General features: G+C 64.1%; 110 protein-coding genes and 1 tRNA gene (2 of these 111 cut by a window edge). 55 read left to right on the top strand and 56 right to left on the bottom strand.

Annotation, left to right across the window (positions count from 1 at the left end; translation table 11 throughout):
• Together QMG84_RS02170 and QMG84_RS02165 are read right to left on the bottom strand one after the other, a co-directional pair.
• Positions 1-490, bottom strand: the 5' portion of a protein-coding gene (locus QMG84_RS02170; protein WP_281930148.1) for a Dps family protein. It extends 47 nt beyond the left edge of the window; 490 of the gene's 537 nt are visible here — the first part of the coding sequence; its start codon is at positions 488-490; the stop codon falls past the left edge of the window.
• Positions 491-569: 79 nt separating this feature from the next.
• Positions 570-1358: a response regulator gene (locus tag QMG84_RS02165; protein ID WP_202070712.1), complete on the bottom strand. Its 789-nt coding sequence runs from the start codon at positions 1356-1358 to the stop codon at positions 570-572.
• 184 nt (positions 1359-1542) lie between these two features.
• Here QMG84_RS02165 and QMG84_RS02160 point away from each other — a divergent pair, with 184 nt between their 5' ends.
• From QMG84_RS02160 to QMG84_RS02145, 4 genes are all read left to right on the top strand, one after another.
• Entirely contained in the window at positions 1543-1785 is a 243-nt protein-coding gene (locus QMG84_RS02160) for a NepR family anti-sigma factor (protein ID WP_202070713.1), read from the top strand.
• Positions 1782-2336, top strand: coding sequence for a sigma-70 family RNA polymerase sigma factor (locus QMG84_RS02155; protein ID WP_281930144.1), 555 nt, complete (start codon positions 1782-1784; stop codon positions 2334-2336). The genes QMG84_RS02160 and QMG84_RS02155 overlap by 4 nt, the downstream gene beginning before the upstream one ends.
• A 165-nt stretch (positions 2337-2501) precedes the next feature.
• Positions 2502-3896, top strand: a complete 1395-nt coding sequence (locus QMG84_RS02150) for an HWE histidine kinase domain-containing protein (RefSeq protein WP_281930142.1) — start codon at positions 2502-2504, stop codon at positions 3894-3896.
• A 123-nt stretch (positions 3897-4019) separates the two neighbouring features.
• On the top strand, positions 4020-4220 hold the full coding sequence (locus QMG84_RS02145; RefSeq protein ID WP_281930140.1) for a hypothetical protein: 201 nt from the start codon (positions 4020-4022) through the stop codon (positions 4218-4220).
• A 3-nt stretch (positions 4221-4223) separates the two neighbouring features.
• On the opposite strand, the gene QMG84_RS02140 is transcribed toward QMG84_RS02145, so the two are convergent.
• A complete protein-coding gene (locus tag QMG84_RS02140) occupies positions 4224-4694 on the bottom strand; it encodes an NUDIX hydrolase (RefSeq protein ID WP_281930138.1) in 471 nt (156 codons plus the stop codon).
• Between the two features lie 109 nt (positions 4695-4803).
• On the opposite strand from QMG84_RS02140, the gene QMG84_RS02135 reads away from it, so the two are divergent.
• Complete coding sequence (locus tag QMG84_RS02135) at positions 4804-5376, top strand: L,D-transpeptidase (RefSeq protein ID WP_281930137.1); 573 nt, start codon at positions 4804-4806, stop codon at positions 5374-5376.
• Between the two features lies 1 nt (position 5377).
• On the opposite strand, the gene QMG84_RS02130 is transcribed toward QMG84_RS02135, so the two are convergent.
• Entirely contained in the window at positions 5378-6418 is a 1041-nt protein-coding gene (locus tag QMG84_RS02130; RefSeq protein ID WP_281930136.1) for a S1C family serine protease, read from the bottom strand.
• 271 nt (positions 6419-6689) lie between these two features.
• Between QMG84_RS02130 and QMG84_RS02125 the strand changes: the two genes are divergently transcribed.
• Complete coding sequence (locus QMG84_RS02125; protein ID WP_281930135.1) at positions 6690-6959, top strand: usg protein; 270 nt, start codon at positions 6690-6692, stop codon at positions 6957-6959.
• Positions 6960-7181: 222 nt separating this feature from the next.
• Positions 7182-7442, top strand: a complete 261-nt coding sequence (gene bufA2 / locus QMG84_RS02120) for a BufA2 family periplasmic bufferin-type metallophore (RefSeq protein ID WP_202070719.1) — start codon at positions 7182-7184, stop codon at positions 7440-7442.
• Between the two features lie 53 nt (positions 7443-7495).
• Here the strand turns inward: bufA2 and QMG84_RS02115 are convergent, their stop codons facing one another.
• The 7 genes from QMG84_RS02115 to QMG84_RS02085 all read right to left on the bottom strand — a co-directional run bounded on the left by QMG84_RS02115 (position 7496) and on the right by QMG84_RS02085 (position 16476).
• The gene (locus tag QMG84_RS02115; protein WP_281930133.1) at positions 7496-8011 is read right to left on the bottom strand and encodes an NADH-quinone oxidoreductase subunit B family protein; all 516 of its coding nucleotides are present in this window, start codon (positions 8009-8011) and stop codon (positions 7496-7498) included.
• Positions 8012-8024: 13 nt separating this feature from the next.
• Entirely contained in the window at positions 8025-9545 is a 1521-nt protein-coding gene (locus QMG84_RS02110; protein ID WP_281930131.1) for a hydrogenase large subunit, read from the bottom strand.
• Between the two features lie 18 nt (positions 9546-9563).
• A complete protein-coding gene (locus QMG84_RS02105; RefSeq protein ID WP_202070722.1) occupies positions 9564-11012 on the bottom strand; it encodes a hydrogenase 4 subunit F in 1449 nt (482 codons plus the stop codon).
• A complete protein-coding gene (locus QMG84_RS02100; RefSeq protein ID WP_202070723.1) occupies positions 11009-11674 on the bottom strand; it encodes a hydrogenase-4 component E in 666 nt (221 codons plus the stop codon). Before QMG84_RS02100 ends, QMG84_RS02105 begins: the two co-directional genes overlap by 4 nt.
• A complete protein-coding gene (locus QMG84_RS02095; protein ID WP_281930130.1) occupies positions 11674-12627 on the bottom strand; it encodes a respiratory chain complex I subunit 1 family protein in 954 nt (317 codons plus the stop codon). Before QMG84_RS02095 ends, QMG84_RS02100 begins: the two co-directional genes overlap by 1 nt.
• The gene (gene hyfB / locus QMG84_RS02090) at positions 12624-14621 is read right to left on the bottom strand and encodes a hydrogenase 4 subunit B (protein WP_281930129.1); all 1998 of its coding nucleotides are present in this window, start codon (positions 14619-14621) and stop codon (positions 12624-12626) included. The genes QMG84_RS02095 and hyfB overlap by 4 nt, the downstream gene beginning before the upstream one ends.
• Before the next feature lie 202 nt (positions 14622-14823).
• Complete coding sequence (locus tag QMG84_RS02085) at positions 14824-16476, bottom strand: SulP family inorganic anion transporter (protein ID WP_281930128.1); 1653 nt, start codon at positions 16474-16476, stop codon at positions 14824-14826.
• A gap of 443 nt (positions 16477-16919) precedes the next feature.
• Here QMG84_RS02085 and QMG84_RS02080 point away from each other — a divergent pair, with 443 nt between their 5' ends.
• Complete coding sequence (locus tag QMG84_RS02080; protein WP_202070727.1) at positions 16920-17639, top strand: response regulator; 720 nt, start codon at positions 16920-16922, stop codon at positions 17637-17639.
• A 14-nt stretch (positions 17640-17653) separates the two neighbouring features.
• Complete coding sequence (locus QMG84_RS02075) at positions 17654-19030, top strand: ATP-binding protein (RefSeq protein WP_281930125.1); 1377 nt, start codon at positions 17654-17656, stop codon at positions 19028-19030.
• A 43-nt stretch (positions 19031-19073) separates the two neighbouring features.
• Here the strand turns inward: QMG84_RS02075 and QMG84_RS02070 are convergent, their stop codons facing one another.
• The 3 genes from QMG84_RS02070 to QMG84_RS02060 all read right to left on the bottom strand — a co-directional run bounded on the left by QMG84_RS02070 (position 19074) and on the right by QMG84_RS02060 (position 22913).
• Positions 19074-19352, bottom strand: coding sequence for a hypothetical protein (locus tag QMG84_RS02070; RefSeq protein WP_202070729.1), 279 nt, complete (start codon positions 19350-19352; stop codon positions 19074-19076).
• A 253-nt stretch (positions 19353-19605) separates the two neighbouring features.
• The gene (locus QMG84_RS02065; RefSeq protein WP_281930124.1) at positions 19606-21315 is read right to left on the bottom strand and encodes an AAA family ATPase; all 1710 of its coding nucleotides are present in this window, start codon (positions 21313-21315) and stop codon (positions 19606-19608) included.
• Positions 21312-22913 carry a SagB/ThcOx family dehydrogenase gene (locus QMG84_RS02060; protein ID WP_281930122.1) on the bottom strand — a complete coding sequence of 534 codons (1602 nt, stop codon included), beginning with the start codon at positions 22911-22913 and terminating at the stop codon, positions 21312-21314. The genes QMG84_RS02065 and QMG84_RS02060 overlap by 4 nt, the downstream gene beginning before the upstream one ends.
• Before the next feature lie 164 nt (positions 22914-23077).
• Here QMG84_RS02060 and QMG84_RS02055 point away from each other — a divergent pair, with 164 nt between their 5' ends.
• The gene (locus tag QMG84_RS02055) at positions 23078-23398 is read left to right on the top strand and encodes a hypothetical protein (RefSeq protein WP_281930120.1); all 321 of its coding nucleotides are present in this window, start codon (positions 23078-23080) and stop codon (positions 23396-23398) included.
• 78 nt (positions 23399-23476) lie between these two features.
• On the opposite strand, the gene QMG84_RS02050 is transcribed toward QMG84_RS02055, so the two are convergent.
• Entirely contained in the window at positions 23477-23713 is a 237-nt protein-coding gene (locus QMG84_RS02050; protein WP_202070733.1) for a hypothetical protein, read from the bottom strand.
• A 416-nt stretch (positions 23714-24129) separates the two neighbouring features.
• Positions 24130-24387, bottom strand: coding sequence for a hypothetical protein (locus QMG84_RS02045; protein WP_281930118.1), 258 nt, complete (start codon positions 24385-24387; stop codon positions 24130-24132).
• Between the two features lie 185 nt (positions 24388-24572).
• On the opposite strand from QMG84_RS02045, the gene QMG84_RS02040 reads away from it, so the two are divergent.
• Complete coding sequence (locus QMG84_RS02040) at positions 24573-24995, top strand: cupin domain-containing protein (protein ID WP_281930116.1); 423 nt, start codon at positions 24573-24575, stop codon at positions 24993-24995.
• A 47-nt stretch (positions 24996-25042) separates the two neighbouring features.
• Here QMG84_RS02040 and QMG84_RS02035 read toward each other — a convergent pair whose 3' ends face one another.
• The 4 genes from QMG84_RS02035 to QMG84_RS02020 form a co-directional block, all read right to left on the bottom strand.
• Positions 25043-25519 (bottom strand): VOC family protein, encoded by a 477-nt coding sequence (locus QMG84_RS02035; RefSeq protein ID WP_202070736.1) that lies wholly within the window; start codon positions 25517-25519, stop codon positions 25043-25045.
• A 15-nt stretch (positions 25520-25534) separates the two neighbouring features.
• Entirely contained in the window at positions 25535-25948 is a 414-nt protein-coding gene (locus QMG84_RS02030) for a VOC family protein (RefSeq protein WP_281930113.1), read from the bottom strand.
• Positions 25949-26187: 239 nt separating this feature from the next.
• Positions 26188-27084, bottom strand: a complete 897-nt coding sequence (locus tag QMG84_RS02025; RefSeq protein ID WP_281930111.1) for an SRPBCC family protein — start codon at positions 27082-27084, stop codon at positions 26188-26190.
• On the bottom strand, positions 27068-27412 hold the full coding sequence (locus tag QMG84_RS02020; RefSeq protein WP_281930110.1) for an ArsR/SmtB family transcription factor: 345 nt from the start codon (positions 27410-27412) through the stop codon (positions 27068-27070). The genes QMG84_RS02025 and QMG84_RS02020 overlap by 17 nt, the downstream gene beginning before the upstream one ends.
• 172 nt (positions 27413-27584) lie before the next feature.
• On the opposite strand from QMG84_RS02020, the gene QMG84_RS02015 reads away from it, so the two are divergent.
• From QMG84_RS02015 to QMG84_RS02005, 3 genes are all read left to right on the top strand, one after another.
• Entirely contained in the window at positions 27585-28154 is a 570-nt protein-coding gene (locus QMG84_RS02015; RefSeq protein WP_281930109.1) for a DUF4142 domain-containing protein, read from the top strand.
• A 184-nt stretch (positions 28155-28338) separates the two neighbouring features.
• Positions 28339-29154 carry an outer membrane protein gene (locus QMG84_RS02010; RefSeq protein ID WP_281930108.1) on the top strand — a complete coding sequence of 272 codons (816 nt, stop codon included), beginning with the start codon at positions 28339-28341 and terminating at the stop codon, positions 29152-29154.
• A gap of 110 nt (positions 29155-29264) precedes the next feature.
• Positions 29265-29480 (top strand): SlyX family protein, encoded by a 216-nt coding sequence (locus tag QMG84_RS02005; RefSeq protein WP_281930106.1) that lies wholly within the window; start codon positions 29265-29267, stop codon positions 29478-29480.
• A gap of 108 nt (positions 29481-29588) precedes the next feature.
• Here QMG84_RS02005 and QMG84_RS02000 read toward each other — a convergent pair whose 3' ends face one another.
• From QMG84_RS02000 to fabA, 5 genes are all read right to left on the bottom strand, one after another.
• A complete protein-coding gene (locus tag QMG84_RS02000; protein ID WP_281930105.1) occupies positions 29589-29906 on the bottom strand; it encodes a c-type cytochrome in 318 nt (105 codons plus the stop codon).
• A 79-nt stretch (positions 29907-29985) separates the two neighbouring features.
• On the bottom strand, positions 29986-30795 hold the full coding sequence (fabI, locus tag QMG84_RS01995; RefSeq protein ID WP_281930103.1) for an enoyl-ACP reductase FabI: 810 nt from the start codon (positions 30793-30795) through the stop codon (positions 29986-29988).
• 80 nt (positions 30796-30875) lie between these two features.
• The gene (locus QMG84_RS01990; RefSeq protein WP_281930102.1) at positions 30876-31214 is read right to left on the bottom strand and encodes a hypothetical protein; all 339 of its coding nucleotides are present in this window, start codon (positions 31212-31214) and stop codon (positions 30876-30878) included.
• A 226-nt stretch (positions 31215-31440) separates the two neighbouring features.
• A complete protein-coding gene (gene fabB, locus QMG84_RS01985) occupies positions 31441-32664 on the bottom strand; it encodes a beta-ketoacyl-ACP synthase I (RefSeq protein WP_281930101.1) in 1224 nt (407 codons plus the stop codon).
• Positions 32665-32855: 191 nt separating this feature from the next.
• Positions 32856-33377 carry a 3-hydroxyacyl-[acyl-carrier-protein] dehydratase FabA gene (fabA, locus tag QMG84_RS01980; protein ID WP_202070747.1) on the bottom strand — a complete coding sequence of 174 codons (522 nt, stop codon included), beginning with the start codon at positions 33375-33377 and terminating at the stop codon, positions 32856-32858.
• Positions 33378-33714: 337 nt separating this feature from the next.
• Between fabA and irrA the strand changes: the two genes are divergently transcribed.
• On the top strand, positions 33715-34098 hold the full coding sequence (gene irrA, locus QMG84_RS01975) for an iron response transcriptional regulator IrrA (RefSeq protein ID WP_246744687.1): 384 nt from the start codon (positions 33715-33717) through the stop codon (positions 34096-34098).
• 166 nt (positions 34099-34264) lie between these two features.
• Here irrA and QMG84_RS01970 read toward each other — a convergent pair whose 3' ends face one another.
• Entirely contained in the window at positions 34265-34792 is a 528-nt protein-coding gene (locus QMG84_RS01970; RefSeq protein WP_281930100.1) for an SH3 domain-containing protein, read from the bottom strand.
• Between the two features lie 214 nt (positions 34793-35006).
• Between QMG84_RS01970 and QMG84_RS01965 the strand changes: the two genes are divergently transcribed.
• Positions 35007-36002 carry a 2-hydroxyacid dehydrogenase gene (locus tag QMG84_RS01965; RefSeq protein ID WP_202070750.1) on the top strand — a complete coding sequence of 332 codons (996 nt, stop codon included), beginning with the start codon at positions 35007-35009 and terminating at the stop codon, positions 36000-36002.
• Positions 36003-36190: 188 nt separating this feature from the next.
• Complete coding sequence (locus tag QMG84_RS01960) at positions 36191-36688, top strand: META domain-containing protein (RefSeq protein WP_202070751.1); 498 nt, start codon at positions 36191-36193, stop codon at positions 36686-36688.
• Between the two features lie 263 nt (positions 36689-36951).
• On the opposite strand, the gene QMG84_RS01955 is transcribed toward QMG84_RS01960, so the two are convergent.
• The 3 genes from QMG84_RS01955 to QMG84_RS01945 form a co-directional block, all read right to left on the bottom strand.
• Positions 36952-37773, bottom strand: a complete 822-nt coding sequence (locus tag QMG84_RS01955) for a universal stress protein (protein ID WP_281930097.1) — start codon at positions 37771-37773, stop codon at positions 36952-36954.
• A 178-nt stretch (positions 37774-37951) separates the two neighbouring features.
• The gene (gene hisS / locus QMG84_RS01950) at positions 37952-39451 is read right to left on the bottom strand and encodes a histidine--tRNA ligase (protein WP_281930095.1); all 1500 of its coding nucleotides are present in this window, start codon (positions 39449-39451) and stop codon (positions 37952-37954) included.
• Positions 39452-39934 carry a GIY-YIG nuclease family protein gene (locus QMG84_RS01945; RefSeq protein WP_281930094.1) on the bottom strand — a complete coding sequence of 161 codons (483 nt, stop codon included), beginning with the start codon at positions 39932-39934 and terminating at the stop codon, positions 39452-39454. It lies immediately after the preceding gene.
• A 280-nt stretch (positions 39935-40214) separates the two neighbouring features.
• On the opposite strand from QMG84_RS01945, the gene QMG84_RS01940 reads away from it, so the two are divergent.
• From QMG84_RS01940 to QMG84_RS01925, 4 genes are all read left to right on the top strand, one after another.
• Positions 40215-41330 (top strand): patatin-like phospholipase family protein, encoded by a 1116-nt coding sequence (locus QMG84_RS01940; RefSeq protein ID WP_281930092.1) that lies wholly within the window; start codon positions 40215-40217, stop codon positions 41328-41330.
• Positions 41327-42079 carry an acetoacetate decarboxylase gene (locus QMG84_RS01935; protein WP_281930091.1) on the top strand — a complete coding sequence of 251 codons (753 nt, stop codon included), beginning with the start codon at positions 41327-41329 and terminating at the stop codon, positions 42077-42079. The genes QMG84_RS01940 and QMG84_RS01935 overlap by 4 nt, the downstream gene beginning before the upstream one ends.
• Positions 42079-42855 carry a 3-hydroxybutyrate dehydrogenase gene (locus QMG84_RS01930; protein ID WP_281930090.1) on the top strand — a complete coding sequence of 259 codons (777 nt, stop codon included), beginning with the start codon at positions 42079-42081 and terminating at the stop codon, positions 42853-42855. Before QMG84_RS01935 ends, QMG84_RS01930 begins: the two co-directional genes overlap by 1 nt.
• A gap of 672 nt (positions 42856-43527) precedes the next feature.
• Positions 43528-44682: a TIGR03808 family TAT-translocated repetitive protein gene (locus QMG84_RS01925; protein ID WP_281930089.1), complete on the top strand. Its 1155-nt coding sequence runs from the start codon at positions 43528-43530 to the stop codon at positions 44680-44682.
• Between the two features lie 159 nt (positions 44683-44841).
• On the opposite strand, the gene dxs is transcribed toward QMG84_RS01925, so the two are convergent.
• Positions 44842-46818 (bottom strand): 1-deoxy-D-xylulose-5-phosphate synthase, encoded by a 1977-nt coding sequence (dxs, locus tag QMG84_RS01920; RefSeq protein ID WP_434085968.1) that lies wholly within the window; start codon positions 46816-46818, stop codon positions 44842-44844.
• Between the two features lie 104 nt (positions 46819-46922).
• Positions 46923-47477, bottom strand: a complete 555-nt coding sequence (locus QMG84_RS01915) for a L,D-transpeptidase (protein WP_281930085.1) — start codon at positions 47475-47477, stop codon at positions 46923-46925.
• Between the two features lie 214 nt (positions 47478-47691).
• Between QMG84_RS01915 and QMG84_RS01910 the strand changes: the two genes are divergently transcribed.
• The 3 genes from QMG84_RS01910 to lysA all read left to right on the top strand — a co-directional run bounded on the left by QMG84_RS01910 (position 47692) and on the right by lysA (position 50600).
• Complete coding sequence (locus QMG84_RS01910) at positions 47692-48906, top strand: GNAT family N-acetyltransferase (protein WP_281930083.1); 1215 nt, start codon at positions 47692-47694, stop codon at positions 48904-48906.
• A 139-nt stretch (positions 48907-49045) separates the two neighbouring features.
• On the top strand, positions 49046-49330 hold the full coding sequence (gene lptM / locus QMG84_RS01905) for an LPS translocon maturation chaperone LptM (protein ID WP_281930081.1): 285 nt from the start codon (positions 49046-49048) through the stop codon (positions 49328-49330).
• 4 nt (positions 49331-49334) lie between these two features.
• The gene (gene lysA / locus QMG84_RS01900; RefSeq protein ID WP_281930080.1) at positions 49335-50600 is read left to right on the top strand and encodes a diaminopimelate decarboxylase; all 1266 of its coding nucleotides are present in this window, start codon (positions 49335-49337) and stop codon (positions 50598-50600) included.
• Here lysA and QMG84_RS01895 read toward each other — a convergent pair.
• Positions 50566-51402 (bottom strand): alpha/beta hydrolase, encoded by an 837-nt coding sequence (locus tag QMG84_RS01895; RefSeq protein ID WP_281930078.1) that lies wholly within the window; start codon positions 51400-51402, stop codon positions 50566-50568. The genes lysA and QMG84_RS01895 overlap by 35 nt on opposite strands.
• A gap of 197 nt (positions 51403-51599) precedes the next feature.
• Between QMG84_RS01895 and QMG84_RS01890 the strand changes: the two genes are divergently transcribed.
• On the top strand, positions 51600-51968 hold the full coding sequence (locus QMG84_RS01890; RefSeq protein ID WP_281930076.1) for a type II toxin-antitoxin system RelE/ParE family toxin: 369 nt from the start codon (positions 51600-51602) through the stop codon (positions 51966-51968).
• Complete coding sequence (locus QMG84_RS01885) at positions 51965-52288, top strand: helix-turn-helix domain-containing protein (protein ID WP_281930074.1); 324 nt, start codon at positions 51965-51967, stop codon at positions 52286-52288. Before QMG84_RS01890 ends, QMG84_RS01885 begins: the two co-directional genes overlap by 4 nt.
• Before the next feature lie 45 nt (positions 52289-52333).
• On the opposite strand, the gene QMG84_RS01880 is transcribed toward QMG84_RS01885, so the two are convergent.
• On the bottom strand, positions 52334-53344 hold the full coding sequence (locus QMG84_RS01880; RefSeq protein ID WP_281930073.1) for an NAD-dependent epimerase/dehydratase family protein: 1011 nt from the start codon (positions 53342-53344) through the stop codon (positions 52334-52336).
• Positions 53345-53459: 115 nt separating this feature from the next.
• Here QMG84_RS01880 and QMG84_RS01875 point away from each other — a divergent pair, with 115 nt between their 5' ends.
• The 3 genes from QMG84_RS01875 (at position 53460) to QMG84_RS01865 (ending at position 55407) form a co-directional block, all read left to right on the top strand.
• Entirely contained in the window at positions 53460-54059 is a 600-nt protein-coding gene (locus tag QMG84_RS01875) for a cytochrome b/b6 domain-containing protein (protein WP_281930072.1), read from the top strand.
• Positions 54056-54805, top strand: a complete 750-nt coding sequence (locus QMG84_RS01870) for a molybdopterin-dependent oxidoreductase (protein ID WP_281930071.1) — start codon at positions 54056-54058, stop codon at positions 54803-54805. The genes QMG84_RS01875 and QMG84_RS01870 overlap by 4 nt, the downstream gene beginning before the upstream one ends.
• A gap of 368 nt (positions 54806-55173) precedes the next feature.
• Complete coding sequence (locus QMG84_RS01865) at positions 55174-55407, top strand: hypothetical protein (protein ID WP_202070763.1); 234 nt, start codon at positions 55174-55176, stop codon at positions 55405-55407.
• Here the strand turns inward: QMG84_RS01865 and truA are convergent.
• From truA to def, 3 genes are all read right to left on the bottom strand, one after another.
• A complete protein-coding gene (gene truA, locus QMG84_RS01860; RefSeq protein WP_281930068.1) occupies positions 55401-56138 on the bottom strand; it encodes a tRNA pseudouridine(38-40) synthase TruA in 738 nt (245 codons plus the stop codon). The two genes, QMG84_RS01865 and truA, sit on opposite strands and share 7 nt — an antisense overlap.
• A 257-nt stretch (positions 56139-56395) precedes the next feature.
• Complete coding sequence (fmt, locus tag QMG84_RS01855; protein ID WP_281930067.1) at positions 56396-57322, bottom strand: methionyl-tRNA formyltransferase; 927 nt, start codon at positions 57320-57322, stop codon at positions 56396-56398.
• Positions 57323-57325: 3 nt separating this feature from the next.
• Complete coding sequence (def, locus tag QMG84_RS01850) at positions 57326-57892, bottom strand: peptide deformylase (protein WP_281930066.1); 567 nt, start codon at positions 57890-57892, stop codon at positions 57326-57328.
• A gap of 176 nt (positions 57893-58068) precedes the next feature.
• Between def and QMG84_RS01845 the strand changes: the two genes are divergently transcribed.
• From QMG84_RS01845 to QMG84_RS01835, 3 genes are all read left to right on the top strand, one after another.
• Positions 58069-58629, top strand: coding sequence for a LemA family protein (locus QMG84_RS01845; RefSeq protein ID WP_281930064.1), 561 nt, complete (start codon positions 58069-58071; stop codon positions 58627-58629).
• Positions 58630-58763: 134 nt separating this feature from the next.
• Complete coding sequence (locus QMG84_RS01840; RefSeq protein WP_281930063.1) at positions 58764-59882, top strand: M48 family metallopeptidase; 1119 nt, start codon at positions 58764-58766, stop codon at positions 59880-59882.
• A gap of 49 nt (positions 59883-59931) precedes the next feature.
• A complete protein-coding gene (locus QMG84_RS01835) occupies positions 59932-60645 on the top strand; it encodes a DsbA family protein (RefSeq protein WP_281930061.1) in 714 nt (237 codons plus the stop codon).
• A gap of 149 nt (positions 60646-60794) precedes the next feature.
• Here the strand turns inward: QMG84_RS01835 and QMG84_RS01830 are convergent, their stop codons facing one another.
• The 4 genes from QMG84_RS01830 to argH are packed head-to-tail and all read right to left on the bottom strand — an operon-like array spanning position 60795 to position 64574.
• Complete coding sequence (locus QMG84_RS01830) at positions 60795-61688, bottom strand: alpha/beta hydrolase (protein WP_281930059.1); 894 nt, start codon at positions 61686-61688, stop codon at positions 60795-60797.
• Positions 61685-62578 (bottom strand): tetratricopeptide repeat protein, encoded by an 894-nt coding sequence (locus QMG84_RS01825; protein WP_281930058.1) that lies wholly within the window; start codon positions 62576-62578, stop codon positions 61685-61687. The genes QMG84_RS01830 and QMG84_RS01825 overlap by 4 nt, the downstream gene beginning before the upstream one ends.
• A complete protein-coding gene (locus tag QMG84_RS01820; RefSeq protein WP_281930057.1) occupies positions 62575-63186 on the bottom strand; it encodes a thiamine phosphate synthase in 612 nt (203 codons plus the stop codon). Before QMG84_RS01820 ends, QMG84_RS01825 begins: the two co-directional genes overlap by 4 nt.
• A 5-nt stretch (positions 63187-63191) precedes the next feature.
• Positions 63192-64574 carry an argininosuccinate lyase gene (argH, locus tag QMG84_RS01815; RefSeq protein ID WP_281930056.1) on the bottom strand — a complete coding sequence of 461 codons (1383 nt, stop codon included), beginning with the start codon at positions 64572-64574 and terminating at the stop codon, positions 63192-63194.
• 23 nt (positions 64575-64597) lie between these two features.
• Here argH and tlpA point away from each other — a divergent pair, with 23 nt between their 5' ends.
• Both tlpA and QMG84_RS01805 read left to right on the top strand, forming a co-directional pair.
• A complete protein-coding gene (tlpA, locus tag QMG84_RS01810) occupies positions 64598-65254 on the top strand; it encodes a thiol:disulfide interchange protein TlpA (protein WP_281930055.1) in 657 nt (218 codons plus the stop codon).
• A 64-nt stretch (positions 65255-65318) separates the two neighbouring features.
• A complete protein-coding gene (locus tag QMG84_RS01805; protein WP_281930054.1) occupies positions 65319-65753 on the top strand; it encodes a GlcG/HbpS family heme-binding protein in 435 nt (144 codons plus the stop codon).
• Between the two features lie 77 nt (positions 65754-65830).
• Here QMG84_RS01805 and QMG84_RS01800 read toward each other — a convergent pair whose 3' ends face one another.
• On the bottom strand, positions 65831-66316 hold the full coding sequence (locus QMG84_RS01800) for a hypothetical protein (protein ID WP_281930052.1): 486 nt from the start codon (positions 66314-66316) through the stop codon (positions 65831-65833).
• A gap of 210 nt (positions 66317-66526) precedes the next feature.
• On the opposite strand from QMG84_RS01800, the gene QMG84_RS01795 reads away from it, so the two are divergent.
• Positions 66527-67012 carry a peroxiredoxin gene (locus tag QMG84_RS01795; protein WP_281930050.1) on the top strand — a complete coding sequence of 162 codons (486 nt, stop codon included), beginning with the start codon at positions 66527-66529 and terminating at the stop codon, positions 67010-67012.
• 231 nt (positions 67013-67243) lie between these two features.
• Here QMG84_RS01795 and QMG84_RS01790 read toward each other — a convergent pair whose 3' ends face one another.
• Together QMG84_RS01790 and QMG84_RS01785 are read right to left on the bottom strand one after the other, a co-directional pair.
• Positions 67244-67438, bottom strand: coding sequence for a DUF1289 domain-containing protein (locus QMG84_RS01790; protein ID WP_281930048.1), 195 nt, complete (start codon positions 67436-67438; stop codon positions 67244-67246).
• A gap of 118 nt (positions 67439-67556) precedes the next feature.
• Positions 67557-68723, bottom strand: coding sequence for an IS4 family transposase (locus QMG84_RS01785; protein WP_281927877.1), 1167 nt, complete (start codon positions 68721-68723; stop codon positions 67557-67559).
• Between the two features lie 324 nt (positions 68724-69047).
• On the opposite strand from QMG84_RS01785, the gene QMG84_RS01780 reads away from it, so the two are divergent.
• The 7 genes from QMG84_RS01780 (at position 69048) to QMG84_RS01750 (ending at position 77689) form a co-directional block, all read left to right on the top strand.
• The gene (locus QMG84_RS01780; RefSeq protein WP_281928760.1) at positions 69048-70358 is read left to right on the top strand and encodes an IS4 family transposase; all 1311 of its coding nucleotides are present in this window, start codon (positions 69048-69050) and stop codon (positions 70356-70358) included.
• 52 nt (positions 70359-70410) lie between these two features.
• A complete protein-coding gene (locus QMG84_RS01775) occupies positions 70411-70707 on the top strand; it encodes a hypothetical protein (RefSeq protein ID WP_281930046.1) in 297 nt (98 codons plus the stop codon).
• Between the two features lie 2 nt (positions 70708-70709).
• The gene (locus tag QMG84_RS01770; RefSeq protein WP_281930044.1) at positions 70710-72275 is read left to right on the top strand and encodes a RecQ family ATP-dependent DNA helicase; all 1566 of its coding nucleotides are present in this window, start codon (positions 70710-70712) and stop codon (positions 72273-72275) included.
• A gap of 182 nt (positions 72276-72457) precedes the next feature.
• Complete coding sequence (locus QMG84_RS01765; RefSeq protein WP_281930043.1) at positions 72458-73903, top strand: MDR family MFS transporter; 1446 nt, start codon at positions 72458-72460, stop codon at positions 73901-73903.
• Between the two features lie 90 nt (positions 73904-73993).
• On the top strand, positions 73994-76705 hold the full coding sequence (acnA, locus tag QMG84_RS01760) for an aconitate hydratase AcnA (protein ID WP_281930042.1): 2712 nt from the start codon (positions 73994-73996) through the stop codon (positions 76703-76705).
• A gap of 167 nt (positions 76706-76872) precedes the next feature.
• Positions 76873-77106 carry a hypothetical protein gene (locus QMG84_RS01755; protein ID WP_281930040.1) on the top strand — a complete coding sequence of 78 codons (234 nt, stop codon included), beginning with the start codon at positions 76873-76875 and terminating at the stop codon, positions 77104-77106.
• A 343-nt stretch (positions 77107-77449) separates the two neighbouring features.
• The gene (locus QMG84_RS01750; RefSeq protein ID WP_202070781.1) at positions 77450-77689 is read left to right on the top strand and encodes a hypothetical protein; all 240 of its coding nucleotides are present in this window, start codon (positions 77450-77452) and stop codon (positions 77687-77689) included.
• Between the two features lie 75 nt (positions 77690-77764).
• On the opposite strand, the gene QMG84_RS01745 is transcribed toward QMG84_RS01750, so the two are convergent.
• The 6 genes from QMG84_RS01745 to QMG84_RS01720 all read right to left on the bottom strand — a co-directional run bounded on the left by QMG84_RS01745 (position 77765) and on the right by QMG84_RS01720 (position 87025).
• Positions 77765-78259 carry a hypothetical protein gene (locus QMG84_RS01745; RefSeq protein WP_281930039.1) on the bottom strand — a complete coding sequence of 165 codons (495 nt, stop codon included), beginning with the start codon at positions 78257-78259 and terminating at the stop codon, positions 77765-77767.
• 79 nt (positions 78260-78338) lie between these two features.
• Positions 78339-79739 carry a TolC family outer membrane protein gene (locus tag QMG84_RS01740; RefSeq protein ID WP_281930037.1) on the bottom strand — a complete coding sequence of 467 codons (1401 nt, stop codon included), beginning with the start codon at positions 79737-79739 and terminating at the stop codon, positions 78339-78341.
• Between the two features lie 203 nt (positions 79740-79942).
• Complete coding sequence (locus QMG84_RS01735) at positions 79943-83161, bottom strand: efflux RND transporter permease subunit (RefSeq protein WP_281930035.1); 3219 nt, start codon at positions 83159-83161, stop codon at positions 79943-79945.
• A 13-nt stretch (positions 83162-83174) separates the two neighbouring features.
• Entirely contained in the window at positions 83175-84371 is a 1197-nt protein-coding gene (locus tag QMG84_RS01730) for an efflux RND transporter periplasmic adaptor subunit (protein ID WP_281930034.1), read from the bottom strand.
• 246 nt (positions 84372-84617) lie between these two features.
• Positions 84618-85526, bottom strand: a complete 909-nt coding sequence (locus QMG84_RS01725; protein ID WP_281930033.1) for an outer membrane protein — start codon at positions 85524-85526, stop codon at positions 84618-84620.
• Between the two features lie 188 nt (positions 85527-85714).
• On the bottom strand, positions 85715-87025 hold the full coding sequence (locus QMG84_RS01720; protein ID WP_281930031.1) for a replication-associated recombination protein A: 1311 nt from the start codon (positions 87023-87025) through the stop codon (positions 85715-85717).
• A 192-nt stretch (positions 87026-87217) separates the two neighbouring features.
• On the opposite strand from QMG84_RS01720, the gene QMG84_RS01715 reads away from it, so the two are divergent.
• Positions 87218-88024: a division plane positioning ATPase MipZ gene (locus QMG84_RS01715; RefSeq protein WP_281930029.1), complete on the top strand. Its 807-nt coding sequence runs from the start codon at positions 87218-87220 to the stop codon at positions 88022-88024.
• Between the two features lie 246 nt (positions 88025-88270).
• On the opposite strand, the gene greA is transcribed toward QMG84_RS01715, so the two are convergent.
• Positions 88271-88738: a transcription elongation factor GreA gene (gene greA / locus QMG84_RS01710; protein WP_281930028.1), complete on the bottom strand. Its 468-nt coding sequence runs from the start codon at positions 88736-88738 to the stop codon at positions 88271-88273.
• A gap of 159 nt (positions 88739-88897) precedes the next feature.
• The gene (locus QMG84_RS01705) at positions 88898-89884 is read right to left on the bottom strand and encodes an MDR family oxidoreductase (protein ID WP_202070790.1); all 987 of its coding nucleotides are present in this window, start codon (positions 89882-89884) and stop codon (positions 88898-88900) included.
• Between the two features lie 374 nt (positions 89885-90258).
• On the opposite strand from QMG84_RS01705, the gene QMG84_RS01700 reads away from it, so the two are divergent.
• Complete coding sequence (locus QMG84_RS01700; protein WP_281930026.1) at positions 90259-90666, top strand: Ros/MucR family transcriptional regulator; 408 nt, start codon at positions 90259-90261, stop codon at positions 90664-90666.
• A 208-nt stretch (positions 90667-90874) separates the two neighbouring features.
• A protein-coding gene (locus QMG84_RS01695; protein ID WP_281930025.1) for an IS630 family transposase occupies positions 90875-91821 on the top strand; the annotation gives its coding sequence in 2 pieces (ribosomal slippage) (positions 90875-91214 and positions 91214-91821; 948 coding nt in all).
• 93 nt (positions 91822-91914) lie between these two features.
• On the opposite strand, the gene QMG84_RS01690 is transcribed toward QMG84_RS01695, so the two are convergent.
• Entirely contained in the window at positions 91915-92277 is a 363-nt protein-coding gene (locus tag QMG84_RS01690; RefSeq protein WP_202070792.1) for a TIGR02300 family protein, read from the bottom strand.
• A gap of 172 nt (positions 92278-92449) precedes the next feature.
• Between QMG84_RS01690 and QMG84_RS01685 the strand changes: the two genes are divergently transcribed.
• From QMG84_RS01685 to QMG84_RS01675, 3 genes are all read left to right on the top strand, one after another.
• Positions 92450-92523 (top strand) — tRNA-Gly (locus QMG84_RS01685).
• A gap of 586 nt (positions 92524-93109) precedes the next feature.
• Positions 93110-93484 carry a transcriptional regulator gene (locus QMG84_RS01680; protein WP_281930022.1) on the top strand — a complete coding sequence of 125 codons (375 nt, stop codon included), beginning with the start codon at positions 93110-93112 and terminating at the stop codon, positions 93482-93484.
• A complete protein-coding gene (locus QMG84_RS01675; protein ID WP_281930020.1) occupies positions 93481-93861 on the top strand; it encodes a diacylglycerol kinase family protein in 381 nt (126 codons plus the stop codon). Before QMG84_RS01680 ends, QMG84_RS01675 begins: the two co-directional genes overlap by 4 nt.
• On the opposite strand, the gene QMG84_RS01670 is transcribed toward QMG84_RS01675, so the two are convergent.
• The 3 genes from QMG84_RS01670 to QMG84_RS01660 form a co-directional block, all read right to left on the bottom strand.
• Positions 93858-96191 (bottom strand): Tex family protein, encoded by a 2334-nt coding sequence (locus QMG84_RS01670; protein WP_281930018.1) that lies wholly within the window; start codon positions 96189-96191, stop codon positions 93858-93860. The genes QMG84_RS01675 and QMG84_RS01670 overlap by 4 nt on opposite strands.
• A 396-nt stretch (positions 96192-96587) precedes the next feature.
• A complete protein-coding gene (locus QMG84_RS01665; protein WP_281930017.1) occupies positions 96588-97181 on the bottom strand; it encodes a hypothetical protein in 594 nt (197 codons plus the stop codon).
• Entirely contained in the window at positions 97165-99174 is a 2010-nt protein-coding gene (locus QMG84_RS01660) for a hypothetical protein (RefSeq protein WP_281930016.1), read from the bottom strand. Before QMG84_RS01660 ends, QMG84_RS01665 begins: the two co-directional genes overlap by 17 nt.
• A gap of 675 nt (positions 99175-99849) precedes the next feature.
• Here QMG84_RS01660 and QMG84_RS01655 point away from each other — a divergent pair.
• The 5 genes from QMG84_RS01655 to trpB all read left to right on the top strand — a co-directional run bounded on the left by QMG84_RS01655 (position 99850) and on the right by trpB (position 107655).
• Positions 99850-102960 carry a helicase-related protein gene (locus tag QMG84_RS01655; protein WP_281930014.1) on the top strand — a complete coding sequence of 1037 codons (3111 nt, stop codon included), beginning with the start codon at positions 99850-99852 and terminating at the stop codon, positions 102958-102960.
• A 201-nt stretch (positions 102961-103161) separates the two neighbouring features.
• A complete protein-coding gene (locus QMG84_RS01650; RefSeq protein ID WP_281930012.1) occupies positions 103162-104574 on the top strand; it encodes a mannose-1-phosphate guanylyltransferase/mannose-6-phosphate isomerase in 1413 nt (470 codons plus the stop codon).
• Positions 104575-104644: 70 nt separating this feature from the next.
• Positions 104645-105301: a phosphoribosylanthranilate isomerase gene (locus QMG84_RS01645; RefSeq protein WP_281930010.1), complete on the top strand. Its 657-nt coding sequence runs from the start codon at positions 104645-104647 to the stop codon at positions 105299-105301.
• Positions 105302-105372: 71 nt separating this feature from the next.
• The gene (locus QMG84_RS01640; protein ID WP_281930008.1) at positions 105373-106302 is read left to right on the top strand and encodes a cupin domain-containing protein; all 930 of its coding nucleotides are present in this window, start codon (positions 105373-105375) and stop codon (positions 106300-106302) included.
• 114 nt (positions 106303-106416) lie between these two features.
• Positions 106417-107655 carry a tryptophan synthase subunit beta gene (gene trpB / locus QMG84_RS01635; protein WP_281930007.1) on the top strand — a complete coding sequence of 413 codons (1239 nt, stop codon included), beginning with the start codon at positions 106417-106419 and terminating at the stop codon, positions 107653-107655.
• Positions 107656-107842: 187 nt separating this feature from the next.
• On the opposite strand, the gene QMG84_RS01630 is transcribed toward trpB, so the two are convergent.
• Complete coding sequence (locus QMG84_RS01630) at positions 107843-108400, bottom strand: TetR/AcrR family transcriptional regulator (protein ID WP_281930005.1); 558 nt, start codon at positions 108398-108400, stop codon at positions 107843-107845.
• Positions 108401-108511: 111 nt separating this feature from the next.
• Between QMG84_RS01630 and QMG84_RS01625 the strand changes: the two genes are divergently transcribed.
• Together QMG84_RS01625 and QMG84_RS01620 are read left to right on the top strand one after the other, a co-directional pair.
• Entirely contained in the window at positions 108512-109849 is a 1338-nt protein-coding gene (locus QMG84_RS01625; RefSeq protein WP_281930004.1) for a cytochrome P450, read from the top strand.
• Positions 109850-110020: 171 nt separating this feature from the next.
• Positions 110021-110271: the beginning of a GFA family protein gene (locus QMG84_RS01620; protein ID WP_281930003.1), read on the top strand. 253 nt of this gene lie beyond the right edge of the window; only the first 251 of its 504 coding nucleotides appear in the window; it begins with the start codon at positions 110021-110023; the stop codon falls past the right edge of the window.

Here is a 110271-nt window from a genome sequence, read left to right as displayed (position 1 = left end):
AGGTCCGCTTTTCCGTCTCGTCGAGATATTGCTCGATCAGGCTAGAGGTCGCGACATCGTCCCAATCATCGCAGACGCCATGCGCTTCGCGCATCGATTTCGCGATGGAGATGTTATCGTTCATGAGCTCGACAAGCATCTCGTAAGGGGAGACGAAATCCTTCTGATTTTCGCGCAAGGACGCGAGTTCGAGAATCTGCGCGAGGGATTTCAGCGTGGGCTGGCCGAGCTTGCGCACGCGCTCCGCCAAAGGATCGATCGACTCCAATATTTGTTCGCTCTGCTCATCGAGCATCTCGTGAAAGTCGCGAAAATTCGGCCCGCTGACGTGCCAGTGGAAGTTCTTGGTCTTCACATAGAGCACATAGGCGTCCGCCACGAGCCGGTTGATGCTGTCGGCGAGCGTGGCCGTCGCTTCCGGCGAAAGGTCGCTTGGCGTGTTGAGGGCCGCCCGTTCGGTGTCGCGGCTCTCGGGAATATTCATGGTCATTGCGGCCTCCTTCGAGCGGGCCTCCAGCGTTACGCGACGAACGCGCGCTCGCCTTCATTGTTCCAACCGCAGCCGCGCCTTAAGCGACGCGACTGGCCTTTCGCTGGAAGAACAGCGCCTGGCTGATCGTCGCCTTCACCGTATCCACCTTATAAGGCTTGCTGATGAGGAAGGCGGGCTCGGGCCGCTCGCCCGTCAACAGCCGCTCGGGGAAGGCGGTGATGAAGATCACCGGGCAGTCGAAGCTTTGCAGCAATTCGTTCACCGCATTGAGGCCGGAGCTGCCGTCGGCGAGCTGAATATCCGCAAGGATCAAGCCCGGGTGACGTCCCTTCGCGAGCTCGACCGCTTCCTTATGCGTGCGGGCGATGCCGATCACATGATGCCCCAGATCGCGTGCGATGAATTCGATGTCCTGCGCAATCAGCGCCTCGTCCTCGATGATGAGCACGTCGGTGGCGACCCGCTCGGCGATCTCGCGCCCCGCTTGCGCGATCAACGCCTCCACTTCCTCCGGCGTGACCGACATGATGTCGGCGACGTCCTCGGTTGAAAATCCCTCGACCGTACGGAGCAAAAAAGCCTGGCGTGAGCGTGGCGTTAGCAGGCTGACATTACGCTGCGCTGCGGAAATATCGTCCTCGGGACGGTCCTCGACATTCAAGGCGATCGACGACCAGCTCCTCATGAAAAGATGATAGAGCCCAACCTTCGCCGACATGTTGGAGGGGAAGGAATCGATGTCCGCAACGAGCGCTTCGAGCGTCGCGACGACATAAGCGTCGCCGCTTTTTTGCGACCCGCACAAAGCGCGCGCGAAGCGACGCAGATAGGGAAGATGCGGAGCGATCTCGCGTGAGATGTTCATGACGACACCTTGCGGTCTTGTGAGAGGCTGTCAGCGCGGTTGAGCATTACGTCGCGTCGAACTAGAAATCCACAACTTCCATCCGGAACGAATGCGCCGTCCCCGGGTTGCCTAAATAGGCGCCTGAAGCGAGGGCGCTTCGCCAAAGCCTCCACCAGTTGGGCGAGCGATCTCGGGACGATAGATGACGCAGGGCAACGAAAAAGAGGAGAGAAAGACCTTGGCGCCACAGGAGACGGCCGACCTGGGTCAGGTTGACGGCGACCAGGTCGACGGCGTGGAGACGGCCTTTCTTGAGCCTCATATCCAGGATCAATTGGGGCGTGTGCTGCGCTCATTCTGCGACGACCTGATCCACCAGCCAATTCCGGACAAATTCGTCATGCTGCTCGCCCAGCTCGAAGCCATACAGCGCGAGAAGAAATGACCAACGCGACCTTTGGAGAGCAAATGGTGGCGCAGATCCCTTATCTGCGCGCCTTCGCCATCTCGCTCGCGGGCTCATATAGCGTGGCGGACGACCTCGTCCAGGACACGCTTGTGAAGGCCTGGTCGCATGCCGACAGTTTCGAGCCCGGCACGAATTTTCGCGCCTGGCTCGTGACGATTTTACGCAACACTTATTTCTCGCAGTACCGCAAGCGCTCGCGCGAAGTGCAGGATAGCGACAACGTCCTTGCGGAACAGATTCCGGTGAAAGGCGGGCAGGAATCCAACGTCACGATGCAGGACGTGCAGAAGGCGCTGGACAAGCTTGCGCCGGAACATCGCGAAATTCTGCTCATGATCGGCATCACGGAATTGTCCTACGAAGAAGCGGCGCAGGTCTGCAATATCGCGGTGGGAACGGTGAAGAGCAGGCTCAATCGCGCTCGCGCCAAGCTTGCGGAGCATCTCGGGCTCAACGGGACACATGAGATCGATTCGGACCCGACCATGACGGGCATCGCCGCGCGAAAAAACACGAAGGCGCTCTGAAATCGGTTCAAAAAAACTCTCTGGTGCAGGCAGATCCGTGGAACTCGGCGAAGACTTCGCCAGTTTCAGCATCTGCCCGGCAACTTTCGTGCAGCCTAGAAAACGCGCGGGCGCAAAACGCTCGGGGGCAAATGCAAATCTGCCCGTTTTGGCGCGGAGTGATTAGTGGTCGAACAAGACCTCGTTCGAATCCTCGGATTCGCCCTTTCAGCCGACATTTCCCTTGGCCCGAGGGGCAATAATACGCTAGCGGCGGAAGTGCGCCCGCTAGCGCAAGCAGAGCTGATTTCCGCCTATGGGCAAGTCATCATCGTTGCGCTGGCGATTGCTTTCGTCGCAGCGCTCCTCGCGCTTTATCGTCTCGACTCTGCTCGGCGGCGGCAGGCGGCGGCGACCCACCGGCTTGCGGAATTGGCGCATCGCCTGAAAGCCGGCGAGCTGCCCGCCTGGGCTGCGACCGGCGTCCCCGACATCGACGACATCGCGCGCACCCTCGATCAATTTGAACAGAGGCTGCGCCGCAAGCGCGCGCTGCTGAGCCGGCTCAACGAAGAGCTGATCAAAGGCGATGGCGCCGCCAACGCGCCCAACGGCTTCAACAACAGGCTGCGAGCGGTCATCGACGCGCTTCCCGTCGGCGTGCTGATCGCGGAAGCGCCGAGCGGCCGCATCCTCGAAGGCAATTCGGCGCTCGAGGCCATCCGGCGGGGGCCTGTGATTTATTCGGAAGGACTGGGCCATTATCGGCACTGGGTCGCCGTGCATGAGAGCGGCGAGCCCGTCCAGGAGAGCGAATATCCCCTCGCCCGCGCCCTCGCCGGGGAAAATCGGCCGACGCTCGAATGCCGGCATCAGCGCGCGGACGGCACCTGGGCGTGGATCAACATTGTCGGCGCGCCGATCCGCGACGCAAGCGGCAAGGTCATCGCCGCCATCATCGCCATTACCGACATCGACGAGATCAAAAGCGCCGAGGAACACCGGCGCATCATGAACCTCGAGCTGCACCATCGGGTGAACAACTCGTTGGCGATGATCCAGGGCGTCGCCAACATCACCGCCCGCACGGCGACGGATTTCGCCAGCTTTCGAAACAGCTTTTCCGATCGTATCCAGTGCCTCAGCCGTCTCTCGACCTTGCTGGTCAAAAAATCCTGGGCGGAGACGCCCATGAAAGAGCTGGTGATGACGGCGCTCGCCTATGATTCGCTCGCCATCCGCGATCGCATCTCCATCTTCGGCGAAGACGTCGCGCTGCGCTCGGAAGTCGCGCTGGCCTTAGGCATGGCGCTGCACGAGCTTCTCTCCAATGCCGAGCAGCACGGCGCGCTATCGGGGGAAGAAGGGCATGTGGTCGTCGACTGGCGGATTTCCGACGATGAAGGCCGGCGGTTGCTGATCATTTGGAAGGAGCAAGGCGGGCCGTCGGTTGCGAACCCGCAACATTCAGGCGTCGGTCTCTATTTGATGAAGACGGTCCTCGCCCGGCAGTTCGGCGGCGACATCGACATCGCCTTTGAGCCCGATGGCTTGCGCGCAACGATCACGGCGGAAGTTTAGAGAACGCCCTGCTTCGCTCGATCATGGCAAAGCTGACACACACTTTTTGGAGTCTCCCCACTGGGCGAGAGGTTCGAAGCCTCCAATTCCCCGGTTCTGTGAAACGCGCAGGGGAGTTTAAGAATGCCTGGGCCCAAAAGCTGGCGCAACGCCATATTTGGAATCCTCGTCATTTGGCTCGCCACTTTTGCCTGGGCCAACCGTTTCGTCCCGGCGGATTCGCCGTATTTTCATAAAAACCGCTATACCGGCGCGCAATGCCACAGGGGCGTCGAGTGCTGGGCGCCGCGCTCCGTCACAAGCTGGGCGGCGCAAGCGCGGTGACGTTCATTCTGGCGAAAGCTTCAATTTGGACAAAAGCGCCTCGATGATGGGGCGCTGGCCCTTTGTAATTTTCGCCAGCGCTTCCTGAGGCGTGAACCAGCCCGCTCTGTCGATCTCGGGAATGTCGATCATGCGCCCCGATTTCGGCGGCCATTCGATCTTGCAGTCATTGCTTTGGACGCAAGAGAGCGCGATGTCTCCCTCGAGCGCGAAGGCGGCGACCAGCTTGCCGCTGGGCTGCTTGAAGACGCCGAGAGGCGTCAGCTCGCCCGTCAGCGCCACGCCTGTTTCTTCGGCGAATTCGCGCTTGGCCGCGCTTTCCGGATCTTCCCCGTCGCCAATTTCCCCTTTCGGGATCGACCAGGCGCCGTCGTCCTTTCTCGCCCAGAAAGGCCCGCCGGGGTGAACCAGGAAGACGTCGAACCCATGGGCGCTAGGCCGGTAAAGGAGGACGCCTGCGCTGCGTTTTGGCATGGCTCACTCTCCCACGCGCCCTGAACCCCGATAACGGCGTCAGACTTCGGCCGCATTCGTCGACAAACAGTCTCCCCGCCCAGAATAACGAGCGGAGAGACGAAAGCGCATGACGAAATGGTCCAGCTTGCCCTTCAAGGCGCTCGTCGCCCTCGCCGTGACGGCGCCGGGGACGGCCCTTGCAAGTCCCCTCGATCGCGGGCCGGTCGCGGATTTTCTGACCATCTTCCGTCAGCAGTCGATCCCCAAGCAGCTCGTGCAGTGGCGTCACCCGGAATATAAGGCGGGAACCGTCGTCATTTCGACCAAGGAAAGGCGGCTTTACTATGTGCTCGGCGGCGGTCAGGCGATCGAATATGGCGTCGGCGTCGGGCGCGAGGGCTTCACCTGGTCGGGCGTGAAAACTGTCTCCCGCAAGCGCGAATGGCCCGACTGGCGTCCGCCCGCGCCCATGCTGAAACGCCGCCCCGACCTGCCGCGCTATATGGCGGGCGGCATGGAGAATCCGCTCGGCGCCCGTGCGCTCTATCTCGGCTCCAGCGACTATCGCATCCATGGCTCGAACGAGCCGGATACGATCGGCGCGGCCGTGTCCTCCGGCTGCATCCGCATGACCAATAACGACGTGATCGACCTCTATTCGCGCGTGAAGGTCGGCACGAAGGTCGTGGTTCTCCGTTAGATTATCGGATCGCGGCCTTCTGGCTCGCCTCGATCCGCAGCCGCGCCTGCATCGTCTCCCCGGCGCGATGGAAGCGGACGTCGATCTCGCTTCCTGCCGGGCTCGCGCCCAGAAAAGCGCGTAGCTGCGCCGGCGTCGTGATCGCCCTCCCGTCGACAGCGGTGATGACGTCGCCTTTGCGAAGCCCTGCGAGCGCGGCGGATGACGCCGGCTCCACCGTGACGATCTCGGCGCCGGCGCCATTCCCCACAGGCGAGCGGATCGAAACGCCGATATGGCCGCGACGCACCTCCCCGCTTTCGACAAGCTGCGCCATGATGCGGCGCGCCATGTCGATGGGGATGGCGAAGCCGATGCCGTGACTGGCGCCGGATTTCGACAGAATAGCGGTGTTGAGGCCGACGAGGCGCCCGTCGAGCGTCACCAGCGCGCCGCCGGAATTGCCCGGATTGATGGAGGCGTCGGTCTGGATGAAATCCTCATAGCCTTCGATCCCAAGTCCCGCGCGGCCGATCGCCGACACGATCCCCGAGGTCACCGTCTGCCCGAGGCCGAAGGGGTTGCCGACGGCGAGAACGAAATCGCCGACCTCGAGCGTTCGGCTGTCGCCCATCGGAACGGCGGCAAGATTATCCGCCTTGATTTTCAGCACGGCGATATCCGTGGCTTTGTCGCGGCCCACGAGCTGGGCGCGGAAACGCCGGCCATCCTTGGTTGTCGCCTCGATGACGGAGGCGCCGCGGACGACATGCTCATTGGTGAGAATGAGCCCGGCCTCGGCGTCGACGATGACGCCCGAACCCGCGGATGTCGTCTCGCGCTTGAGATGGGTGTTGGGGATCTCGAAAAATTCTTGCAGCACCGGGTCGACGACCGTCGGCACCTCGACCGATTCGATCCGCTTCGTCGCGATGTTGACGACGCCCGGCGTCACCGCGCGAACGACGGAAGCGACGGAAGCCTTCTGTCCGGCGGGCAGCGCGCCGGCGGAAAGCGGCGTCGGGCAGGCGAGAAGACACAAGAGAGCGAAACGTCGAATCATGGCGGGTCAAACTCTTGGAAGCGCTCGGCAGAAAGATGGCGCGGGCCAAAGAATCCAGGCGGCGCCTGTGCTTATGGTAAATGCGCGGCTTCTGCGCTCCCGGGCTCTTGGGAAGCGCTCTTCCTTAGTCACTTCAATCGGGGAAATCAGCACTCGCCCGCACACGCTGCTAATAGTTTGTTTTTACGCCTGTTTCTGGCGCAAGAGTTGCTTTCGTTAACCTGTCGCTCCTAGTTTTTTAAGAGTGTCTTCCGTTGGAAAGGAGACGGGAATGGCGTCCAGGGACTTCCACTTGCAGATGCAGGGCTATGGTCTGACGACGGCAAATATTTTCTATGGCCTGCCGGACCATCCGAGGATCATCCAGAGCTACATCTGGCAGGAATATGATCTGCACCCGCATTTTCCCGAGCTGAGGAAATTCCTGGATTTTTGGACGAGGAGCCTCGACGGGCCGCTCCATGGCGTGACGGTGGCGCATGCCCAGCTCATCACGCCTGCGGAGATGCGTCTGGTGGACGGCGAGTTTCATGTGCACTGACCGCGCCGCCGCGCGTCCTTGCCAATGAATTAAACGTCTGTCCTACGCCTATGTCCTGAAACAGGAAGCAACGGACAGATGAGGGACAAACACAGTCCGAATCGGCAGCGCGCGAAAACCGCCGCCGATTCGCTAATATATGCTTTCTACCGAGGCCGCTGGCGAAAAGGACGGCTTTGATGCAAGAATGCCGCGCCATTGTTGGCGCAGGGAAGAAACGACATGAAAAAGGAAACGATCAACGGCGCGACGCTCGCTGTCGCGGCGGTCGCAATCGCGCTCGCCGGAACCGCGCCGGCCGCGAAGGCCGAGACGACGACCGCGAGAGTTCACTGCCTGGGCGCCAATAGCTGCAAGGGCAAGAGCGATTGCCATTCGCCCAAAAACGCCTGCAAGGGCATGAACTCCTGCAAGGGCAAGGGCTGGGTCTATATGGAATCCGCCCAGGCCTGCGAAGCTGCCGGCGGCAAGACGCTCGACTGAGCCTCTTGACGAAGAAGTCGCCAGGGCCGGGCACAGCGCCCGGCCCGGCGCTTTCAGCCGGCCTTGTCGACCAAGGCGATCAAGCCTTTGAGCAGCGCCACGGGGTCGGGCGGGCAGCCGCGAATGTGGAGATCGACCGGAACGACTTGCGAGACAGCGCCCACGCAGGCGTAGCTGCCGGCAAAAACGCCGCCGTCGAAAGCGCAATCGCCCACTGCGACGACCCATTTGGGATCGGGCGTCGCATTATAGGTGCGCTCCAGCGCCTCTTTCATATTCTTGGTCACGGGCCCGGTGACGAGCAGCACGTCGGCGTGCCGGGGCGAGGCCACGAATCGCAGACCGAAGCGCTCGAGATCGTAAAAGGCGTTGCTCAGCGCATGAATCTCGAGCTCGCAGCCGTTGCAGGAGCCGGCGTCGACCTCGCGGATCGCGAGACTACGGCCGAGCTTCTCGCGGGCGGCTCTTTCCAGCGCCTGTCCGAGCTCGGCGAGCATCGCGTCTTCGGGCCGGGGCGGCGGCTCGGTCAGCGCGCCGCGCAAAAGCCCTTGGAAGAGAAATTTCTGCATGGTTGCGAGCCGCTTACAGGTCGTGCCCCGAATAGGAGCAGTTGAAGGATTTATTGCAGAGCGGGAAATCCGCGACGATGTTTCCCTTGATCGCGGCTTCGAGCAGCGGCCATTGGAACCAGGACGGGTCGCGCAGATGCGCCCGCTCGATCCGGCCGTCGGCCGCAAGGCGCAGCCAGACGAAAATATCGCCGCGGAACCCTTCCACGAGCGCCGCGCCCTCGGCCCCGCCCGGCGCGGCGCTGAGATCGGCTTGGATGGGGCCATGGGGGAGGCGATCGAGGATTTGCTCGATGATCTCGACCGACGCTCTCACCTCGTCGAAGCGCACCCAGACGCGCGCATCGACGTCGCCGCCGGTCGACTCGCCGAGCTCGAAGGAGAGCGCGTCATAGGGCGCGTAGCCGATGGCGGCGCGGGCGTCGAAGCGGCGGCCAGAGGCGCGGCCGATAAAGCCCCCGCAGGCATATTGGCTGGCGAGCTCGGCGCTCAGCACGCCGGTCGCCACGGTGCGGTCCTGCAGCGAGGTCGTATCGCCATAGAGCGCCACGACACGCGGCACCATCACGCCGATCTTTTCCAGCAGCGAGCGCAGCGTCGTCACGCCCTCTTCCGACAGATCCACGGCGACGCCGCCGGGCGTGATGCGGTCCATCATCAGCCGATGGCCGAAACAGGCTGACGCCGCCCGCAGCAGCTTTTCGCGAACCAGCCCGCATTGCGCGAGCATCAGCGCAAAGGCGGCGTCGTTGCAGATCGCGCCGATGTCGCCGAAGTGATTGGCGAGGCGCTCGATTTCCGCCATCAAAGCGCGCAGCCACACGGCGCGCGGCGGCGGCTCGACGCCATAAGCGGCCTCGACGGCGCGCGCGAAGGCAAAACTATAGGCCACGGTGCTGTCGCCGGAGACGCGCGCGGCGAGCTTCGCCGCCTTGTCGAGCGGCGCGCCCGCCATGAGGCTGTCGACGCCCTTGTGCACGAAGCCTAGCCGCTCCTCGAGCCGCACCACCACCTCGCCATTGCAGGAGAAACGGAAATGGCCGGGCTCGATGATGCCCGCATGCACCGGGCCGACAGGAATCTGATGCAGCGGCGCGCCTTCGGCCGGCGAGAATTGATAAGCGTCGCTCGCCGTCTCGATCTGCGCCGCCTCCCCGTCGGGATGACGAAGGCCCCAGCGGCCGTGATCGAGCCAGCGGCGCGTGTCGGGCGATCCTTCGGGCGTGAGCCCGTAAAGATCGGCGATCGTGCGTTCCTGCCTCAGCGCCGGCGGGTGCCGCACGCCGACCGAGGGAAAGCGGCCTTGCGGGCAGTCGAGCGAGACGAGCCGAATCTTTGGCGTCGCCCTGCCGACGATCGCCATGAACACATGAGCGCCGTCGCTCCATAGGCTGAGAAGATCGGCCTTGCGGCCGGCGATCTCTTCGATTGCTGCACGCCAGCCCGCGTCGTCGACCGTCTCGCGCGCCCAGGGGCGGCAGGACGCAGCGGGCGCAGGAGCCGTGCTGTTCGGGTCTTCAGGGGTGAAGAGCATTTGCATGTCCCTTTGCGCTTATCCCAGCAGCCGCGCCACGTTCTGGAACCAGGTGACGAGATAAGACGGCAGATAAAGGCCCGCGAGAAGCACGAGCGAAAGATGCGCGATGAGCGGCACGGGAGAGGCCGGCGCCTCTCCGGCGCTCTTCGTCGGTTCGCCGAAAGCCATGCCGATGAGGCGCATCAACAAGGCGCCGAAGGCGACCAGAAGGCCCAGGACCAGCGGAACGGCCAGCCATGGCTGACGCGCGAAGGCGGAGCTTACGACCAGAAACTCGCTCATGAAGACGCCGAGCGGCGGCATGCCGCAGATCGCCATCACGCCGACGACGAGGCTCCAGCCGAGCACGGGATGGCTCTGGGTCAGGCCCCTGATCTCGGCGATCTTCTGCGTGCCCTTGGCCTGAGCGATGTGGCCGACGGAGAAGAAGATTGCGGATTTGGTGAGGCTGTGCATCGCCATATGCAGCAATCCGGCGAAATTCGCGACGGGGCCGCCGATCCCGAAGGCGAAGGCGATGATGCCCATGTGCTCGATCGACGAATAGGCGAAGAGGCGTTTGATGTCGTCGCGTCGGTAGAGCATGAAGGCCGCAAAAAGCACCGAGGCGAGGCCCAACGCGATGAGCAGCGGCCCGGGCGTGATGGCGGCGGCGTTGGCCGTGAGCAGCATTTTGAAGCGCAGCACGGCGTAGAGCGCGACATTCAGCAACAGACCGGAAAGCACCGCCGAGATGGGCGTCGGGCCCTCGGCATGCGCATCGGGGAGCCAGGCGTGCATGGGCGCGAGGCCGACCTTGGTGCCATAGCCGAGCATCAGGAAGACGAAGGCCACATTCAACAGGCGCGGGCTGAGATGCGCGGCGTGCTGCATCAGCGTGGACCAGAGCATGGAGTCGTAGCCCTCGCCCAGAACCGGCTCCGCCGACATATAGACGAGGATCGTGCCAAAGAGCGCGAGCGCAATGCCGACGCTGCCCAGAATGAAATATTTCCAGGCGGCTTCGAGCGAGTCGCGGGTGCGGTACAGGCCGACCATGACAACCGTGGTCAGCGTCGCGACTTCGACCGAGACCCATGTGAGGCCGATGTTGCTGGCCAGAAGCGCCAGATTCATGGCGCACATCAGCGCCTGATACATGGCGTGGTAAAAGCGCAGATTGCCCGGCGTCAATTTGCCGATCGCGAGTTCGTGCTCGATATAGCTCGCGCTGAAGCCCGCCGTGGTGAAGCCGATAAGCGTCGACAGCACGACGAAGACGACGTTGAGATCGTCGACCGAGAGAAAGCTGCCGGCCTCGTGTCCCTTGGCGAGGAGCAAAAGCGCGAAGACGAAGGTCGCGCCCGACGCGGCGACATTGAGCTGAGCCGCTTTCTTATATTCGGTCTGAAAGGCCAGCACGCCCGCCGCGACCGCCGGAATGGCCACGAGCGCGTTCGACACCATGAAGAATTCGGAAATCATCGGCGTTCTCCGCGCACGCGATCGAGTTCGTATAAGTCCACTGTGTCGAAGCGCTCCCGAATGCGGAACAGGAAGATGCCGATCACGATAAAGGCGATGAGAATCGAGAAGGCGACGCTGATCTCGACGACGAGCGGCATGCCATTGGCGCCCGCGGCCGCCAGCACGAGGCCGTTCTCCAGCGACATGAAGCCGATGATCTGACTGACGGCGTTGCGCCGCGTGACCATCATCAGCATGCCCAGAAGCACGATCGTCAGCGCAAAGGCGAGGTCTTCGCGCGCGAAAGGATCGGCCGTCGTCGTCGCGGGCAGCATGACGACGAGCGAAAGGCCCATCAGGAACATGCCGACAAGCATGGTCGCGCCGATGCCGCCGACGACTTCCACCGTGCGATGGACGCGCAGCGCCTTGACGATCTTGTGCAGGCTATAGGGAATGACGATCGCCTTGAACACCAGGGCGATCGCCGCCGTCACATAAAGATGCGCCGCGTTCTGCACATGGGCCTGCCAGGCCACCGACAAAGTCAGCACCAAAGCATGCAGCGCGAAGATGTTGATGAGCCCCGTCAGGCGATCCTGATAGAGCAGCATGAAGCTGACGAGCACCAGCCCGCCCGCGAGGAGCTGCGCGATGTCGAGAGACAGATGCTCTTGCATTACAAGCTCCGGGTGACAAAGACGAGAAGAGTGCCGAGAAGGCCGAGCATCAGCGCCGCTCCCAGGAAATCCGACACGCGGAAGATGCGCATCTTTGCGGTCGACACTTCGAAGAGGGCCAACAAAAAGCCCGCGACAAAGATTTTCACGACATAAAAGGCGACGCCATAGCCCATGTCGGCGAGACTGCCATCCGGGGGCGCGATGCCAAAGGGGAAGAAGATGCAGCCGATAAGCGACACATAGAGAAGAAGCTTGAGCGCCGAGGCCATCTCGATGATGGCGAGATGACGTCCCGAATATTCGAGAATCATCGCCTCGTGGACCATGGTGAGCTCGAGATGCGTCGCGGGATTATCGACCGGTATGCGTCCGTTCTCCGCGATCGCGACGATGATGAGGCCGATCAGCGCGAAGAGCACGGAGACGCGCAGCGCGAAATCCGACGCCATATAGGCGGCGACTTCCGAGAGCTGGGTCGAGCCGGCGATGAGCGAGACGATGAAAGCAATCATGATCGTCGCCGGCTCGGCGAGCGAGCCGAACATCGTCTCGCGGCTTGAGCCGATGCCGCCGAAGCTCGTCCCCACATCCATGCCGGCGAGCGCCAGGAAGAAGCGGGCGGCGCCGAGCAAGGCGGTGAGCGCGATGAGATCGGCGATCCAGCCGAACATCAGTCCGGTCGCAAATGTCGGAACGAGCGACGCCGCCACCCATGTGGTCGAGAAAATCAGATAGGGGGCCGCCCGGTAGAGCCAGGAGGCGTCATGGGCGAGCACGACGTCCTTCCTCAACAGGCGAATGAGATCGTACCAGGGCTGCAGAAGCGGCGGCCCGCGCCGCCGCAGCAGGCGGGCTTTCACCTTGCGCGTGAATCCGATCAGCACCGGCGCGAGCGCCAGCACCAAAGCCATTTGCGCCGCTTGCGCGAAGAGGTCGAAGAGAAAGGTCATAGCGCCACGAGGATGAGGAGAAAGACGAGGGCGGCGAAGACGAGGGCGATATATTCCTGGATCGACAGGAAGTTCACCACATTGAGCCGCCCCGCGCAGAACAGCACAGCTTTCGTCAGCGGCGCGTAGATGTAGTCGATGAAGCGGTCGCCAATCTCCACGGAGAAATGCGCGGCGCGCGTCTCTCCGGGCAGCGGCATGTCGAGCTTCTCGCGCGCCGAGAAGGCGACGGCGCCGAGCGCGCGGCGGACCGGCTGCGCAAAGCTGCTCGCCGTATACTGACTCGCGGGGGTCGGATCGACATAGCCGCAATCCCACGGCGGCGCCCGACGCAGCGGGCGCGGAAAGAATTTCTTGATCGTCTGCGCCATAGCAAAGGCCGACAGGCCGATGAAGGCGAAGACGAGCAGGCCGTTATAGGAGCTGCGGCTCTCGGCGATGGGCGCGATCGTAAACCAGCCGATCTGGCTCTGCGCCGGCATGCGGCCGCCGACATATTCGGCCGCCGCGGGCGAGATCGTGTCGATCATGAAGCTTGGCGTAATCCCCGCCAGAAGGCAGAGAGCGATCAGCGCGAACATGGCGCGCAGCGACCATTGATCGGTCTCCTGCGCCTGCTCGGCGGCGTCGGAGCGCGGCCGGCCAAGAAAGACGACGCCAAAGGCCCGCACATAGGCGCCGGCGCCCAGCGCCGCGCTCAGCGCCAGCGTCACGCCGACAGCGGGCGTGAGCAGCTTCAATATCCACTGCGGCAACGAGGGGCTGAGAAGGATGGCCTGGAACACCAGCCACTCGGAGACGAAACCGTTGAGCGGCGGCAGCGCGGCGATGGCCATGCAACCGCCGAGAAACACGAAGGCGGTTTTCGGCATCGAGCGGATCAGGCCGCCGAGCTTCTCGATGTTCTTCTCGCCCGTCGCGCCGAGCACGGCGCCGGCGCCGAAGAAGAGCGTGCTCTTGAACAAAGCGTGGTTGAAGACATGGAACAGCGCCGCGGTGAAGGCGAGCGCCGCGGGCAGCGCCTGGCCATTCGCCTTGAAGGCCAGCGCCAGTCCGAGCGCGACGAAGATGATGCCGACATTTTCGATGGTGCTGTAGGCGAGAAGCTTCTTGAGATCGCTCTGCACCGTGGCGAACAGCACGCCGATCAGCGCGCTCGCCGCGCCGAACGCCAGCGGGTGAATGCTCCACCAGAAGGCGGGCGGGCCCAGAAGATCGAAAGCCATGCGGATGAAGCCGTAAATGGCCACCTTCGTCATGACCCCGCTCATCAGCGCCGAGACATGGCTCGGCGCGGCGGGATGGGCGAGCGGCAGCCAGATATGCAGCGGAACGAGACCCGCCTTCGAGCCGGCCCCCAGGATGACGAGGGCAAGGACGAGGCCGGATTTCCAGGCGTCCTTGGGAATCGCGCGGATCGTATCGAAGTCATGGGCGCCGGTCGCGCCGCCGAGAACGCCGAAGGCCATGAGCAGGCAGAAGGTGCCGAAGCTCGCCATGAGCAAATAGATGTAGGCGGCGGCGCGGTTTTCGGCGTGATCGTGATGGGAAATGACCAGCGCCCAGGACGAGAGCGACATGAATTCCCAGGCGACGAGGAAGGTGAAGGCGTCGTCGGCCATCACGACGCCGTTCATGCCGGCGATGAAGGCCGGAAAGAACGGCAGCACGCGCATCGGGCTTTTCTCATGCGCCCCGTAGCCGATGGCGTAGACGCTCGCCGCCGCGCCGCCGAGATTGACGACCGCAAGAAAGAAGGCGCTCAGCGCGTCGATGCGAAAGCGCATGCCGATCCAAGGCAGGCCCAGGGGCAGCGTCGTCTGCAAGACATGCGCGCCTCTCGGGACGATGACGGCAAGGAAAATCGCCGCGCATAATCCGCCGGTGAGCCCGTAAACGAGCCGCGTCACATCCGCGCGGTCCTTGTAGCGGATCGAGGCTACGCCGACGCCGATCAGGGCGCCCACGCAAAGAAGGGCGAGATAAAGCGGCATTTATGTTCCTTGAACGACTTGGCCGAGAGGCTTGCCTGCATAGACGGTCGCGGGAATTCCAGCGGCAGTCTATCCCGCAGAACGTCTCACCCTGCGATATTTCGCCGGAATACGGCGCGGCCTTAGAGCGCATTCCGCAAAAGTTGCAGACCTGTGCGAAAAGAATGCGCTCCAGCTTTTTGAATCTGCGCGGAAAAGCGCGCTAGGCGGGGCGCCTGCGCGGCGCCAAAGGATGGTCGGAGGTCGGGACGAGATGGTCGAGCCCGCGGATTTCCGCATGGCCGCCCTTGCCGTGGTAATCCCCGCAGAAATGATGGAGATTTTCCATCACCGTGTGGTCGACGGTCGCTGTCTCCGAGAGGTCGAAGATCACCGTCTTGCCCGGCGGGATCGCGGTGAGGTCGTTCTTGAGCGCGAGATAATTGCCGAAGAAGGCCGCGCCCGCGACTTGCACATGGTAGACGCCCGGCGTCTTCTCTTCGATCGAGCGGCTGAGCTTGATGACATCCGGCCAATGGATGCTGCGCCAGAAATGGAAGGCCAGCTCCGCCAAAACGCCGATGGCGACGCCGATGAGAAGGTCGGTCGCCAGCACGCCGACGATGGTCACGACAAAGACGCCCAACTGGTCCCAGCCAATCTCCAACGTCTTTTTGAACTCGTGAGGCGAGGCCAGCCGATAGCCCGTGAAGACCAGGAGCGCCGCCAGCGAGGCGAGCGGGATCTCGTGGATCAGCTTCGGGAACAGGGCGACGAAGACGAGCAGGAAGAGCCCGTGGAAGAAATTGGCCCAGCCGGTTTTCGCGCCGTTGTTGACATTGGCTGAGCTGCGAACGATTTCCGCGATCATCGGCAGGCCGCCGATCAGGCCGCAGATGGCGTTGCCGACGCCCACCGCCGCGATGTCGCGGTTCAGGTCGGACGTGCGCTTATAGGGATCGAGCTTGTCGACCGCAGCGGCGCTCAGCAGGCTCTCGAGGCTGCCGACGAGCGCGATGGCGACGACCTGCTGCCAGAAGACGAGATGTCCGACGCGGGCGAAGTCGGGCGCGGCGAAGCCCGCCAGGAAATTCTCCGGCAAAGTGACGAGGAACTTCGGGCCGATGGTGAATTCATGGTGCGGCAGGAAGACCATGTCCGGCAGGAAGAGGTATTTGTGCTCGTCCTCGATGTCGAAATATTTGGCGAGAGCCATGCCCAGCAGGACGACGAGCAAGGGCGCCGGGATCATCTTGAGCTTGGGGTTCCGCACCAGGGTCCAGAGCGCCAAAATCCCGATGCCCAGAAAGCCGATGATGGCGACCTCCGGGTTCATGTCCCGCAAACTCGCTGGGATAGCGCCGATCGTCTGGAACAGCGTCTGCGCATCCGGCTTCACGCCGAGCATGACGTGAATTTGCTTGGCCATGATGATGATGCCGATCGCCGCCAGCATGCCGTGCACGGCCGAGGCGGGGAAGAAGGCGCTCATCTTGCCGGCCTTCATCACGCCCATGAGGATTTGCAGCAAGGAGGCGAAGAAGATCGCGGCGAGCGTGTAGCGATAGCCCGCCATAGCGTCGCCCTCGCCGAGCTCCGTCACGGAATCGAGAATGACGACGATCAGGCCGGCCGCCGGCCCCATGATCGTGACGAAAGAACCGTTGATGCGCGACACCAGAAGCCCGCCGACGATGGCCGAGATGATGCCGGCCTGGGGCGGAAAGCCGGAGGCCATGGCGATGCCGAGGCACAAGGGCAAGGCGATCAGGAAGACCAGGAAGCCTGAAACGACGTCGGAGCGCCAGCTCTCGAAGAGCCCGGCGAACCCGGATTTGGGAGACAAGGCGTCATGAGCCGGCGAGGAGATGGTCATCGTCTGTTATCCTCGAACTGGAGATGAAGACCGGAAAAAGAGCCTGGGCCCTGTCCCCCTTGGGCGACAAAGGCATTTTCGGCGCCGAGGCCGTCTGCACTCTTTTTGGTGGGGCTGAGGGCGCCCGGCGCCGCTCACGGACCCGGCAAGATTATATTTCAGGCGGGACGGCGCTTATTTCGGCAGAGCCGCGATTTGTCTAAAATGAAGGCTGGGCCGGCCTTTTGCTGCGCCTAAGTCTCGCTTCATTGGCTTTCCTCGATTGGCCTCCAAGGGCTCAGCTACACTTGCAAGCGGCTGTTTCCATAGTTTTTCGCACTGCGGAAAAATGTTTCCGCTCTATGTCGGGAAAGCCGGCGCGCTTTCGGAAACCCAGACAATCCGGGTGCGACACGCTATAGCCATGAACACAGAGGCGCACATGGACGGAGGCGCTTGGAAGCATGAGCAATCGCAGTTCGGTCCTCATCGTCGAAGACGACGCGGAAATCGCGGAGCTGATTTCCAGATACCTCGAAAACAACGGCATGGCGGTCACGCGCATCCCCAGCGGGGAAACCGTCGACGCCAAACTGGCCGCCGGCGACTTCGACATTCTCATTCTCGACCTCAATCTGCCGGGCGAGGATGGTCTTTCCATTTGCCGGCGGGTCCGGGCGGCGCATGACATCCCGATCATCATCGTCACCGCCCAGGGAGAGGACGTCGACAAGATCCTCGGGCTCGAGATAGGCGCCGACGATTATGTGGTGAAGCCCTTCAACTCCCGGGAGCTGCTCGCGCGCATCAGAGCCGTGCTGCGCCGCACCGGGCCGCAAAGCCGCGTCGAGGCCGGCCCCTCGAACCAAATCTTTCAGTTCCTGGGCTGGCGCATCAATCTTCTCGCCCGCGACGTCGTTTCGCCCAGCGGCATGAAGGTCGCCATGACCGGCGCGGAATTCGATCTCCTGCACGCATTCTGCGAAAATCCGAACCGGGTGCTGACCCGCGATCAGCTCATCAACATGACCCATGGCCCCACCGCCGGCCCCTTCGAGAGAAGCATCGACGTGCTGATCAGCCGGCTCAGACAGAAGCTCGAGAAAGATCCCAAAAACCCGGCTATCATCCAAACGGTGAGATCGGAGGGCTACATGCTCTCCGCGCCCGTCGCCCGGATTTGAAGATCAAGGCTTTCATGCGACGCCTGGCCCCAGCCCGCCTTGCCGGTCAAATCACGCTGCTCATCCTCGTCTCGATCGTGACCTTCCAGACGATCGTGCTGGTTACTTTCCACGTGCTCGACGTCGAAGGGCGGCGCCACATTGTCGACCAGACGGATTTCATCGCGAGCGTCATTCTCGCGCTGGACGCGGCGCCGGCCGAGGCGCGTCAGGGGTTGCTATCCGAATTCGCGCAGGCCGCGCCTTTCGCGAATATCCATTTGCAAAAGGAAAAGCCCCGGGCCGTCACGACCGACGACAGGGAGTTCAAAAAAGAAATCCGCCTGATCCGGACCGACCTGTGGCCCGAGGCGGAGGTTTACGCCGCCGCGCCGCCCAATGAGGACGGCGCGCAGGGCGTTATGGCTGTCGCGCTCCGCAAGGGCGGCTATGGGCTCATCTCCATTACCCAGCACCGCAAGCCGCCGCGCTCGGTGTGGCGATGGCTCTGGGAGCCGGAGCCCGGCACGCCTTTCCTGCTGACGCCATGGGCGCTGTCGGCCATTTTGTTTTTTCTCAGCACCTCGGTTCTCGTGCTGTGGGCGTCGAACGGCATTGTCGAGCCGCTGATTACTTTGGCGCGCCACGCCGAGCAGTTCCCCGGCTCGCACAGCAGCGAAGGCGCGCTTCCCGAGCGCGGCCCCAGCGAAGTGCGCGAGCTGACGCGCTCGATCAACCGCATGCAGGAGCGTATCGCCGCGATGATCGTGGCGCGGACACGGGTGCTGGCGGCTGTCAGCCATGATCTGAGAACCATCATCACGCGGCTGAATCTGAGAGCCGAATTTATCGCCGACGCCGATCTGCGAATGAAAATGCTCCGCGACGTCGACCTCATGGACGCCATGCTGCGCAAGAACCTGCAGTATCTGCGCGCCGAGAGCGACAAGACGGATTATTCGCTGATCGACCTCGACAGCGTCCTGCAAACCGTCGTGGATCAGTTCGCCGACATGAATTACAACGTGTCCTACGCCGGCGGCGGTCGCCAGATGATGATCGGCTCCCTGACGGACATGCAGCGGGTTTTCACCAATCTGGTCGAGAACGCCGTCCATCACGCCGGCGTGGTCGACGTCCGGATAGACGAGTCCCTGCCCGGCAAGCTCCAGGTCGACGTCATCGACGATGGTCCGGGCATTCCACAAGACCAGAGGGCGTCCGTTTTCGAGCCCTTCGTGCGCGGCGAGCCGGGGCGCACGATGGACAGCCACAGCGGATTCGGCCTGGGCCTGTCGATCGTGCGTTCTCTGGTCGAACGCCACGGCGGAACCGTCTCTTTACTGGATCGCGAGCCGAACGGGCTCGTCGTCCGCGTCACGCTTCCGCGCGCCAGCGGCGACGAAGCTTGAACGGCAGGAACGGCGCCCTCGCCGTTCCTGCCGCCACGGCGCCTCAGATTCCCTGCCCCTTGTTCGGTGAGCCCGACGAGCCGCTCGGCGCAGTCGAACCACTTGGGGCGCCCTGGTTGAGATCTTGCGAGCGCGAACTCGGATTGCTGGAAGTCGAGCCCTTCTTCTGCATCGACTTGCTGCTGCCGTAAGTCTCGCCGCCAGTCGCCTTCGTATGATGGCGATAGTGATGCTTCGAAGCGCATCCATGCGCCAAAGCCGAAGCGGGAGCCCAGGCCAATATCGGCGCGACGAGCGCCGCCGCAAGCAGTTTTCTGTTCATCGTCTCCTCCGTGATCATCCGGCGCAGCCGGAACACGGGCAAGTAAGCGGGGCTACCCTTTCGGCAAGCGAAGCGCTGACTTGCTTTATTTCCGCTTGATTGCTGCGTGGGCTCGATCGCGCAGCAGGCGTCGAGCGCCAGAGCGAGCAGGCCCCGCTAGGCGAATACCCACAGAGGCCAAAACCCACAGAGGCAACTGGCCAGCGTGCGAGCGAGGGCGCGACGGATGGATGCGGCGCGCTGGCGCAGCCGCTCAGGCCGCCTTTGCGTCGAGCGGCGCCATATCCAGACCCCGGAAGATGGCGCAGCGCTGGAAAGCGCTCAGATCAGGCGGCACGCTCTTCTGGTGGCAGAATTTGGCGACAAGCTTGGCGAGGCCCTTGATGTCGCGGCCCGTCGCCTGCGGGAAGACGCGCACAAGGTCGTCGACCAACGCATCGTCGACCGCAAGGCCGAACTGCTCCGCCATGACCCGCCATATGCGCCGCTTGGCGTTGGCGTCCGGCGGATAGTAGCGGATGAGCGCGATGCAACGCGAGACGATCGCCTCGTCTATGTCGTCGACGCGATTGGTCGTGAGAAATAGCAGCCCGTTGAAATATTCCAGCACGCGCAGGAAGACGCCCACGACGGCGTTCATCGCCATATTGTCGTCGCGACGCTTGATATAAACATCCGCCTCGTCGATCAGCATCACCGCGCCCCAGCGCTGCGCGCGGGTGAGGATTTCCTTCAGCGAGGTTTCCATCGCCGCGACATTGAGGCCGAGCTGGCCCGAGTGCACGCGGTAAAGCGGGCGCTGGATGATCTCGGAATAGACCTCCGCCGTCAGCGTCTTGCCGACGCCGGGCGGCCCCGCGCAGAGCACAGTGGTGCCGCCCGATTTGCCCTGCACGATGTCGTCCATCAGCACGTCCATCTCGGCCGTGAGAATGTCGATGAGATCGGTCTGCTCGGGCGGTAGGACGAGCTTTTGCTTCAGCGCCGGTTGATATTGATAGGGCCGCATCTCGTCGACATGCACCCAGAGATGGTGATGCAGGTCGAGGTGGAACATGAGTATGTAAGGATGCACCGGAATGCGGGTGAAGAGCCCTTCCGGAATCTGCGCGCGCAATTCGGCGATTTCGTCCTCGGCCGCGAAACGATTGCTCTTGCCGGCCTTGCGCAGGAAATGCCCGAGAATGTCGCCCGGCGCCTCCAGCGTGAGGCTGCGGTTGGTCAGCACGCCCTCGTCGTTCACGAGCCGCGCCTCGCCGCCGCTGGTCGAGAGAACGATAATATCCTTGCGCGCCCAATCGGTGTCGCGATGGGTGGCGTTGGGGTCTTCGGCGTGAAAGCCGACGCCCTTGCCGCTGAACTGCTGGCCGTAGCGGCCGCGCCATTCGAAATAGGTTTCGGTCGAGGACTCGAAAGCCTCGATCAGCTCCGCCGTCTCGCGCAGGAAGCCTCTGGCGGCGAGTATCTCGCTGATCGTTCGCCCGACGATGTCGGCCGCCATGATGCGGATGACGTTCGACTGCAATGTTCCCTTGGCGTTCGCCTTCAGCTCGATGAGAATCTTGCCAGCCTCGTCGTTGGAGGCCGGCACATAGTCGATCCGCATGATGAGATAGGGCAGCGGCTTCGACGCGATGCTCGCCGTAAAGAGCCAGCCGTAGATCGGATCGGTGGTCAGATAACGCACCAGCGCCGGCAGGACGTCCTCGAGTTCGCCGTTTTGGAAACGCTTGTCCTGCGAGACCAGTGCGGCGCGCAAGGTGGAAAGCTGCGCCGCGCGGGCGCGCAGCTCGGGGCCCGACTCCTTGTAGCGCGCTTCGAGAAAATCCAGCTCCTCGCTCGTGAGATGGCTGAGATCGACCTCGACTCTGTCGCTGAAGCGCAATTGGCTCGCGAGCCCCGCCTGCGCCGGAAAGCGCGCCATCAAGGCTTCGACATGGCTTCTTTCGATTTCGATATTCATGGCCGGCGCCGCTCTTCGGGATAGGGGGGAAGGGTCAAAATGCGCGTGTCCTCCACGGCCCCGCCGACCGTGAAGTGATAGACGTCCTGGAATTGCGTCTCGCCCGCCGGAAGGCCGAGCATGGCGTGGACCTCGTCGTCGAAAAAGCAGCCGATGCCTGTGCCGGCGAGCCCGGCGGCCGTCGCCCAGAGATAGAAGACCTGTCCGATCAGCCCCGCCTCCCAATGGAGGCGGCGATAGGCGAAGGCGCCTTCCTCTGTAAGCGCGCGGTCGAAATCGGCGATCATCGCGACGGCGAAGCAGCCCTTGCCGGCGATCGGCTGAAGGCAGGCGAATTTGGTCGCCTCACGCTCATGCGCGCCGGCGCGCAAGCGAAACAGCGGGACGCCCGAGAGTTCGACAGGCGCCCATTCGAAATTGGCGTGGCTGGCCGCGCGCAGCCGCGCCGCCATCTCCGCGTCGCGGGCGAGGAGATACAGGCCCGGCTCCAGCCCCTCGACGCGATGGATGTAAAACACGAGCGATAGGCGCGGCGGGAAGGGAAAGGCGCTCATGAGCGGCTCGGCGCCGGGCAGCGTCGCGGCGAGCGTGAGGCGGAAGGTTTCGAGCGGCAGCGTCGAGGCGCCATCCATGCGCTGGACGCTGCGGCGCCGGCGCACCACCTCGCCGATCGCCGGGCCATCGATCGACGGGGCCGGCAGCGTGGGCGACGGCTCCAACGCGGCCGAGCCCGCCTTGTGGCAAAGACGGACAGCGCGATCGACGAGCGGCCAGCCGTCGTGATCCTCGCTCAAGCGATTGGCGGCGCCGTGGAAGGTGCGCGGCTCCGCCAGCAAGGCGCCGAGGTCGATTACAGGCGGCGACGCGCCCTCGGTTGCAATCCAGAGCAGGACGTCGGGATGTTCTTCCTCACGCCGGTGAAAAGCATCCGCTCGATCGAGCCCGATCAGCGCGGCGATCTCGTCATCGGAAGGCACCGCGAAAACATGCGCGCGCCATCCGAGGCCCGCGCAGGCTTGCGCTGCCGCGCCGATGGCGTGCCCGGCGTCGAGCTGGCAGTAACGAAAAGCGCGCTCGCCATATTTCCAGCACTCGCGCCACGGAATGGCGCTGAGCGCGAGAAGAAAGCCGCCGCCCGGGATCGCTTGCGCCGCTTCATAACGCGCGCGCTCTTCGAGCCCATGCTCCTGCGGCGCATAGTGATAGAGCCGGGCGGTTTCGCTCAGGCCCGCGAGCGCATTCGCCAGAATATAGGCTTCCGTCGGATGCAGATTGCCGGAGGAAGGGTTGTTGCGCACCGCCCAGGTCGACCCTTCCGCGCTCTTCCAGGCGCTGAGGCCGAAGGCCAGCTCGAGGAAGAGGCCGAGCGCGGCGACGTCGAGGGGCGCCGGGTCGCGCGCCGGACCGGGGAACGGCGTCTCCGGCCCGCGGCTCAACGGCAGCGCGATCAGCCGCGCCCCTTCGAAGCGCCGGAAGGGCGAGGGCTGCGAGGTCCAATCCAGAAAAGCCGGGCCGAGCGCATAACGGTTGGGCGCGTGCTTGGTGCGGAGATGATAGCCGCGGATGTCGGCGGGAAGCGCGTCGGAATAAGCGTTCATCGCGGACGCCGGCTCTGCGGGGCACGAAATTTGTTCTGCATCGCGCGCGGTTCTCTCGTGAAGAGGCGCCCCTCTTATTCAAGAAGGGCGCCCGCCCGAGGCCCGCGCCAGAACAGATGAAAATCAGTGGATTAGAGATTCCTCCGCCTGGGAGGCGGCCCGCCATGTCGGAAAGTTTCAGCCTTGTTGTCGATCGTCACCACGCGTTTGGCGTTTTAGCGACATTGCGCCTCGCCGCCCAGCCGGCGCGCCGCTTCACCCTGCAGGAGGCGGCGATCGTGGCGCGGGCGCTCAAAGCGGTGGCGCAAGGCGCGAGCGACGAGCGGCAGATTTTCATGAGCCCGATTGCCAGCGATCACGACTTCGAGGCGAGCGTCGAGCAGGACGGCATCGTCGTCCGCGCCGAGGGCTGCGCGGAGGCGCGGCTCGCTTGGCCGGAGACCCTCGCGCTTGCAGAGCAGCTCAGACAAGCGTCGTCCGGCTAAAAAGGCTCCAAACGCCTCAGAGTTTACCCGATAAAAAAGGCGCGGGCCGACCGCTTCCGACGGCCCGCGCCGACGCCGTTATCGACAAAGCTCGCGATAGCGCTGGCAATTGCCCATGCCTTCTTCGCCGAGTTCGCGCTTATACATGCAGGCGCGCCGAAGCTCGCGGCAGTTGGGGCCATACCCCCAGCGCTGATGATACTGCCGATACTGGACTTGCAGAAGCGACGCGTCGGCGCCCGCATCACTCGGAATCGCCGCAGCAGGCAAGCTAAAGAAGGCCGCCGTACATATTGCAAGGATGTAAGAGCGCATGGGTTTCTCCCTTTAAAGCCGTCGATCCGCCCGCCGCGCGAGCGGATGACGACAAACCACTGCGGGAGGCCCTTGTTCCTTCAGCCTCAACCCCGGCTCTTGAACTGACGCTGGCACCCCCGCGACAGCGCGCTCATATGCGCCTTGAGGCATTTCTCCACGGCGAGCGCGTCAGGCTCCGCCTCGGCGCAGAGTTTGTGAGAGTCGCGCTCACACGCTGACCGCTGTTTTTTCGTGCCCTGTGCGAGCGCTGGATCCAAGGCGACGAGACCCAATAAAATGGAGAACAAGACAAGCTTGCGCATGATAGCCGCTTCCCTGTTGGAGCTGGCCCTATAAAAGGGCGCGACAAACGCGAACTGGATCGCGGTCGGCGCTTGTCAAGCTGGGCGCGGCGTGTGGCTGCCTGCCAGCGGTCAATCGCGATGCAAAGTTCGAAGCCGACAGAGCTTCACACGCCCACCGGAGCCGTCGGCTTGCCAATGACAGCCCGGGTTTTTCGGCTGATTGTCGTAAAGATGCACTTCGGCGCGATGCTTTCGGTCGAAGGTCTGGTTCGAAAAATCATGGCCGCCGACGTAAACATGTTTGCCGAAACGAACCTCGCCAAGCGCGGAGCTGCAGAGAGCCACGCCTGTGACGAGCGCTGATGCGATGATCACTTTCCGGCTCATGCTTTCCTGTCCTCTCGACAATTCCAGGAGCACGACTCTATCACAGCCGCGTCGGCGTCGTCCCTGATCGCGCGGGCAGTCGGGAGCGGGCAAATTTCCCTGGCCTCACAGGGTTTTTCTCCGTGTTCGCGCGCGGGCTCCTTTGGTCTGATCCGTCTTGCACGCCATCCAAGGGAGAAAATACCGTGGCGCAATTGGGATTCGATGACAGCAATATCCGATGGGAACGGTTCGGCGACGTCGAGCATTTGTGGCTTTCCGTGCTCGACGTGGACGCAAAGAACAGAATCGTCCAGGTGCTTTTCAAATTCGCGGCGAACCAGCAGATCGTGCTGCATCGGCATAAGACCACGAACAAGACTTTCGTTATCCAGGGAGAGCACCGTCTGTATCATCCAGACGGAAGGCTCAAGGAAATCCGCCCTGCCGGGCGCTACACTGTGAGCCCGCCGAGCAATGATCCTCACCGCGAAGGCGGGGGCGATCAGGACGTGGTGGTGATGTTCACCATCTATGGCGAAAACGACGCGCTTTACGAACTGCTCGACGATCAAATGAACATCGTCGCGTCGGTTTCCATCGACGATTTCGCGAAGCTGTTGGATTGATCCGCGCGCTTGCGCCCTCGAACGCGTTCGAGGGCGCAAGCATGAAGCTACGAACGATTGTAGGCCGCTTCGACTGCCGCAATATCGAGCTTCGCCATGGTCATCATCGCCTCCATGGCGCGCTTGGCGCCGGCTTTGTCAGGGCCGCTGATCAGCTCGACGACCCGGGAGGGAGCGATCTGCCACGAAAGTCCGTAGCGATCCTTGAGCCAGCCGCAGCGGCTATAGGAACCGCCCTCTCCGAGCTTCTCCCATAAACGGTCCACCTCCGCCTGATCGACGCAGTCCACCGAAATCGAAATGGCTTCGGTGAATTTGAAGATCGGGCCGCCGTTCAAGGCCAGATATTCGACGCCGGCAAGTTGGAAGGTCACCATCAAGACAGACCCCGGCTTGCCGGGGCCGGCCTCGTTATAGTGCGCGATGTCGACGATGCGGGAGTTCGGGAAAAGCGACACGTAAAAGTTCGCCGCTTCTTCGGCCTCGTGATCGAACCAGAGGCAGGTCCTTACCTTCTGAGCCATTCGCGCCTCCTATTGTCACGCCACAACGATCACGTTCCATAGAACGCCGAACCGGTCCTCGACCATGCCGAAGCGCGGCGCAAAGAAGGTCTCGCCGAGCGGCATTCTTATTTGGCCTTCATTCGCGAGCGCTGCAAATATGCGATCGGCCTCGGCCGCGTCCTTCGCCGTATAGGTCAAACTAAAGCCCTTGAAGCCCGCGCTATCCGGACCGCAACCGTCGGAGAGGCTCAGGTTGGAGCTGTCGACACTCAGATTGGCGTGCATGACTTTATCGCCCCACCCCGGCGCGATGACGCCCTCTGGCGCAGGCTGGGGACTCTCCTTGAAACGCAAAAGCATCGTCAGCTCTGCGCCCAGCGCCTTTTGGTAGAAGGCGATCGCCTCCTCGGCGCGGCCCGCGAAATAAAGGTAGGGATTGATAGCCATCACATGTCTCCTTGTTCAAAACATAAGTAAGTTTTAGCATTTCCGTTTGAACGGCTTGCGTCGGGCATTTCATTCCCGGCGGGCTGAAAGCCCGACCGGGAATCCAGAGCCACAAACGCGTAGGGTTTGCTCTGGATTCCCGATCGCTCGCTTTGCGAGCGTCGGGAATGACACCGAAACCAATCAAGCAGACCTCGTGTTAAACCGCGGCGGCTCGGGCCGAAGCACCTTCGCCGTGGTCAATTGCTGTCTTGCGCGAGCTGCGTCGAATGTCGCGCCAGATACTCGAATGCGCCGGTCCAGCCATTTTGATGCGAACAAGCGGATTCCACTGTGGCGAGGCCAGCATGGACAAAGACCATGTCGGTCTTGCCGTCACGCTCGTTGAGAACGACTGTGATCATCGTGTCCGCCTGAGGCTCGAGACTGTTGCGCTCCCATCGATGGGTGAAAACGAGACGCGACGGCTTTTCTATTTCGACATATTCGCCGCAATGGATGAAGTCTTCGCCTTCGGGCGAGCGCATGCCGGACCGCCATTTGCCGCCGATGCGCAATTCATTCTCGGCGAAAAGCACGTTGAAATTGGCCGGGCACATCCAGCGGAGCAAATGATCGGCTTCCGTCCATGCTTTCCATACCAGGAGTCGTGGCGCATCGAATGTGCGGCGCATGACAATCGTGTAGCCGGCGCCTTCTTCGCCGGTCGCACGCGCCAATCCTTCGAGAATGCTTTCCCATCCTGCCCGCATGCTCGCGTCAATAGGCGCCCGTTCCACGCGATGGGTGAGCGTCAAAAGGCTCCCCGCGCCATCGGCCTCGATCTCGACTGTGACGAGGCTGCGCGTACCGTCCTTGTCAGTGGCGAGAGCGAAGACGATCCGACGGGGGCGATCGATCTCCCGATATTCGCCGAAATGGGTTGCAAGGCTTTCGCCGCGCTGCTCGTGAATCGCAAAGCCGCCGCCGACGCGCGCGTCTATCTCGACATGCGCCGATTGACCGCCAGGAGTAGCGAAAAGCCATGCGCCGACGGCTTTGGCGTCGAACCAGGCGTCGAAGACGATCTCGGGCGGCGCGGCGAAGCGGCGCGAGACGACAAGCGTCGAAACTACATCGTCAGTTGTGCGGTCCATCAGGGTTGCCTTTCTGTAATTCCTTCAAATAGACGTCGAGCCGGTCGAAGCTTTGGTCCCAGAAGCGCCGATAGCTCTCCAGCCACCCTGCAAGATCGCGCAGCGGCGCCGCCTCGAGCCGGCAAGGCCGCAACTGCGCCTTGCGAGCGCGGCTGATGAGCCCCGCCTGCTCCAGCACCTTCAAATGTTTCGAGATGGCCGGCTGGCTGATCGCAAAGGGCGCCGCAAGCTCGTTGACCGACGCGTCGCCTTGGGCGAGGCGCGCGAGGATCGCCCGGCGGGTTGGATCAGCGAGAGCGGAAAGCGTGAGGCTGAGCGGGTCCTGCATGTATTCTTGCCTAGTTATATAACCTATTAGTTATAAATATCGCGCCTTTCATTCCGCGTCAACCGCGCCCCGTCGTCGACGCAAGGAAAGTCGCCGCCCCGCAGCGCCAGACAGGAACGAAGACAGGGAGGGCGGGTTAGGGTTGGGGGCTCGCTGTCACGGAGCAATCGAGATGAGGCCTGTCATCGCTACGAGCGTGTTTCTTGCGCTTGCCCTGCAAGGGGCGGCCTTTGCGCAGCAATCGACGCAGACTCCAATGCGGGAAGCGCCGACGACCGGCGCGCGAACGACCCAATCGCAGCGCGTCACCACCCAGGAGTTTTTGAACAAGGCGTGGAACATCAATAATTTTGAAATCCAGGCGGGCCAGGAGGCCGAGAACAAGGCGCAGAAGTCCGAGTTCAAGGATTTTGCCAAGATGGTCGTCAACGACCACCAGAAGATGCAGGATGATTTGAGGTCCATCATGCGAAGCACGCGCGGCGCGGAGCTTCCAAACGCCGCCGACGCCGAGCACGCCCAGAAGCTCAAGCAGCTTTCATCGGCCACAGGCGCAGCCTTCGACCGCGAATTCCGTACCCTGCAAATCCAGGGACATCAGGAAGCGATTCGCCTGTTCCAGGATTACGCCGCCTCGGGGGATAATCCTGACCTCAAGAAATTCGCCCAAAACTCCGTGGCGATCCTCGAACGCCATTTGCAGCGCGCCGAGTCGCTCAAGGGGCCGGAGGGCGTCATGTAAGCACGCGCCGAAATCGGGCGTTTTGCGAAGGCGGGTCGGCGACGACCCGCCTTTCTACTGGCGGGGCGCACCCGCGCTCTAACTCTAAAGCATTGCAAGATATGAACATTTTCTCACCCAACTTTGCCCCGGGTCGACCGTTACGTTCGAGGCCTGTCGAGCAAGCGTAACGGAGTGAATGACAATGAAGACGGGAAAAATCGCCGCGATTGCGATGATCGCGACGGCGGTGGGCGGTTCGGCCTTCGCCGCCGACCTTCCCTCGCGCAAGGCGCCGCCCCCGCCGACCTATGTCCCGCCGCCGCCACCGATAATGACCTGGACCGGCTTCTATGGCGGCCTCAACCTCGGCGGCGGCTGGAGCGCCAACCGCGCCAATCCCAACAACTTCGCCCTCTATGGCAGCCCGGTGAACGGCGCCACTTACCTCCTGCCAGGAAATACGAAGGGCGGCAATTCGACGGGGGGCGTCGTCGGCGGCGGCCAGGTGGGCTATAATTATCAGATCGGCTCCTTTGTCCTTGGCGCCGAGACGGATTTCCAGGGCACGAGCATGCGCTCGGGCGGCGCCGCCAATACCGCGCTTTATCCTGATCCGGCCGGGGGTGGCGCTCTTTTGGTTCCGCTATCGCCCGCCGGCAACCGGGGCATCGCGCTCAACTGGTTCGGCACGGCGCGCGGCCGCGCCGGCCTCCTGGTCGCGCCGACTTTGCTGGTCTACGGCACGGGCGGCTTCGCCTATGGCAATCTTCAGAGCCAGTTCACGGGCGCGAGCAGCACCCGCACGGGCTGGACGGCCGGCGGCGGCGCCGAATGGATGTTCATGCCCAACTGGTCGGCCAAGGGCGAGTATCTCTTCACCGACCTCAACAGCGGCGGCGCACAAAGCGCGTTGGCCGCCACTGCGACCGATCGCCGCCATACGCAATACAATGTCGTGCGCGCCGGCGTGAATTATCACTTCAACCTCGGCGGCGCGCCCTCGCTGACCTCCTATTGAGGCGCTTCGGTCCGTCCGCGAAAAAGAATGCCCGGCCCAGGCGGCCGGGCATTTTCGTTTGGGGGACGTTGTAAACTCGTCAGAATCATCGAGACGCAATGGAGTTCGATATGAGCGACGAACCTTTTGATTACGCGGCCCGCCACCACGCGCTGGAAACGCTGATCGCCCACCAGGACAGAACGATCGCCGAACTGAGCGACGTCATCGCCTCACAATGGCGCAAAATCGATATTCTCGAGCGGCAAGTCGCCCAGTTGCGTGAGGAATTTCAGAACATCGGCGCTTCCCGCGATACGCCCGAGCCGCCGCCTCCGCATTACTAAGAAACGGAGGGCCGATCTAAATGCTCGTGTGCGCTCATGCCGGCTTCTTTAGGGATCATTCGGCGCATGGCGTGGGTCGAGCGCTGACCATCGCCGACGTCTTTGCGCCTACTTCTTTCTCAGCCCCAAAATATACCATGTGACCGAATCCATCTCCTCGGGCGAGAGGATGAAATTCGGCATGTTCCGGTGCGAGGAGCGCAAAAACACCTTCAGCGACAGCTCCGTCGTCGAGGGCATTCTGGCGACGTCGAGGAAGCGCGGGGCTTTGGGATCGGGGCTGATGGCGTCGGGGTCGGCGGTCACGGCGTGGCATGAGGCGCAGGTGTCCTGCGCGATGCGCTTGCCGACCGTCTCATCGGGCCCCTGGGCGAGAGCCGGCGCCGTCGCGGCGGAGAGGAAAAGCAAAACCGACAGCAATCTCATTTCCCTCTCCTTTTCCCCCGATTATATCGCGCTTTCCTTTCGCCGAACCGGTCGCCACTTCGGCGGAAAGCGCTTCAAATTATTCGCCGCCGCTCAAATCCTCCGGGCGCGGCTGCAGCATGATGTTGTAGCCGGCGTCGACGAGATGGATTTCGCCGGTCACGCCGCCCGAGAGTTCCGATAGGAAATAAAGCGCCGAGCCGCCGATTTCATCGAGCGTGATCATTCGCCGCAGGGGGCAATGCTGCTTCTGGAAGGCGCCCATGGCGCGCGCGCCGGTGATGCCGGCGCCGGCCATGGTGCGCACCGGCCCGGGCGACAGCGCATTCACGCGGATGCCGCGGTCGCCGTAGTCGGCGGCGAGATAGCGCACGCTGGAGTCGAGCGCGGCCTTGGCGACGCCCATCACATTGTAGTTCGGCATGACATGGGTGCCGCCGCCAAAGCTCACCGTCACCATCGAGCCGCCGTTCTTCATCAAGCGGGCCGCGCGCTTCGCCGCTTCCGTGAAGGAGAAGCAGGAGATCACCATGGTGCGGACGAAATTCTCGCGCGAAGTGTCGGCGTAGAGGCCTTTCAGCTCGCTCTTGTCGGAATAGGCGATGGAGTGGACGAGGAAGTCCATCTCGCCCCATTCCTGCTCCAGCCGCGCGAAGACCGCGTCGACGGTCTCGACATCCTCGACGTCGCAGGGCAGGACGAGATTGGAGCCGAGCTCCTCAGCGAGCGGCTTCACGCGCTTGCCGAGCGCCTCGCCCTGATAGGTGAAGGCAAGCTCAGCGCCATGGCGCGCCAGCACGCGGGCAATGCCATATGCAATCGAATGGTCGTTCGCGACGCCCATCACGAGCCCGCGCTTACCCTGCATCAAACCGGTAGAAACCGTCATCTCGCTCTTTCTCTACTCGAAAGGCCTGAAAGCGCCAGCTTTCGAACTGGCGATGTCTTATCGCTGACCGTTGAAACGCGCTAGCGCTTGCGATAATCGCCGGTAAAATCACAAGCCACGCCGTGAAATGGCAGGCAGTTTTCTTCCTCGACGCTGACGCCCTTCTTGGTGCGGCGTAGGATCAGCGTGCATTTGTCTGTTTCCATGACGGCGGTCGCCCGAAGAACGTCGCCCGCGACCGGACCGGCGCCGTCGAAATCCCCCGTGCAAGCCTGCGACGCGACGCTGGCCCGGACATTATAGCTGCCGTCGCTGCTCTTCTTGATCTCGATGTCCTGCGAATAGGACTTCGAGCCCGCGACATAGCGTCCTTCGAAAGCGCTGGCGCTTGCGGGGAGAAGGGCGGCGGCGAGCGCCATGATGAGCGCGATCCCGCTGGGCGTGAGCTCATCCCTCCCCTTTACGGGGAGGGTGGCCCCGCGTAAGCGGGGTCGGGTGGGGTCAAACCCCAACCGCAGTCGTTGCGGCGCGAACCCCACCCGGCGGCCTACGGCCGCCGACCTCCCCGTAAAGGGGAGGTATTGGGCGCCATATATTTCAGCTTGCCGTATGTCGGCTGGCGCCGGTTTGGCGACCCAGACCACCTCACGCATCGGGGTGCTTGAAAACCAGCGTGGCGTTGGTGCCGCCGAAACCGAAGGAGTTCGACAGAACCGCGCCGAGCTTCACATTGTCGCGACGCTGGCGCAGGATCGGCATGTCGGCGAATTCGGGATCGAGCTCCTCGATATTGGCGCTCTCGCAGATAAAGCCGTTCTGCATCATCAGCAGCGAATAGATCGACTCCTGCACGCCAGTCGCGCCGAGCGAGTGGCCGGTGAGCGACTTGGTGGCGGCGATCGGCGGGCATTTGTCCTCGCGGCCGAAGACCTCGCGCAGCGCCTCGATCTCCTTGGCGTCGCCGACCGGCGTCGCGGTGGCGTGTGGGTTGATGTAGTCGATCGGGCACTTAACGGTCGCGAGCGCCTGTTTCATGCAGCGCACGGCGCCTTCGCCCGAGGGCGCCACCATGTCGTGGCCGTCGGAGGTCGCGCCATAGCCGGCGATCTCGGCGTAGATCTTGGCGCCGCGCGCCTTGGCGCGCTCATATTCCTCCAGCACCAGCACGCCAGCGCCGCCGGCGATCACGAAACCGTCGCGGTTCTTGTCATAAGCGCGCGAGGCCGTCGCCGGGCGGTCGTTATAGGCGGAAGACATGGCGCCCATGGCGTCGAAGAGGACGGAGAGCTCCCACTCCAATTCCTCGCAACCGCCGGCGAACATCACATCCTGCTTGCCATATTGAATCATCTCATAGGCGTTGCCGATGCAATGGTTCGAGGTCGCGCAGGCCGAGGAGATCGAATAGTTCACGCCCTTGATCTTGAACCATGTGGCGAGCGTGGCGGAGGCCGTCGAGGACATGCATTTCGGCACGGCGAAGGGGCCAACGCGCTTGGGGCCTTTGGTGCGGGTGATGTCCGCGGCCTCCACGACGGTGCGGGTCGAGGGGCCGCCCGAGCCCATGATGATGCCGGTGCGCTCATTGGAGATATCCGCCTCGGTCAGGCCGGAGTCGAGGATCGCCTGATCCATGGCGACATGGTTCCAGGCGGTGCCCGTGGCGTGGAAGCGCATGGCGCGGCGATCGACGATCGTGGAGGGATCGAGCGTCGGCAGGCCATAGACCTGACAACGGAAGCCCAGCTCCGCATATTTTTCGGCGCGGACGATGCCGGAGCGCGCCTCGCGCAGAGAGGCGACCACTTCCTGCGTCGTATTGCCGATCGACGATACGATGCCCATGCCGGTGACGACGACTCGTCTCATTTCTCTCGCCCTGCGCGGCTTGACGCCGCCTGTCACTGCGTCGGGGCGGTTTTCCGCGCCCTTCGAGACGGCGGCTGCGCCGCCTCCTCAGGGTGAGGAAAACGGCGGGGGCCGTCGACTCTCATTTCAAACGACAACCCCATCCTGAGGAGCCCGCGAAGCGGGCGTCTCGAAAGATGGGCCGCATCGCCTCACGCCGCCGGCGCCGGGGCGTTGGCGAGGCCGACCTTGAGATCCTTCGCCTCATAGATGCGCTGGCCGTCCGCCGCCACCCAGCCGTCGGCCATGCCGAGCACGAGCTTGCCCGTGCGCACGCGCTTGAGATCGACGCCGTAAGTGACCGTCTTCACGGTCGGGCGCACCTGGCCGGAGAATTTCACCTCGCCGACGCCGAGCGCCATGCCGCGGCCGGGATTGCCGAGCCAGGCGAGATAGAAGCCGACCATCTGCCACAGCGCGTCGAGGCCCAGGCAGCCGGGCATGACCGGATTGCCCTTGAAGTGGCAATCGAAGAACCAGAGGCTCGGCTTGACGTCGAGCTCGGCGCGCATATAGCCATTGCCGTGCTCGCCGCCGGTCTCGAAAATCTCGGTGACGCGGTCGAACATCAGCATCGGCGGCAGCGGCAGTTGCGCATTGCCGGGCCCGAAGAGCTCCTCGCGCCCGCAGGCCAATAAATCCTCATAGCCAAATGACGAGCGCCGTTCGCTCATGATCTCTCCGCCTCCGCTGCAGCCTTTCGACAGGCCCTGTTCCCCTCGCGCGGCCCCTCTGGTCGAGCGCGCGCCGCCCGCTTGTTGTTCGCCATCCCGCGCCCTGCAGGACGGCGGGACGGATTTCTAGGGCTGCGTTCCGTAACATAGGCGCGCGCCCGCCGGAAGCGGCTGCTAGCGCCGGAGGGCGCGATGCAGGAAAAAGCGGGACGAAGTTGAGGCTTCCGGTTTTTTTTGGTATAGGTCAAAGAAAAATATGGGCTGCCCGCCAATGGACGCTTTCGTCAACCAACCGATATCGCCCGGCCTTCCCGAGCGCCGCAAGCCCGTCCACGACATGCTGGTCGCCGCGGGATTGCGTCCGACCCGGCAACGCGTCGCGCTCGGCGAGCTGCTCTTTCGCGGCTGCGACCGCCATGTGACCGCCGAACGCCTCTTCGACGAGGCGGTCGCGGCCAATCTCTCGGTCTCGCTCGCGACCGTCTATAATACGCTCCACCAGTTCACCGACGCCGGCCTCCTGCGCGAGATCGCCGTCGACGGCGCGCGGGTCTATTTCGACACCAATGTGAGCGACCACCACCACTTCCTCATCGAGGAAGACGGCGAGCTTTACGATATTTCCGGCTCCAATGTCGCGGTGGCGAATCTGCCGACGCCGCCCAAGGGGCTGCGGATTGATCGCGTCGACGTAGTGGTGCGGCTGCGGCGGGAGGGGTAGGGCCCCGCCCTCATCCGACCCCTGCTGACGCAGGGGCCACCTTCTCCCGCAAGCGGGAGAAGGGAGAACCCCAAGGTTTTTGAACGACAAAGTTTCAGCGCGATTCCTTCTCCCGTTTACGGGAGAAGGTGGCCCTCGCGTCAGCGAGGGGCGGATGAGGGCGGCGCTACTCCACCTTCTCCCCCGGATACACCCCCCACAAATTCTCCTGCTGGATATACCCATCGAATTCCTTGCCCGCGATTCGGCACCATTTGCCGTCGCAGCCGCGCAGATTGCCGATCACCCCCGGGCCGAGTTTCGCCACCGGCGTCGAATGGTTCGACGCCATCAAAAGCTGCGGCTCCTTTTTCCAGGGCGCGACCAGCGCCGTGCGGCGGCCCGAGAGCAGCGAATGCAGCACCCAGCCTTCCGTGCCTTCCGAATCACGAATCTTGCGCCAGGTCTCGAATTCCGCGGTAATCTCGACAGGCAGTCCGGCGCGCTGATAGATCCAGAGCGTCGGGTGCTCCTTGCTCGGCCCCTCGCGGAGATTGACGCGATCCGATTTGAGGCTGACATATCGGGGAATAGGCAATTTGCTCACCGGGCCGAGCTGCGGCTCCTGCGCTCGCGCGAAAGGCGGAAAATGGAGCGCAATCAAGCTGAAAGCCGCGAATAGGCCGATTGAAATCCTGCTTTTTTGCTGCCGCATGATGGGGATGATCGCTCGTCTTGTCTTTGGCCCGCCATCTGCTAGGAACGAAAAAGCAGGCGCCGGGCGGCATCGTCGTTTTGTCGCCTGCCATCGTTAAGACCGGGTTGAAACCGGCGCGCCGACGCAAGGGCCGAGGTCTCGACGCTTTTAGCAAGTTTTCGAGTTTTTGCCACGAAGCCATCCGGGCGAGCCGAAGGGACGAAGCGCAACCATGCCGAAGAAGAAGCCGCTCGTAATCGTGACGCGACGTCTGCCCGAAGTCATCGAGACCCGCATGTGCGAGCTCTTCGACACCCGGCTCAACGAGACCGACAAGCCGCTCACCCATGAGGAGCTGGCCGAGGCCATGCGCACGGCGGAAGTGCTGGTGCCGACCATCACCGACCGCATCGATTCGAGCCTCATCTCGCAGGCGGGCGAGCAGATGAAGCTCATCGCCAATTTCGGGAATGGCGTCGACAATATCGACGTCGCCTCGGCGCTCGGGCGCTCGATCACCGTCACCAACACGCCGGGCGTCCTCACCGAGGACACCGCCGACATGACCATGGCGCTGATTCTCGCGGTCGCGCGGCGGCTGGTCGAAGGCGCGCGGGCGATCCCCGAAGCCGCCTGGACCGGCTGGTCGCCGACCTGGATGCTCGGCCACCGTATCACCGGCAAGCGGCTGGGCATCGTCGGCATGGGCCGCATCGGTCAGGCGCTGGCGCGGCGCGCCAAGGCCTTCGGCCTCTCGATCCATTACCACAACCGCCGCCGCGTCCCGGTGGAGATCGAGGAGCAGCTCGAGGCGACCTATTGGGAGTCGCTCGACCAGATGCTGGCGCGCGTCGATGTCGTCTCGGTCCACTGCCCGCACACGCCGGCGACCTATCATCTGCTCTCGGCGCGCCGGCTGAAATATCTGCGCCCGCAATCGATCCTGGTGAACACTGCGCGCGGCGAAATCGTCGACGAGAACGCGCTGGTGCGCATGCTGGAGGCCAATGAAATGGCCGGCGCCGGCCTCGACGTCTTCGAACATGAGCCCGCCGTGTCGCCCAAGCTCCTCAAGCTCGCCCAGAGCGGCAAGGTGACGCTCTTGCCGCATATGGGCTCGGCGACCATCGAGGGCCGCATCGACATGGGCGAGAAGGTCATCATCAATATCAAGACCTTCATGGACGGCCACCGCCCGCCGGACCGCGTGCTGCCCAGCATGTTGTGATAAAAACCATCGCGTCTTAGCCTTGCCGCGCGGCGCGCCGCCGCGATTCGGGCTTTTTTGCATGCGAATCAAGCGCCTGAGAGCGCGTTCCGCTTTTGCGGCGAGAAGCGCTTCGGCATTTTGATTCGGCGCCGCTTCCATCGCTTGCACGAGCTGAGCGAGCGGAGCGCGCAAGGGAGGGGACTTACATGAACAAGCTATTCTCGATCCTCGCGGCTGCTCTGTGCGTCGCGATGATCACGGCGCCGGCCGAGGCCAAGAAACACGCCAAGCCCGCCGCCGATGGCCAGGCGCAGGAACAGCAGCAGGGCGGCGAGGACGGCGGCAAGGATTCGGGCGGCATTCCGCGTTACGTTCCCTTCCCGCACAACCGCAATTTCACGCTGAAGGAAATCAACGGCAAGGCGCCGCCCGTGGAGATGTGGATCAACATCGACTCGACCGGCCGCGCCAATGGCTTTTCGGGCTGCAAGAACTGGTCGGGCGTCTTCGTCATCGGCCCGGACCGCCTCGGCCCGCGCGCCATGCCCGCCACCAACGAACGCCAATGCGACGGCGCGCTCGCCGGCATCGAGCGCGACTATTGGGGCGTGCTGCTCTCCGGCCCTTACTGGGACGTGAAGGGCGACACGCTCACGCTCAAGGGTTTCAAGGGCGGCGTGCTGAAGTTCGAACGCTCCCTGTAAGACTGTTTCCGGTTGAATAGCTCGCATGGGGACTTGTCATTCCCGGCGGGCTGAAAGCCCGACGGGGAATCCAGAGCCACAAAAGCGCTGGTTCTGCTCTGGATTCCCAATCGCTCGCTTCGCGAGCGTCGGGAATGACAGCGAACCAATCAAGCGGATCTCGTATAAGACCAACCGGAGTCATTGCGAGGAACGAAGCGACGACGCAATCCAGCGCCACATCGCTGCTCTGGATTGCTTCGCTTCGCTCGCAATGACGGCTGCTACCGCGCCGGGACCGCATAAACCGGGCAAGGCGACTCGCGCAGCACGCGTTCGGTCGTCGAACCGCGCAGCGCGTCGAGCAGGCCCCGGCGTCCCTGCGTCGGCATGGCGATGAGATCGGCGCCGATCTCCGCCGCATAGGCCAGAATCGTCTCGACCACCGGCCCCTGTCGCAGTTCGATATGCGGCAGCAGACCCTCGAAGATCGGCAGCCGCTCGCCGACATGCAGCAGCATGACGTCGGCTGCCGGATTCATCGCATGGGCGAAATCGGCGATGTGCCGGAAGGCGTCGAGCGGCGCCACATTGGGCTCGACCGGCATCAGCACCGTATTGAGCGAGACCACGCCGGTCTCACGATCGACGAAGCCCGTCTGATCCTCGCGCAGCAAGAGCGCCGGTATGAGGGTCTCGCGGACCGCCTCCTCTGCGACCGATTCGTCGAGCCAGCGCTCGAGCCCGGTGCGGTTATGCGTCATCAGCACCATCAGGTCGCACAGATGGCGCGTCACATAGGCGGCGACGCCATGCACTGGGGACCCCGCCTCGACCGCAGCCTTCACGAACTGCACGCCGAGCTTTTCGGCGACCTCGGCGCGCGAGGCGGCAGGGTCGATCATCCGCCAGCGGGCCAGCGTCTCCCGCACATGCGGAAAGCGCTCCCAGCCGTCGGGCGCTTCCTCTTCGAGATTTTCGATATGCAGAAGATGCAGCGCGCCCTGCGTCGCCACGGCGATGCGCAGCGCATGGGCGAAGGCGTCCTGGCCCGAAAAGGAGAGGTCCGTCGGATGAACAATGGATTTGGGCGGGTTACCGATCATCGCGTCTCTCCCGGCTCTCTTTGTCTAAAGAGAAACCTATATCGCCGCGAGGACCGCGCCTAGTACGGCGTTGTCGCACCGCTCTCCGTCATTGCGAGCGAAGCGAAGCAATCCAGGGCCGCAGTAGCTGCTCTGGGTTGCTTCCTCGCGACGCTCCTCGCAATGACGCCCGCCCGGCCTACTGCTCTCGCTGCGCCGCCAGCGCCTTCGCGACTTCCGCGGCCAGCTCGCTCTCGGGCACGGAGATCTGCGCCGGGCGCGCCGCCTTCCATTCTTCATTGGTGGCGATGGCCACGGCCGCCCTCGCGCCAGCGATGAGGTCCTTGATCTGAACCTCGCCCTTGGCCTTTTCGTCCGACCCCTGGATCACGACGAGCGGACTGTTGCGGCGGTCGGCGTATTTCATCTGCGCCTTCATGCCCGCCGCGCCCAGATACAGCTCGGCGGCGATCCCCACCGCCCGCAATTGCGCGACCATGCGCTGGTAATCCGCCACGCGGTCGCGGTCGAGCACCAGCACCACCACCGGCCCGACATGCGGCCGGGCCGTCACGATGGGGCTGCCGACGAGCTTCAAGGCCGCGAAGAGCCGCGAGACGCCGATGGAGAAGCCGGTCGCCGGCGTGTTCTCGGGCCGGAAACGCCCGACGAGGCCGTCGTAGCGCCCGCCGCCGCCAACCGAGCCGAAGCGCACGGGATTGCCTTTCTCGTCGCGCGTCTCGAAAGTGAGGTCGGCCTCGAAAACCGGCCCGGTGTAATATTCGAGCCCGCGCACGACGGAAGGATCGATGCGGATGCGGTCCGGCCCGAAGCCGGCGTCGCGCGCGAGATCCTCGATCTCGAGCAGCTCCTCCGCCCCCTGCGCGCCGATCTCGCTCTTGCCCAGGAGGCCGAAGAGATCGAACTGCGGCTTGCCGTCCTTATATTGGCCGCCGAGGCTGAAGGAGAGGATCGTGTCGATCGCCGGCAGCGGCAGGCCCGCGCCTTTGGTGAAATCGCCGCTTTCATCCTTGCGGCCGTCGCCGAGCAACTGACGGACGCCATCCGGCCCGAGCCGATCGAGCTTGTCGATGGCGCGCAGCACGACGAGGCGGCGCGCGGCGTTCTCCGCGCCGCCGACGCCGATCGCTTCCATGACGCCGTCGAGCACCTTGCGGCTGTTGATCTTGATCACATAGTCGCCGCGCGCGATGCCGAGCCGCTCCAGCGCCTCCGCCGCCATCATGCAGATTTCCGCATCGGCGGCGGGCGAAGCCGACCCCACCGTGTCGGCGTCGAACTGCATGAACTGGCGAAAACGCCCCGGCCCCGGCTTCTCGTTGCGATAGACATGGCCGCAGCGATAGGAGCGATAGGGCTTGGGCAGCCGGTCGTAATTCTGCGCGACGAAACGGGCGAGCGGCGCCGTCAGGTCGTAGCGCAGCGACAGCCATTGCTCGTCGTCGTCCTGCAGGGAGAACACGCCCTCATTCGGCCGGTCCTGGTCGGGCAGGAATTTGCCGAGCGCGTCGGTATATTCGAAGGCCGGGGTCTCCAACGCCTCGAAGCCGTAGAGCTCATAGACCGAGCGGATGACGTCGAGCATGCGGCCCGTGGCGGCAAGCTCTCCCGCCTCGCGATCCGCAAATCCGCGGGGGCTGCGGGCCTCAACCTTCGATTTCTTTTCGTCGCTGGACATTCACTTTAGTTCCGCTGCGCGCGCCCTCCCAGGGAGGGGGCTGAATCTCGCCGCCTTCCTAGCATTTTCCCATTCGGAGGGAAGCCGTGCGTTGGCGGGAAAAAGCCGCAGATGCGAGACGCAGCGCGGGCAGTCCGAGCTGCCGAAGCCCGGCAGGGGAAAAGGAAAGGCGCCGAGCGCCGCGTTCAGCGCACATTCGCTCCCGCCCTCGACGATAAAGGCGCCTAGAACGTCGCCCGCCGCCGTGAGCTGGTCGATATGCCAATGCGCGCGTTTGTCGCGGCGCATATGGCGCGCCAGCCGGGCGCGCAGCCCGCCGGGGCCATTTGCCGAGCCGCAATAGAGATAATCGCCGGGCTCCAATGCGCCGACGCGCGCGCCGGCCCTCACTGCGAGCGGCGCGGGAAGCCGCAACCACAAGGCATAGGCGCCGGGGCTCGGGGACGCGCCATCGGCGGCGACAATGAAGGCCAATCGGGGCATGAACAGCTCGCATTGGGGGATGTCATTCCCGGCGGGCTGGAAGCCCGACCGGAAATCCAGAGCCGCAAATACGCTGATTTGGCTCTCGATTCCCGATCGCTCGCTTTGCGAGCGTCGGGAATGGCGCCGAACCAATCAAGCGGATCTCGTAATCAGAATTTTTCGCTTCCGCCGCGCCGTAAACACAAAATTTGCCGCACTGCAAAAACTTTTACCGAAGCCCGCCCTTAACCGCTAAGCTGCCGGCGCTTTCTTCGATTCTTATGCTTCGCGGGGTTGAATGGCCACGGCGCTGGGCGAAAAAAATGTTCTTGTCCTGCAGGGCGGCGGCGCGCTCGGCTCCTATCAGGCCGGAGCCGTCGCGACCCTCATGGGGGCGGGCCATGCGCCCGATTGGGTCGCCGGCATCTCCATCGGCGCGATCAACGCCGCCATCATCTGCGGAAATCCCCCCGAAAAGCGCGTCGAGCGATTGCGCGAACTCTGGAGCCGCATGACGAGCGGCCTGCAGGTCTCGCCGCTTTCCGACGACGTCGTGGTTCGGCGGGCCTTCAACGAGTTCAGCGCGGCGACGACCGCGACTTTCGGCGTGCCCGGATTTTTTTCGCCGCGCCCCTCCCTGCCTCTCCTCTGGCCGGCAAACGAGACGTCCGTCAGCATCTACGGCACCAAGCCGTTGCGCGAGACTTTGTTGGAGCTTGTCGATTTCGACCGGCTCAATTCCGGCGAGACGCGGATCAGCATCGGCGCCGTCAATGTGCGCACGGGCAATTTTCGCTATTTCGACTCGCAGAACGAGCGCATCACGCCCGAGCACATCATGGCGAGCGGCGCGCTTCCCCCGGGCTTTCCGCCGGTGGAAATCGACGGCGAACTCTACTGGGACGGCGGCCTCGTCTCCAACACGCCGCTGCAATATGTGCTCGAAATGTGCGGCCCGCGCGACCACATGTGCATCTTCCAAATCGATCTTTTCTCTGCGCGCGGTCCGGCGCCGACGACGCTGATCGACGTCAGCCAGCGCGAAAAGGACATTCGTTTTTCGAGCCGGACTAGGCTCAATACCGACGTCTTCCGCGACCTCCAGACCATCCGCCGTCACATCCGGCGTTTGAGCGAAAGGCTTCCCGAAGCCCTGCGCGACGATCCCGACTGGCGCGCGCTGAGCGACTTCGGCTGCGGCGCAGCGATCACCATCGTGCAACTGATTCACCGCGCCGCCGCCTATGAGACGAACTCCAAGGATTACGAATTTTCCCGTTACACAATGATGGAAAACTGGTCGGCGGGCGTGCGCGACGTCGAAACCACGCTTGCCCACCCGGCGTGGCGCGATCGAACGCCGCCCGATCATGGCGTCGCCATTCTTGATTTGACGAAGGAACAAGACTCATGACCCTAGACGAGATTCGTCGTACCGCCTTCGCCATGCCGTTGACGAGCCCGGCCTTTCCGAAAGGCCCCTATCGATTCGTCGATCGCGAATATCTGATCGTTTCCTACCGCACTGATCGCGAAGCCCTTGCGAAAGTTGTTCCCGAACCGCTTTCTTTCGTCGACCCGATCGTGAATTTCGAATTCATCCGCATGCCCAACTCGACGGGGTTCGGCGATTATACGGAGTCGGGCCAGGTCATTCCCGTCGTTTTCGAGGGTCGGCGCGGGAACTACACGCACGCCATGTATCTCAACGACGGCCCGCCCATTTACGGCGGGCGGGAATTATGGGGCTTTCCGAAGAAATTCGCGCAACCCTCGCTCGCCGTCGAACGCGACGCGCTCGTCGGCACGCTCGACTATGGCTCCGTACGCATCGCGACGGGCGTCATGGGCTACAAACATGTCGCGCTCGATCCGGCGGCGATGGCGAAGTCCATGTCCGCACCGAATTTTCTTCTCAAGATCATTCCGCATGTCGATGGCGCGCCAAGAATTCTGGAGCTGGTCGATTTCCGGCTCGAGGACATCACGGTGAAAGGCGCCTGGACCGGTCCCGCCTCGCTTCAACTCGCCCACCACGCGCTCGCGCCCGTCGCCGATCTTCCCGTGCGGGAAATCCTTTCGGCGACGCATATCCTCGCCGACCTCACGCTTGGTCTTGGAACGGTCGTCTTCGATTATCTCTCTGAGGAAAGGCCCCGCTGATGACTCTCGACGGAAAAGTTTGTCTGATCACCGGGGCCGCCAGCGGCATCGGCAACGCCATCGCCAAGCGTTTCGTCGAAGCGCAGGGACGCGTTGTCATCGCCGACCTCAATCTCGACGCCGCCAAGGCCGCCGCCTCTGAGCTCGGCGGCGACAAAGTGGCGATCGGCGTCGGCATGGACGTATCGAATGAGGAGCAGGTCAACGCCGGCGTCGACGCCGCCGCGAAATGGTTCGGTGCGATCGACGCGCTCGTCTCCAACGCCGGCATTCAGATCGTCCATCCGATCGAGGAATTCCCGTTCGCTGATTGGAAAAAGGTGCTCGCCATTCATCTCGACGGCGCCTTCCTCACGACGAAAGCCTGCGTGAAATATATGTATCCGCAGCGCTCCGGCGCGCTGATCTATATGGGTTCGGTGCACAGCCACGAAGCATCGCCCTTGAAATCGGCCTATGTCGCGGCGAAGCACGGCATATTGGGGCTGACGCGCGTGATGGCCAAGGAAGGCGCGAAACATAACGTCCGCGCCAACGCCATCTGTCCCGGCTTCGTCATGACGCCGCTCGTCGAGAAGCAAATCCCCGAACAGGCGCAGGAGCTCGGCATCAGCGAAAAGCAGGTGGTGACGGATGTGCTGCTGAAGGAAACCGTCGACAGCCAGTTCACCAAGGTCGAGGATGTGGCGGAGGTCGCGCTGATGCTCGCGGCGTTCAAGACCAACGCGCTGACGGGGGAGTCGATTATTGTCAGCCACGGCTGGCATATGAATTGAAAGCGGGGTACTCATTTGGAGTGCGACCTGAGTGACTGCAGCACGCGTCTTATCACACGTCTCGACTGGCCAATTTGACTTATGAAACCTGTCAAGGCGGCAACAAAAGAGGTCAACGTAACAATCACAGTCGTCACGTCGGAGAGTAGTGTGTGGTCGAACATAGACGCCTTCCTTCAGCAAAAAAGCTGTCGAAGGCATTCCTTTCGGGGGGCATTTCCACTCTGCGCTTTCACGAGAGGCTGTCAAATTCGGCCTATCTCCTTGTGCGACCTCTCACCTAAAACTGCCCTTCAGCCACTCAGAAAACCTCGGTTGAGCAACTGATTTTCTTTACGACGGCTTTTCTGCGCTAGCGGGCGAAAACCGTCCCTTATTAATAAGAAATTGAAAACTTTTATTCTTCGTTGTGTGGGAACTGATTCGCGGTGACCCCGTGAACGTAGCGTCAGTTGTTTTGCCCCATTAAGAGCGATCCCGACCGATACTTAGAAAACAGACACCCCGGCCATGCTGTCCGATAACATCCGGCCCATACGTTTTTCCCGCCGCGACATGCTGCGCCTTTGCTGCGCAGCAACCGCCTCACTTTGCCTGCCAAAGCCACTCGCCCTGGCGCGCGCGGACGAACTCGCGCAAAGGCTGCGTGAGGCGGCGCGCAAAGGAGCGGCCGTGTCGCTCCCCGCGGGCGAGATCACGCTCGCCGGGCTCGATCTGCCGGACGGCGCCATCCTGCAAGGCGTTCCCGGCCGCACCGTGTTGAAGCTCTCGGGCCTCGGCCCGCTGCTCTCTGCCACCATGGCGCGCAAGATCACGCTGGAGAACCTCGTCTTCGACGGCGCTGGCGGCGTCACCCCGAAGGAAAAGGGGCTGCTCGACTTCACCGATGTGATCGATCTTTCGATCCGCGGCTGCGTCATCCGCCGCGCTTCCGCGCGCGGCGTCATGCTCGCCCGTTGCGGCGGCGTTTTCGCGCAAAATGAGATCGCGGAGGTCGGTGACGCCGGCATCTATTCGCGCGACGGCCTCGGCGTCGATTTCGACAACAACCATATTCACCGTTGCGGCGACAACGGCCTCGTCATTCATGCGACCTCCGCGGGCCGCTACGATGGCTCGCGCATCCGCAACTCTCTCGTCGAGGATGTCGACAACCGCTCGGGCGGCAATGGGCCCTATGGCAATGGCGTCCTCGTCTGGGGCGCGGGGACGATCCGCGTCGAGCGCAACCGCATCTATCGCTGCGCCTATAGCGCCGTGCGCAACAACGCCGGCCACGGCGTGGACGTCATCGGCAACGACTGCAAGGGCTTTCGGGAAAAGGCGATGTACGCCGAATTCGGCGCCAAGAATTCGGTCTTCCGCGACAATCGCGTCGAAGACGCAGGCGCCGGCATCGCCGTCGCCAACGCCGACAAGGGCACGGATGGCGCGATCGTCTCGGGAAATACGATCATCTCTATGAAAGAGAGCCATCCGGACCCCGAGTTCGGGCCGCAGATGCTGTGGCTCACCGGCATTCTCGCCGAGAAGAACGCCGACATCACGGGCAATAAGATCGTCGGCCCCGGATGGATCGGCATTGCGCTGGGCGGCTGGCGCGAAAATCTGCGCGCCGAGGCCAATGAGATTTCCGGCGTCGACTACGGAGTCGTGCTCGCAACCGGCGAGGGCGCCGGCGACGCCACGGTCGCGCGCAACCGGATCAGCGCGAAAAAGGCGGCGGTGATCGCCTCTGCCGGGATGAACTTTTTGCCCGGCGATCTGACGAAATCGGGCGCCGAAAAATACCCGCGTCTGATTGTGCGGGATAATGAAACCGGCTGACGCCAACGCGCAATAGCGAGCCTCCCGTCATTGCGAGCGAAGCGAAGCAATCCAGAGCCGCTATGGCTGCCCTGGATTGCTTCGTCGCATACGCTCCTCGCAATGACGGTGGGAGCCGATCGCTCGCTGCGCGAGCGTCAGGAATGACAGAGGCGCGCTTTACGCGATCATCACCCGGGCGGCGGCCTTCTCGTCGCCGAGCAGCTCCAGCGCCTTCGCGACCATCGCTTTGCTGTCGAGCATGGCGCGGGCGAGCATCATCTCGTGCTTGTCGTGGTCGATATAGGCGTCGGGCAGCGTCATGCTGCGGAACTTGAAGGCGCCGCGCGCGCCGTCGAGCAGGCCGTCGTCCGAGAGAACCTGGAAGACCTGCGAGCCGAAGCCGCCGATGGAGCCTTCCTCGATCGCAATCAGCACTTCGTGATTGGCGGCGAGGCGACGGATGAGGTCGCGGTCGACGGGCTTGGCGAAGCGGGCGTCGGCGACCGTCGTCGAAATCCCGTAATTCGCCAGCTCCTCGCCGGCCTTCAGCGCGTCGCCGAGGCGGGTGCCGAGCGAGAGCAGCGCGACCTTGGAGCCCTCGCGGACAATGCGGCCCTTGCCGATCTCGAGGACCTCGCCGCGCTCCGGGAGCTCGACGCCCACGCCCTCGCCGCGCGGATAGCGGAAGGCGATCGGGCCTTCCTCATAGGCGACGGCGGTCGAGACCATATGCATCAGCTCGCCTTCGTCGGCGGCGGCCATCACCACCATGCCCGGCAGGCAGCCCAGATAAGCGATGTCGAAGGCGCCCGCATGGGTCGGACCATCGGCGCCCACGAGCCCGGCGCGGTCGATCGCGAAGCGGACCGGCAGATGCTGGATGGCGACGTCGTGCACGACTTGGTCGTAGCCGCGCTGCAGGAAGGTCGAATAAAGCGCGCAGAAGGGCTTGTAGCCCTCGCAGGCCAATCCGGCCGCAAAGGTCACCGCATGCTGCTCGGCGATGGCGACGTCGAAGGTGCGGGTCGGGAAATGCTTGCCGAAGGCGTCGAGGCCGGTGCCCGACGGCATGGCGGCGGTGACGGCGACGATCTTGTCGTCGTGCTCGGCCTCGGCGATCAGCGCCTTGGCGAAGACGCCCGTATAGGAGGGGGCGTTGGCCTTGGGCTTATATTGCTTGCCGGTCTCGACGTCGAATTTGACGACGCCGTGATATTTGTCCTCGGCCGCCTCGGCGGGCGCATAGCCCTTGCCCTTCTGCGTGACGACATGGACCAGCACAGGACCGTCGTCCTTGTCGCGGACATTCATCAGCACGGGCAGGAGATGGTCGAGATTATGCCCGTCGATCGGCCCGACATAATAGAAGCCGAGCTCCTCGAACATGGTGCCGCCGGTGATGAAGCTGCGCGAGAATTCCTCGGCCTTACGCGCCTTGTCATAGATGAAGCGCGGCAGATGCGAGGCGAGCTGCTTGGCGGCGTCGCGGATCGAGCGATAGGCGCCGCCCGAGACGAGGCGCGCGAGATAGGCCGACATGGCGCCGGTCGGCGGCGCGATCGACATGTCGTTGTCGTTGAGGATGACGATGAGGCGCGAATCCAGCGCGCCGGCGTTGTTCAGGGCCTCATAGGCCATGCCCGCCGACATGGAGCTGTCGCCGATGACCGCCACGACATGGTTGTCGCCATGCGAGAGATCGCGCGCGATCGCCATGCCGAGGCCGGCGGAGATGGAGGTCGAGGAATGGCCGGCGCCGAAAGCGTCATATTCGCTTTCCGCGCGCTTGGTGAAGCCGGAGAGGCCGCCGCCCATGCGCAGCGTGCGGATGCGGTCGCGACGCCCGGTGAGGATTTTGTGCGGATAGGTCTGGTGGCCGACGTCCCAGATGATGCGGTCGTCCGGCGTGTTGAAGACGTAATGCAGCGCCACCGTCAGCTCGACGACGCCGAGGCCGGCGCCCAGATGCCCGCCCGTGACCGAGACGGCGTCGATCGTCTCCCGGCGCAGCTCATCGGCGACCTGCCTCAGTTGATTGGGCTGCAGCTTGCGCAGTTCCTGCGGAGTCGGAATCTGATCGAGCAAGGGGGTCTTCGATGTCGTCAAAGCGTCGCTCTCGTCTGGGATGTCCGAAATTTTCTGGGGTCTAGGCATATCCGCTAAGCCATGGCGCAGCAAATGCGCCGCCGCACGCGCCAATGGATTCTCCGAAGACTGTTGCCCCGGCGCAACGCTCATGGGGCCACAGCCGACAAAAATCAATATCTATCGGCCTCGAACAGGAAAAAGTCCGAGGGAGCCGGCTGTGCCGGCTGGGCCGGCCGAACCCGCGCGACCGGACGCGCGCGGACGGGGCGCGTGAGGTCGTCGGCGCGTTCGCTTCTCGGCGCGCGAGCCGTCCGGGTTTCGCCGACGATGTCGATCGTCGCCCCCTGTTGCTCGACCCATTCGAAGAGCTTCTGGGCGTTGGCGACCGAGAGGCGGACGCAGCCGTGCGAGCGGGGGGCGCCCAGCCCGCGCTCGAAACTGCCGTGGATAGCGAGGCCCCGGGGCGAGAAAAAGATGGCGTAAGGCATCGGCGCCTGATCATACTCGTCCGAGTAGTGATCAGCCTCCATGCGCATGACCGCGTAATGCCCGGTGGGCGTCTCATAGCCCGGCCGGCCGCTGGAGATTTTCCACACGACCGTTTCGCCGCCGCGCACCGCTGTCAGACGCTGCGACGCGAGGTCGATCGAAATGCGCACGGTCGCGAAAGCGGGCGCGGCGGCCAGCAGCGTCGCCGCGAGGAGAAAGAAACGGAACATTTTCATGGCGAAAACCTAACCACGCCGGGTGGTCCCCGTAAAGGCGCCGGGCCGGAGGGGGCGAACGCTTGGCGCCGGATTTGAACCTCACGCCCGCAGCAAGGCGGGTCGGAACGCGTCGTCTCACATTCAGACGCCCTGCCGCCTCAAAATGGGTCAGCGCCAAGGATTGTCGAAGATGCTCGCGCCGTTCCTGAACGTAAAAGGAGTTGCATTGGCCATGGCCGAGTTGGGCCGCTCCGACCGGCGCGCGTCGCGCGAGCGCTTCCCGCGCCTCGTGGGCGGGACGGATGTCGCCGCGCCGAATGCTCCCTCTCGGGCGGCGGAGCTGTCTCTCGAGCATATGGACGCGCTCGCATCCGACTGGCGCGATCTCTCGCGGCGCGCCCTGGAGCCGAACGCCTTCTACGAGCCCGGCTTCGCCCTGTCGGCGGCGCGGCATTGCCCCGCCGCCGAGCGTCCTCGTTTCATTGTCGTGCGCGACGGCGCTGGCCGGCTGACGGGTCTTTTCCCGATCGTCGCGCCGAATCCGCTGTTCGGCGACGGGTTGATCCGCCTGTGGCTGCATAAGCAGGCGGCGCTCGCGACGCCGCTCGTCGACCGCGATTGCGCGCCTCAAACGATCGAGGCCTTCCTCGCCTGGGTCGAGGCGCGCGAGAAATCTGCCGGCGTCCTGTTCTCGCGTATGCCGACCAACGGCCGTTTCCATCAGGCTCTGCAACGCGTTGTCGCTGGCCGCGCCGTCGACGTTCTCGATTCCTACGAACGCGCCGCGCTGCTGCCGGGCGGCGCGGCCGACGCGCTTGGGCCCCGCGCGGGCGGAACGAAGAAGCTCGCGGAAATCCGCCGTCAGGCGCGGCGCCTGGGCGAGATGGGTCGCGTCACCTTCGAAACCCATGACAGCGAAGCGGAAATCAAAGCCGCGGCCGAGGAATTTCTGGCCCTCGAAGCCTCGGGCTGGAAGGCCTGGCGCGGCGCGCTTCTCTCGCAGCCGGCGCTCGCCACCTTCCTGCGCAGCGCGACGCGGCTGCTGGCGCGCGAGAATGGCTGCAAGATCCAGTCGTTGCGCCTCGACGGGCGCCCGATCGCCATGGCGGTGGTGCTGGAGAGCCAGGGTCGCAGCTATTTGTGGAAGATCGCTTTCGACGAGTCCCTGCGCGCCCAGGCGCCGGGCATCCAGCTCGTCTATGCGCACACCAAGGCGGCGCTCGATGGCGGCGATCTCGACTATGTGGATAGCTGCGCCATCGCCAATCACCCGATGATCGACCGCATCTGGCCGGATCGGATCGGCGTCTGTGACGTCGCCGTGTCGCTCGGCGCGCGTGGCGACGGTGCCTTCCTCGCGAGTTGCCGGCGCGCCAACGCCCGCCGGCAGGCGCGGGAGATGGCCAAGCGCCTGGCCAACCGGCTGCTCAAGCGCAAGGTGAGCTGAAGGAAGCGGACCGCGCGCCTTCAGGCGCGCTCAAAAATGCGCGGCTGAAGCCGCGCGGTCCTCAAGAGCGGCGCTCTCGCCTTTTCGATCCGGATCGGTATAGTGCCCGCGACCTCGCCAAACGCCGGACTTGACGCCTGTGACGATCCGCCGACCCTGCCTGCTCCTTTTCCTGGCCGCTTTCGCCGCAACCGGCCTCTCGGCGTGCGGCCGGCGCGGGCCGCTCGAACTGCCGCCCGAGATACAGGCGCAGGGCGAAGCGCTGAAGGCGCAACAGGCCGCCGCGCTGGCGAAATCGGCGAAAAACGCGCCCAGGCCCGCTCCGGGGCAGGCGACGCCGGAACCGCCGCCGCCGCCGATCCCCGGCACGATCGGCAACCGGCCGCCCGAACAATATCCCTTCCCTCTCGACCCGCTGCTCTGACGCAATGCATCATTTCGATTACCGCAACGGCACGCTCTTCGCCGAAGACGTCGCCGTGTCCGAGCTCGCAAGCACGGTCGGGACACCCTTCTATTGCTATTCCGCCGCCACGATCCGCCGGCACTTCCGGGTCTTTTCGCAGGCTTTCACGGGGCTCGACGCGCTCGTCTGCTACGCGATGAAGGCCAATTCCAACCAGGCCGTGCTGCGCCTCCTCGCCAAGGAAGGCGCCGGCATGGATGTGGTCTCGGGCGGCGAGCTCGCCCGCGCACTGGCGGCGGGCGTTCCGGGCTCGAAAATCACCTTCTCCGGCGTCGGCAAGACGGACGAAGAGATCGGCGCGGCGCTCGACGCCGGCATCTTCTGCTTCAATGTCGAATCCGAGCCGGAGCTCGAGGCCATTTCGCGCATCGCCTCCGCCAGAGGCTGCGCCGCGCCTGTGTCTCTACGCGTCAATCCGGACGTCGATGCGCGTACTCACAAGAAGATTTCGACCGGCAAATCCGAAAATAAATTCGGCGTGCCGCTCTCTCACGCCCGCGAGGTCTACGCCCGCGCCGCGAAGCTGCCGGGCATAAAGATCGCCGGCGCCGATATGCATATCGGCTCGCAGCTCACCGATCTCGAACCTTTCGACGAGGCCTTCTCGCTGCTTGCGGAGCTGGTGCGAGACCTGCGCGCCGACGGCCATGACATCTCCCACGTCGATCTCGGCGGCGGGCTCGGCATCCCCTATCACGAGGGCGACGATCCGCAGTCCTACCACCCGGAGCGTTACGCCGAGATCGTGCGCCGGCATTTCGGGGGCTTAGGCTGCAAGCTCGTCTTCGAGCCCGGACGCCTGATCGTCGGCAACGCCGGCGTGCTGATTACGCGCGTGATCTATGTGAAGCGGGGCGAGGCCAAGACCTTCGTCATCGTCGACGCCGGCATGAATGATCTGGTGCGGCCGACGCTCTATGACGCCCACCACGACCTGATGCCCGTGCGCGAGCCGACGGACCGCGCCGAGATCGTCGCCGACGTCGTCGGCCCGGTCTGCGAGACGGGCGACTATCTGGCGCTGGGCCGCAAAATGCCGGACGCGAAACCCGGCGAGCTGATCGCCGTGCTGACCTCGGGCGCCTATGGCGCGGTGCAGGCCGGAACCTACAATACGCGGCCCTTGATCCCCGAGGTGCTGGTCGACGGCGCGCGCTACGCCGTGATCCGCCCGCGCCCGAGCGTTGCGGAGCTTATTGCGCTGGATCGCGTGCCGGACTGGCTGTAGCGGCGGCGTCGATCCATTCCATCGTCTTTTCCAGCGCGCCTGGGCTCGACAAGGCGAGATGGCTGACGCCCGGCAAGGCGATCAACTGCTTGGGCTCGCCCGCCCGCTCGAACAGCCGCCGGGCGTTGGCGGCGGGGGTGATGCGATCTTCCTCGCCCACCAACATCAACACCGGCGCGCGCACCTTGCCGATCGCCTCATCGGCGCGGAAGGTGTCCTGGAGGACGAGGCTCACCGGGAAAATCGGAAAGCGCGACTGCGCCACCGCGAGGACTGAGTCATAGGGCGAGTCCAGCACCAGCGCCGCAGCGCCATGGCGGGCGGCGAGCATGGTCGCGACGCCGGTTCCGAGCGACTCGCCCATCACCACGATGCGCTCGGGCTTGAAGCCGCGCCTGAGGGCTTCGGCATAGGCCGCCTCCGCGTCGCGCATGAGCCCCTCTTCCGACGGCGCGCCGGTCGATCCGCCATAGCCCCGCCAGGAGGTCGCCAGCAGGCCGTAACCATGGCGGGTCAATTTATCGAAGCGCTTCTTGCGGTCGGCCAGAGGACCCGCATTGCCCTGGAAATAAAGAATGAGCGGAAAGCGCGCGTCTTTCGGGGCGCGATGCCAGGCTTCGAGCGTCTCCCCGTCCTCGGTCCTGAGCCGCAGCGTCTCGACGTCCGAGAGCCCCGCTTGCACGGGCGTTACGAGGCGTGCATGCCGCGGATAGATCATGGCGCGCTGCTGCAGCGCGAGGCCGGCGAATACTGCAAAATAAATGACCGGGATGCCGACAAGCGCGATGCGGGCACGTCTCATCTCGTAACCTTTCTTGAAGCGCGGACTTTCCCATAGCCTCTTTTCGGACCGCCCGGGAGCGAATCCCATTGAGGTGTAATAATCACTATTATATATTAGCCCTACGTCGGTTGGTCCCCGACGTCTAGTCGGAAACAGACAGGGAAGTGAGGCGCCACACGATCAAAGGCCGCGCAGGACAAGCGCAAGGAGCGCCAATGAAAATTCATATTCCAAAGTCGTTTCAACGTGACGCAGGCCGAGAAGGAGTCACCGACGAGAACTGCAGGGAAGCTATCAGGCGAGCCGAACGCGGTCTGATAGACGCCGATCTTGGCGGGGGCCTGATAAAGCAGAGAATTCCGAGAAGCAACCAGGGCGCCTCGAGGGGGTTGCGCTCGGTCATCTTCTACAAGAAGCAGGATGTCGCGGTTTTCCTGCACATCTTCTCCAAGAGCGACAAAGCCAATCTCACGAAATCGGAGTTGGCCGAGTATATGAATCTCGCTCGGTCTCTGGAAAAGCTGACCGAAGCGACGTTGAAAGAACTGGGCGCAAAGAGAGGCTGGAGAGAGCTAGAGTTATGACCCAGACAAAACGCTATCGGAGCGGCGCGCTCCAGTCGCTTCATGAGGTTGCCGAGGACCTCCATGATGTCGGCGTAATCGACAAGGCCACGATGCGGGACTTCGATCTGAGCTGCCTAACGCCAGTGGAGCCGCTGGAGCCCGAAGCAATCAAACGCATCCGCGAGAAATCGCATATGAGCCAAGCAACCTTCGCGCTGGCGTTGAACGTGACCAAAATCCTCGTCAGCAAATGGGAGCGCGGGGAGGTCCGGCCGAGCGGTCCTTCGCTCAAGCTTCTTGCCCTTGCCGATCGCAAAGGGATCGAAGCGATTCTGTGAAAAGATTGCCGACCGGCAAAACAACCGTATCTCGATCAACACGCATCAAAGCCGCAGCGGCCCGTTCTTCTCCCGGTAATCGCGGTACCATTCGACGAGCGCCTTAACGCCCTCCGCCACCGACGTCTGCGGGCGGTATCCCGTGAGCCGCTCAAGGAGATCAGCCGAGGCGAAGGTGCGCGGCACGTCGCCTTTCTGCATGTCGAGATAATTGCGGATCGCCTTTTTGCCCGCGGTTTTTTCCAGCGTGTCGATGAAATCGAGCAAAGGCGCCGGCGCGCCGCGGCCGATGTTCACGATGCGATAGGGCGCCTGCGGCGAGACCGAGTCGTCGCCCGAGCAGCGCTCTGGGACGCAATCCGTCAGCCGCGCGATCGCCTCGACGAGGTCATCTATGTAAGTGAAATCACGCGACATATTGCCGTGGTTATAGATGTCGATCGGGCGGCCGCTTTCGATCGCTTCGAGGAATTTCAACGGCGCCATGTCGGGCCGGCCCCAGGGGCCATAGACCGTGAAGAAGCGGAACATGGTCGTCGGGATCGACCACAGATGCGCATAGGAATGCGCCATGGCCTCGCCCGCCTTCTTGCTTGCCGCATAGAGCGTCAGCGGATGATCGGTCTTATCGTCCTCGCGGAAGGGCACGGTCGGGCTCGCGCCATAGACGGAACTTGTCGAAGCGATGAGGAGGTGGCGCGGCTTGAGGATGCGCGCGATCTCCAGCACGTTGAAGGTCCCGACGAGATTGGACTCCACATAAGCGCGCGGATTTTCGAGGCTGTAGCGCACGCCCGCCTGCGCCGCGAGATGGATGATGACGTCGGGGGCGCTGTGCTCGGCGGCCTGCGTCAGCGCCGCCATATCCTCGAGCATGGCGATCGTGTCGCGGAAGCCCTCTTCGCGCGCCAGAATTTCGCGCCGCGCCTCCTTGAGCCGCGGATCGTAATAGGGCGTCATGCCGTCGAAGCCGTCGACCGTATGGCCCAGCGCCAGCAGCCGCCGCGCGAGGTGGAAGCCGATGAAGCCGGAAGTGCCGGTGATGAAAACGCGCATCGCTTAGCCTGGCTCTGGGCGGACAGATCGCCGCCGCGCCGTCTTGGGCAATCGCCTTGCCCCTGTCAACGCGCGCCGTGGCGCGATAGGTTGAGGCGAGATGCGGAGCGAGAAGATGGACGCCCCAAACCACCCGCTCTTGTTGCGGGCCCTGCACTGGATCAACGCCTTCGCGGTGATCGTGATGATCCTGTCCGGCTGGCGGATCTACGACGCCTCGCCGCTCTATGGCTTCCTATTCCCGGCTGAATTTACGCTCGGCGGCTGGCTCGCGGGGGCGCTGGCCTGGCATTTCGCTGCGATGTGGTTGCTCGCAGCCAATCTCCTCGCCTATCTGCTGTATGGAATCGCAACCGGGCGTTTCCAGCGTCTTTTCCTACCGCTGTGGCCTGGCGCGATCTGGCGTGACGCGTGGGCGGTCCTCACGGGCCGCATGGCGCATGTTCCCGGTCGCTACAATGCCGCGCAACGAGCGGCTTACGTCTTCGCGATTCTCGCAACCATCATCGCGATCCTCTCCGGGCTCGCCTTGTGGAAGCCCGTGCAATTGCAGGAGCTGACCGCGCTCATGGGCGGTTTCGAGACAGCGCGGCGCGTGCATTTCTTCGCCATGGCGGCGCTGGTCATCTTCCTTCTCGGTCATATCTCACTGGCGCTTTCGAATAAGAGCGTTCTCAAAGCCATGACGATCGGAAGTAGGGAGCAGGCGCAGTGAAACGACGGAAAATCTCCTTGTCCGATTTCCGCCCGCAACTCGAACGCGTCGAACGCCGGCTTTTCCTGAAGCAAAGCCTCTCTCTCGGCGCGCTGACCATGCTCTCCGGCTGCACGCTGAAAGACGAAGACGCTGTCGACCGCCTGCTCTTCGCCATGTCGCGCTTCAACGACGCCGCTCAGGCGGCGCTCTTCAACCCAAATAAGCTCGCGCCTCTCTATTCCGAAGCCGAGATCACGACGCCTTTTCCTTTCAACGCCTATTACGAAGAAGGGCTCGCACCGGTCATCGATGGTGCGCGCTATCGCTTGCTGCTTTCGGGACTCATCGAAAACAAGCGCCCCTGGTCGCTGGAAGAGCTGCGCGACCTGCCGCAAGTTTCGCAGATCACGCGCCATGTCTGCGTCGAAGGGTGGAGCGCCATCGGCAAATGGGGCGGCGTTCCGTTCCGAGTGTTCCTCGAACGCATCGGCGCCGATATGACGGCGCGCTATGTCGGCTTCCGCTGCGCCGATAATTATTCGACGAGCATCGACATGCCGAGCGCGCTACATCCGCAGACGCTGCTTGCCTTGGATTTTCCGGGCCTGCCGGGAGAGACGAAATATGGCTTTCCCGTGAAGATTCGCATTCCGACGAAGCTCGGGTTCAAAAACCCGAAATTCGTCGTCGAGATTTTCGTCACCAACGATAATCCCGGCGGTTACTGGGAAGACAAGGGCTACAACTGGTTCAGCGGCTCATAGCGCGCGATCATCCGACCCGCCGTCATTGCGAGGAGGCGGAGCCGACGAAGCAATCCAGGGCCGCATCGCCGCCCTGGATTGCTTCGCTTCGCTCGCAATGACGGGCGCTGAGTAAAACCCGCGTTTTTGTGGCTCTGCATTCCCCGGTGCGAGCTGATCAAACGGAAATGGTATGGCAGGCGCAACATTCGCTCCTGCATATCGGACAACATGATTGCGGCAAGCCCGCCTCAATCGTGGCCGTTACGCCTTGAAATCATCCCGGCCTCGCCTAGCGCAAGGCTCAACATCTCCACGGTAGGCGGTTGTTATCGTCTCGGGCGGCCGGTGATTCGCCGGAATGGGGGCATTCGACGAGAGGGGTTTTCATGATCCAGAATCGAAGCCGAGTGAATGGCATTCTCGCCGCCGTGCTGTCGGCGAGCATCGTTCCCATGCATGGCGCGTTGGCCAAGCCGAAATCGCCAGACGCGCCCAGGACCGCCGCCAAGAAGATCGACCATGCGGCGGTGAAAAAAACGGACAAGCAGGCGGCGCCCAAGGATGACGCCGCGAAATCCGAAAGCAGCGGCGCCAACGCGCCTGCGACCGTGACTCAATAATCCACGGCGACGAGATAGAGACCGTGCGGCGGCGCAACCTGGCCGCACCGCGCACGGTCTTTCGCCGCGAGGGCGGCGGCGAGATCGTCGGCGGACCATTTGCCGGTCCCGACATGCTCCAGCGAACCAGCCATGGAGCGCACCTGATTATGCAGGAAGGACCGCGCGCAAGTGACGATCTCGATACGGTCGCCCTCACGCCGCACGTCGAGCCGCTCGAGCGTGCGGATCGGCGAATTGGCCTGGCATTCGGAAGCGCGGAAGGTGGTGAAGTCATAGCGGCCGACAAGACACTGCGCGGCGTCGTGCATCGCCTCGGCGTCGAGCGGGCGCTTGACGTGCCAGGCGCGGCCGAGCGTGACGGTCAGAGGCGCGCGGCGATTGTCGATGATGTAGCGATAGTGGCGGCGGATGGCGGAGAAGCGCGCTTCGAAACGCTCATCCACCGCCCGCGCGTCGACGACGGCGATGGGGTCGGGCTTCAAATGCGCGTTGAGCGCGTCGCGCAGGCGATCCAGGCGCCATTCCCGCGTGAGATCGACATGGGCGACCTGACCCAGCGCATGCACGCCGGCGTCGGTGCGCCCGGCGCCATGGATCACGGCGCGCGCGCCATTGATCGCGGACACAGCCTCCTCCAGCCGCTGCTGCACGGACATGCCATTGGCCTGCCGCTGCCAGCCGACGAAAGGTCCGCCGTCATATTCGATGGTGAGCGCGTAGCGGGGCATGTCTCAGGGCCAAGGGACAGCGCTGGGCGTGAGCCTATCCCTCCCCTTTACGGGGAGGGTGGCCCCGCGTGAGCGGGGTCGGGTGGGGTAAGGCCCCAACCATTGTCGTAGCGGCGAGAACCCCACCCGGCGGCCTGCGGCCGCCGACCTCCCCGTAAAAGGGAGGTATTCTGCGCCGACCGAGCCAGATTCGCTTTTGACCGGATGGGCTGGGGATTGGCTGCCGCCACCCCTACAAGCCCCTGCCTGCACTGCCCTCATCCCAGCACGGCGCCCTTCGCGAGCTTGCGGCCGCGCAGAAATTCCTCGATCGCCATCTCGCCCTTGCCGGCGCGCTGCACGCGCAGGAGCCGAAGCGCGCCGTCGCCGCAGGCGATGAGGCCGGCCTCGTCGAGAATCGTCCCCGGCGCGCCCTTGCCAGCTTCCACTTGCGTGCGCAGCACTTTCACCCGCTCGACGCCATGGCCGAGGTCGCCCTCGAAAAAGGCCCCCGGAAAGGGCGTGAGGCCGCGCACATGGTCGTGCAGCGCCTGCGCCGGCCGGCGCCAGTCGATGCGCGCCTCGGCCTTGTCGATCTTGGCGGCGTAGCAGTCGCCTTCTTCCGGCTGCGGCGTGAAACGCAATTCGCCCTTGGCAAGAAGATCGAGCGCATCGGCCATCAAGGGCGCCCCGAGCTCGGCGAGCCTGTCGTGCAGCTCGCCGGCCGTCATATCGGGGCCGATGGGCGTTTTCGCGGTAAGCGCGACAGGGCCCGTGTCGAGCCCGGCGTCCATCTTCATCACCTCGACGCCGCTCTCCTTGTCGCCGGCCATGATCGCGCGCTGGATCGGCGCGGCGCCGCGCCAGCGCGGCAGCAGGGAACCGTGGAGGTTGAGGCAGCCATGTTTTGGCGCGTCGAGAATGGGCTGCGGCAGCAGCAGGCCATAGGCCGCGACGACCGCCACGTCGGCCTGTAGCGCCCTGAACGCCGCCTGCTCCTCAGGGCTGCGCAGGCTCTTCGGCGTGCGCACGAGAAGTCCTTTGCTCTCGGCGAATTGGTGGACGCTGGATTTCTTCTCCGACATCCCCCGCCCCGCCGGGCGCGGCGGCTGGGAATAGACGGCGGCGATCTCGTGACCGCGCGCGCAAAGCTCTTTCAGCAGCGCCGTCGCGAAGTCCGGCGTGCCCATGAAAATCACGCGCAAGCGTCAGGCCTCGACGTCTTCCGACTGGCGGGCGGCGTCGGCGCGGCGCTGGGCCACGATTTCGTCCATCCGCGCCGCCTTGGTGAATTTCTTGACGACGCGCTCGCGCTTCAGCCGCGACAGATTGTCGATGAACAGGCCGCCCTCGAGATGCTCCAGCTCATGCTGCACGACCGTCGCGAGGAAGCCATCGGCGTCGAATTCCTGCGTCTCGCCCGCGCGGTCGAGATGGCGCACGCGCACGCGCGCCGGGCGCTTTACGTCGTCGAAATAGTCCGGCACCGAGAGGCAGCCCTCGTTATAGGAGGAGAGCTCCTCCGAGGCCCAGATGATCTCGGGATTGATCAGGAAGAGCGGGCTGCGCTCCTCTTCCGTCTTGCCGGGGTCGACGACAACGATGCGCTTGGCCACGGCCACCTGAATGGCCGCGAGCCCGACGCCGGGCGCCTCGTACATGGTCTCCAGCATGTCGTCGAGAAGCTGCAAGATCTCGGCGTCGACGCGCTCCACCGGCTGCGAGACCTTGCGCAGCCGGGGATCGGGCAGGGTGATGATCGGCAGAAGAGCCATCGCTAATTCTTTTAGGGTTCGTCGCGGTTCCGCGAGCCGTGAGCCTTTCGTCAAGAGATAGGCGTGAGCGGCCGTTCCGTCAAATAGACGCGGCCTTTGCCCCGACGCGGCGCAGGGCTAACATGCGCACGCTCCGGCGGCGGTTTCCCGCGGCGGGCCAAGAGGAGGAATGTCAAATGGCGCTACTCGTGTTGCTCGGCCTCGCGGCGGCGGTCGGCTTATGGCTGGTCGGGGCCTATAATGGTCTCGTCAATCTGCGGCAGCGCTGCAAACAGGCCTTCTCGGACATCAATGTCCAGCTCAAGCAGCGCCACGACCTCGTCCCTAATCTGGTCGAGACGGTGAAGGGCTACGCCAAGCATGAGAAGACGACGCTCGAAGACGTGATCAAGGCGCGCAACCTAGCCGTCTCGGCCGCCGGCCCCACGGCGCAGGGCGCCGCCGAGGGCGCGCTGACCGGCGCGCTTTCCCGCCTCATTGCGCTCAGCGAAGCCTATCCCGACCTCAAGGCCAATCAGAATTTCCAGCAGTTGCAGAGCGAACTGGCGGACATAGAGAACAAGATCTCGGCCGCGCGGCGTTTCCTCAACAATTCGGTCGCCGAATATAACGCCACGCGCGAGGGCTTTCCCGGCTTCCTGATCGCCCAGCGTTACGGTTTCGAGCCGGAGGACTATTTCAATCTGGGCGAGGCCGAGCAGAAGGCCATCGAAGCGGCGCCGAAGGTGCAGTTCTAACCAAAGAGCCAGCCCGTCATTGCGAGGAGCGTAAGCGACGAAGCAACCCAGAGCCGCGATGACGCCCTGGATTGCTTCGCTTCGCTCGCAATGACGGGTGCGCTACGGCCGGCGCCCCTAAACGGGAAACCTCAATGTTCAAAGCCTACGGCCTCTATTCCCACATCCGCGCCAATCGGATGCGCTCGGCCTTCCTGCTTGCGGGCTTTGTCGTCCTGCTGCTGGCGCTGATGTTTTCCTTCGCGCTGATCTTCGAGGCTGTGAATGCCAGCGACGCGCCTTTCGACATTATCGTCGCCCGTGCGACAAAGGACCTTGAATATGGCTGGCCGATCGGCGTCGCGGCGGCGGGCGCCTGGTTCGCCATCGCCTATTTCTTTCACCAGAGGATGATCGACTTCGCGACCGGCGCGCATGACGTCACCCGCGCAGAAACGCCGCGGCTTTACAATCTCCTCGAAAATCTCTGCATCTCGCGCGGCATTCCCATCCCGGCGCTGCAGATCATCGAGAGCGACGCGCTCAACGCCTACGCCTCGGGCCTCGAAGAGGGGAAATATCACATCGCCGTCACGCGCGGCCTGCTCGTGGAATTGACCGACCCCGAGATCGAGGCGGTGCTCGCTCATGAGCTGACCCATATCCGTAACCGCGACGTTCAGATGATGGTGATCGCGGTGATCTTCGCCGGCATTTTCGCCTTCGTCGCGGATTTGACCTTCCGCAACTGGAACTTCCCTTTCGGCTTCATGCCGACCCGCTCCTCCGATCGCGAGGACAACCGGCGCGATGGCGGGGCTATTATCGCGATCGTCCTGGCGCTGCTCATCATCCTGCTGAGTTGGGGCGCTTCGGTCCTGATCCGCTTCGCGCTGTCGCGCTCGCGCGAATATCTCGCCGACGCCGGTTCTGTGGAATTGACCAAAAATCCCGACGCCATGATCTCCGCGCTCCGCAAAATCCAGGCGCATGCGGTCATCCCCGACATGCCCTCGCGCATGCACGCCTTCTTCATCGAGAGCCCCGCGCGCGTGGAGGAATCGAGCTGGCTCGCAACCCATCCGAGCGTCGACGAGCGCATCAAGGCGTTGATCGTTTATGCCGGCGGACAGGATGTGGAGATCGCCCCCGCTCCGGCGCCGATCGAGGAAGCCGCGCCCGAGGCGATCGAGCCACAGACGGAGGAAGGGTCTTTCCTGCCGAAGGATGGCCACATCCCTCTTGATCCGCCAAAGCCCGGCCCATGGGGCTGACCGTTTTGTCCCATGCGCCGATCCCGCCCAAAAGCCGAGGAGCAGAGAATTGAAGTTTGATCGCCCAAGCGCGCAATTGACCCGGCGCGCGGCCCTCGGCGCCCTCGGCGCGGCCCCCTTTCTCGCAGTCTCCCCGCTTCGCGCGCAGGACAACTCTGCCTTTCCTCTACGCGGCGAGACCGGCGAGCCGATGCAGAATTTCCGCATCCCTTCGGAGCTGGACCCGGCGAGTCTTCCCGGCATTTTGTGGGAGGGCCGACGCGACGGCGATGTGATCCTCTACGAATTCTTCGATTATAATTGCGTTTTCTGTCGCAAGGCGGCGCGCGAGCTGGCGAGCATCGCCGCCAGCGACCGAAATCTGCGGGTGGGCCTGATCAACAACGCCATTCTCTCCATTGGATCGGTGCAGGCGGCGAAAGTTCAACAATCCGTCTTGCGGCTCTACGGGCCGGCGAAGGCGAATGAGTTTCACCTGAAGATGTATGCGGCGCGCGGCGGCGCCAATGGACCCTCGGCGCTGGCCATCGTGCGCGCCATGGGGCTCGACGCGGGCAAGGTGGAAGAATCGGCCGACAGCGAAACGGTCAGCGACGTCGTCAAAAAACAGACGCGCCTCGCGGCCGCGCTGGGCCTGGCGATGACGCCCGCTTTCATCATTGCTGGAACGGCGATCCTCGGCTGGCCGGGCGCCAAGCCGCTGCGCGAGATCATCGCCAACGCCCGCAAATGCGATCAGCCGGTTTGCGAGAAGAAGGGCTGAGGATATTTCCGTTTGAATGGCGCGCGTGGGCTTTGTCATTCCCGACGCGCGCAGCGCGATCGGGAATCCAGAGCCGCAACAGCGCTCATTCCGCTCTGGATTCCCGATCACTCGCTTCGCGAGCGTCGGGAATGACAACGGAAAGACAGTCAAACGGCCGCGTCGACCGCCAGCTTTTGCTTCAGGAAAGCGATCGCCTTGTCGCGCGACTCGCGCGCTTCGGGGATAAAGCCCATCCATTGCCAGGCGTGAGGGACATCCGGCCACAGCTCGCAATCCACCTCCACCCCCGCCGCCCGCGCGCGCTCGACGAGGCGCGTTGAGTCGTCGCGCAGGGCCTCGTCGCGCCCGGTATGGATAATGAGCGGCGGCAGGCCTGACAGATCGGCGTAGACGGGCGAGGCCAGCGGGTTTTTCCCGCTCGTCCGGCCGAGCGCCGACCGCGCGCCGGAGAGGATGACGCGGCGGGTGAAGAGCGCGTCCTTTTCTTCGTTTTCGCGCGCCGAGGGGCCGGCGACGGCAAGGTCCGTCCAGGGCGAAAACAGCGCGGCGGCTTTCGGGAGCGGCAGGCCTTCGTCGCGCGCGCGGAGCATCAACGCGACGGCGAGCCCGCCGCCGGCCGAATCGCCGGCGAGGACGATCGGGCCGGGACGGGACGCCAGCAGCGCCTTATAAGCGTGCAGAACATCGTCGAGCGCCGCGGGAAAGATATGCTCGGGGGCAAGCCGGTAGTCGGGCGTGAAAACATCGAAGCCCGCGCGGGCGAAATCGCGCGCAATGAAACGGAACAAGCGCGAGGAGCCGACGAGAAAGGCGCCGCCATAGAGATAGACGAGCGTCGCGCCGACCGGCGCTCCGGTCGCCGGGACCCAATCGCCCGGGACGTCCGGTATGAAGGGCGCACGCTTTTCAGGAGAGACTCGTTCGACAAGGGCCTGGAACCGCCGCAGCGACGCGATCGTTCCCAAGAGCCGCGGCTTCACGAATTTCCTCAAGAGCGCAGAGGTCCGCCGCGCAGCGAGGCTCGCCTGACGCTCCGTCATTTCGCTGGCGCCGCCGCCGGCTTTGGCGCGGGGGCGTTGGACAGGAAATCGAGCGAGGGATCGTTGAGTCCCCCCTGCTTCGCCTTGTCGCGCCATTGCTTGGCCTGCGCGACATCCACCTCCACCCCGAGCCCTTCGGCATAGAGATGCGCAAGACGGTTCTGCGCCACGGCGTTGCCCTTCTGCGCCGCCTTGCGCAGGAGATCGACGGCGGCGGCCCGGTCGCGCTCCACGCCCATGCCGTTGAACTGCATGATGGCGTATTCGACCATCGCCGGAGCGAGACCGAGATCCGAGGCGCGCTTGAACCAATCCGCCGCCTGCCGCTCGTCCTTCTCGACGCCCTTGCCGGTCTTGTAGAGAATGCCCAGCGCATAGTCGGCGTCGGCTGAGCCGGCCGCCGAGGCGCGCTTGAAGAAGCTCAGCGCCTTCGCGAAATCGGGATCCTTGCCGTCATTTTCGAGCGCGATCTCGCCGAGGAGATGCAGCGCCGCCGCATGCTCCCTGACGCCGGCCTTTTCGAGATAGGCGCGGGCGCGGGCGCGATCCTTGGCGATGTCGATGCCTTCGAGCAGCCCGACGCCATAGAGATAGGCGGCTTCCGTATCGCCATTGTCGGCCCCGCGCCGGAACCAGTCCATCGCCTGTTTCATATCGCGCGCGACGCCGGCGCCTTCGAGATAAAGCCGGCCAATAAGGGTCTGCGCGGCGGCGTCCTTGGGATTGGCGTCGACGCGCTTCTTCGCCTCGACCAAGGCGGCCTTGTAGTCGCCGCGCTGATAGGCGCCGAAGGCCAGATCGCGCGTGGCGGTCGGGGTGTCGGCCGGCGCCGCGAGAGCAAGTGTCGACAGACTCAAGGCGACGAAGGGCGCTATGAAACGGCGGATCATGCGCGCGTTCCTTCCAAAAGCCTCAGCGCCTCCGCGACCGCCGCAGCGGGGCCGCGCTTATCCCTCCAGACGGCGTCGTCGAGCATCACGAAATCGGCCCCCGCTTCGGCGAGCGGCGCAATATCGGCGAGCGATCCGGCGCGGGCGACGCAGGGCGTGTTGAACAGCTCCGCCCACCAGGCGACGCGCTCGATCAAGCCGGCCAAATCCTCGCCTTCGAACAGCACGTAATCGACATTCAATTCGCCAGCGCGCATGGCGTCGTCGCGCAGCTCGAAGCCGCCGGCGCCGACAATATATTTCGGCGAGAGCCTCTTTACTGCGTCGACCAGCTCCTCGCCGGAGCCGTTGATGTGCGCGCCATCGGCCTTGGCGCGCAGCGCCACGGTGGCGGAGCCCTCGACCAGAACCGCGACGCCCTTCTCCTGCGCCAAAGGCGTGAGCGCCCGCACGATGTCTTCGTTCTTGCGAGGGTCGTCGCCCGCAAGGCGAATGAGGAGCGACGCGACGTCGCCCGCCGAGAGGGCGTTTTCGAGCGCGGGCAGGAAATCATGGGCCTCGGCCAGGGGCGGCGTGGCGAGATAGAGGCGCGGCGCGTCTTCGCTCATGAATTTTAGCCTTTGAGATGTTCGAGCCAGCTTTGCGCCTGTTTGCGCACATTTTCCGGCGCCGTGCCGCCGAAGCTCACCCGGCTTTCGACCGATTTCTCGACGCCCAGCACCGCGAAGACATCCTCGGATATACGCGGCTCTACGCTCTGGAGATCGGCAAGCGAGAGGTCTTCCAGACCCACGCCCTTGCCCTCGGCCAGCGCCACCACACGGCCGGTGACATGATGCGCCTCGCGGAAGGGGAGGTTCAGCTTGCGCACCAGCCAATCGGCGAGGTCGGTCGCGGTGGAGAAGCCGGCGCCGGCAGCCGCCTTCATACGCGCGCGGTTCACCTTCATGTCGCGGACCATGCCCGACATGGCGGCGATGCAGAGGGAGAGCGAGTCGAGCGAGTCGAAAGCGCCTTCCTTATCCTCCTGCATGTCCTTGGAATAGGCGAGCGGCAGGCCCTTCATCACGATCAACAGCGCCTGCAGCGCGCCGATGATGCGGCCCGACTTGCCGCGCACCAGCTCCGCCGCATCCGGGTTGCGCTTCTGCGGCATGATAGAGGAGCCGGTGGTGAACTTGTCCGACAGCGAAATGAAACTGAACTGCGAGGTCGTCCACAGCACGATTTCTTCCGCGAAGCGCGAGAGATGGGTGGCGCAAATTGCGGCCGCCGAGAGCGTCTCCAGCACGAAGTCGCGGTCGGAGACGCTGTCGAGCGAATTGGCGGTGGGCCGGTCGAAGTGCAGCTCCTGCGCCGTCATATGGCGGTCGATGGGGAAAGACGTGCCGGCGAGCGCCGCGGCGCCGAGCGGGCATTCATTGAGCCGCGCGCGGGCGTCGCGCAGGCGCCCGCGGTCGCGGCCGATCATCTCGACATAAGCGAGCAGATGATGGCCGAGCGTGACCGGCTGGGCGCTTTGCAAATGGGTGAAGCCCGGCATGACGCTGCCGGCTTCTTCCAAAGCGCGCTCGGCCAGCGCGAGTTGCAGATCGGCGAGCTGGGCGTCGAGCGCGTCGATCTCGTCGCGGATATAGAGGCGAAAATCCGTCGCCACCTGATCGTTGCGCGAGCGCGCCGTATGCAGCCGCCCAGCGGCGGCGCCGATCAGCTCGGCGAGCCGCGACTCGGCGTTCATATGGATGTCTTCGAGGGCGCGCGAGAATATGAATTCCCCGCGCTCGATCTCGCCGGCGATCTGGGTCAGACCTTCCGTGATCTTGGCGGCGTCGGCTTCGGAGACGATCCCCTGCTTGGCCAGCATGGCGACATGGGCGAGCGAGCCGCGGATGTCCTGGGGACCGAGGCGCTTGTCGAAATCGATGGAGACGTTGATCGCCTCGAGAACCGCGTCGGTTGCGCTCTGAAAGCGCCCGCCCCATATTTTGCTCGTCATTTTTACCCCGGAGCCTGCGCCATATGAAAAAGCTTGCCGCCTTCCCGCGTCGCCTCGCGACGTTCGTCATCGCAGCGGCTGGCGCCGGGTTTCTATACGCGGGCGGCCCGAGCGGCAAGGAAGCCATGTCGCAAGCCCATGCCGAAGACTGCGCGGGCGCGGCCAAAGCGGCCGACGCGATCAAGGACATCGCCAAGGGCGAGGTCGCCGCGATGACCATCTCCAAGAAGCCGGAGAAGCTGCCCGACTACGCCTTTACCGGCCCGGACGGAAAGCCCGTCGCCCTTTCGGCCTTCAAGGGCAAGACCCTGCTTCTCAACATCTGGGCGACCTGGTGCGTGCCCTGCCGCGGCGAGATGCCGGAGCTCGACAAGCTGCAGTCGGAAGAAGGCTCGGATAAATTCCAGGTCGTCACGGTGAATATTGACACCTCCCGGCTGGAGCGGCCGAAGAAATTCTTCGAGGAGACGGGCGTGAAGGCGCTCACCCTCTATTCGGACCCCAAGGCCAATATTTTCTTCGAAATGAAGCAGGCCGGTAAGGCGCTGGGCCTGCCGGTGACCGTGCTGGTCGATCCGGAAGGCTGCCAGATCGGGCTCATGAACGGGCCGGCGAATTGGCATTCGGCCGACGCCAAGGCGCTGGTGAGCAAAGCCGTCGAGGCGGCGACCTTAAAATAACCGGCCCACGCCCTATCTCTGACATGCGCCTTGGCCTTCGCCGGGCGGAGAAGGAGGCAGGGCCATGCATGTCACGATCGAACAAGCCGAAAAGGCCATCGCCGCCGCGCGCCAGAAGGCGCTCGCGCTCGGCACGCAAATGTGCATTGCCGTCGTCGACTCGGGCGGCGTGCTCAAGGCCTTCCACCGCATGGACGACGCCTGGGTGGGCAGCGTCGACATTTCGATCAAAAAGGCAAAAACCGCCGTCTTCTTCGGCATGCCGACAGGGCAGATCGGCAAGCTCTCGCAGCCGGGCGGCCCGCTCTATGGCATCGAACATTCGAACGACGGGCTCGTCACTTTCCCCGGCGGTCTCCCGATCGTCGACAAGGATGGGGTGATGATCGGCGCGGTCGGCGTGAGCGGCTCGTCGGTGGAGAACGACCATGCCGTGGCTTCGGCCGGCGTCGCGACGCTCGGCGTCGCGGAACTGCCGGAACACCCCTGGCGGACGTGACCGCAGGGCTTATCCGTCGTGAGTTCCCGCCGGGCGCGGCCCGGCGGGAATAATGGCGCGTTCCGATGGGACGCGCGTCAGCCCTTGTGCTTCTTCTTCTTGGCGTGCTCGGGCGCATGGGCCGGAGCCGGGGCCGGAGCGGCTTCGGCGGGCTTCGGCGCTTCCTGGACGGCCGGCGCCGGGGCGGGGTCGGCGGCGGGCGCGATCACGGCCGCCGGCTCCACGGCAGGCGGCGGAGCCGCCTCGCTCTTCTGCTGGGTCGCTTCGGTCGGCGCTGGGGCCGGGGATTCGGCCGCCGGCCGTGAGGTGAAGAGCCAGGTGAGGCCGGCGATCACGAGCACCGCGCCGGCAACGCCCAGGCCGATCCATCCGCTGCGTCTCGAAGCGGCCGGCGCAACGGGATCGATGGCGGCGGGGTAGACAGAAGACGGCGGATCGACGGGGTCGACCGGCGAGGCGGCGGGCGTCTCGCGAATCGGCGCATCGGCCGGCAATACGCCGCGGTATTGGCTCCAGACCCAGGCGGCCGGCGGCTGCCCGTTTGGTCCTTCCGTGTTTGGCATTTCCAAACCTCCCCTGATGCGCGTGCTCGAATTTTGCGCCGCTCGGTGGCATGTTGCATCGCATTGCGTCTGGTCACAAGCATATTGACGAGCAGCAATTGAGTCGCTTTGGGCGACGCCCACGCAAAGCGGCGCCTTTACGGGAGACATTCTCGAAAAAGGCGCTAATTAGGGGGAGCCTCCCCCGCCTTTCACGGAAGCGAGACGCGCATGACCATCAAAGCCGGCGATAGAATTCCCGACGTCACCCTCACCCTCATGGGCAAGAACGGCCCGGAGCCAATCAAGACCTCGGATTATTTCAAGGGACGCAAGGTCGCGCTCTTTTCGGTGCCGGGCGCATTCACGCCCACCTGTCACGCCAAGCATTTGCCGGGCTTCGTCGAAAAATATGACGCGCTGAAAGCCAAGGGCGTGGACGCCGTGGCGGTGACCGCCGTCAACGATGTCTTCACCCTCGACGCCTGGCTCAAGGATCGCGGCGCACAGGGCAAGATCGACGGCCTCGCCGATGGCTCGGCCGCCTTCGCCAAAGCCCTGGGGCTGGAGCTCGATCTGACCGACTTCGGCCTCGGCGTTCGCGGCAAGCGCTATTCTGCGGTGGTCAAGGACGGGGTCCTCGAATGGATCAACGTCGAAGAGAATTCGAGCCTCGCCACCGTCTCCAGCGCCGAAGCGACGCTGGAAAAGCTCTGAGCCGCGCAAGGCCGGCCCCAGCGGGGTCGGCCCAGTTCGTCGACAAACCTGCGAGGCGGCCTCGTCCTTCGAGACGGGCGCTTCGCGCCCTCCTCAGGATGAGGCCTAAGTGTTTGGCGAAGTTGCAGAAGCTCCTCATGCTGAGGAGCCTGCGCAGCAGGCGTCTCGAAGCACGAGGGGCGTCGGCGCCACTTGTCAGCACTCTGGGCCGGCCCAGGGGCGGCCTTTGTTTCAGGTCTTTGTTTTAACGGGCGCCTTCGGCCCACCCATTGAGTCGAGGCGCGCCTTGGCGCGCTCGGCGACGCGGCTTTTCTGGGGGTCGGCGAGCTGGGACCAGCTTCCGATTTCCTCGCGCGTGCGGCCGCAGCCGATGCAGACATTGGCGGAGTTGAGCGTGCAGATTTTATTGCAGGGGCTGGGGATCATCAGAGCTCTCGGGTGTCTCCCGCAAATGGCCGAGGGGGCGCCGGCATGTCAATATTCTCAGCGCTGGAAGCCCCCCTCCCTGTCCCTCCCCCGTTTCACGCAGGGCTGTCCGGGGAAATCATAGGGCCGCGAGCTGGAGCTGCAGACTAGAGAAGTCTCGGCCGGGCTTGGGCCTGATTGGCGGCTTGTCGATAAGCGCGATCGGCCGGCGGTCGAAGAGGAAGCGGCCGACGAGCTCGGCGAAACGCAGTGCCGCCATGTCGATCTTGTGGACGCAGGCGGCGATGCGCAGCAGGGTGAAGGCGATCATCGCGGCGAAGAGCTGCAGGCGCACGGCGTTTTCGGCCTCGCCGATGAAGCTCTTGATGTTGAGATGCTGCTTGATCCAACGGAACAGCAGCTCGATTGCCCAGCGGCCCTTGTAGAGCGCGGCGATTTCCGCGGCCGGGCGGCGCATGTCGTTGACGATGAGGACGATGCGGCCTTTGGCCTCGTCTCTTTCCACGGTGATGCGCCGCAGCGGCATGGGCAGCTTGGAATCGCCTTTGCTGGCCAGCGCCACCTCCTCGTCGGCGATCACGGCGAAGCCGTCGCCCCGCGCGCTTTCGGGGTCGAGCGGGCGGGCGGCGATCGCCCGGAAGCGGGCGTTCGCCTTCGGCCGGGTGACGAAGAAAGCGCCTTGCGCGGCGATCTCGGTCCACCAGCGATAGTCGCAATAGCCTTTGTCGAAGACATAAGCGGCGCCCGGCTCGATATCGGTTTTCTTGCCGATCTCTATGTCGTTCACATTGGCGGGCGTGACTTCCGCGCGAAGGGGCCGATTGGCGCGCGGGTCATGGACCACGTGCATTTTGAGGCCGTGAGTGCGGCCGTTGGAGCGGGCGTAATCGAGGAATTTGCTCAAAGGGATGGGCGTCGAATCGATGAGGCGGATCATGTCCGCGCCCTCCCGGCGCGTATGACGGTCGAGCGCGCCGGAGAGCATGGCGAAGAGATCGGCGAAGACGGCGACGGGCCGGCGGGCGTTGGCGTCGGAAAGGGTCGTGCGCGCGAGCCGCCGCGTCCCGAGGTGATAATGCGCGCGCGCGTCGGCGTTGAAGGCGGGAACGAGGGCGCGCAGGCTGGAGACCCCGGCAAGCTGGGCGTAGATGAGCGCGACGAGGTGATCCCAGCTCTTGAAGGATTTGTCGTAGGCGTCGCCGCCATGCCGCTCGACGATCTGCTTGAAGGCGCGCCGATCGACCGGCTTGAGCAGTTGGGCGAATACAGTAGAGTGCACGGGCATGTCCGGTCCTTTTTTCCAGTCTCGACAACCGGAAAATACCCGACAACCGTCGGGAAAACCGGGCATGCGCCCGCGACCTTTCGACTCATTCCCCGGACAGCCCTGCGTTTCACGGGAGAGGGGACGCTCACGATCGGCATTCCCGATGAAGGCCGCGGCCTGCTCCCTCTCCCGCGCCAGCGCTATCGAATGCACACATCGTGATTGCCTCGGTCGGGTCTGTTTGATTCCGTTGGTCGCGTTTTGATTCGCGGGGTGGGGCATGGCGATTTCGTATGGACTGGGGCGGTTCGGCGACCGCCGCCTGGAAAAAGGGGGGTCTCGTTGCATCGGGGCCTCGTCGCGCGGCCGTGCGCGCGCATCCGTCGGATCGCCGGCGGGCGGCGGGCGCAGGAGGTGCGGCTCGCGCGCTTCCTGCGCAATCCTGCGGTGACCGCCGAGGAGATGGCGCGGCACGCCGCCGGGCTCACAGCGGCGCGGGCGGCGGGTCGCGACATAGTGGTGGCGCAGGACACCAGCGAGCTGGCGCTCGGCGGCAAGCGCGCGCAGGCGAACGGCTATGGGCCGGTCGGCAAGGGCGGCGGGACGCGCGGCCTTTTGCTGCACGCGGCCCTGGCGCTCGACGCCGGCACGGGCGCGCTGCTCGGCCTCGCTCATGCCGAGGTCTGGAACCGCGACACGGGGGCCAAGGTCGCGGCGCGGCGCTCGCGCGCGCTCGCGGACAAGGAATCGCAGCGCTGGCTCGATGTGGCGACGCATGCGCGCGAGGATTTCGCGGCGGCGAAGCGGATCACTGTCGTCTCGGATCGGGAGAGCGACATCTACGCGCATCTCGCGCAGCGTCCGGGCGGCGTGGAGCTGATTGTGCGCGCCTGCCAGAACCGGACGATCGCCGCAGACGGCGAGGATGCGATCGAGCTTTTGTTCCCCTTCGCCGACGGATTGGCCGAGGCGGGCCGCTTCGTCGCCGAGATCCCGGCGGCTCCGGGACGCAAGGCGCGCAAGGCGGCGCTCGCGGTCCGCGTCTCGCCGGTCACTTTGCGCAAGCCGCGCCACGGCGCGCGCGACTTGCCGGACGCGGTCGGCGTGACTTTGGTCGACGTGCGCGAGGTCGGGGCCGCCGAGGGCGTCGCGCCCATTCATTGGCGGCTTCTCACGACCCATGCGGCGACGAGCCTGGCCGAGGCGCGCCGGGTGATCGACCTCTATCGAATGCGCTGGACCATCGAGGAATTCTTCCGCACGCTGAAGACGGCGGGCTTCGAGATCGAGCAGGCCGACATCTGCGATCCGAAAGTGATGATCAAGCTGGTGGCGGCGACGGCGGTCGCCGCTGTGACGGTCATGCAACTGGTCAAGGCGCGCGACGGCGCGACCGACCAGTTGCTGACGGACGCTTTCGAGCCCGAGGACGAAGCGCTGCTCGAGGCCGTCTCGGCGAAGCTCGAGGGCGCGACGGCCCGCCAGAAGAACCCCCACCGCAAAGGCAGCCTCGCCTTCGCCGCCTGGGTCGTCGCCAGGCTCGGCGGCTGGACCGCCTATTACGGAAAGCCCGGCCCCAAAGTAATGCGCCAGGGCCTCGACGACTTTCGACGAATAAAGTTCGGAGCCGCGCTGACCTTCTACGATGTGTGAATCCGATAGCCCGCCAGCGGGGGAGGGTCGGGGAGGGGGCAAGGATTCGCCGATGATCCTTTCCTTCTCATCCTTCCTCGCCTCTTTAGGCGCCGCTGAGCCCCCCGCGCTGCCCGCCCCCTTGCGCGCCTTATGGCTCGACGCCGGCGGCGACTGGGACGGCGCGCATCAATGCGTCACCGACGCAGAGGACACGGACAGCATGCGGGTTCATGCCTATCTCCACCGCAAGGAAGGCGATCTCTCGAATGCGCGCTACTGGTATGCGCGCGCGGGCGTGCCGCCGCAGGATTGTCCGCTAGAGGAGGAGTGGCAGGCGATCGCCTCGACCCTCCTCGCGCAGCGATAGCCATGGCGGACGCCGCGCGCCGCTTGCTGCGTGATGTTTTCGGCTTCGCCGATTTTCTTCCGGGCCAAGAGGAAGTCATCGAGGCCATCCTCGCCGGTCGCGACGCGCTCGCCGTCATGCCGACGGGCTCCGGCAAATCCCTGCTCTATCAATTGCCCGCGGCGGCGGGGCCGGGCCTCGTCGTCGTCGCCTCCCCGCTCATCGCCCTGATGCGCGACCAGTTGCGGGCGATGGCGGACAAAGACGTTCCCGCCGTCGCGCTACATTCCGCCCAGGACGACGCCGAGGCGATCGCCGCACTGGACGTCGTCGCGACAGGGCGGGCGAGACTCCTCTACGCCGCGCCCGAGCGGCTGGCTCAGGAAGCGACGCAGGATTTGCTGCGCAAAAACCGCATCAAGCTTTTCGCGGTGGACGAAGCCCATTGCGTCTCGCATTGGGGACACGACTTCCGCCCGGACTATCGCGGGCTCGGCGACATCGCGACGAGGCTCGGCGCGCCGGTGCTCGCCGTCACGGCCACCGCCGGACCGCGCACGCGCGCGGACATCAAACGCAGTCTTTTTGCGCGGGAGCCGGACGTCTTTATTCGTTCCTTCGCCCGGCCCAACCTCGCCCTCTCTTTCCGGCGCAAGCGCGCGGGGCTGCGCCAGATCCTGCGCTTCATCGGGCAGGGACGGGAAAGCGGCATCGTCTACTGCAATTCGCGCCGCAAAGCGGATGCGCTCGCCGCCGGCCTCGCCGCTTCGGGGCTCGATGCTTTGCCCTATCACGCCGGCCTCGACGCCTATACGCGCGACGCCCATCAGGACGCGTTTTTCGCGCGCAGGGGCGTCGTCATGGTCGCGACCATCGCTTTCGGCATGGGGGTGGATAAGCCGGACGTGCGCTTCGTGATCCACGCCGATCTGCCCACCTCGATCGAGGGCTATTACCAGGAGATCGGCCGCGCCGGGCGCGATGGGGCGCCGGCGCGCGCCCTGGCTTTGTTCGATCCGCGCGAATTGGCGACCCGCTGGCGAACGCCGCAGATCGACCCAGAAAACGAAGAAGCGGCCGGGGATTATGCCCGCCGCCAGGCCATGGCGCGGCTCTGCGTGACGCCCCGCTGCCGCTTCCAGACTTTGCTTGCCGAATTCGGCGAGGAAAGCGCGCCTTGCGGTCGGTGCGATCATTGCCGGGGCGGGCCGCTGGCCTGGCCGCGCCGGGCAGGCGCTTTGGCGCTTCAGCTTCGAGGCACGGCGGCGAGCCGGCTTGCATATCTCTCGGGCGAGGAAATCGACGAACCGTCGGCGCCCACGGTCCCCCAAGAGGCTGTTTTCGAACCAGCCGCGCCTCCCGCCATCGCGCTCACGGTCTCGCAGGCGCGGCTGCTGCGCGCGCTGCAAGCCGAGCGGGGGAAAATCGCCAAAAGGCGCCGCCTGGCCCCCAGGCGCATCGCCAGTGACGCGACTCTCGCCGCCCTCGCCGCGGCGCGGCCGCACCGAATCGACGACCCGATCTTCCACGACGTCGAGGAGGCGAGCGCTTTTCTGTGCGTCATCGAAAAGGCGAATGCCGAGGGGTGAGCCGCGCGCGGCGGCCATGTCATCCCCGCGAAAGCGGGAATCCAGAGCGACACCCCAGACTTAGCGCCACCCCAGGAATCCAGAGCGCCCTCCCGCCCGTCCGGGATGACGGCGCCTGAAACGCAGCCGGTTCCATGCTGCGCCGCAACGGGCTATGACAAGCTTCCGCGAAGGACGCTCTCATGCTCGCAATCGACGATTCCCTGCCGCCGCCCGCCGCAGAAATGCGGCCGATCATGATCGGGCTCGGCCTCGCCATGCTGCTCTCGGCGCTGGACGGGACCATTGTCGTGACCGCCATGCCGACGATCGGCGCCGACCTCGGCGAACCCGAAAATCTGCCCTGGATCGTCACGGCCTATCTCGTCGCCTCGATCGTGGTGACGCCGCTCTACGGCAAATTCGCCGACGTCTATGGCAGGCGGATCATGCTGCTGGCCGGCGTTGCGACCTTTGTCCTCGGCTCGGTCGCCTGCGCGCTCGCCCCCAGCATGACGGCGCTCGCGCTGGCACGTCTCGTCCAGGGCCTGGGCGGCGGCGGATTGATCGCGCTCGCCCAGACCGTCGTCGCCGATCTCGTTTCCCCGCACGAGCGCGGGCGTTACCAAACCTATCTCGCCGCCGTCTTTGTCGTCGCCAGCATCGCCGGCCCGGCGCTCGGCGGCTATTTTGCGCAATATTTGCACTGGTCGCTGATCTTTTGGATCAATCTTCCGCTCGGCCTCGCCGCGCTCGCAATGGTCAATTCCGGGCTGAAGCGCCTGCCCGAGCGGCGCCATCCGCATCGTATCGATTATCTCGGCGCCGCTCTCCTGACGCTGGCGTCCGGCTCCATGGTTCTGGCCCTCGGCTGGGGCGGAACGCGTTACCCCTGGGCTTCGGCGCCGATCTTCGGCCTTCTCAGCTTTTCGGCCCTGTCTTGGACAGCTTTCGCCTGGCGCACGCGCGCCGCGCAGGAGCCTTTGATCCCCCTGCGGATCTTGAGCCTCTCGATCGTGCGCAACGCCACTGTCTCGAGCTCCTTTGGCCTCGGCGCCTCTATCGGGCTCTCGGTCGTCATGCCGATCTACTTCGAGGTCGCGGCAGGCCTGAGCGCGCACGACTCCGGCCTCGCGCTCATTCCGATGATGGCCGCCACGGTTGTCGGCGCGACGATCTCCGGCCGGCTGATGGCGGCGATCGATCACTACAAGATCATCCCTTTGCTGGGGCTCGGCGCGGGCGCGATCGCCGCCGCCATCGCCGCCTGGGAAGTCGAGAGCGCCTCGCTCCTCGTGCTCGATAGTCTGCTCACCATCGCCTCATTGGGCGTGGGCACAATGCTGCCGATCGCGACGGTCTCCGTGCAGAACGCCGTCGATTCGCGCGATCTGGGCACCGCCACGGCGACGATGCAGTTCTTTCGCCAGCTCGCCGCGGCGCTCATCGTCGCGCTTTTCGGCGCGCTGGCGCTCGGCGGCGGGCGGGCCGATTACATCGCGGAAGCACGGCTCTCGCCCGAGGAAGCGGCGCGGCTCGCCGCGAGCTTCAAGCTGGTCTTCGCCGCGCTCGCCGTCTGCATGGGCTTCTCCTTCGCCTTCATGGCGCGGATGGAAGCGCGTCCCCTGCGTGGCGAGCGGCGACACTGACCTATGTAATCTGCCGTCGGCCGCTTGTGCCGGTGGCATGGAATTTCCTATGAAGGCGACGTTTCGCCTTTACGTCTGCAAGGACCTCCCATGACTTCGCTCGACAGTTTCAAATCCCGCCAAAAGCTCGTCGTGGGGGACAAGACCTATGATTATTTCTCGCTGAGAGCGGCGGAGGCGAACGGGCTCGAAGGAGTCTCCAAGCTCCCCTATTCGCTCAAGGTCGTTCTCGAAAACCTGCTGCGTAACGAGGACGGACGCTGGGTCACCAAGGACACGATCCACTCCTTCGCCAAATGGCTGACCGAGAAGGGCAAGACCGAGCGCGAGATCGCCTTTTCGCCGGCCCGCGTGCTGATGCAGGATTTCACCGGCGTGCCCGCTGTCGTCGATCTCGCGGCGATGCGCGACGCTTTTGTCGCGCTGGGCGGCGATCCGCAGAAGATCAATCCGCTCGTGCCGGTCGATCTCGTGATCGACCATTCGGTCATCGTCGACGAGTTCGGGACGCCCAAGGCCTTCGAGCAGAATGTCGAGCTCGAATATGAGCGCAACGGCGAGCGTTACCGCTTCCTGAAATGGGGCCAGTCGGCTTTCGACAATTTCCGCGTCGTGCCGCCGGGCACGGGCATCTGCCATCAGGTCAATCTCGAATATCTCGCGCAGACGGTCTGGACGCGCACGGAGAAAGCCGATGGCGCGGCGGTCGAGGTCGCCTATCCCGATACGCTCGTCGGCACCGACTCGCATACGACCATGGTCAACGGCCTTGCGGTGCTCGGTTGGGGCGTCGGCGGCATCGAGGCCGAGGCCGCCATGCTCGGCCAGCCCCTCTCCATGCTCGCGCCCGAAGTCATCGGCTTCAAGCTGACCGGCGCGCCCAAGGAGGGCGTCACCGCGACCGACGTGGTGCTCACCGTCACGCAGATGCTGCGCAAAAAGGGCGTCGTCGGCAAATTCGTCGAATTCTATGGCGAGGGCCTCAACCACCTTTCGCTCGCCGACCGCGCGACCATCGCCAATATGGCGCCGGAATATGGCGCGACCTGCGGCTTCTTCCCCGTCGACGCCGAGACGCTCGCCTATCTGAATATGTCCGGCCGCGCCGCCGAGCGCATCGCGCTGATCGAGGCCTATACGCTGGCGCAGGGCATGCTGCGCGACGCCTCCTCGCCCGACCCGGAATTCACCGACACGCTGGCGCTCGACCTCGCCGAGGTCGCGCCCTCGCTCGCCGGCCCCAAGCGCCCCGAAGGCCGCGTGCCGCTGGAGGACATCGGCAGGGCCTTCGAGACCGCGCTCGCTGGCGAATATAAAAAGGACGGCGGTCTCGGGCCGCGCTACAAGGTCGAGGGGACGAATTACGACCTCGGCCATGGCGACGTCGTCATTGCCGCCATCACCTCCTGCACCAATACGTCCAATCCGAGCGTGCTGATCGGCGCGGGGATTCTGGCGCGCAACGCCGTGGCCAAGGGCCTCAAGGTCAAACCCTGGGTGAAGACTTCGCTCGCGCCCGGAAGCCAGGTGGTCGGGCAATATCTCGCCAACTCCGGCCTACAGAAGTCGCTCGACGAATTGGGCTTTAATCTCGTGGGCTTCGGCTGCACGACCTGCATCGGCAACTCCGGCCCGCTGCCGGCGCCGGTCTCGAAGACCATCAACGCCCATGACCTCGTCGCGGCCTCGGTGCTCTCCGGCAACCGCAATTTCGAAGGCCGCGTGAACCCCGACGTGCAGGCGAATTATCTCGCTTCGCCGCCGCTCGTCGTCGCTTTCGCGCTCGCGGGCACGGTCGCCACCGATCTGACGAAGGAGCCGCTGGGCCAGGGCTCGGACGGCCAGCCGGTTTACTTGCGCGATATTTGGCCGTCGAGCGCCGAAATCGACGCCTTCATCCGCGACAATGTCACGCGCGATCTCTTCCGCGAGACTTACGCCAATGTGTTCGCGGGCGACGAACATTGGCGCGCGGTGGCGGCGCCGGCCGGCGAAACCTACGGCTGGGACGGCAACTCCACCTACGTCCGCAACCCGCCCTATTTCGTGGGCCTCGCCAAGCAGCCCAAGCCCGTTACGGATATTGTCGGCGCGCGCATCCTCGCGCTCTTTGGCGACAAGATCACCACCGACCATATTTCCCCGGCCGGCTCCATCAAGGCCGCCTCGCCCGCGGGTAAATGGCTGATGGACAATGGCGTCGCGCAGAAGGACTTCAACCAATACGGCACGCGGCGCGGCAACCATGAAGTCATGATGCGCGGCACCTTCGCCAACATCCGCATCAAGAACAACATGATGAAAGACGCCCATGGCGTCGTGCCGGAAGGCGGCCTCACCAAATACTACCCCGGCGGCGAAACGCTTTCGATCTACGACGCCGCCATGCGCTACCAGAAGGACGGCGCGCCGCTCGTCGTCTTCGCCGGCGCCGAATATGGCAATGGCTCTTCGCGCGACTGGGCGGCGAAGGGCACGGCGCTGCTCGGCGTGCGCGCCGTGATCGCGCAGAGCTTCGAACGCATCCACCGCTCCAATCTCGTCGGCATGGGCGTGCTGCCGCTGACCTTCGAGCCCGGAACGAGCTGGGCGTCGCTCGGCCTGACCGGCGAGGAGACCGTGGCCATTCGCGGGCTCGAGAAAGGACTTGCGCCGCGCCAGACGCTGGCCGCCGAAATCACCTTCCAGGGCGGCAAGGTTGTCTCCGCCCCGCTCCTCTTGCGGATCGATACGTTCGACGAATTGGAATACTTCAAAAATGGAGGCATTCTGCCTTACGTGCTGCGACAACTCGCCCCGTAAAAGAGCTGTTGGAAGCCTTCACTATTATTGACGGCTCCTTTTTCTTGCGACATCTTCGTGACGCTCGAGCGTGACAGCTCGCGCGCCGCCGTTTCAAATGGCGGCGCGGTTCGAATGCGGCGCAAGAAGCAAGAAAATAAAATAGGGAAGATAGAGGAACGCTCAGGATGAAGAAATTCTCCATTGCCACGGCCATCGCTATCTTTGCGGCGATGACCGCTCCGGCCTTCGCGAGCTGCGACACCCATGCGGAAGACGAGCAGGCCGTCTGCGCCTCCAAGTGCGAGGATCAATATCTGAAGGATCAGCAGGGCTGGACGGCCGATATGTCGAAAGTCAAGTCCAACAAGAAGGCCTGCGACGAGAAGTGCGGCTGCCCGCAGAATTCGAAGGGGCTCTGAGCTTTTCCTCGCGGCTGAGAAAAATGCGAGGGCGCGCGAAAAGCGCGCCCTTCTTGCCGGCCATCTCAAAATTTTTAGCCCCGGGGAGGCGCCCGAGAGCGGGGGGCCCTTATGGGAATAATCTTTTGGATTCAATCTTTAGCAATAGGGAAGCGGGTGCTCGCCAGCCTGCCGATCGCCCCCTCGTCTCTGTCATATCAATGACGTGTGATTGACACTGGGCCAATCTTCCCCCATCGTCCGCCCCGCTTTGCGCGTTATGAGGGGCCGTTACTGTCGGCGGGAGGGTTCTACGCCAGCGCAAGCAAGCACAGCCGAAAATATGAGAAGAGGAAGCGTCAAAATGAACAAATTCGCCTTTGTTGCGGCGGCCCTGTTTGCCAGCATGATGACCCCGGCCTTCGCCGATTGCGACACCCGCAACGCCGACGATGACAAGCAGGCTGCGGCCGCGTCGAAGTGCTACGACGAATATCTCGCCCGCAAGCAGAACTACGGCGCGAATGTCGACGAGCTGCGCGCCAACTTCAAGGCCTGCAATGAGAAGGCCGGCTGCCCGCAGAACTCCGACCTGCTGAAGTAAGATCGTTTCGCCTCTTCGAGCGAGTAGAGGCCGACGCTCAGGGGCGCGCAATTATTGCGCGCCCATATTTTTTGCTTACTGCCGATAGACTTTGCCGTCCGGGCCCTTCCAGCCGTTCGAGTCTTCGTAGAAGCGATATTCCTCATCGAAGACGACCGTTTCGCCCGGGGCCACATATTGCTTGCCCTTGGGATCGGAGTTACGCGGCGCCGTCACATAATGCTTGCTGGGCGAGCAGCCTTCCTTGACCTTGCCAGCGTCGTCGGGTTTGCACTCGAGATTGGCGCCTTCCGGAAACTGCACTTTGGCGTTGAAGAAGATCTCGAAGCCCTTCTCGCCGGTCGCGTGCATTTCGAGCGCTTCCGACATCGTCTGTTTGAATTCGAGAATCTTGCCGGGCTTGTCGAAATGCTGCGGGAGGAGATTTTCGAAAATCTTGCGGGCGTGCTCCTCGGTCGGATCGCCGCAGCCGAACCAGCAGATGGCCGCGGCCGGACCGGCGGCCATGGGCGCCGCGACCAGCGCCAGCGCAAAACCTCTGGCGAAGAATTTCAGATACGCGCCTCGCATATAGCGTTTCCTCTTCTTTGTTGCGCCGCAACGCGAGCGGCGATTGGCCGCAGAGTAAAACGCTTTGTATGAAATGTCTTCAACGCCCGGCGTCGGGCGTCGCGGTCCCGACCCAGGAGTCTTTCACCTGCTCGAAATGGACCGCCGGGTCGTATTGCCACGCGTCCAGGCTGAGCGTTTCCGTCGACAGCCGGCCCATGGCGGCGAGCACGGCGTAAGAGGCGACCACGCGCTCACGCTGGGCGAAGACGAGACTTATGCGGGCGTTCAGCAATTCCTGCTGCGCGTTGAGAATGTCGAGCGTCGTGCGCAGCCCCGCCTTGGCCTCCTCCCGCACGCCATAGAGCGCGCGCTCGGCGGCGGCGATCTGCGCCTGCGCGGCGGCGATCTGGGTTTTCGCGGCTTGCAGGGCGCCCCAATTGGCGCGCACCAGCGCGATGACGTCGGCGCGCGCGACATCGACGTCGAGACGTCGCTGCCCCGCCGTCTCCTTGGCTTCCCGAACCTGCGAATAGGTTATGCCGCCCTCGTAAATCGGCACATTGAGCCGCCCGCCGATCGATGCGCCGATATTGCGGTTATAGACGCCGCTGGTGTCCGTCTGGGTGAAGACATTGCCCACGATCGAGAATTTCGGCATGAAATCCCCTTCGATCACCTTGATGTCGAGGTCAGCCGAGTCGGCGTCGTGCAAAGCCGCGAGAATGACCGGATGCTCGCCCAGGGCGATGCGCTCGACCTCCTCACGGGTTTTCGGAATCAGACGATCGACCGCGGCGCCGGGGGCTAATTTCTTCGGTTCGACGCCGATCGTCTGCCGATAAAAGCCGACGCTCGCCTCGAGCGCGGCGCGCGCCTGACCGACGAGCGACTGCCCGGCGGCGAGCCGCGCCTCGGCCTGCGCAATGTCGGTCAAAGTAATCTGGCCGTAATTGTAGCGCTCCCGCGTCTGGCGCAATTGCTCGGCGAGAACCGCGACGTTGTTTTCCTGCAATTTGAGCGCGGCCGTGTCGCGCAAGACGTTCATATAGGCGGAGGCCGCGTTGAAAAGCACGCGCTGCTCGGTAAGACGCAGCCGCTCGCGCCCAGCGAAGACATTCGTTTCCGCCATGCGGGTGGCGTTCTGCGTTTTGAAGCCGTCGAAGACGGGCTGCTCCACCGTGAGGGTCGCCGAGCGGGGCATGCTGCCCCCTGTCTGAATGCTTTTGGTCTGGACGCGGGTTAAGGCCGGATTGGCAATTTCCTCGTCGATTTGCCGCGCGATCGCGCGATTTTCCTGCTTGCCGAGATAGAGACTTGCATTGGCGCGCGGACGCAAGCCCGAGCGCGCCTGCGGCACCTTCTCGTCGAGCGCGCGCACGCCGGCGCGGCCAGAATTCAGCACCGGACTATTGTTGTAAGCGCGCAGCAAGGCGCCATCGAGCGTCTCGGCCGACGCCGCAGACGATGTGAAACACAGAGCAAAAAAGGCGGCCCGCACGAAAGCGGCCGCGCAACCGCTGGGCGTGAGCTCATCCCTCCCCTTTACGGGGAGGGCGGCCCCGCGCAAGCGGGGTCGGGTGGGGCAAGCCCCAATAACTGTCGTTGCCGAGAGAACCCCACCCGGCGGCCTTCGGCCGCCGACCTCCCCGTAAAGGGGAGGTATTTGGCGCTCGGCCGATTTTCCTGTGCGGCGCGCGCGTCTCACACCGCCTCCCTTTCACGCGCGGCGGCGAGCGAGGCTTTGTTTTCACCGAAGAAGGCGTAAAGCGCCGGCAGCACGATGAGGGTGAGCACCGTCGCGCTGATGAGCCCGCCGATGACGACAGTGGCGATCGGCCGCTGCACTTCAGCGCCCGTCGACGTCGCGAGCGCCATTGGCACGAAACCGAGTGAGGCGACAAGCGCCGTCATCGTCACGGGACGCAGACGCGTCATGGCGCCCTTGAAGATCGCCGCGCGCTCATCCATGCCGCTCACCATGAGCTGGTGAATATAGGTGCGCATGACAAGGCCGTTGAGCACGGCGACGCCGGAAAGCGCGATGAAACCCACAGCCGCCGAGACGGACATGGGCATGCCGCGCAGCCACAGAGCGAGCACGCCGCCGGACAATGCGAGCGGCACTGCGGAGAAGACGAGCAGGGCGTCGCGCGCCGAGCCCAGCGCCGAGAAGAGCAGCAGGAAGATCATGAAGAAGCAGACCGGCACGACGATCATGAGCCGCGCCCGCGCCGCCGCGAGATTTTCGAACTGGCCGCCCCATTCGATCCAATAACCGGCGGGGATTTGCACCTTGGCGTCGACCTTGGCGCGCGCTTCGTTGACGACCGAGGCGATGTCGCGTCCACGCACATTGGCGCTGACGACCACGCGCCGCTTGCCGTTCTCGCGGGAAATCTGGTTCTGCCCGTCGACCGTGGAAAAGCTTGCAACCTGCTTGAGCTGAATGGTCGAGATATGGCCCTGCGCGTCGGGCGGCAAGGAAACCGGGATCGTCTCCAAAGCGTTTGCGTCCTCGCGCAGATTGTCGCGCAAGCGCACGAAAATCGGGAAGCGGCGGTCGCCCTCGAAGATCATGCCGGCCTGCTCGCCGCCGATCGCCGCGCCGATCGTGTCCTGCACGGCGCCGAGCGACAGGCCGTAGCGCGCAATGGCGCTCTTATCGACCTTGATGTCGAGCACCGGCAGGCCGGTCACCTGCTCGACCTTCACGTCGGTCGCGCCCGGCGTGGCGCGCAGAATGGCGGCGATATGATTGGCCGTCTTCAGCATGGCGTCGAACTCTTCGCCGAAGACCTTCACGGCTATATCGCCGCGCACGCCGGCCAGAAGCTCGTTGAAGCGCAACTGAATGGGCTGCGAAAACTCATAGGCGTTGCCGGGCAGCTTGGAGATCTCGGCCGAGATGTCGTCGATTAGCCTGTCCTTGGGCAGATGCGGGTCGGGCCACTGATCTTCCGGCTTCAGCATGATGAAAGTGTCGGTCAGATTCGGCGGCATCGGGTCGGTCGCGACCTCGGCCGTGCCGGTCTTCGAGAAGACGTAATCGACCTGCGGCAGCTTGCGAATGGCGTTCTCGACGTCGATCTGCATCGCCTGCGACTGCGTGAGCGAGGTGCTCGGAATGCGATTTGCCTGCATCGCGAGATTTTTCTCGTCGAGCTTGGGGATGAACTCCTGCCCGAGGTTCAAATAGAGAAGCACGGCGAAGAGGAAGGAGGCGACGCCGATCGCCATCACCTTCACCGGCGCCTCCATCGCCCAGCGCAAGGCCGGCTCATACATGCGCTTGAGCGAGCCCACGATCGCATTGTCGTGCTCTTCGCTGGCGCCCGAGACGAAGAGCGCGATCATCGCGGGGAAAAAGGTGAGGGAGAGAAGGAACTCCGACAGAAGCGCGATGATGACGGTCATCGCCATCGGATGGAACATCTTTCCTTCGACGCCCGTGAAGCTCAGGATCGGCAGATAGACGAGAATGATGATCGATTGGCCATAGACGGTGGGTCGCCGCATCTCGACGGCTGAATCGATGACCGTCTCGAGACGTTCCTCGGTGGTGAGCGGGCGCCCCGCCATATGCTGGCGTTCGGAGAGGCGGCGCAGGCTGTTCTCCGCCACGATGATGGCGCCGTCGGCGATGAGGCCGAAATCGAGCGCGCCGAGGCTCATCAGATTGGCGCTGATCTTGCCGATATACATGCCGATGGCGAGCAGCAGCATGGTCACCGGAATGACCGTCGCCGTCACCACCGCCGCACGGAAATTGCCCAGCATCACGAAGAGCACGAGGATGACGAGCCCCGCGCCCTCCAGGAGATTCTTGGCGACGGTCTTGATGGTCGCGTCGACCAGGAGCGTGCGGTTCAGGATCGTCTTGACTTCGATCCCCGGGGGAAGGGACTTCGTGACGGTTTTCACCTTGGCGTCCACCGCCGCCGAGACGGTGCGGCTATTGGCGCCGATCAGCATCAGCGCCGTGCCGATAACCACCTCCTCGCCATTCATGCTGGCGGAGCCCGTGCGCAGCTCCTTGCCGATGGCGACATTGGCGATCTCGCCTACGCGCACGGGCACGCCATTTCGCGTCGTCGCCACGACATTGGCGATGTCCTCGACAGTCTCCAGCCGGCCGCCGCTGCGCACGACGAGGCCCTCGCCATTGCGCTCGACATAGCCGGCGCCGCGGCTGACGTTGTTCTTCTGGATCGTCGCCGCAAGATCGCCGAAGGAAAGGCCGAGCGACGTCAGCTTCGCGGGGTCGGGCTGCACATGATATTGCCGCATGAACCCGCCGAGCGAATCGACGCCGGCGACGCCCGGCACCGTGCGCAATTGCGGGCGGATGATCCAGTCCTGCACGGTGCGCAGATAGGATTCCTGCGCGACGGTCGTACGCAGCATCGCGCCTTCCGGCGTCAGATAGGCGCCGTCGCGCTGCCAGCCGGGTTCGCCGGCGTCGGCGAGCTTGTGCGGCTCCGCGTAGCGCACGGTCCACATGTAGATTTCGGAAAGGCCCGTCGCGATCGGGCCCATGCGCAGCTCGATCTGCGGCGGAAAATCCTCGCGCGCCTGGGCAACGCGCTCATTCACCTGCTGACGTGCGAAAAAAATATCGACGCCATCGGAAAAGACCGCTGTCACCTGCGCAAAGCCGTTGCGCGAGAGCGAGCGCGTATAGTCGAGACCCGGAATGCCCGCGAGCGCGTTCTCGATCGGATAAGTGACCTGCTTCTCCATCTCGAAGGCGGAGAGGGCCGGCGCGCGGGCGTTGATCTGCACCTGATTATTGGTGATGTCGGGAACGGCGTCGATCGGCAGATGCACGAGCGCGAAAGCGCCGAAGGCGCCGACCAGCGCGACCAGGAGGACGACCAGCCAGCGGCTATGGACCGAAAAGGCGATGATCCGCTGCATCATGGTCTTAGAGCCGTCACTCCTCGGGAATTTCGCTCTTGCCGGCTTCGGCCTTCAGCACGAAGCTGTTATCGACCGCGATCGTCTCTCCGGGCGAGAGGCCTTTCACGATCTCCACAGAACCTTCGTCGCCGTCGCCCAGTTCGACGACGCGCTTTTCAAAGCCATTCTTCACGCGCACGAAGACCGTCGGCTCGTTGTGGATGAGCTGCACCGCGGCGCGCGGCGCGACGACTTTCGCGGGGCTCTGTTCAAGTGCGATCTCGGCGTTGAGCAAAACGCCAGGGTGAATTGCGTAATCCGGGTTTTTGAAGGAGGCGACGACATGGCCCGTGCGCGTCTCGGGGGTGATGAGGGCGTTGACGACGCGCACGGCGCCTTCGAAAGCGCGCCCATCCGCCCCCTTGACGACCACCGGCTGTCCCACGCGCACGCTGGCGAGATTGGCGACGGGAACCGCGAGCTCGGCTTCCACCTCGGAAAGATCGGCCAGAACGTAAATCTGGCTTTCCGGCGTCACCGGCTGGCCGAGATTGGTCAGGCGCTCGATGACGCGGCCCTTGATCGGCGCGCGAATCTCCTTCTCGCGCAAGCGGGCGATGGGCTGATTGGCGAGCGCCGTCATCTCGTTTTCGGAGAGATCGAGGGCGGCGAGCTTGCCGCGCGAGAGATCGAGGCGAAGCTTTGCTTCCGTGAAAGTCGCCTTGGCTTTCAGGAACAGTTGCTCGGCGGTGATCTTCTTTTCGAAGAGGCCCTTCTCGCGCTGGAAGAGCTGGGATTGCAGCTCGTAATTGGCGAGCGCGGCGAGATATTCGCTCTTGGCGTCAGCGACCTCGCGCGAATCGATGACGGCGATCGTCTCGCCCTTCGCCACGTCGTCGCCGAGCTTCTTGCGCATTTCGGCGACGACGCCAGAGACCTTGGCGGCGACGCGGGCGAGATGGTCGGGATCGGGCTTCACCGTCGCTGGCACGGTGATCTGGCGCTTGAGCACGCCGGGGCCCGCCTTCGCGACGCCGATCTTGGCGGCGTCGATCTGCTCGGGCGAAAGCTTGATCAGCCCTTCGGGGGCGGCGGGACTCGCGGTCTGTTGGGAGCCAGCCCCGGAATCCGCGGGCGCGCTTCCGCGCATCTTCGCCACAAGGCCCGGCAGAGCCGCGCCAATAGCGAGGCTCGCAATGATTGCGAGAAGGAGAGGCGCTTTGCGGGGCATTTCTGCGATGGGGCTCCGGGGCGCGTCGCGCCAAAGTCCTTTGAACAGGGTTAGCACCCGTGCGACCCCCAGGCCAAGCGCGACACGATTCGAGCGGGGCTTATCCCCTATGAGTTCCGACGGCCTTTGCTATACCCGGCGGTGAAGCGTGTCCATGCCGGTCGCGTTACATGACCTATTTGTAATAAAAAGGAAAAGCCCGGCCACAAGGGCCGGGCTTCATGATTTCATGAACTGGCTAAAGTCTTAGTATTTCGCCAGAACCGGCGCCGGAGCGGCGAAGGGATTGAAGTGCCAGTTCAGGCCGGCGCGAACCGTGTGGAACTGGGTCGGCGAGCTGTGCGAACCAGCCCAGCCGGGAACCACGAAGGTCGTGAGCACGCCCGGGATGACCACATTGGTCGAGCCGAGATCGGTGTAGAGATATTCCACCTTCAGCGACCAGGCCGGGAAAGCGAGCGGCGACCACTCGACGCCGCCACCGGCGGTCCAGCCCGTCTTGGTGCCGAACGACTTGGCGCGGCCGATCACGGCGCCGCCGACGGGGCCGGTCAGGAAGATGTCGGCGACCGAGACGGTCTGATCCACCTGGCCATAGGCGAAGCCGCCCGTGCCGTAGACCAGCAGATTCGGCCAGGACGGAAGCGTCACGCCGATGCGGCCACGAACCGTGCCCCACCAATCGACGCTCTTCGCGGAGTTCACGAAGGCGCTATGCAGAATGGGGCCGCGCGCCGCAGTGGCGGCGAAAGCCGTCGACGGGCTGGTCGTCGCGCCGACCACATTCGACTGGCTGTTGATGTCGGCCGCCTGGATGTCAGCTTCGGCGCCGACAACGAGCCACGGCGAGAACTGGAAGTTGTAGCCGATCTGACCGCCGCCCGTGACGCCGTTCAGATTCTGCGGAGCGTTCCACGCGGCGGAGAAGCCCGGAGCAGCCGACGGCGACGGATAGATGAAGCCGCCCGTCTCATTGGAGCCGGCGCCAAAACCATAGCCGATGTTGATACCGCCATAGAGGCCGTTCCAGGTGAAGCTCGGCGCCGGGGGAACAAAGACCGGCGGCGGTCCCTTGCGCGACGGGAGATCGGCGGCAAAAGCGGAACCCGCAACAAGAGCCAGCACAACGCCGGCGGCGACAGGAAACTTGGCCATAATCGACCCCTTCGTAGACATTTCGAATTCTTGGGCTTCTGCCGCTTGAATGCGACCTCCGCGCCGTCACGGCTAGACTTACGGCTGACCTCGCGGACGGTCAATCGAAAGGCGACCTGAACAAGCCTTGTGCATCACGTTTGCCAGCCTGCGTGACAATTGCGCAACATAATCGTGCAGTTCCCCGGTCATTTTGCGTTGCGTTCGCGCCGCAACCGCTCCCAATAATCGAGGCGCTTGGCGAGCTCTCGCTCGAAGCCGCGCTCGACCGGCTGATAGAGCCGCTGGCGCCCGAGCGCGTCGGGCCAGTAATTCTGCCCGGAGAAGGCGTCGGGCGAATCATGATCATATTCATAGCCCTCGCCATAGCCTTCCTCGCGCATCATCTTGGTCGGCGCGTTGAGGATGACCTTGGGCGGCATGAGCGAGCCCTTCTCCTGCGCGAGGCGGCGCGCCTTCTTATAGGCGACATAGCCGGCGTTGGATTTGGGCGCCGTCGCCACATAGATCACCGCCTGCGCCAGAGCGAGCTCGCCTTCCGGAGACCCGAGAAAGTCATAAGCGTCCTTCGCGGCGTTGGCGATCACGAGCGCCTGCGGATCGGCGAGGCCGATGTCTTCGACCGCCATGCGCACGATACGCCGGGCCAGAAAGAGCGGGTCTTCGCCCGCGTCCAGCATGCGCGCAAAGTAATAGAGCGCCGCGTCGGGGTCCGAGCCGCGCACGCATTTGTGCAACGCGCTGATGAGATTGTAGTGCCCCTCCTGCGCCTTGTCGTAGATGGGCGCCCGGCGCTGAACGACGTCCGAGAGCGCGGCGCGGTCGAAGATTTCGCCCGCGCGCGCCGCGCGCCAGATTTCTTCCGACAGAGTGAGCGCGGCGCGGCCGTCGCCATCGGCCATAGCGACCAACGCCTCGCGGGCGTCGTCGTCGAGCGGCAGCTTCTTGCCTTCTGTTTCTTCGGCGCGCGCCAGCAGCTTTTCGATCGCCGCAGCGTCGAGCGATTTGAAGGTCATCACACGCGCGCGCGACAGCAAAGCGGCGTTGAGCTCGAAGGACGGATTCTCCGTCGTCGCGCCGATCAAAGTGATCGTGCCGTCTTCCATCACAGGCAGAAAACTATCCTGCTGGGCGCGGTTGAAACGATGGATCTCATCGACGAAGAGCAGCGTGCCCTGGCCCGTCGCGCGGCGCGCACGCGCGGCCTCGAATGTCTTCTTGAGATCGGCGACGCCCGAGAAGATCGCTGAAATCTGCACGAAAGCGAGTTTCGTTTCATGCGCGAGCAGGCGCGCCACCGTTGTCTTGCCGGAGCCGGGCGGCCCCCAAAGAATAAGCGAGCCGAGCGAGCCGCCGCGAACGAGCCGCGTGAGCGCGCCGTCAGCTCCGAGCAAGTGATCTTGTCCAACCACCTCTTCGAGGCGAGTCGGGCGCAGACGGTCCGCCAAGGGGCGCGGCGCGCTTTCGTCGAGTTTCGCGTTTTCGAAGAGGTCGGGCATTGGAATCTCGGATGGTCAGAGTCTTTACTTGTGTCGGCGCCGATCAATTGACGCCTCGACGGCGCGTTAGCCAAAGCTTACCCTGCACGCAAGTAAATGATTCGGCCGCATAAGCTTGGGTGCTGCCGACAATTGCCGCGTTTCGCGTAAAGCCTTGCCGAACCGAGCAAACGCCAAAACGGAACCAAAAGAATGCGAACAATAGCTTTCGTTACGCAAAAGGGCGGCGCGGGCAAGAGCACCCTCGCGAGCAGCGTCGCCGTCGCCGCGCGCGCGGCCGGCGAGCGCGTTTTCATCTTCGATCTGGACCCGCTCCAAACCCTCGTCAAATGGGCGAGTTCGCGCGAGGCGTCCGACATCGGCGTCGAGCACGTGCCGGCGGGAAAGCTCGCCAAGGCAATCTCGGCGTTGGAAAAAAAGGGGATCACTTTGGTCATCCTCGACGCGCCGGGCCATGACGGCGAACAATTGCTTGCCGCCGTGCGCGCGGCGGACCTTTGCATCATTCCCGCGCGTCCGAACGCTTTCGATCTCTGGGCCAGCGAAAAAACCCGCGCGCAAGTGAAGGAGGAAGGTTGCGACTACGCCTTCCTGCTCAACCAATGCCCGCCGTCGCAACAGAGCGCGCGCGTCGATCTCGGCGCCAAGGCGCTGCAGGCGATGGGCGGTCTGCTTGCGCCGCTCGTCTCCTCGCGCGTCGACTACCAGGAAGCCGCGCGTCTCGGCCTCGGGGTCGCGGAATATAACCCCGAGGGCGTGGCCGCGCAGGAAATGAAAGAGCTGTGGAGCTCGATCAAGCGCCGCCTGAAGCGCGCCTCGGCGAAGCCGGCGGCTGAAAAAGCTGCAGCGGAAAAACCCGCCCCGGCTCAAAAAGCCTCTGCGCCGAAGGCCGCCGTCACCAAGCCGGAAGCGCCTCAGAAGGCGGCCGCGGTTGCGCAGAAAGCCGAAACGCAGGAAACCAAAAGCCCCGCCAAGAAGGTTGCGCGCAAAGCGGCATAGCGCCGGCGCGAAGGATAGAGAACGAAGTCGAGCGGCGCGGGAACGCGCGGCTCAGACTGCTGATAAAATGGCGGTGACGCCCCTCGTGCTTCGAGACGCCTGCTGCGCAGGCTCCTCAGCATGAGGAGCTTCTGCAAAAACACTTAGGCCTCATCCTGAGGAGCGAGCGAAGCTCGCGTCTCGAAGGACGAGGCCGCCTCGGAGGTTTGGCGACAAATTAGCCGCGCGGAAACGCGCGGCTTTTTGTTACGCGATCTCGACGATCTGCGCGCGGTGATGGCCGACCTCGACCTCGTCGCCGACAGCCTTGCCCATCAGGGCCTGCGCAAGCGGGGCGACATAGGGAAGCAACCCCTTCGCCGGATCGGCCTCGTCTTCGCCCACAAGGCGGAACGCCCGGCGCTCCCCCCCCTCCAGCTCCACCACGACTCGGTGGCCGAAGCGCACATGCGAATGGTCGGCGATGCGCGGCACGATCTCAGCGCTGGCGCGGCGCGCCCGCCAGTAGCGCAAATCGCGCTGGGCGAGCGCGATCGCATGATTGTCGCCAGCGGCGTTCGCCTTTTCCAGATCGGCCAGCAGGCGCGTCATAGCGTCGTCGATCTGCTGCAAGCCTTCTTGCGTCACCAGATTGCGATGCGGGCTGATCGGACGATCCGGCAAATCCTCGCGCGGATTGTCGTCGTCCTGTTCTTTGGTGAATGCCGAACTCATGCGTCCTACCTTTGGCGCCCCGAGGGCATGAAAAGCTAAACGGTCCAAGAGCGCGGTCCGGGAGCGCGATCCGCTCGGCGGCCGAAAGCCGATTACAACCGAAGCGAATGCGTTCGTCGAGGCGTCGGGCGGCGCTGCGACAATTGGTCGAAGCGACGCTCAGCGCATCTCGATGACGACCCGCCCGCGTATCTTCCCGCCGACGATCGAGCGCGCCCTCTCCAGCGCCTGATCGAAGGGGATTATCTCACACATGGCGTCGATCATCGCGACGTCCAGGTCTGTCGCGAGCCGCGCCCAGGCTTCGCGGCGCAAATTTATTCTTGGCCGAACGCTTTCGACGCCGAGCAGCGACACGCCGCGCAGGATGAAAGGCGCGACGCTCGCGGGCAGATCCATGCCGCCGACATTGCCGCAGGCGGCGATCGCGCCGTCGAACCGGGTCTGCGCAAGCATATTCGCCAGCGTGGCGCCGCCGACCGTATCGACGCCGGCGGCGAAGCGTTGGGTTTGCAGCGCTTTGCCGGGGGACGAAAAATCCTCCCGCGTCAATATTTCGGCCGCGCCGATGGATCTCAGATAATCGGCCTCGGCGGGACGCCCGGTGATGGCGGCGACGCGCCAGCCGGCCTGCGCCAGGAGGGCGACGGCGAAGGAGCCGACGCCGCCCGAGGCGCCGGAGACCACGGCCATTCCGTCAGCGGGCGAGAGGCCATGCCGCTCGAGCGCGAAAAGACAGAACATGGCGGTGAGCCCCGCCGTGCCGATCGTCATCGCGCGCGCGGGCGTCAACGCGCCGGGGAGCTTGACCAACCATTCGCCGGGGAGCCGCGCCTTCTGCGCGAAGCCGCCAAAATGCGCCTCGCCCAAGCCGCAGCCCGTGGCGACGACGAGGTCCCCCGGCGCAAAACCCGCATGCGCCGATCGGGTGACCCGCCCGGCGAGATCGACGCCCGGAATCATCGGAAAGCGGCGCACCACCGGGGCTTTTCCGGTCACCGCCAGACCGTCCTTGTAATTGATCGCCGAGTAGAGCACCGCGAGATCGACGTCGCCGGGCATTAGCTCGTCCTCTGTCATCTCCACATAATCGGCGCTCTGGGCGCCCGACTGGACATCAATTCGTACGGCCCTGAAAGTGGACATTGCGGCTCCAAGTCGAGTCGAACAGGCAAGGCATTGTGTTACTGCTCAATAACCATCCTCCATAACCTCATCTAGGCCGATCTTCGCCTGTTCGTCCCATGGACGGGCTCAAGACTTTGCGATTCTGGGCGGCTCTGCGCTGCTGCGGCGCGCTCGAAAGAGAAACATATGGCGTAAATGAGATGACCTAAATTTAATGGAGCATAATTCTTGATGGACGGGGATAAATGGCATAAATTGACGTTTAGTCTTCGCCTGTTCGATAAAGCCCGTCGCGTAAAAGGTTTTGTCCGAGCTATTTGAAGCGGCGACGCTTCCCGAGAGAAGACGCCAGCCCTCTCAGGGTCCCCACGTGACGCAATAGGCGCCCTTAAATGAACCTGCCCAACAATATCGAACTCGCCGCGGACATTGTATCGGCCTATGTCAGCAACAATTCCGTGCCAGCCTCCGATCTGCCTCAGCTCATCAGCGAAGTATATAATGCGTTGCAGCGCGTCGGCTCCAGCGTCGCCGCCGCCCCGGCCGAGCCGCCGAAGCCCGCCATCGCGCCCAAGCGCTCGGTGACGAACGACTACATCATCTGTCTGGAAGACGGTAAGAAGTTCAAATCCCTGAAGCGTCATCTGCGCACGCAATACGGCCTTTCCCCCGAGGAATATCGCGAGAAATGGGGCCTGCCGGCCGATTATCCGATGGTCGCCCCCAATTACGCCCAGGCGCGCTCCAATCTCGCCAAAGAGATGGGCCTGGGCCAGCAGCGCCGCCGTCGCGGCAAATAACCGTTCCCAGAGCGCATTCCGCAAAAGTTGATAGACTTTTGCGATAAGAATGCGCTCCAATTTTTTGACTCTGCGCGCTTTCCGCTCGCGTGATTCCATGCGAGCGGAAAGCGCGCTAGAGCGGGTTCGTCATTTTCCGATTCAAGAGAGGATTCCCGAATCGGCGAAAGACTGATTCCTTACGTCATGTGCATGACGGAGGAGGAAGATGGCTCGAGCCTACAGCCAGGATTTGCGCGACCGAGTGATCGACGTCGCGTTGAAGGGGCTTTCGGCGCGTCAGGCGGCGGCGCGTTTCGGGGTCGGTGATGCGACCGCGATCGTCTGGGTTCGCCGCGCGCGCCAGAGCGGCGAGCGCGGCGCACGCAAGCAGGGACAGCCGAAACGCTGCAAGCTCGACCCGCACCGCGATTTCCTGCTGGCGCTGATCGAGGCGACGCCGGACCTGACCATCAGCGAACTGCTGGAACGGCTCCTCGCCGAACGCGGGATCAAGGCAAGCCGAGCGACGCTGTGGGGCTTTCTCGACCGCTGCGGTCTAACCTACAAAAAAAGACCGCCCATGCGAGCGAGCAGGACCGGCGGGATGTGAAGGAGCGGCGCGAAACCTGGTTCGACAACCAGCTCGATCTCGATCCCGAAAAGCTCGTCTTCATCGACGAGACCTGGACCACGACCAATATGGCGCGCAAGAACGGGCGCGCGCCGAAAGGCGAGCGGCTGCGCGCCAGCGTTCCGCATGGGCATTGGAAGACGACGACATTCGTCGCCGGCCTGCGCCTGACTGGAATGACGGCGCCGATGGTTCTCGACGGCCCGATCAATGGTCAATGGTTCCAGGCTTATGTCGATCAGGTTCTCGTTCCGACGCTCTCGCCGGGCGACATTGTCGTGATGGACAATCTGGGGAGCCACAAGGGCGCCGGCGTGCGCAAGGCCATCGAGGCGGCCGGCGCGACGCTGCTCTATCTTCCGCCCTACAGTCCCGATTTCAATCCGATCGAGAAGGCCTTCTCCAAACTCAAAGCTCTGCTCCGCAAAGCCGCGGAGCGGACCGTCGACGCCCTATGGAACAGGATCGGCGCATTGCTGAAGGAGTTCTCCCCCGCTGAATGCGCAAATTTCTTCGCCGCCGCTGGATATGAGCCGGTTTAAGACGAATCCGCTCTAGCCCAAACAAAAAACCCGCGGCGCTCGCCGCGGGTTTTTTGTTGGCTGTTTGCGGGGCGCCCGAAAGGGGCGCGACGCTCACCCCTCGTCGTCGGTCTCGATGTCGCCGTCGATGAGGCCGGAGACGTCGTCGTCCTCGCCCTCTTCCTCTTCGAGGAAGGTGTCGTCGTCGCCGGCGTCGTCGATCTCAACGTCTTCATCGACATCGAGCGTCTCGGCCGCATTCTCGCTCTCCTCGACCTCGTCGAGCGACACGGTTTCCACGCCCTCCTTCTCGACCTCGCTCTCTTCCTCCTCCACGCGGCCGGGCGCGCGCGAAAGCGCGGTGATCTGGAAGATCGTCCCGCACTTCGGGCAGACGATCGGGCTCTTGTTGAGGTCGTAGAATTTCGTTGCGCAGGACTGGCATTGGCGCTTGGCGCCGAGTTCCGGTTTGGCCACGGTTCGTTGATCCTTACGAAAGGGGCAGCGTTGGAACGCCCGCCTGTTGATTGACCATCGGGCGCTCGGGTTAGTGGGCTCCGGCGGCGCTGTCAAATAGATAAATGCGCGCAGCCCGCGCGACGGATTCGCCGTTGCAAAGCGGCGCGCGGCTTGGCATAGAAAAAGGGTCGCGGGTGTAGCTCAATGGTAGAGCAGCAGCCTTCCAAGCTGAATACGAGGGTTCGATTCCCTTCACCCGCTCCATTTTTCTCAAAATGCATAGGGGAGGCGATTATGCCGAAAATTTTAGACAACTTCGCCTGCTTTCGAGCGCACGTCCAAACGCCGTAAGGGCTTCAACTCCGAAACCCATGTGAAGCGCGGCGCGCGAATCATTCACGGCGATAAGGAGCTCGTGGAAAAGCTCGGCCGCGCCGATCCCTGTCCCTGCGGCTCCATGAAAAGCTTTCAAGCGCTGCTGCTTGAAGACCGGCCGCTATGACGGCGTCGAGCGGGACCATTACTTTCAGAGAATGAACCGCGCGTGTCCCCGCGTCATGACCGCGCTTGTCGCGGCCATCCACGCCGCGCCGAAAGCTTAAGAATATGAGAGGACCAACGCCGCTTCTTCTCCCCGCGTGTCGTCATGTCCCGGCGTGGATGCCCGCGACAAGCGCGGGCATGACGCGGCTGCGGAGGGTTTGTTTACCCGAATTCCGCGCCCTGACATGGGCCCGCGCGCGCTTGACGCGCGCCCAGGCCGCCGCATACTTTGCCACGCAAAGCTTAGGCGGAGACTTGGCCAGGCAGGTGGCCAGGGGCGCCCCGGTCGCGAGTAACGGAGGAGACAGTGCCGCGGCACGAGGCCGAGAAAGGACGTTTCGCCTATGAGGGCCTCGACCGCGTCATCCACGAGAAGGCGCGCCTCGCCCTTCTGACCGCGCTCCTCTCTTTTCCGAAGGGCTTGCCTTTCTCGGAGCTCAAACGCCTTTGCGGCCTGACCGACGGCAATCTCAGCCGCCATCTCGCCGTGCTGCAGGAAGACGGACTCATCGTCATCGATAAGCGTTTGGAGGAGAATCGCCCTCTGACGACCTGCCGCATCACAAGCCCGGGACGCAAACGCTTTTCCGAATATCTCAAAGTGCTCGAACGCCTGGTCGACGACGCCGGCAAAGCATCCGCCATGGCGAGCGTCCGCGATTCGGGGAGAGCCAGCCCTTGAAAAAGCCGGGCGCCTTTTCGCCGCAGGCGCGGTTGAAAAGTTTTTCCTATGCTTTCGCGGGGCTAGGCTTCATGCTGCGTTCCCAGCACAACGCCTGGCTTCACGCCGGCGCAACCATTGGCGTTGTGGCGGCGGGGCTTGCCTATAAGGTCCGGCCCGAGGAATGGCGCTGGCTCTTTGCCGCGGTGACGATCGTCTGGGTGGCCGAGGCGGTGAACACCGCCTTCGAACATGTCTGCAACGTCGTCTCGCCGCAGCATCATCCCGAGGTCGAGAAGGCGAAGGACGTCGCCGCCGGCGCCGTTCTGATTGCGGCGCTGGGAGCGGCGGCGATCGGCGCGAGCGTCTTCGCGCCCTATGCGATCGCCTCTTTTTAACGCCCGCCCTTCTGCTTCATCGCCGCCAGCAGCGCTTCGCCGAGTCCGCCGGGGCTATTGCCGGCCGGCTTGCCGCCCTTCGGCGCCGAGGTGAATTGCTGCGGCCCGCGCGGGCGTCCCTGATCGCGGCCGGGGCCGCCGCTTTGCCCGCCCTTGCCCTGCTGGCCCGGAGCGTCGTCGAGGCGCATGGAGAGCGAGATGCGCTTGCGCGGCGCGTCCACCTCCATGACCTTCACTTTCACGATGTCGCCGGGCTTCACCACGCTGCGCGGGTCTTTGACGAACTCCTTCGACAGGGCCGAAATATGCACCAGACCATCCTGATGCACGCCGATGTCGACGAAGGCGCCGAAGGCCGCGACATTGGTGACGACGCCCTCCAGGACCATGCCGGGCTTCAGATCGTTGAGCGTCTCGACGCCCTCCTGGAAGGTCGCGGTCTTGAAGGCGGGGCGCGGATCGCGGCCGGGCTTTTCCAATTCCGCCAGCACGTCGGTGACGGTTGGCACGCCGAAAGTCTCGTCGGCGAATTGCGCGGGCTTCAGCTTGCGCAATTCATTCGTATTGCCGATCAGCGATTTGATGTCGGTCTTCGCCGCGTCGAGGATGCGACGCACCAGCGGATAGGTTTCCGGGTGCACGCCCGAGCGGTCGAGCGGATCGTCGCCGTCGATGATGCGCAAGAAGCCGGCGCTTTGCTCGAAGGCCTTGGGGCCGAGGCGCGGCACCTTCTTCAATTCCGCGCGCGTGCGGAAAGGCCCGTTGGCGTCGCGATGCGCGACGATATTGGCGGCGAGCGTCTCGCCGAGGCCCGACACGCGCGCGAGCAGCGGGGCGGAAGCCGTGTTGACGTCGACGCCGACGGCGTTCACGCAGTCTTCGACCACCGCGTCGAGCGCGCGCGACAGCTTCATCTCGGAAAGGTCGTGCTGGTACTGCCCGACGCCGATCGATTTGGGCTCGATTTTCACGAGTTCGGCGAGCGGGTCCTGCAGACGTCGCGCGATGGAGGCGGCGCCGCGCAGCGTCACATCGAGGTCGGGGAGTTCCTTGGAGGCGTATTCGGAAGCCGAATAAACCGAGGCGCCCGCCTCCGACACGACGATCTTGGTGAGCTTCAACTCCGGATGCTTGGAGATTAGCTCGCTCGCGAGCTTATCCGTCTCGCGCGAGGCCGTGCCATTGCCGATGGCGATAAGTTCGATCTTGTGCTGGCGCGCCAGGCTCGCGAGCGTCGCGATCGATTCGTCCCAGCGCCGCTGCGGCTCGTGCGGATAGATGGGGGTGGTGGCGACGATCTTGCCGGTGGCGTCGATGACGGCGACCTTTACGCCGGTGCGAAAGCCCGGGTCGAGGCCGAGGGTCGCGCGCGCGCCAGCCGGCGCGGCGAGCAGAAGATCGCGCAGATTTTCGGCGAAAACGCGAATCGCTTCGTCTTCCGCGAGACGCCACAGGCGCGATCGCGCGTCGACCGAAAGATGCAGCTCGATCTTTGTGCGCCACGCCCAGCGCGCCGTATCGGTGAGCCATTTATCGCCGGGCCGGCCGCGATCCTCGATCTGATAGCGGCGCGCGATGCGGCTCTCATAGCCCCCGAGACCGGGCTCCGCCTCCGGCGCCATTTCGAGCTCCAGCATCTCCTCCTTCTCGCCACGGAACAGCGCGAGGATGCGGTGTGAGGGAAGCTTGGAGATGGGCTGGGAGAACTCGAAGTAATCTGAATATTTAGCGCCGGCGGCTTCCTTGCCCTCGCGCGGCTTTGATTTGAGAACCGCCTGCTGCCAGTGGGTTTCGCGCAGCGCGCCGATGAGGTCGGCGTCTTCCGCGAAGCGCTCGACGAGAATGGCGCGCGCGCCCTCCAGCGCCGCTTCGACGGTCGCGACATTCTTCTCGGCGTTGACAAAGGCTTCCGCCTGAGCCTTCGGGTCTTTATCGGGCGCGGCGAGCAGCGCCTCGGCAAGCGGCGCGAGGCCGGCTTCGATGGCGATCTGCGCCTTGGTGCGACGTTTGGGCTTGAAGGGCAGATAAATATCTTCGAGGCGCGCCTTATTGTCAGCCTCCATGATGACGCGCCTCAGCGCATCGTCGAGCTTGCCCTGCGAGTCGATCGACTCGAGAATCGCCTTGCGGCGCTCTTCGAGCTCGCGAAGATACCGCAGCCGTTCTTCCAGCTTGCGAAGCTGCGTATCGTCGAGCTGGCCCGTCGCCTCCTTACGGTAGCGCGCGATGAAGGGCACTGTCGAACCGCCGTCGAGCAAGCCGACCGCAGCCTCCACCTGCCAAGGTTTCGCCGCAAGTTCCTCGCTCAGCCGCTCGACGATCGACGCCATATGCTCGCCTCTCTCCGTGAAGGGAGGGAGGCTTGTAGCCAAGGGCGGCGGGGCAAGTCAAAGACGGGGCGGCCGGCGGCGCGATTCACGCACAGGCAATTTTGCGGCACGTGAGAGGGCGCGGACATGCGGCGGCCGATAAGTGGCGTTGACTCCCCTCGTGCTTCGAGACGCCTGCTGCGCAGGCTCCTCAGCATGAGGTGTTTCTGCATCTACGCCAAACACTTAGGCCTCTTCCTGAGGAGCGAGCAAAGCTCGCGTCTCGAAGGACGAGGCCGCCTCGGAGGTTTGTCGACGAGTGAATTTCTGGCAAACCAGTGCTCAGAAACTGTCCGTGCGGCGGCGATTCGACCAGAGTCAGCGGCTTCGCAGCGAGAACTGTTACGGCCCCTTCTCCTAATTCTTGCGCCCGACGAAGCGCGGGTCGCCGCCGAAGATCGACGACAGGGCGCGTGCGGTCTTCATGAAGGCGCGGCCCTGCGCGGTCAGACGCCAGCCCTCCGGCCCCTGTTCGAGATTGCCGGAGAGCGCCTGCTCCTTCAGCCGCCGGTCAATCTGCGCCCAATCGTCCACATAGACGCGCACAAAGGCGTCGCGCGCTTCCGCGCCCGTTAATGGACGATCGGCGGCGTCGAACTGCGACAACATGAAAACCGAGATCGATCGATCGGCGGTGATCGGTCCCAGAACGAAAGCCGCGAGGAGAAGCGATGTCGCCACGATCGCAGCGCCGAGCGCGTCGGCGCCGTCGATCCCGAAACGGCGCGGCAGGCGCGCGGCCGCCGCTGCAACCAGCACGATCAGCAGGAAGAAGTCGACAATGAGCGCGCCGACGCCGCGGTAGAACATGACGCCGGGGCCGAGGAAAGCCAGCGCCGCGCGCAGCAGCGCGACGAAGATCACGCCGCCGACGAGGGTCGCCGCGGCGTAGAGAAGGACGAGCGCGAAGGCGCGGCGGAGCGTCGAGCGCGTCTCAGTCATTTGCGTCATGATCGGCGCCGTTCAGGAGATAGACCCGGAAATTTTGATTGGCGTAGGCGGGCGCCGCCGTCGCGGTCCAGGCGCCGGGCGCGGCAAAGACCGGGTCGCGCGAAGCGACGACCAGCGCCGCGATATTATGGCGCGCGGCGCGACGGCGCGCCTCGTCGAACGAGAGCGTCGCATCGACAAAGAGTGGCCCGAGAAAAGCGATGCGCTCGTCGATCTCGGCCTCGCGGGCGCCGAAGAGTCGCGCATTATGCCGATCGGCGACGGCGACAGGAAAACGCCCATAGAGCCCGTAGCCATAGGCGCGGTTCTTTTCGGGATACGCCTGCACGACGGCGCCCGTCGGCAGATGCGCATCTAACCAGCTCCAGGCCGCCATCTCGTCCGCAAGCGTCGCGCGCGTGTGCTCGAGCGGGAAATAAAGACGTAGTTGCGCGACCGCGACGCCCAACGCCAGATAGGCGAGGACGAGACAGACGATGGCGGCGGCGCCGATCCCGCCGCGAAACAAATGCCCTTGCCGCGCCGCCGCCGCAGTCCAGATGAGCGTCGCGAATTGCGCAAAAAGCATCGCCCGCCAGCCAAGATCGTTGAGAAGGACCGTCGAGCGAAAGAATGAGCCGATCAGCAGGGAGGCGACGGTAAGGCAGATGAGCAGCAAGCCGAATTCGCTCGCGCGCCCCCGCCGGCCCGCCTTGCGCCAGAAGACGACCGAGCCGAGCGCGAAGACGCCGAAATCGATGAGATAGAAGAGCGGTATCGACAGGCCGCGGTACATCGCCCCGGCTTCGCGCGAGCCGGCGAGGATGTCGATCCATTCCGGGCCGCGCAAGGCGAAAGCGATTGGCGCCGCCTCGCCACCGCCCCCAACGCGCGGCAGCAGCGTTACGAGCCATGGCGCGGCCAAGCCAAGCGCAAGAACGCCGGCAATCCCGAGACGAATCGCATCGTCGATCCGGCGCCGCCAGAGAAGGGAGAGCAGCCAGAAGCCGGCGCCGAGCGCGGCCGGCATGGCGACATAGACGGATTCGCCCGCCATCGAGGCGAAGGCGAGGCCCGCGAGCGCCACGCGCCGCCAGTCGGCGCCGGGCGCGGTGAGCGCGATAAAACCGGCAAAAGCCGCGCAGAGCGCCGCGACGTGATGCGGCACCCACATCACGCTGTTGAACCAGGAGGTGACCTGCTCGTCCCAGTCGCTGAAATGCAGGAAGAGAAAGTCCGCGCTTCCCTCGCCCGCGACATAGACCGTCATGAGCGGCAGGAAATCGAGGCCCGTCGCAAAGAGCAACGCCAGCAGCAGCGCATTGCGCGCGCGGGGCCGCGTCTCCGCGGTTCCAACAGCCGTTTCGGCGCCGCTCTGCGCAAGCGCCGCCTGGGCGAGCGCGAACAGCGCGAAACCGATCAGCGGCGCGCAGGCGTAGACGGCGTGGCGCGCGGCAATGCCGAGCGGCGCGCCGACGACGGCGACCGCGGCGGGCAAGGTGTAGAAGAGGTAGTAATAGGACATCCCCCGGGCCGGATCGTAAAAGGTCGGGCTCCAGGGAGGCGCGCCGGACTGCGCCAGCGACCAGGTCGCCGCGGCGTGCTTCACATAATCGACAGCGAGCAGCGAATGCTGCAGCGTGCCGACGCCCGGCATGTCCACGAGGAGCGCCGTGGCAAAGACGATCCAAAACAGCGCGACGCCGATCCAGGCGGGATGCAGCCGCGAGCTCGTCACGCCCGGCCGCGCCAGCGCTGCCCAGCCCAGTGCGGCAAGCGCCAAGGCGGCGATCGTCATCGATTCGGGCCCGAGGCGGGCGGCGAGATTAAGGATCACGGGGACGCAGCCGAAGCCGCAGATCAGCGACAGGCCCAGACGCTCGAGCCGCGAGCCTTCGACGAAGCCGGGGAAACGTAGCCGATCGGCGATGGCCGCGCCGGCGCCGCTGACGATAAGCGACAGGAGCGCGAAGGCTTCGAGGGTGGCGCGAATTTCACTTAAGGCGATGCCCATGCGCGCCCCGAAACGTCCTGTTTTTCCGATGGTTCGCGCGCACTATGCGGGCGACAGCTTAAGGCCCTGTTTATCGGCGCAAGCCGGGGCGGCTACCGTAAAGCTCCCGCGTTAACCATGTTGAGGGACGGCGGCGGCGGGCGGCAAGATCACCGAGCCTCGCACACACTCGACGGGCCGGCGCCGGAATGAGACGGTTTCCTTAACAGCCGATCGTTTTCCTTCTCGGGCGACAGAACGCGTTCCAGTGCGGCCGCGCTACATTTTGCGCTCCTGCCGAGTGGCGCCACAAGATCTGAACAGAACCAACCAGCAACCAGCCAGAGAAGCGATTCGTACTTGCTGCGTTCCCGCTTTCCCCGGCTGGTTAATTGGCCCGCCAAAAAGCGGCTCGTTTCGAGGGTTGACAGAAGCGGCCCCGCGAGTCCCGCCGACCGTACGATCTTGCGGACGGAACCGAAACTAATATCTACCATGTCTGGGTCGCACTTAGGCAGGTCACACCATATCTTGTTGGAACGAAGCGTGACTCGGGGCGAGTCAGCGATTCGGCCGCGATTCGTTCGCCGGCTGTTCAGAAGGTGAATTCGCGCTCCGTCGAAAGTTCCGTTATGAGACGGCCGCGCCGGCGATGACGGCGCCCGGGGTCAGAAAAAAGAAAAGCGACAAATCCTCATGCCGCCGCTCCCGCCTGGAAGCCGCGCCGCCGCCCATGGGGTCGCGGCGGTGCTCGGCCCCACCAACACCGGCAAGACCCATCACGCCATCGAGCGCATGCTCTCCTTTCCGACGGGGATCATCGGCCTGCCACTGCGGTTGCTGGCGCGCGAGGTCTATGGCCGCGTGGTCGCGAAAGTGGGCTCCGAGGCCGTCGCGCTGATCACCGGCGAAGAGAAGATCAAACCCCGCGCGCCGGCCTATTGGATCTCGACCGTCGAGGCCATGCCGCGCGACATCGACGTGGATTTCCTGGCGATCGACGAGATCCAGCTCGCCGCCGACCTCGACCGGGGGCACATTTTCACCGACCGGCTGCTGCGCTGGCGCGGTCGGCAAGAGACCCTGCTGATCGGCGCCGACACCATGGCGCCGCTCATCAACGAGCTTTTCCCTGGCGCGCCGATCTTTTCGCGCCCGCGTCTCTCGCGACTGACCTTCGCCGGCGACAAGAAAATTTCTCGCCTGCCGCCCAAGACCGCCATCGTCGCCTTCTCGGCCGAGGAGGTCTACGCCATTGCAGAATGGATCAAGCGCCAAAGGGGCGGCGCGGCGGTGGTGCTCGGGGCGCTTTCGCCGCGCACCCGCAACGCCCAGGTCGAACTCTTCCAATCGGGCGACGTGGATTACATCGTTGCGACCGACGCCATCGGCATGGGACTCAATCTCGATGTGGATCATGTGGCCTTCGCCTCCGACCGCAAATTCGACGGCTGGCGCTATCGCCGCCTCACCCCGGCGGAATTCGGCCAGATCGCCGGCCGCGCTGGTCGCCATATGAGCGACGGCGCCTTTGGGGCGACGGGCCGCTGCCCGCCTTTCGAGGAGGAGCTGATCGAGGCGCTGGAGGACCATCGCTTCGATCCCGTCCAACTCCTGCAATGGCGCAACAGCAATCTCGACTTCTCGTCGATCCAGGCGCTGTCCCATTCGCTGGACAAGACGCCGGACCATCCGCGCTTCACCCGCGCGCCCATCGCCGTCGACCAGTTGACCCTGGAGGCGGCGAGCCGCGACGAAATCGCGCAGAAGAACGCCAAGACTCCGGCCGACGTCACAAGGCTCTGGGAAGCCTGTCAAATTCCCGATTATCGCAAGACCTCGCCGGCCGCCCACGCCGATCTCGCTCTGTCGGTCTTTTCTTTCATCGCAAGGCGCGGCAAAATTCCTCCCGATTGGATGGCGAAACATATCGACGCCGTCGATAGGGTCGACGGCGACATCGACACGCTGTCCAACCGGCTTGCGCAGGTCCGCACGGTCAGCTTTATCTCGAACCGTTCTGGCTGGCTCGATGACGCCGAGCATTGGCAGAGCGTCGCGCGTCGGGTAGAGGACAGCCTGTCCGACGCGCTGCACGCCCGTTTGACGCAGCGTTTCGTCGATCGCCGCACCAGCGTGCTGATGCGCCGTTTAAGAGAGAATGCGATGCTCGAAGCCGAAATCAACGCCGCCGGCGACGTGCTGGTGGAAGGCCAGCATGTCGGGAGCCTCCAGGGCTTTCGCTTCACGCCCGATCCGGGGGCGGCCGGCGAAGCCGCCAAGGCCCTGAATGCGGCGGCCCAGAAGGCCCTTGCCGGGGAGTTCGAGGCGCGCGCCACCCGCGTCTTCGACGCCGTCGACGACGCCTTCGTGCTCGGCAATGACGGCGTCATCCGCTGGCTCGGCGAGCCTGTGGCGAAAATCGCCGCCGGCGCGAGCGTGCTCACGCCCACGACCCGCATCCTCGCCGACGAGCAGCTCACCGGCGCGGCGCTGGAGAAGGTCCAGACCCGCCTCAATCTCTGGCTGGCGCAGCATGTGAAAAAGCTCCTCGGCTCGCTGGAGACGCTCGAAAAGGGCGAGGGGCTCGAGGGGGTCACGCGCGGCGTGGCCTTCCAGATCGCCGAGGATCTCGGCGTGCTGGACCGCGCCCGCGTCGCCAAGGACGTGAAGTCCTTCTCCCAGGAGGACCGCGCCGCCCTGCGCAAGCTCGGCGTGCGATTCGGCGCCTATCACATTTATCTGCCGCTGCTGCTGAAGCCGGCGCCGCGCGCTTTGGCCTCGCTCCTCTGGGCGCTGCAGCACGGCGGGCTCGACACCGTAAAGGGCCTCGAGGAAGTGCCGCATCTCGCGGCCTCGGGCCGCACCTCCTTCGCGGCCGATCCCACGATCCATAAGGGCTTCTACCGCGCCGCGGGTTTCCGCGTCTGCGGCGAGCGGGTGGTGCGCGTCGATATTCTGGAGCGCCTGGCCGATCTCATCCGCCCGGCGATCGCCTATAAGCCCGGCGTCACGGCGGGCGAGCCGCCCGCCGGCGCGGCCGATGGCGAGGGGTTCGTCGTCACCGTCGCCATGACCTCGCTCACCGGCTGCTCGGGCGAGGCTTTCTCTTCGATTCTGAAGTCGCTCGGCTATGCCTCCGCGCAGCGCCCGGGTCCAGCGATCACCGTGCCGCTGATTCCGGCCGCCTCGACCGAGCCGATCGCGCCAAAGCCGGCGGGCGAGGAAGAAACCGCGGCGGAGACCGCGAGCGAAACCACTGCCGAGACTGCGCCGCCTGAGACGCCCGCGGAGCCCGTCGCCGAAGCCCCGGTGGAAGCGGCCGTCGACGTCGTCGCTGAAACCGCCGCCATCGAGGCGCCGGCAGAGGCGACCGCGGTCGAAGCAACCGCCGAGGCGCCCGCCGCCGCGGAAGGAGCCCCGCCGGAAGCGCCCGCGACGATCGAAGTCTGGGCGCCGCAGCGCCACGCCCATGCCGGCCCGCGCCGTCATCAAGGCGCGCCTCAGCGCGGACCGCGCGAAGGCGGCGCCGAGGGCGAACGCCGCCCGCCCCGCCGCGACCGTCCGCGCCAGCCGGATGGCGCCGCCACGGCCGAAGGCGCTCCCCGCCCCGCCGGCAAGCCGCATTTCGACAAGCCGCGCTTCGACAAGCCGCGGCCGGACCGGGGCCCGCGCGACGACAGGCGCGGCCGGCCGGGCGGCGGTTTCGCGGCTCCCGAGAGACGCGAGCGCCAGCCCGACCCGGATTCGCCCTTCGCAAAGCTCGCGGCATTGAAGGCGGAGCTCGAGAAAAAGGGGAAAGCCTAAAAATCGAGTAGCTGGACTCCAGCCAAATTCTTGACAATAAGTAAGCGGAATGAGCTTTTCGCTCTCGGCGACACAGAGCCTTGTGCAAAATTTTGAAGAGGGCTGGCGCTTTCTTCTTCTCATCTGCTTAACCTAACGGTGAAGAGCGGTTTTCGGCTGCAGTCGAAGCAGCCGAAAACCGTCGGGCCGGAGAAGGACTGAATGATTAAAATTCTTCCTGTGATTATGTGCGGGGGCTCCGGAACGCGCGTCTGGCCCGAGTCGAGAGAGAGCCTTCCCAAGCAGTTTATTCCTCTCGTCGGCGAGCGTTCGACCTTCCAGACGACCATGGCGATGCTGGCCGACCCGGCGTTCGAAAAGCCGATCGTCATCTCCAACAGCGATTATCGCTTTCTGATCAGCGACCAGCTACGCGCGATCGGCGCTGAGGCCGACGTCGTGCTCGAGCCCTCGCGCCGCGATTCGGGCCCGGCGGTCGCCGTGGCGGCTGGCCTCGCCGCGCGCCGCGCGCCCGAGACGATCGTCGTCGTGCTCGCCGCCGACCATGTGGTGCGCGACCGCGCCGGCCTCGTCGCGCTGTGCAAGGAAGCCGCCGAAGCCGCGTCCGAGGGCTATATCGTCACGCTCGGCGTCAAGCCCGACCACCCGGCGACCGGCTACGGCTATCTGCGGCCTGGCGCGCCGCTGCACGAGGGAAGCGAGGTCCTCAAGCTCGACGCCTTCGTGGAAAAGCCGGATCGCGAGACGGCGCAGCGCTATATCGACGCCGGCTATTTCTGGAACAGCGGCAATTTTATCTTCCGCGCCGACGTCATGCAGGCCGAGATCGCCCATTTCGAGCCCACGATTGCCGAAGCCGCCGAGGCGGCGATCGACGGCGCGGCCCGCGATCTCGATTTCTGCGTGCTGAACGCCGAAGCCTTCGCCCGCGCGCCCAAGAAATCTATCGACTACGCCGTGATGGAGAAGACCGAGAAGGCGGCGCTGATTCCCGCCGACATCGGCTGGTCGGACGTCGGCACCTGGCGCGCCGTCTGGGAATTGTCGGAGCGCGACGAGAAGGGCAATTCGGTGCGCGGCCATGGCGTGGTGATGGACGCCAAAAATGTCCATGTACGCTCCGAGGAGGCGCTGACCACAGTCGTGGGCGTCGACGACGTCATCGTTGTGACGACGCAGGACGCAGTGCTGGTTCTCAACCATGAGCACGGCGACAGGGTGAAACATCTCGTCGACGAGCTGAAGACGCAGAACCGCCGCGAGGCGGCGGCGCATAAGCGCATCTTCCGTCCCTGGGGCTATTATCAGTCGATCGACGAGGGCCAGCGCTATCAGGTGAAGCGCATCGTGGTGAAGCCGGGCGAGCGCCTGTCATTGCAAAAGCATTTCCACCGCGCCGAACATTGGATCGTGGTGCGCGGCACGGCCGAGGTCGGCCGCGACGACGAAGTCCATCTCGTGCACGAGAATGAGTCGATCTATCTGCCGATCGGCTGCAAGCACCGCCTGATCAACCCCGGCAAGATCGATTTGGAGCTGATCGAGGTGCAGACCGGCTCCTATCTCGGCGAGGACGACATCGTCCGATTCCAGGACGTGTATAATCGGGGCTAAAAGGACCGCGCGCCTTCGGGCGCGCATCCAAGCCAGGCGAGCCTGAAGGCTCGCGGTCCGAGAGGCTGCATTGTCCGATACGCTCGTCAAAATCTGCGGCCTCTCATCCCCCGAGACGCTGCTCGCGGCCGTCTCCGCCGGCGCTGACATGGCGGGCTTTGTCTTCTTCGAGAAAAGCCCGCGCCATATCGATCTCGAAACGGCGCGGACACTGGGGGCGCTGGGCTCGGGGCGCATTCGCAAAGTAGCGCTGACGGTCGACGCCACGGACGACGCGCTCCAAGCAGTCATCGACAACCTCGAGCCCGACCTTCTGCAATTGCATGGGCGTGAAACCCCGGCGCGCGTCGCCGCGGTGAAGGCCTGCTTCGGCCTTCCGGTGATCAAGGCGATCGGCGTCGCGACCGCCGAGGATGTTGCGGCCGCGCAATCTTACGAGGACGTCGCGGATATTCTGTTGTTCGACGCCAAGCCGGCGCCGGGCGCTGCGGTTCCCGGCGGCGCAGGGGTCGCCTTCGACTGGGATTTGCTGCGCAACATAAGCGCCGCAAACTGGATGCTCTCCGGGGGGTTGGACGCAGAAAATGTAAGGGAAGCCCTGCGCCACACCAATGCGCCGGCGGTAGATGTGTCATCCGGCGTCGAGCGGGAGAGAGGCGTAAAGGACGCGGGGAAGATTGCAAAATTTTTGCTGGAGGTCCGGGTTTTTGATGGTCTTCTCCGCTAAGGGATCGCTTTACTTGAGCGCATTTCCTGAATTTTGCGCCAGGCAATCGAGGTATTTTTGCGAGGCGAATCATGTCTGAGTGCATCGAGTCTGAAATTGCAGCAAATGAGCACGGCATCGCCACTTGCCACGAACGGATGAAAAACGGCGAATTGCGCTTTCGGCTGAGAAAGTTAGACGGCACTGCGTACATTCGAACTGAGTCGACGGAAGGTGGCTGGCAAGAAAGTCACTATCATAAGGAGGTATTAGAGACATATATCGTCCAAAATGGGTGGATAGTTTACGCTGAACTGCGAGACGATCGCATCATACTATCAAAATATGCGGATGATCAGATATTCACCACAAGTCCTGGTATAATTCATAATGTATATCTTTCGCCAGGAGCGACCATCCATACTGTCAAACACGGCAAGTGCTCACACCCAGATCGGAACACGGACGATCTAACGAAAATATTCGACGAAAAGATACGTGGCACTTCTATCGAAGAGTTAATCGAAATCCGAGTCAGAGAACCGATTTTAGACGTTAAGATCCAAAAATATAATGAAGAATATAGACACTTCGACAATTTGATATGGCAGCTTCCTAATTGGAGCACCGCCACATTCGCGCTATCAGTTGCCGGAATCAGCTACATATACCAGAGCGAAAATCCCCTTGGCCTATCGAAAATACTTTACCTATCTAAAGAACTTATGGCAGCAACTCTCTTGGTGCTGACATCATCTATCTTGTTAGTGTATTCTCATGCACTATTTAGATTTAGATTCCACCAATCTCGCTTAAAAGCATATCGGCAAACATCTTGGTGGATGTCCGCATCGACGTGGCTAAATATTTTGATAACTGCCGAAGCTGCGTTTTTAGTTTTATTAACACTAGGTATTCTCAGGGTAAATATATTGATCGCAGCAATCGTTCTTTCCCCTCTCCTTATTGGGATAATTATCACCCGAGAACACAAAATTAGGTTCCGACTGGACGATAAATGATGGCCTGCCGTGAAAACCGCCACAGTAAGCCGGGACTTCCTCGGACAACAGCAATTGTTTAAGACGAGGCAGAATTCCGACCTGCAAGGATCGACCGCAAAGAGGAACCGCTCCGTGACCAAGCCGCTTCCCAATTCCTTCCGCGCCGGCCCGGACGAGAATGGCCGTTTTGGCATTTTCGGCGGCCGCTTCGTCGCCGAGACGCTGATGCCGCTCGTGCTCGATCTGGAGCGCGCCTATGACGAAGCCAGGAACGATCCCGCCTTCCACGCGGAGCTCGCGCATCTTCACACGCATTATGTCGGGCGCCCCTCGCCGCTCTATTTCGCCGAACGCCTGACCGAGCATGTCCGCCAGAATGCGGAGGAGGGAAAAGGCGCGAAGATTTACTTCAAGCGCGAAGAGCTGAACCACACAGGCTCCCATAAGATCAACAATGTGCTGGGGCAGATTCTGCTCGCCAAGCGCATGGGCAAGAAGCGCATCATCGCCGAGACGGGCGCCGGCCAGCATGGCGTCGCCACGGCTACGGCCTGCGCGCGCTTCGGGCTCGAATGCGTCGTCTACATGGGCGCCGTCGACGTCGAGCGGCAAAAGCCGAACGTCTTCCGCATGAAAATGCTGGGCGCCACGGTGAATCCGGTGCAATCCGGCGCACGCACGCTGAAGGACGCGATGAATGAGGCGTTGCGCGATTGGGTGACCAACGTCTCCAACACTTTCTATTGCATCGGCACGGCCGCCGGTCCGCATCCCTATCCGGGCATGGTGCGCGATTTCCAGTCGATCATCGGCAATGAGACGCGCGCGCAAATGCAGGAGGCGGAAGGGCGCTTGCCCGATTCGCTCGTCGCCTGCATCGGCGGCGGCTCCAACGCCATCGGCCTGTTCCACCCCTTCCTCGACGATCGCGACGTCGAGATTTACGGCGTCGAGGCGGCCGGGCATGGCGTCTCTGTGCCCAACGGCCATGCGGCGTCGATCGCCGGCGGCAGGCCGGGCGTGCTGCACGGCAACCGCACTTATCTGCTCATGGACGACGACGGGCAGATTCTCGAAGGCCACTCAATCTCGGCGGGCCTGGATTATCCCGGCGTCGGCCCGGAGCATAGCTGGCTGCATCAGACCGGCCGCGTGACATATCTCAACGCCACGGATAAGGAGGCGCTCGCCGCCTTCCAGATCTGCTCGAAACTGGAGGGCATCATCCCGGCGCTGGAGCCCTCGCACGCCATCGCGAAAGTGCTCGAGCTGGCGCCACAAAAGCCGCAGGACCATCTGATGGTGATGAATCTGAGCGGTCGCGGCGACAAGGATATCTTCACGGTCGCGGAGGTTCTCGGCGAGATGTGACCCGTCATTCCCGACGCTCGCTTCGCGAGCGATCGGGAATCCAGAGCAGCATTAGGCTATTTTGGCTCTGGATTCCCGGTCGGGCTTTCAGCCCGCGGGGAATGACACGTCCCACCGCGCGCTGTCCAAGCGGCAATGGTTTGAGGCGCATTTCGCCCTCGTCCATCCCAAGGATGAGGGCGAGCCGTTACTGCACAGGCTCTTCCGGCTCGCTGAGACCGAAGAGGCGGTTACCTGTTCTGCGAATCGCCGGCAGGCGCGGATCGTCGGGGTCCTCCAGCAGCCATTGCGCGCCGACGACCGCGCAATATTGCACGAAGGCGAAGGACATCGGATCGTCGATGTCCGGGCGCATATGCGTCAGCAGGCACGCAAGCCCCTCGATCCGCGCGCAGTCGACCTGGTTCAATATTTCGCGCACGATCGGCTCGCTCGCCGCGAGACGACGGATTTCACGCTCGAAGCGGAAATCGAGCTCGAAAGGCTGCTCGCGCATCAGCGCGCGGACCTCAGCTTGCGATTGCGCGGCCTCATAGCGCTTGCCGGCGATTTCGATCACCTGCGTACGCCAGCGCTCCATCATGGCGTGCAGGAAGGCGTCGCGGTCTTCGAAATGGTGGTAGAAGCTACCGCGCGTGCGCCGCGCCGCTGCTGTGAGGCGGTCGATCGTCAGCGCCGCCGGGCCTTCTTCCGCCAGCAGCTTTGCGCCGAGCGCCAGCCAGTCTTCCTTCTTGAAACGACTCATAGGGTTAGGCTCGCACAGCGCGCGGCTCTTGCCAAAAACATACTATAAGGTATGGTATTGCCATTATCGATTCATCAGGGGCGACCCGCGATGCTTCACGATCCTGATTTTATGCCTTTCACCCCCAATGAGCGTCCGAGTTTTCGCTCGACCCAGCGTAACTTCCTCGAAAACTGGCCGCCAGCGGCGTATCGGGAGGGATTCTGGTCGTTGCGCGGCATTTGGCCGATCGTGCCGAAAACCATCTATCTGACGGACCCGGCCCTCGTTGAAGAAATGCTGCTCACGCGCGCGGAATTTTTCCAACGCGACGTGATGACAATTCAGGCGCTTTCAGGAGCAATCAACAAGGGTTCGTTGTTTTTTTCTGAGGGCGCCGATTGGAAATGGCAACGGCGCGCTTTGGCGCCGGCGTTCCGGCACGAAAATCTTCTGGCGCTGACGCCAATCTTCGCGCGCTGCGCGGGGGAGCTTTGCCAAGCCTGGCGCCGAGAACGGCCGACCGCGCCGATCGACGCCATGAAAGCGATGTCGGAAGTCACTTTCTCCATCATCGAAAGCGCCGTTCTCGGCGCGCAGGGGACATTCGACCGCGAGCGGTTTCTCACCGCGCTCACGCGGGCGCTTTCAGGCGTCAGTTGGCAGCGCATATTGGCGCTGCTCAGCCTTCCGAACTGGCTGCCTTTTCCGGGATCGTCGCAGATCAACCGGGACATGCGCTACCTCTATGACGAAACCGCGCGGATCGTCGCCGCGCGCCGCGCCACCCGCGCCCATACGCCCGCCATCGTCGATCTGATGCTCAATGCCACCGACCCCGAGAGCGGCAGAACGATGACGGATTCTGAGCTTATCGGCAATCTCTACGGCCTGATGGTCGCCGGACACGAAACCTCCGCCGTGGCGCTCGGCTGGAGCCTATGGCTGCTCGCAAAGGACCAAGCGTCTCAGGAACGGCTGCGCGCGGAGGTCCAAGAGATCGCCGGCGCCGACGACATCGGGCCGGAGACGGTCGAGAGGCTGCAATTCACCAAACAGGTCGTTCAGGAGGCGATGCGCCTCTTTCCGCCCGCCGCCGCCATCGGCCGCCAGCCTCGGGAAGATACGACGCTCGGCCCGCATAAGGTTCTCAAAAAGGAGCCGATCTTTGTTGCGATCTGGGCGCTGCATCGTCACGAGAAATTATGGGACCAGCCGAACGCCTTCGATCCTGACCGTTTCACGCCCGAAAAGGCCAAGGCGCGCCACCGTTGCGCCTATTTGCCCTTCGGCGCGGGCCCGCGCATCTGCATCGGGATGAGCTTCGCGATGCTGGAGATGACTGCCATTCTCGCGACGCTCGTTCGTGATTTTCGTTTCACGACGGTCGAAGGCCATCGGCTGGAGCTTGCCCCTGACTTTACGACGCGGCCAAGGGGAGGCCTGCCGCTGTGGGTGGCGCCGGTTTGATCGGGGGCTCTAGATCCGTTTGATTAGTTCGGCGTCATTCCCGACGCTCGCGCAGCGAGCGATCGGGAATCCAGAGCAAAACCAGCGCTTTTTGGGCTCTGGATTCCCGGTCGGGCGTTCAGCCCGCCGGGAATGACAAGTCCCCATGCGAGCTATTCAAACGGAAATGATATGAGACCCACCACCAGAATATCCTCCTGCGCCTGCGGGCGCGTCCGTTGCGAAGCCGTCGGCGAGCCGATCCTGAGCGCGGTCTGCTATTGCGCGGATTGCCAGGAAGGCGGCCGGCGGATCGAAGCGCTCCCCAACGCCGCGCCGGTCCGCGACCCCGACGGCGGCACGCCTTATTTGACCTACCGCGATGATCGATTCCGTTGCGTCTCCGGCGCCGATCTTCTCGAAGAGCATCGGCTGAAACCCAA

This window comes from Methylocystis iwaonis (genome assembly GCF_027925385.1).
In the GTDB taxonomy this organism is placed as follows: domain Bacteria; phylum Pseudomonadota; class Alphaproteobacteria; order Rhizobiales; family Beijerinckiaceae; genus Methylocystis; species Methylocystis iwaonis.
The sequence above is the reverse complement of the archived record's forward strand: the minus strand, read 5'-3'. Positions and strand labels throughout refer to the sequence as shown.

Excerpts from the sequence above, each read along its gene's own strand:
- QMG84_RS01730 (WP_281930034.1), bottom strand. The coding sequence starts at position 84,371 with ATGCCCCGCAAAGCGCCTCTCCTTCTCGCAATCATTGCGAGCCTCGCT.
- QMG84_RS02020 (WP_281930110.1), bottom strand. The coding sequence starts at position 27,412 with ATGCAGGACCCGCTCAGCCTCACGCTTTCCGCTCTCGCTGATCCAACC.
- QMG84_RS01800 (WP_281930052.1), bottom strand. The coding sequence starts at position 66,316 with ATGCCAAACACGGAAGGACCAAACGGGCAGCCGCCGGCCGCCTGGGTC.
- QMG84_RS01970 (WP_281930100.1), bottom strand. The coding sequence starts at position 34,792 with ATGCGGCAGCAAAAAAGCAGGATTTCAATCGGCCTATTCGCGGCTTTC.
- QMG84_RS01785 (WP_281927877.1), bottom strand. The coding sequence starts at position 68,723 with ATGCCCGTGCACTCTACTGTATTCGCCCAACTGCTCAAGCCGGTCGAT.
- QMG84_RS01655 (WP_281930014.1), top strand. The coding sequence starts at position 99,850 with ATGCCGCCGCTCCCGCCTGGAAGCCGCGCCGCCGCCCATGGGGTCGCG.
- QMG84_RS02035 (WP_202070736.1), bottom strand. The coding sequence starts at position 25,519 with ATGGCTCAGAAGGTAAGGACCTGCCTCTGGTTCGATCACGAGGCCGAA.
- QMG84_RS02160 (WP_202070713.1), top strand. The coding sequence starts at position 1,543 with ATGACGCAGGGCAACGAAAAAGAGGAGAGAAAGACCTTGGCGCCACAG.
- QMG84_RS01665 (WP_281930017.1), bottom strand. The coding sequence starts at position 97,181 with ATGACGCAAATGACTGAGACGCGCTCGACGCTCCGCCGCGCCTTCGCG.
- tlpA (WP_281930055.1), top strand. The coding sequence starts at position 64,598 with ATGAAAAAGCTTGCCGCCTTCCCGCGTCGCCTCGCGACGTTCGTCATC.
- QMG84_RS01965 (WP_202070750.1), top strand. The coding sequence starts at position 35,007 with ATGCCGAAGAAGAAGCCGCTCGTAATCGTGACGCGACGTCTGCCCGAA.
- QMG84_RS01875 (WP_281930072.1), top strand. The coding sequence starts at position 53,460 with ATGGACGCCCCAAACCACCCGCTCTTGTTGCGGGCCCTGCACTGGATC.
- QMG84_RS02135 (WP_281930137.1), top strand. The coding sequence starts at position 4,804 with ATGACGAAATGGTCCAGCTTGCCCTTCAAGGCGCTCGTCGCCCTCGCC.
- QMG84_RS01700 (WP_281930026.1), top strand. The coding sequence starts at position 90,259 with ATGAACCTGCCCAACAATATCGAACTCGCCGCGGACATTGTATCGGCC.
- fabB (WP_281930101.1), bottom strand. The coding sequence starts at position 32,664 with ATGAGACGAGTCGTCGTCACCGGCATGGGCATCGTATCGTCGATCGGC.
- QMG84_RS01945 (WP_281930094.1), bottom strand. The coding sequence starts at position 39,934 with ATGCCCCGATTGGCCTTCATTGTCGCCGCCGATGGCGCGTCCCCGAGC.
- QMG84_RS02105 (WP_202070722.1), bottom strand. The coding sequence starts at position 11,012 with ATGATTTCCGAATTCTTCATGGTGTCGAACGCGCTCGTGGCCATTCCG.
- def (WP_281930066.1), bottom strand. The coding sequence starts at position 57,892 with ATGGCTCTTCTGCCGATCATCACCCTGCCCGATCCCCGGCTGCGCAAG.
- QMG84_RS01795 (WP_281930050.1), top strand. The coding sequence starts at position 66,527 with ATGACCATCAAAGCCGGCGATAGAATTCCCGACGTCACCCTCACCCTC.
- QMG84_RS02140 (WP_281930138.1), bottom strand. The coding sequence starts at position 4,694 with ATGCCAAAACGCAGCGCAGGCGTCCTCCTTTACCGGCCTAGCGCCCAT.
- QMG84_RS02130 (WP_281930136.1), bottom strand. The coding sequence starts at position 6,418 with ATGATTCGACGTTTCGCTCTCTTGTGTCTTCTCGCCTGCCCGACGCCG.
- QMG84_RS02055 (WP_281930120.1), top strand. The coding sequence starts at position 23,078 with ATGTCGGAAAGTTTCAGCCTTGTTGTCGATCGTCACCACGCGTTTGGC.
- QMG84_RS01805 (WP_281930054.1), top strand. The coding sequence starts at position 65,319 with ATGCATGTCACGATCGAACAAGCCGAAAAGGCCATCGCCGCCGCGCGC.
- QMG84_RS01770 (WP_281930044.1), top strand. The coding sequence starts at position 70,710 with ATGGCGGACGCCGCGCGCCGCTTGCTGCGTGATGTTTTCGGCTTCGCC.
- QMG84_RS01745 (WP_281930039.1), bottom strand. The coding sequence starts at position 78,259 with ATGCGAGGCGCGTATCTGAAATTCTTCGCCAGAGGTTTTGCGCTGGCG.
- QMG84_RS02045 (WP_281930118.1), bottom strand. The coding sequence starts at position 24,387 with ATGAGCCGGAAAGTGATCATCGCATCAGCGCTCGTCACAGGCGTGGCT.
- QMG84_RS01960 (WP_202070751.1), top strand. The coding sequence starts at position 36,191 with ATGAACAAGCTATTCTCGATCCTCGCGGCTGCTCTGTGCGTCGCGATG.
- QMG84_RS01670 (WP_281930018.1), bottom strand. The coding sequence starts at position 96,191 with ATGGCGTCGATCGTCGAGCGGCTGAGCGAGGAACTTGCGGCGAAACCT.
- QMG84_RS02110 (WP_281930131.1), bottom strand. The coding sequence starts at position 9,545 with ATGCTCTTCACCCCTGAAGACCCGAACAGCACGGCTCCTGCGCCCGCT.
- bufA2 (WP_202070719.1), top strand. The coding sequence starts at position 7,182 with ATGAAAAAGGAAACGATCAACGGCGCGACGCTCGCTGTCGCGGCGGTC.
- QMG84_RS01735 (WP_281930035.1), bottom strand. The coding sequence starts at position 83,161 with ATGATGCAGCGGATCATCGCCTTTTCGGTCCATAGCCGCTGGCTGGTC.
- dxs (WP_434085968.1), bottom strand. The coding sequence starts at position 46,818 with ATGCCTAGACCCCAGAAAATTTCGGACATCCCAGACGAGAGCGACGCT.
- irrA (WP_246744687.1), top strand. The coding sequence starts at position 33,715 with ATGCTGGTCGCCGCGGGATTGCGTCCGACCCGGCAACGCGTCGCGCTC.
- QMG84_RS02125 (WP_281930135.1), top strand. The coding sequence starts at position 6,690 with ATGGCGTCCAGGGACTTCCACTTGCAGATGCAGGGCTATGGTCTGACG.
- QMG84_RS02000 (WP_281930105.1), bottom strand. The coding sequence starts at position 29,906 with ATGAGATTGCTGTCGGTTTTGCTTTTCCTCTCCGCCGCGACGGCGCCG.
- QMG84_RS02075 (WP_281930125.1), top strand. The coding sequence starts at position 17,654 with ATGCGACGCCTGGCCCCAGCCCGCCTTGCCGGTCAAATCACGCTGCTC.
- QMG84_RS01790 (WP_281930048.1), bottom strand. The coding sequence starts at position 67,438 with ATGATCCCCAGCCCCTGCAATAAAATCTGCACGCTCAACTCCGCCAAT.
- QMG84_RS02030 (WP_281930113.1), bottom strand. The coding sequence starts at position 25,948 with ATGGCTATCAATCCCTACCTTTATTTCGCGGGCCGCGCCGAGGAGGCG.
- QMG84_RS01955 (WP_281930097.1), bottom strand. The coding sequence starts at position 37,773 with ATGATCGGTAACCCGCCCAAATCCATTGTTCATCCGACGGACCTCTCC.
- QMG84_RS01720 (WP_281930031.1), bottom strand. The coding sequence starts at position 87,025 with ATGCCCGACCTCTTCGAAAACGCGAAACTCGACGAAAGCGCGCCGCGC.
- QMG84_RS01640 (WP_281930008.1), top strand. The coding sequence starts at position 105,373 with ATGTCTGAGTGCATCGAGTCTGAAATTGCAGCAAATGAGCACGGCATC.
- QMG84_RS01880 (WP_281930073.1), bottom strand. The coding sequence starts at position 53,344 with ATGCGCGTTTTCATCACCGGCACTTCCGGCTTCATCGGCTTCCACCTC.
- QMG84_RS02155 (WP_281930144.1), top strand. The coding sequence starts at position 1,782 with ATGACCAACGCGACCTTTGGAGAGCAAATGGTGGCGCAGATCCCTTAT.
- QMG84_RS01820 (WP_281930057.1), bottom strand. The coding sequence starts at position 63,186 with ATGAGCGAAGACGCGCCGCGCCTCTATCTCGCCACGCCGCCCCTGGCC.
- QMG84_RS01910 (WP_281930083.1), top strand. The coding sequence starts at position 47,692 with ATGGCCGAGTTGGGCCGCTCCGACCGGCGCGCGTCGCGCGAGCGCTTC.
- QMG84_RS01935 (WP_281930091.1), top strand. The coding sequence starts at position 41,327 with ATGACCCTAGACGAGATTCGTCGTACCGCCTTCGCCATGCCGTTGACG.
- QMG84_RS01750 (WP_202070781.1), top strand. The coding sequence starts at position 77,450 with ATGAACAAATTCGCCTTTGTTGCGGCGGCCCTGTTTGCCAGCATGATG.
- QMG84_RS01990 (WP_281930102.1), bottom strand. The coding sequence starts at position 31,214 with ATGGCGCTCGCCGCCGCCCTTCTCCCCGCAAGCGCCAGCGCTTTCGAA.
- QMG84_RS01765 (WP_281930043.1), top strand. The coding sequence starts at position 72,458 with ATGCTCGCAATCGACGATTCCCTGCCGCCGCCCGCCGCAGAAATGCGG.
- QMG84_RS02025 (WP_281930111.1), bottom strand. The coding sequence starts at position 27,084 with ATGGACCGCACAACTGACGATGTAGTTTCGACGCTTGTCGTCTCGCGC.
- QMG84_RS01930 (WP_281930090.1), top strand. The coding sequence starts at position 42,079 with ATGACTCTCGACGGAAAAGTTTGTCTGATCACCGGGGCCGCCAGCGGC.
- QMG84_RS02115 (WP_281930133.1), bottom strand. The coding sequence starts at position 8,011 with ATGCAGAAATTTCTCTTCCAAGGGCTTTTGCGCGGCGCGCTGACCGAG.
- QMG84_RS01625 (WP_281930004.1), top strand. The coding sequence starts at position 108,512 with ATGCCTTTCACCCCCAATGAGCGTCCGAGTTTTCGCTCGACCCAGCGT.
- QMG84_RS01940 (WP_281930092.1), top strand. The coding sequence starts at position 40,215 with ATGGCCACGGCGCTGGGCGAAAAAAATGTTCTTGTCCTGCAGGGCGGC.
- QMG84_RS02050 (WP_202070733.1), bottom strand. The coding sequence starts at position 23,713 with ATGCGCTCTTACATCCTTGCAATATGTACGGCGGCCTTCTTTAGCTTG.
- QMG84_RS02165 (WP_202070712.1), bottom strand. The coding sequence starts at position 1,358 with ATGAACATCTCACGCGAGATCGCTCCGCATCTTCCCTATCTGCGTCGC.
- QMG84_RS02085 (WP_281930128.1), bottom strand. The coding sequence starts at position 16,476 with ATGACCATCTCCTCGCCGGCTCATGACGCCTTGTCTCCCAAATCCGGG.
- fabI (WP_281930103.1), bottom strand. The coding sequence starts at position 30,795 with ATGACGGTTTCTACCGGTTTGATGCAGGGTAAGCGCGGGCTCGTGATG.
- truA (WP_281930068.1), bottom strand. The coding sequence starts at position 56,138 with ATGCCCCGCTACGCGCTCACCATCGAATATGACGGCGGACCTTTCGTC.
- QMG84_RS02005 (WP_281930106.1), top strand. The coding sequence starts at position 29,265 with ATGAGCGACGAACCTTTTGATTACGCGGCCCGCCACCACGCGCTGGAA.
- QMG84_RS01630 (WP_281930005.1), bottom strand. The coding sequence starts at position 108,400 with ATGAGTCGTTTCAAGAAGGAAGACTGGCTGGCGCTCGGCGCAAAGCTG.
- greA (WP_281930028.1), bottom strand. The coding sequence starts at position 88,738 with ATGAGTTCGGCATTCACCAAAGAACAGGACGACGACAATCCGCGCGAG.
- QMG84_RS01865 (WP_202070763.1), top strand. The coding sequence starts at position 55,174 with ATGATCCAGAATCGAAGCCGAGTGAATGGCATTCTCGCCGCCGTGCTG.
- fabA (WP_202070747.1), bottom strand. The coding sequence starts at position 33,377 with ATGAGCGAACGGCGCTCGTCATTTGGCTATGAGGATTTATTGGCCTGC.
- acnA (WP_281930042.1), top strand. The coding sequence starts at position 73,994 with ATGACTTCGCTCGACAGTTTCAAATCCCGCCAAAAGCTCGTCGTGGGG.
- QMG84_RS01715 (WP_281930029.1), top strand. The coding sequence starts at position 87,218 with ATGCGAACAATAGCTTTCGTTACGCAAAAGGGCGGCGCGGGCAAGAGC.
- QMG84_RS01755 (WP_281930040.1), top strand. The coding sequence starts at position 76,873 with ATGAAGAAATTCTCCATTGCCACGGCCATCGCTATCTTTGCGGCGATG.
- QMG84_RS01725 (WP_281930033.1), bottom strand. The coding sequence starts at position 85,526 with ATGGCCAAGTTTCCTGTCGCCGCCGGCGTTGTGCTGGCTCTTGTTGCG.
- QMG84_RS02145 (WP_281930140.1), top strand. The coding sequence starts at position 4,020 with ATGCCTGGGCCCAAAAGCTGGCGCAACGCCATATTTGGAATCCTCGTC.
- hisS (WP_281930095.1), bottom strand. The coding sequence starts at position 39,451 with ATGTCCAGCGACGAAAAGAAATCGAAGGTTGAGGCCCGCAGCCCCCGC.
- QMG84_RS02010 (WP_281930108.1), top strand. The coding sequence starts at position 28,339 with ATGAAGACGGGAAAAATCGCCGCGATTGCGATGATCGCGACGGCGGTG.
- QMG84_RS02070 (WP_202070729.1), bottom strand. The coding sequence starts at position 19,352 with ATGAACAGAAAACTGCTTGCGGCGGCGCTCGTCGCGCCGATATTGGCC.
- QMG84_RS02060 (WP_281930122.1), bottom strand. The coding sequence starts at position 22,913 with ATGAACGCTTATTCCGACGCGCTTCCCGCCGACATCCGCGGCTATCAT.
- hyfB (WP_281930129.1), bottom strand. The coding sequence starts at position 14,621 with ATGCCGCTTTATCTCGCCCTTCTTTGCGTGGGCGCCCTGATCGGCGTC.
- QMG84_RS01705 (WP_202070790.1), bottom strand. The coding sequence starts at position 89,884 with ATGTCCACTTTCAGGGCCGTACGAATTGATGTCCAGTCGGGCGCCCAG.
- lysA (WP_281930080.1), top strand. The coding sequence starts at position 49,335 with ATGCATCATTTCGATTACCGCAACGGCACGCTCTTCGCCGAAGACGTC.
- QMG84_RS02065 (WP_281930124.1), bottom strand. The coding sequence starts at position 21,315 with ATGAATATCGAAATCGAAAGAAGCCATGTCGAAGCCTTGATGGCGCGC.
- QMG84_RS01915 (WP_281930085.1), bottom strand. The coding sequence starts at position 47,477 with ATGAAAATGTTCCGTTTCTTTCTCCTCGCGGCGACGCTGCTGGCCGCC.
- QMG84_RS01660 (WP_281930016.1), bottom strand. The coding sequence starts at position 99,174 with ATGGGCATCGCCTTAAGTGAAATTCGCGCCACCCTCGAAGCCTTCGCG.
- QMG84_RS01830 (WP_281930059.1), bottom strand. The coding sequence starts at position 61,688 with ATGACGGAGCGTCAGGCGAGCCTCGCTGCGCGGCGGACCTCTGCGCTC.
- QMG84_RS01840 (WP_281930063.1), top strand. The coding sequence starts at position 58,764 with ATGTTCAAAGCCTACGGCCTCTATTCCCACATCCGCGCCAATCGGATG.
- QMG84_RS02015 (WP_281930109.1), top strand. The coding sequence starts at position 27,585 with ATGAGGCCTGTCATCGCTACGAGCGTGTTTCTTGCGCTTGCCCTGCAA.
- QMG84_RS01775 (WP_281930046.1), top strand. The coding sequence starts at position 70,411 with ATGATCCTTTCCTTCTCATCCTTCCTCGCCTCTTTAGGCGCCGCTGAG.
- QMG84_RS01650 (WP_281930012.1), top strand. The coding sequence starts at position 103,162 with ATGATTAAAATTCTTCCTGTGATTATGTGCGGGGGCTCCGGAACGCGC.
- QMG84_RS01845 (WP_281930064.1), top strand. The coding sequence starts at position 58,069 with ATGGCGCTACTCGTGTTGCTCGGCCTCGCGGCGGCGGTCGGCTTATGG.
- argH (WP_281930056.1), bottom strand. The coding sequence starts at position 64,574 with ATGACGAGCAAAATATGGGGCGGGCGCTTTCAGAGCGCAACCGACGCG.
- QMG84_RS01890 (WP_281930076.1), top strand. The coding sequence starts at position 51,600 with ATGAAAATTCATATTCCAAAGTCGTTTCAACGTGACGCAGGCCGAGAA.
- QMG84_RS01895 (WP_281930078.1), bottom strand. The coding sequence starts at position 51,402 with ATGAGACGTGCCCGCATCGCGCTTGTCGGCATCCCGGTCATTTATTTT.
- QMG84_RS01825 (WP_281930058.1), bottom strand. The coding sequence starts at position 62,578 with ATGATCCGCCGTTTCATAGCGCCCTTCGTCGCCTTGAGTCTGTCGACA.
- QMG84_RS01885 (WP_281930074.1), top strand. The coding sequence starts at position 51,965 with ATGACCCAGACAAAACGCTATCGGAGCGGCGCGCTCCAGTCGCTTCAT.
- QMG84_RS02100 (WP_202070723.1), bottom strand. The coding sequence starts at position 11,674 with ATGCAAGAGCATCTGTCTCTCGACATCGCGCAGCTCCTCGCGGGCGGG.
- QMG84_RS02080 (WP_202070727.1), top strand. The coding sequence starts at position 16,920 with ATGAGCAATCGCAGTTCGGTCCTCATCGTCGAAGACGACGCGGAAATC.
- QMG84_RS02095 (WP_281930130.1), bottom strand. The coding sequence starts at position 12,627 with ATGACCTTTCTCTTCGACCTCTTCGCGCAAGCGGCGCAAATGGCTTTG.